This window comes from Burkholderia lata (assembly GCF_902499025.1).
In the GTDB taxonomy this organism is placed as follows: Bacteria; Pseudomonadota; Gammaproteobacteria; order Burkholderiales; family Burkholderiaceae; genus Burkholderia; species Burkholderia lata_C.
In genome coordinates, this window is sequence record NZ_CABVPW010000006.1 from 169,153 (window position 1) to 253,992 (window position 84,840).

69 protein-coding genes and 1 pseudogene (1 of these 70 only partly in view) are annotated in these 84,840 nt (G+C 67.7%); 38 read left to right on the forward strand and 32 right to left on the reverse strand.

What is annotated here, in order from left to right; all coding sequences use genetic code 11:
• A protein-coding gene (locus tag BDI24065_RS08365) for an FUSC family protein (protein ID WP_175030819.1) crosses the window boundary here: on the forward strand, positions 1–611 show its 3' end. 1,420 nt of this gene lie to the left of the window's left edge; 611 of the gene's 2,031 nt are visible here — the last part of the coding sequence; its start codon lies off the left edge, out of view; the stop codon is at positions 609–611.
• 36 nt (positions 612–647) lie between these two features.
• On the opposite strand, the gene BDI24065_RS08370 is transcribed toward BDI24065_RS08365, so the two are convergent.
• Together BDI24065_RS08370 and BDI24065_RS08375 are read right to left on the reverse strand one after the other, a co-directional pair.
• Positions 648–1,568 (reverse strand): bestrophin family protein, encoded by a 921-nt coding sequence (locus BDI24065_RS08370; protein WP_175030820.1) that lies wholly within the window; start codon positions 1,566–1,568, stop codon positions 648–650.
• A gap of 12 nt (positions 1,569–1,580) precedes the next feature.
• A complete protein-coding gene (locus BDI24065_RS08375; protein ID WP_175030821.1) occupies positions 1,581–3,905 on the reverse strand; it encodes an FdhF/YdeP family oxidoreductase in 2,325 nt (774 codons plus the stop codon).
• A gap of 155 nt (positions 3,906–4,060) precedes the next feature.
• Here BDI24065_RS08375 and BDI24065_RS08380 point away from each other — a divergent pair, with 155 nt between their 5' ends.
• Positions 4,061–5,482, forward strand: coding sequence for a PLP-dependent aminotransferase family protein (locus BDI24065_RS08380; protein ID WP_175030822.1), 1,422 nt, complete (start codon positions 4,061–4,063; stop codon positions 5,480–5,482).
• A gap of 54 nt (positions 5,483–5,536) precedes the next feature.
• Here BDI24065_RS08380 and BDI24065_RS08385 read toward each other — a convergent pair whose 3' ends face one another.
• Positions 5,537–6,787 (reverse strand): mechanosensitive ion channel family protein, encoded by a 1,251-nt coding sequence (locus BDI24065_RS08385; protein WP_175030823.1) that lies wholly within the window; start codon positions 6,785–6,787, stop codon positions 5,537–5,539.
• A 495-nt stretch (positions 6,788–7,282) separates the two neighbouring features.
• On the opposite strand from BDI24065_RS08385, the gene BDI24065_RS08390 reads away from it, so the two are divergent.
• Positions 7,283–9,001: a SulP family inorganic anion transporter gene (locus BDI24065_RS08390; protein ID WP_175030824.1), complete on the forward strand. Its 1,719-nt coding sequence runs from the start codon at positions 7,283–7,285 to the stop codon at positions 8,999–9,001.
• Positions 9,002–9,014: 13 nt separating this feature from the next.
• Here BDI24065_RS08390 and BDI24065_RS08395 read toward each other — a convergent pair whose 3' ends face one another.
• A complete protein-coding gene (locus BDI24065_RS08395; protein ID WP_175030825.1) occupies positions 9,015–9,890 on the reverse strand; it encodes a LysR substrate-binding domain-containing protein in 876 nt (291 codons plus the stop codon).
• Positions 9,891–9,985: 95 nt separating this feature from the next.
• Between BDI24065_RS08395 and BDI24065_RS08400 the strand changes: the two genes are divergently transcribed.
• Positions 9,986–10,585, forward strand: a complete 600-nt coding sequence (locus tag BDI24065_RS08400) for a LysE family translocator (RefSeq protein WP_175030826.1) — start codon at positions 9,986–9,988, stop codon at positions 10,583–10,585.
• Between the two features lie 60 nt (positions 10,586–10,645).
• On the opposite strand, the gene BDI24065_RS08405 is transcribed toward BDI24065_RS08400, so the two are convergent.
• The 5 genes from BDI24065_RS08405 to BDI24065_RS08425 all read right to left on the reverse strand — a co-directional run bounded on the left by BDI24065_RS08405 (position 10,646) and on the right by BDI24065_RS08425 (position 14,629).
• The gene (locus BDI24065_RS08405; RefSeq protein WP_175030827.1) at positions 10,646–12,100 is read right to left on the reverse strand and encodes a DHA2 family efflux MFS transporter permease subunit; all 1,455 of its coding nucleotides are present in this window, start codon (positions 12,098–12,100) and stop codon (positions 10,646–10,648) included.
• On the reverse strand, positions 12,097–12,660 hold the full coding sequence (locus BDI24065_RS08410; RefSeq protein WP_175030828.1) for an isochorismatase family protein: 564 nt from the start codon (positions 12,658–12,660) through the stop codon (positions 12,097–12,099). Before BDI24065_RS08410 ends, BDI24065_RS08405 begins: the two co-directional genes overlap by 4 nt.
• 69 nt (positions 12,661–12,729) lie before the next feature.
• Complete coding sequence (locus BDI24065_RS08415) at positions 12,730–13,185, reverse strand: MarR family winged helix-turn-helix transcriptional regulator (protein ID WP_175030829.1); 456 nt, start codon at positions 13,183–13,185, stop codon at positions 12,730–12,732.
• Positions 13,186–13,256: 71 nt separating this feature from the next.
• Complete coding sequence (locus BDI24065_RS08420; protein ID WP_175030830.1) at positions 13,257–13,490, reverse strand: DUF7661 family protein; 234 nt, start codon at positions 13,488–13,490, stop codon at positions 13,257–13,259.
• 44 nt (positions 13,491–13,534) lie between these two features.
• Positions 13,535–14,629, reverse strand: a complete 1,095-nt coding sequence (locus tag BDI24065_RS08425) for a serine hydrolase (protein WP_175030831.1) — start codon at positions 14,627–14,629, stop codon at positions 13,535–13,537.
• A 241-nt stretch (positions 14,630–14,870) separates the two neighbouring features.
• On the opposite strand from BDI24065_RS08425, the gene BDI24065_RS08430 reads away from it, so the two are divergent.
• The gene (locus BDI24065_RS08430; RefSeq protein WP_175030832.1) at positions 14,871–15,854 is read left to right on the forward strand and encodes a hypothetical protein; all 984 of its coding nucleotides are present in this window, start codon (positions 14,871–14,873) and stop codon (positions 15,852–15,854) included.
• 70 nt (positions 15,855–15,924) lie between these two features.
• Here BDI24065_RS08430 and BDI24065_RS08435 read toward each other — a convergent pair whose 3' ends face one another.
• Entirely contained in the window at positions 15,925–16,242 is a 318-nt protein-coding gene (locus BDI24065_RS08435) for a hypothetical protein (protein ID WP_175030833.1), read from the reverse strand.
• Between the two features lie 51 nt (positions 16,243–16,293).
• On the opposite strand from BDI24065_RS08435, the gene BDI24065_RS08440 reads away from it, so the two are divergent.
• Positions 16,294–17,169 carry a LysR family transcriptional regulator gene (locus tag BDI24065_RS08440; protein WP_046548044.1) on the forward strand — a complete coding sequence of 292 codons (876 nt, stop codon included), beginning with the start codon at positions 16,294–16,296 and terminating at the stop codon, positions 17,167–17,169.
• A 98-nt stretch (positions 17,170–17,267) separates the two neighbouring features.
• Positions 17,268–17,552 carry a hypothetical protein gene (locus tag BDI24065_RS08445; protein WP_039351195.1) on the forward strand — a complete coding sequence of 95 codons (285 nt, stop codon included), beginning with the start codon at positions 17,268–17,270 and terminating at the stop codon, positions 17,550–17,552.
• A gap of 70 nt (positions 17,553–17,622) precedes the next feature.
• On the opposite strand, the gene BDI24065_RS08450 is transcribed toward BDI24065_RS08445, so the two are convergent.
• From BDI24065_RS08450 to BDI24065_RS08460, 3 genes are all read right to left on the reverse strand, one after another.
• A complete protein-coding gene (locus BDI24065_RS08450) occupies positions 17,623–18,366 on the reverse strand; it encodes a transporter (protein ID WP_175030834.1) in 744 nt (247 codons plus the stop codon).
• A gap of 77 nt (positions 18,367–18,443) precedes the next feature.
• A complete protein-coding gene (gene mgtA, locus BDI24065_RS08455) occupies positions 18,444–21,209 on the reverse strand; it encodes a magnesium-translocating P-type ATPase (RefSeq protein WP_175030835.1) in 2,766 nt (921 codons plus the stop codon).
• Positions 21,210–21,923: 714 nt separating this feature from the next.
• Positions 21,924–23,561: a S8 family peptidase gene (locus BDI24065_RS08460; protein ID WP_175030836.1), complete on the reverse strand. Its 1,638-nt coding sequence runs from the start codon at positions 23,559–23,561 to the stop codon at positions 21,924–21,926.
• A gap of 421 nt (positions 23,562–23,982) precedes the next feature.
• Between BDI24065_RS08460 and BDI24065_RS08465 the strand changes: the two genes are divergently transcribed.
• The 3 genes from BDI24065_RS08465 (at position 23,983) to BDI24065_RS08475 (ending at position 27,032) form a co-directional block, all read left to right on the forward strand.
• Complete coding sequence (locus BDI24065_RS08465; protein WP_175030837.1) at positions 23,983–24,879, forward strand: glutamate/aspartate ABC transporter substrate-binding protein; 897 nt, start codon at positions 23,983–23,985, stop codon at positions 24,877–24,879.
• A gap of 353 nt (positions 24,880–25,232) precedes the next feature.
• Positions 25,233–26,489, forward strand: a complete 1,257-nt coding sequence (locus BDI24065_RS08470) for a multidrug effflux MFS transporter (RefSeq protein WP_175030838.1) — start codon at positions 25,233–25,235, stop codon at positions 26,487–26,489.
• A gap of 21 nt (positions 26,490–26,510) precedes the next feature.
• On the forward strand, positions 26,511–27,032 hold the full coding sequence (locus BDI24065_RS08475; protein ID WP_175030881.1) for a GNAT family N-acetyltransferase: 522 nt from the start codon (positions 26,511–26,513) through the stop codon (positions 27,030–27,032).
• Between the two features lie 39 nt (positions 27,033–27,071).
• Here BDI24065_RS08475 and BDI24065_RS08480 read toward each other — a convergent pair whose 3' ends face one another.
• A complete protein-coding gene (locus BDI24065_RS08480) occupies positions 27,072–27,761 on the reverse strand; it encodes a hypothetical protein (RefSeq protein ID WP_175030839.1) in 690 nt (229 codons plus the stop codon).
• A gap of 418 nt (positions 27,762–28,179) precedes the next feature.
• Between BDI24065_RS08480 and BDI24065_RS08485 the strand changes: the two genes are divergently transcribed.
• Complete coding sequence (locus BDI24065_RS08485; RefSeq protein WP_175030840.1) at positions 28,180–29,505, forward strand: TPM domain-containing protein; 1,326 nt, start codon at positions 28,180–28,182, stop codon at positions 29,503–29,505.
• Positions 29,506–29,586: 81 nt separating this feature from the next.
• Positions 29,587–30,213 carry a LemA family protein gene (locus BDI24065_RS08490; RefSeq protein WP_175030841.1) on the forward strand — a complete coding sequence of 209 codons (627 nt, stop codon included), beginning with the start codon at positions 29,587–29,589 and terminating at the stop codon, positions 30,211–30,213.
• A 23-nt stretch (positions 30,214–30,236) separates the two neighbouring features.
• Here the strand turns inward: BDI24065_RS08490 and pbpC are convergent, their stop codons facing one another.
• Together pbpC and BDI24065_RS08500 are read right to left on the reverse strand one after the other, a co-directional pair.
• Positions 30,237–32,480: a penicillin-binding protein 1C gene (gene pbpC / locus BDI24065_RS08495; protein ID WP_175030842.1), complete on the reverse strand. Its 2,244-nt coding sequence runs from the start codon at positions 32,478–32,480 to the stop codon at positions 30,237–30,239.
• 10 nt (positions 32,481–32,490) lie between these two features.
• Complete coding sequence (locus tag BDI24065_RS08500) at positions 32,491–38,544, reverse strand: alpha-2-macroglobulin family protein (protein ID WP_175030843.1); 6,054 nt, start codon at positions 38,542–38,544, stop codon at positions 32,491–32,493.
• A gap of 303 nt (positions 38,545–38,847) precedes the next feature.
• On the opposite strand from BDI24065_RS08500, the gene BDI24065_RS08505 reads away from it, so the two are divergent.
• The 6 genes from BDI24065_RS08505 to BDI24065_RS08530 all read left to right on the forward strand — a co-directional run bounded on the left by BDI24065_RS08505 (position 38,848) and on the right by BDI24065_RS08530 (position 45,070).
• Positions 38,848–39,354 (forward strand): sugar dehydrogenase complex small subunit, encoded by a 507-nt coding sequence (locus tag BDI24065_RS08505; protein WP_089427274.1) that lies wholly within the window; start codon positions 38,848–38,850, stop codon positions 39,352–39,354.
• A complete protein-coding gene (locus tag BDI24065_RS08510) occupies positions 39,354–40,973 on the forward strand; it encodes a GMC family oxidoreductase (RefSeq protein WP_175030844.1) in 1,620 nt (539 codons plus the stop codon). Before BDI24065_RS08505 ends, BDI24065_RS08510 begins: the two co-directional genes overlap by 1 nt.
• 2 nt (positions 40,974–40,975) lie before the next feature.
• Complete coding sequence (locus BDI24065_RS08515; RefSeq protein ID WP_175030845.1) at positions 40,976–42,253, forward strand: cytochrome c; 1,278 nt, start codon at positions 40,976–40,978, stop codon at positions 42,251–42,253.
• A gap of 185 nt (positions 42,254–42,438) precedes the next feature.
• On the forward strand, positions 42,439–42,858 hold the full coding sequence (locus BDI24065_RS08520) for a DoxX family protein (RefSeq protein ID WP_254597667.1): 420 nt from the start codon (positions 42,439–42,441) through the stop codon (positions 42,856–42,858).
• A gap of 63 nt (positions 42,859–42,921) precedes the next feature.
• A complete protein-coding gene (locus BDI24065_RS08525) occupies positions 42,922–44,028 on the forward strand; it encodes a porin (RefSeq protein ID WP_175030847.1) in 1,107 nt (368 codons plus the stop codon).
• A 127-nt stretch (positions 44,029–44,155) separates the two neighbouring features.
• Complete coding sequence (locus tag BDI24065_RS08530; RefSeq protein WP_175030848.1) at positions 44,156–45,070, forward strand: phosphotransferase; 915 nt, start codon at positions 44,156–44,158, stop codon at positions 45,068–45,070.
• Positions 45,071–45,287: 217 nt separating this feature from the next.
• On the opposite strand, the gene BDI24065_RS08535 is transcribed toward BDI24065_RS08530, so the two are convergent.
• The 3 genes from BDI24065_RS08535 to BDI24065_RS08545 all read right to left on the reverse strand — a co-directional run bounded on the left by BDI24065_RS08535 (position 45,288) and on the right by BDI24065_RS08545 (position 48,605).
• A complete protein-coding gene (locus tag BDI24065_RS08535; RefSeq protein ID WP_175030849.1) occupies positions 45,288–45,830 on the reverse strand; it encodes a cysteine hydrolase family protein in 543 nt (180 codons plus the stop codon).
• 229 nt (positions 45,831–46,059) lie between these two features.
• Positions 46,060–47,376 (reverse strand): MFS transporter, encoded by a 1,317-nt coding sequence (locus tag BDI24065_RS08540; protein WP_175030850.1) that lies wholly within the window; start codon positions 47,374–47,376, stop codon positions 46,060–46,062.
• Positions 47,377–47,420: 44 nt separating this feature from the next.
• Complete coding sequence (locus tag BDI24065_RS08545) at positions 47,421–48,605, reverse strand: M20 aminoacylase family protein (protein WP_175030851.1); 1,185 nt, start codon at positions 48,603–48,605, stop codon at positions 47,421–47,423.
• A gap of 182 nt (positions 48,606–48,787) precedes the next feature.
• Here BDI24065_RS08545 and BDI24065_RS08550 point away from each other — a divergent pair, with 182 nt between their 5' ends.
• Together BDI24065_RS08550 and BDI24065_RS08555 are read left to right on the forward strand one after the other, a co-directional pair.
• Positions 48,788–49,690, forward strand: a complete 903-nt coding sequence (locus tag BDI24065_RS08550; protein WP_174918575.1) for a LysR substrate-binding domain-containing protein — start codon at positions 48,788–48,790, stop codon at positions 49,688–49,690.
• A gap of 209 nt (positions 49,691–49,899) precedes the next feature.
• Positions 49,900–50,220: a pyrimidine/purine nucleoside phosphorylase gene (locus BDI24065_RS08555; protein ID WP_006478890.1), complete on the forward strand. Its 321-nt coding sequence runs from the start codon at positions 49,900–49,902 to the stop codon at positions 50,218–50,220.
• 90 nt (positions 50,221–50,310) lie between these two features.
• On the opposite strand, the gene BDI24065_RS08560 is transcribed toward BDI24065_RS08555, so the two are convergent.
• The 4 genes from BDI24065_RS08560 to BDI24065_RS08575 form a co-directional block, all read right to left on the reverse strand.
• Complete coding sequence (locus BDI24065_RS08560; protein WP_081436670.1) at positions 50,311–50,646, reverse strand: hypothetical protein; 336 nt, start codon at positions 50,644–50,646, stop codon at positions 50,311–50,313.
• A 480-nt stretch (positions 50,647–51,126) separates the two neighbouring features.
• The gene (locus tag BDI24065_RS08565; protein WP_175030852.1) at positions 51,127–52,914 is read right to left on the reverse strand and encodes a chloride channel protein; all 1,788 of its coding nucleotides are present in this window, start codon (positions 52,912–52,914) and stop codon (positions 51,127–51,129) included.
• 20 nt (positions 52,915–52,934) lie between these two features.
• Positions 52,935–53,348 carry a MarR family winged helix-turn-helix transcriptional regulator gene (locus tag BDI24065_RS08570; RefSeq protein WP_011354907.1) on the reverse strand — a complete coding sequence of 138 codons (414 nt, stop codon included), beginning with the start codon at positions 53,346–53,348 and terminating at the stop codon, positions 52,935–52,937.
• Positions 53,349–53,480: 132 nt separating this feature from the next.
• Positions 53,481–54,656, reverse strand: coding sequence for an HPP family protein (locus BDI24065_RS08575; protein ID WP_175030853.1), 1,176 nt, complete (start codon positions 54,654–54,656; stop codon positions 53,481–53,483).
• A gap of 363 nt (positions 54,657–55,019) precedes the next feature.
• Here BDI24065_RS08575 and BDI24065_RS08580 point away from each other — a divergent pair, with 363 nt between their 5' ends.
• Positions 55,020–55,988 (forward strand): LysR family transcriptional regulator, encoded by a 969-nt coding sequence (locus BDI24065_RS08580; RefSeq protein WP_175030854.1) that lies wholly within the window; start codon positions 55,020–55,022, stop codon positions 55,986–55,988.
• A 49-nt stretch (positions 55,989–56,037) separates the two neighbouring features.
• Here BDI24065_RS08580 and BDI24065_RS08585 read toward each other — a convergent pair whose 3' ends face one another.
• Both BDI24065_RS08585 and BDI24065_RS08590 read right to left on the reverse strand, forming a co-directional pair.
• The gene (locus BDI24065_RS08585) at positions 56,038–57,411 is read right to left on the reverse strand and encodes an MFS transporter (RefSeq protein ID WP_175030855.1); all 1,374 of its coding nucleotides are present in this window, start codon (positions 57,409–57,411) and stop codon (positions 56,038–56,040) included.
• A 73-nt stretch (positions 57,412–57,484) separates the two neighbouring features.
• Complete coding sequence (locus tag BDI24065_RS08590) at positions 57,485–58,423, reverse strand: 2-hydroxyacid dehydrogenase (protein ID WP_175030856.1); 939 nt, start codon at positions 58,421–58,423, stop codon at positions 57,485–57,487.
• Here BDI24065_RS08590 and BDI24065_RS41350 point away from each other — a divergent pair.
• The 9 genes from BDI24065_RS41350 (at position 58,422) to BDI24065_RS08630 (ending at position 68,181) form a co-directional block, all read left to right on the forward strand.
• Positions 58,422–58,544, forward strand: a complete 123-nt coding sequence (locus BDI24065_RS41350) for a hypothetical protein (protein ID WP_302479452.1) — start codon at positions 58,422–58,424, stop codon at positions 58,542–58,544. The genes BDI24065_RS08590 and BDI24065_RS41350 overlap by 2 nt on opposite strands.
• A complete protein-coding gene (locus tag BDI24065_RS08595; RefSeq protein ID WP_175030857.1) occupies positions 58,537–59,445 on the forward strand; it encodes a LysR substrate-binding domain-containing protein in 909 nt (302 codons plus the stop codon). The genes BDI24065_RS41350 and BDI24065_RS08595 overlap by 8 nt, the downstream gene beginning before the upstream one ends.
• A 289-nt stretch (positions 59,446–59,734) precedes the next feature.
• On the forward strand, positions 59,735–60,763 hold the full coding sequence (locus BDI24065_RS08600; RefSeq protein ID WP_175030858.1) for a TRAP transporter substrate-binding protein: 1,029 nt from the start codon (positions 59,735–59,737) through the stop codon (positions 60,761–60,763).
• Positions 60,764–60,766: 3 nt separating this feature from the next.
• Positions 60,767–62,653: a TRAP transporter large permease gene (locus tag BDI24065_RS08605; RefSeq protein ID WP_175030859.1), complete on the forward strand. Its 1,887-nt coding sequence runs from the start codon at positions 60,767–60,769 to the stop codon at positions 62,651–62,653.
• Between the two features lie 10 nt (positions 62,654–62,663).
• Complete coding sequence (locus tag BDI24065_RS08610) at positions 62,664–63,746, forward strand: LacI family DNA-binding transcriptional regulator (protein WP_175030882.1); 1,083 nt, start codon at positions 62,664–62,666, stop codon at positions 63,744–63,746.
• Positions 63,743–64,765, forward strand: coding sequence for a hydroxyacid dehydrogenase (locus BDI24065_RS08615; RefSeq protein WP_175030860.1), 1,023 nt, complete (start codon positions 63,743–63,745; stop codon positions 64,763–64,765). Before BDI24065_RS08610 ends, BDI24065_RS08615 begins: the two co-directional genes overlap by 4 nt.
• A complete protein-coding gene (locus BDI24065_RS08620; protein ID WP_175030861.1) occupies positions 64,762–65,586 on the forward strand; it encodes an amidohydrolase family protein in 825 nt (274 codons plus the stop codon). The genes BDI24065_RS08615 and BDI24065_RS08620 overlap by 4 nt, the downstream gene beginning before the upstream one ends.
• Positions 65,587–66,253: 667 nt before the next feature.
• Positions 66,254–67,027, forward strand: coding sequence for a hypothetical protein (locus BDI24065_RS08625; RefSeq protein WP_175030862.1), 774 nt, complete (start codon positions 66,254–66,256; stop codon positions 67,025–67,027).
• Between the two features lie 20 nt (positions 67,028–67,047).
• Entirely contained in the window at positions 67,048–68,181 is a 1,134-nt protein-coding gene (locus tag BDI24065_RS08630) for a transporter substrate-binding and LysM peptidoglycan-binding domain-containing protein (protein ID WP_175030863.1), read from the forward strand.
• Positions 68,182–68,275: 94 nt separating this feature from the next.
• Here BDI24065_RS08630 and BDI24065_RS08635 read toward each other — a convergent pair whose 3' ends face one another.
• The gene (locus tag BDI24065_RS08635) at positions 68,276–69,364 is read right to left on the reverse strand and encodes a calcium:proton antiporter (protein WP_175030864.1); all 1,089 of its coding nucleotides are present in this window, start codon (positions 69,362–69,364) and stop codon (positions 68,276–68,278) included.
• 550 nt (positions 69,365–69,914) lie between these two features.
• Here BDI24065_RS08635 and BDI24065_RS08640 point away from each other — a divergent pair.
• From BDI24065_RS08640 to BDI24065_RS08660, 5 genes are all read left to right on the forward strand, one after another.
• Entirely contained in the window at positions 69,915–71,471 is a 1,557-nt protein-coding gene (locus BDI24065_RS08640; protein WP_175030865.1) for a 3-hydroxyacyl-CoA dehydrogenase, read from the forward strand.
• A gap of 58 nt (positions 71,472–71,529) precedes the next feature.
• The gene (gene paaK, locus BDI24065_RS08645; protein WP_175030866.1) at positions 71,530–72,852 is read left to right on the forward strand and encodes a phenylacetate--CoA ligase PaaK; all 1,323 of its coding nucleotides are present in this window, start codon (positions 71,530–71,532) and stop codon (positions 72,850–72,852) included.
• Positions 72,853–72,891: 39 nt separating this feature from the next.
• Positions 72,892–73,692, forward strand: a complete 801-nt coding sequence (locus tag BDI24065_RS08650; RefSeq protein WP_175030867.1) for an enoyl-CoA hydratase-related protein — start codon at positions 72,892–72,894, stop codon at positions 73,690–73,692.
• Positions 73,693–73,819: 127 nt separating this feature from the next.
• Entirely contained in the window at positions 73,820–74,491 is a 672-nt protein-coding gene (locus tag BDI24065_RS08655; protein ID WP_043184423.1) for a MarC family protein, read from the forward strand.
• A 194-nt stretch (positions 74,492–74,685) separates the two neighbouring features.
• Positions 74,686–75,666, forward strand: coding sequence for an aldo/keto reductase (locus BDI24065_RS08660; RefSeq protein ID WP_175030868.1), 981 nt, complete (start codon positions 74,686–74,688; stop codon positions 75,664–75,666).
• A gap of 20 nt (positions 75,667–75,686) precedes the next feature.
• On the opposite strand, the gene BDI24065_RS08665 is transcribed toward BDI24065_RS08660, so the two are convergent.
• From BDI24065_RS08665 to BDI24065_RS08685, 5 genes are all read right to left on the reverse strand, one after another.
• Positions 75,687–76,553: a CPBP family intramembrane glutamic endopeptidase gene (locus BDI24065_RS08665; protein ID WP_175030869.1), complete on the reverse strand. Its 867-nt coding sequence runs from the start codon at positions 76,551–76,553 to the stop codon at positions 75,687–75,689.
• A 74-nt stretch (positions 76,554–76,627) separates the two neighbouring features.
• A complete protein-coding gene (locus BDI24065_RS08670; RefSeq protein WP_175030870.1) occupies positions 76,628–77,284 on the reverse strand; it encodes a VC0807 family protein in 657 nt (218 codons plus the stop codon).
• A 142-nt stretch (positions 77,285–77,426) separates the two neighbouring features.
• A complete protein-coding gene (locus BDI24065_RS08675; protein ID WP_175030871.1) occupies positions 77,427–79,364 on the reverse strand; it encodes a sensor histidine kinase in 1,938 nt (645 codons plus the stop codon).
• Positions 79,365–79,797: 433 nt separating this feature from the next.
• Positions 79,798–80,862, reverse strand: coding sequence for a 2,3-butanediol dehydrogenase (locus tag BDI24065_RS08680; protein ID WP_175030883.1), 1,065 nt, complete (start codon positions 80,860–80,862; stop codon positions 79,798–79,800).
• Positions 80,863–81,210: 348 nt separating this feature from the next.
• Positions 81,211–81,399 (reverse strand): hypothetical protein, encoded by a 189-nt coding sequence (locus BDI24065_RS08685; protein ID WP_254609708.1) that lies wholly within the window; start codon positions 81,397–81,399, stop codon positions 81,211–81,213.
• 138 nt (positions 81,400–81,537) lie between these two features.
• On the opposite strand from BDI24065_RS08685, the gene BDI24065_RS08690 reads away from it, so the two are divergent.
• Entirely contained in the window at positions 81,538–82,749 is a 1,212-nt protein-coding gene (locus BDI24065_RS08690) for an MFS transporter (protein ID WP_175030872.1), read from the forward strand.
• A gap of 38 nt (positions 82,750–82,787) precedes the next feature.
• On the forward strand, positions 82,788–83,267 hold the full coding sequence (locus BDI24065_RS08695) for a DUF3331 domain-containing protein (RefSeq protein ID WP_175030873.1): 480 nt from the start codon (positions 82,788–82,790) through the stop codon (positions 83,265–83,267).
• Positions 83,268–83,294: 27 nt separating this feature from the next.
• Here the strand turns inward: BDI24065_RS08695 and BDI24065_RS08700 are convergent, their stop codons facing one another.
• Entirely contained in the window at positions 83,295–84,497 is a 1,203-nt protein-coding gene (locus BDI24065_RS08700) for a GNAT family N-acetyltransferase (protein WP_175030874.1), read from the reverse strand.
• A gap of 187 nt (positions 84,498–84,684) precedes the next feature.
• On the opposite strand from BDI24065_RS08700, the pseudogene BDI24065_RS41010 reads away from it, so the two are divergent.
• Positions 84,685–84,840: pseudogene (locus BDI24065_RS41010) on the forward strand (PLP-dependent aminotransferase family protein); the annotation flags it as partial.

Below are 84,840 nucleotides of genomic sequence, written 5' to 3' on the forward strand. Positions count from 1 at the left end.
GCTTCTCGATCTTCTTCTGGAATTTCACGTCGCCGGACAATACCGCGCGCATCGGCGACGCCGCGTTTCTCAATTCGGCGCTCGCCACGCTGCTCGGCATCGCGTTCGGGGCGCTGGTGTTCGCGCTCGTGTTTCCCGGCGATCCCGGCACGAGCCGGCGGCGCCTGCATCGCGCGGTGCGCGACGACCTGGCGCGCATCGCACGCAATCCGCGGGCATGGCGGGCGAGCGCGTGGCTGAGCCGCACGGCCGACCGTCTCGGGCGTGAGCTTGGTTTCGCGGGGCACCTACCGCCCAGCCTCATCGAACGCGACATGCGCGATTTGCTTGCGGCCTGGACGATCGGCGACAACCTGCTGGCGCTGGCCGAAGTGGCGACGCGCGAGCCGGCGGCGCGGCGTGCGGTCGCGGTGGTGCGGGGACGCGTCGGGCAGGCGGATTTTGCGCGGCTGGAGCGGGCCGGCAACGCGGCGGCCCGTGTGCTGCTGCGGCGCGTGACCGAAGTGGACAGCGACGACGGTCGCGCGCTGCTGCACGGTGCGGTGTTGCTGAGAACGATCGCGGAGACGGCGGCCGCGCACGATGGCTTCCTGCGCGGCCGCCAGGATTGACGGAGGGATCGACGCGCGTGAGCGGCGGCTTGCGCGTCAACTGAGTCGATAAGCCTTGCCGGGCGTCACTTCGGCCGGCAGCGGCTCGCGGTTCAGTTCGAGCAGCGTGCGCTCGATCTGGCGCGTCATTGCATCGAGTGCGAGATGGTTCGGCCCGTCGCCGAACGGCTCGGCGATTGCATGCGCGATCGCGTCGAGCGCGATCAGCGTATAGGCGACGAACACGGTGACGAACGGCGTCGCCGCGCCGATCGAATCGACGAGGCCGAACGGCAGCAGCACGCAGTACGCATAGATGGTCCGGTGCAGCAGCACGTCGTATGAAAACGGAATCGGCGTGGACGCGATCCGTTCGCAGCCGCTCACCATCGACACGAGATCGTCGAGACGCGCGTCGAGCATCCACAGCCGTGTGTCGGAGAGGTGGCCCGCATCGGCGCGTGCGGCGAACGCTTCGCGCAGCTCGTGCGCGATCACGACCGGGCGAAACCGCGAACCGGCGACGCGCGCGTAGGTGGCGCCGTCGAGCAGCCCGCGCAGGTCCGTGGCCGGATCGGTGCCGCGCAATTGATGCTTGAGCGCATAGACGTACGCGACGACTTTCCGCACGAACGCGCGCCGCGACGCGTCGTCACGATCGATCGCACCGTAGCAGAGCGCCTGAGACACCAGCGTGCGCGTGGCGGTCAGCACGCCGCCCCACAGCTGCCGGCCCTCGCGGTAGCGTTCGTAGCTTGCGTTGTTGCGAAACCCCGCGAAGATCGCGAGCGTGAGGCCGATCAGCGTGAACGGCGTCGGGTTCAGCGGCACCTTCTCGCCGAGCACGCGGCCGCCGCCCCATACCGCGACGAGGCTGATCGCGAGCGTCAGCACGAGCTGCGGCAGGATGGTCGGCAGCACCGAGCCGTTCCAGACGAGCAGCATCCGCAGCCAGTGCTCGCGCGGACGAACGATCATCGCTGCGCTCCGTCAGGCGGCGATCGAGGCCGGCGCGGCCGCGCGATGCAGCAGCACCGGAATCGACTTCGACGTCGGCGTGTTGCAGACGTCGCCGACGCTGTCGAGCGGCACGAGCGGGTTGGTTTCCGGGTAGTACGCGCCGATGCAGCCGCGCGGGATGTCGTATTCGACGAGCAGGAAGCCGTCCGCGCGCCGCTCGATGCCGTCGTGCCACACGGTTTCCATGTCGACCCAGTCGCCGGCCTTCAGGCCGAGCATCGCGAGGTCGTCACGGTTGGCGAACACCACGCGGCGCTGGCCGAACACGCCGCGGTAGCGGTCGTCGAGCCCGTAGACGGTCGTGTTGTACTGGTCGTGCGAGCGCGTCGTCATCAGCGTCATCAGGCGCTCGCCGTGCAGCGCGCGGGCGCGCTGGATCGGCGTGTCGGCCGGCAGCGCGTGCGCGATGAAGTTCGCCTTGCCCGTCGGCGTGAGCCATTCGCGGTCGCGCGACGCCACGCGCAGGTGGAAGCCGCCCGGCCGCGCGATGCGCGTGTTGTAGTCGTAGAAGCCGTCGAGCGTCGCCTCGATCGCGTCGCGGATCTTCGCGTAGTCGTCCTTGTACGCGAGCCAGTCGATCTTGCCGCTGCCGTACAGCGCATGGCCCATGTGCGCGACGATCGCGGGCTCCGACATCAGGTTCGGCGACGCCGGCTTGTTCATCCCGTACGACACGTGAACCATGCTCATCGAATCCTCGACCGTCACGCCTTGCGCGACGTTGTCCTGCAGGTCGATCTCGGTGCGGCCGAGCGTCGGCAGGATCAGCGCATCGCGGCCGTGGATCAGGTGGCTGCGGTTCAGCTTGGTCGTGATGTGCACGGAGAGGTCGCAGCGGCGCATGCCTTCCCACGTGCGCGGGGTGTCGGGCGTCGCCATCGCGAAGTTGCCGCCGAGGCCGATCAGCACCTTCACATGGCCTTCGAGCATCCCTTCGATGGTCTCGACGACGTCGTAGCCGTGGTGGCGCGGCGGTTCGAAGTCGAACACGTGGCCGAGCCGGTCGAGGAACGCCTGCGACGGCTTTTCCTCGATGCCGACCGTGCGGTTGCCCTGCACGTTCGAGTGGCCGCGCACCGGGCACAGGCCGGCGCCCGGGCGGCCGATGTTGCCGCGCATCAGCATCAGGTTCGTCAGCATCTGCACGGTCGCGACCGAATGCTTGTGCTGCGTGATGCCCATGCCCCACGTCGCGATCACGCGCTCGCTGCGTGCATAGAGCTGCGCGAGGCTGTCGATCTGTTCGTACGGCACGCCGCTTTCGGCCGTCAGCGCGGACCAGCTTTCGTTGCGCAGGTCGTCGGCGAACGCGTCGAAGCCGGCCGTGTGCTCGCCGATGAATGCGGTGTCGAGCACGCGCGGCGCACCGGCGGCGCGCGCGGCGTCGTCGAGTTCGAGCACGCGCTTCGCCATCCCCTTGATCAGCGCGAAATCGCCGCCGATCGTCGGCTGGATGAACGTCGACGCGATCTTGGTGCCCGACATCGTCAGCATCTCGATGGGGCTTTGCGGGTCGGCGAAGCGTTCGAGGCCGCGTTCCTTCAGCGGGTTGATCGACACGATCGTCGCACCGCGCTTCGCGCACTCGCGCAGCTCGCCCATCATCCGCGGGTGGTTGGTGGCCGGGTTCTGGCCGAAGATCAGCAGCGTGTCCGCGTGTTCGAAATCGTCGAGCGTGACGGTGCCCTTGCCGACGCCGACCGACGCGGGCAGCCCGCGGCTCGTCGCCTCGTGGCACATGTTCGAGCAGTCGGGGAAGTTGTTCGTGCCGTACAGCCGCACGAGCAGCTGGTACAGGAACGCCGCTTCGTTGCTGGCGCGACCGGACGTGTAGAACGCGGCCTGGTTCGGGTCGGGCAGTGCGCGCAGGTGGCGCGCGATCAGCTCGAACGCATCGTCCCACGCGATCGGCACGTAGCGGTCGGTCTGTGCGTCGTACACCATCGGGTCGGTGAGCCGGCCGTGCTGCTCGAGTTCGAAGTCCGACTGTTCAAGCAGCTCGGTGACCGTGTGCGCGGCGAAGAATTCGGGCGTCACGCGCTTGCTCGTCGCTTCGGCGGCCACGGCCTTCACGCCGTTTTCGCAGAATTCGAACGTCGATGCGTGCTGGCGGTCGGGCCACGCGCAACCGGGGCAGTCGAAGCCGTCCGGCTGGTTCTGGCGCAGCAGCGTGCGGTAGTTGCCGCCGGCGACCTTTTCCTTGATCAGGTTGATCGTGACGGCTTTCAGCGCGCCCCAGCCGGCGGCCGGGTGGGTGTACGGTTCGATGCGCGCGGTGGCGGATTTCTTTTTCATGATGCAGCGGGTGTCGGGGTCGATGGCTGCAGAGTACGCGTGGCCCCCGTCCGGCTGTGTGTACACCTGTTCACTTCAAAAAAGAGTACAGTTTCGGCCATTCAGACAGTGCGGATCGCAACTGTGTTGTTGAAGGGAAGTTGAAAGGGAGGCGCGTGAAGCGTTACGAACAACTGGCCGACGATCTCCAGGCGCAGATCGAGCGTGGCGTGTACCGGCCCGGCGAGCGGATTCCGTCGGTGCGGCAGGCGAGCCGGCAGCAGCAGCTCAGCGTCACGACCGTGCTGCGCGCGTACCTCGTGCTGGAAAGCCGCGGCCTGATCGAAAGCCGGCCGCAATCGGGCTATTTCGTCCGCGCGCGCGCGTCGGCGCCGGCCGAGGCCGAACTGCACATGTCGGCGCCGGCCGCCGAGCCGTCGGCCGTGGACGTGAGCCGGCTCGTGCTGTCGACGCTGCGCTCGATCTCGCGCGACGACGCGGTGCCGCTCGGCTCGCCGTATCCCGATGCGTCGCAGTTTCCGGTGCAGCGTCTCGCGCGCTATGCGCAGACGATCGGCCGCCGCCGCACGCGCTGGGGCGTGATCGACGATCTGCCGCCCGGCAACCAGGAGCTGATCCGCCAGATCGCGCGGCGCTATGCGGAGCGCGGGATCGCGGTCGAGCCCGGCGAGATCGTGGTGACGATCGGCGCGACCGAAGCGATCAACCTGTGCCTGCAGGCCGTTGCAAAACCGGGCGACACGATCGCCGTCGAATCGCCGACCTTCTACGCGATGCTGCACGCGATCGAGCGGATGGGCATGCGCGCGCTGGAAGTCGCGACGCACCCGGCCGACGGCATCGATCTCGACGCGCTCGAACGGGTCATGGAACGCGAGCGCATCGCCGCGTGCATGGTGATGCCGAATTACCAGAATCCGCTCGGGTTCGAGATGCCCGACGCGCGCAAGCGCGCGCTCGTCGAACTGCTGGCGAAGCACGGCGTGCCGGCAATCGAGAGCGACGTCTATCACGAGCTGCACTTCGGCGACACGACGCCGAGCGCGCTGAAGTCGTTCGACCGCGACGGGCTCGTGCTGCATTGCGCGTCGTTCACGAAGAGCCTGTCGCCGCGCTACCGGATCGGCTGGGCGATGCCGGGCCGCTACCGCGACCAGGTCGAGAAGCTGAAATTCCTGAACACGCTCGCCACGCCCGCGATCGAGCAGCTCGCGATCGCCGAGTACCTGAAATACGACGGCTACGATTTCCACCTGCGGCGCATGCGCAAGCAGTACGCGCAGCAGGCGAGCCTGATGAGCGCGATGGTGCGGCGCTTCTTCCCGGAAGGCACGCGGCTGTCGCAGCCGCAGGGCGGATACGTGCTGTGGGTCGAGCTGCCGCCGCAGGTCGACGCGATGCAGCTGTATGCGCTGGCGCTCGCTCAAGGGATCACGGTCGGCCCCGGGCATATGTTTTCGGCAAGCAGCGATTACCGGCATTTCATCCGGCTCAACTACAGCTATCCGTGGTCGCGGCAGATCGAGGACGCGCTGAAGGTGCTCGGGCGGCTCGCGTCGGAGTGCGCGGCGCGGTGAGTGCAGGGGGCCGCGCGGCAAGCGGCGGCCGATGACCGGCCGCCACCGCATGCGTTACCCCGCGTGCGGCGCCTGCAGCCCGGCTTGCGCTGCGCCGACCATCTGCCGCATGTCGAAGCCCGACGGGTGCTGATACACGCGCAGCCCGAACTCCGGCAGCACCGCGATCAGGTGATCGAACAGGTCGGACTGGATGGCCTCGTAGTCGACCCACGTCGTCGTGTCGGTGAAGCAGTACAGTTCGAGCGGAATGCCTTCGGCCGTGAGCGGCAGTTGCCGCGCCATGCAGGTCATGTCGCGGCGGATGCGCGGATGGCCCTTCAGGTAGTTCGCGACATACGCGCGGAACGTGCCGAGGTTGGTGAGCTGGCGGCGGTTCGCCGCGCAGTCGCCGGCCGCGCCGAGCGTGCCGTTCCATTGCTCGATCGCGTCGACCTTGTCCTCGAGATAGTCTTTCAGCAGCGTCAGGCGTTCGAGCCGTTCGATCTCGTCGTTGGACAGAAAACGCACGCTCGTCGCGTCGACGAACAGTGCGCGCTTGATGCGGCGCCCGCCCGCTTCGGTCATCCCGCGCCAGTTCTGGTAGCTCTCGGTGATCAGCTTCCACGTGGGCACCGTGATGATCGTGTGATCGAAGTTCGCGACCTTGACGGTGTTCAGCGTGATGTCGATCACGGTGCCGTCCGCGCCGGCCGACGGCATCGTGATCCAGTCGCCGATCCGCAGCATGTCGTTCGACGACAGCTGCACGCCCGCGACGAGGCCGAGCAGCGTGTCCTTGAAGATCAGCATCAGCACCGCGGACATCGCGCCGATGCCGGACAGCAGCAGGCCGATCTGCTTGCCGGTCGCGTCGCCGATCACGACCAGCGCGGCCGTGATGAACATCACGAGCTTGACGAGCTGCATCGCGCCTTTCAGCGACAGGTGCGGCTGGTCGCGCTGATCGCGCTGGTATGTGCGATGCGTGTGTTCGAGCGCCGAAAGCGTTGCGCTGACGGTCATCGTCACGAGGAACACGATCAGCGCGAACAGCACCTTGTCGGTGGCCTGCGCGGCCGTTCCGGGGATGCCGGGCACCGCGCCCAGCCCGAGCTTGACCACGATGAACGGGACGATGCGGTTCAGCCATTTGAATGCACCGAACTCGAACAGCGCGTCGTCGACGCGCGTGGCGGAAAGCCGCGCGAGCCGCGCGACCACGCGGAACAGCAGGAAATGGACGACGGCGGTGATCGCGCCGGCGGCGGCGAGCAGGATGAGGATGCCGACGAGCGGCGCAAACCAGGATTCGTTCAGGGTCATAGGGGCAAACAGGGGCCTTCTCGTGCGTTGAATCGGCGCCGCGGCGCGGCGCGCGCCCGGTGAAGGGCACATGAAAGGGACCGTGATTGTGCCACCGGGTTCCGGGCACGTTGCCGGGAATGCATGATGCGCGGCTCCCGAACCTCCTCACCATTGTGCAGGTCTCCTCTGTAATCGGGTGAGGGCGGGTGGTGAACGCGCGTCACCGCTGGCCGCCGCACACGCGTGTTGCCGGATGCGTTGCACGCCGGCCCGGGATCGGCGCGACGCCGCTCCGGCGGGCCCTCGCGCTTCAATGCGCGTGAACGGCGATCCATGCAATCATGCGGACGTCGCACGCGTTGGTGCGTGTAACGCTCGCCTTCGCGTGCGGCCCGTCAGCCGACGGTGAGCGACACGTGCCACCTTCGCGCACTTGCCATGCGATGCCTGCCCGGGGCACGATGCGCGAACGACTTCTCGAACCGCGTCACCCCATATTCACGCAATTCACGCATGCAAGATTCCAACGAAAGCCGCCCGTCAGGCGTGCGGCTGCTGAAAGGCATCCTCCCGATCCGCCGTGGCGGGGCCATCCGCGACGTATTCGCGGGCATTTCGCTCGCGTCAATGGACATTCCGCAGGTGCTCGGCTATGCGCGCATCGCGGGCATGCCGGCCGTCACGGGCCTCTACACGGTATTCCTGCCGCTCGTCGCGTTCGCATGCTTCGGCGCGTCGCGGCATCTGGTGGTGGCCGCCGATTCCGCGACCGCGACGATTTTCGCGAGCCGGCTGTCGTCGATGGCGCCGGCCGGCAGCGCCGAGTATGTGGCGCTGGCCGGCATGGTCGCGCTGTTGACCGCCGCGATGCTGCTGCTCGCGCGCATCTTCAAGCTCGGTTTTCTCGCCGATTTCCTGTCGCGCACGGTGCTGGTCGGCTTTCTCGCCGGCGTCGGCGTGCAGGTGTCGATCGCGATGCTCGGCGACATGCTCGGGTTGGCCGTGCCGTACCCGGCGTCGCGCAGCCTCGCGCAGCTCGACTACGTCGTCACGCATCTCGTCCACACGAACCGGCCGACGTTCGCGCTCGCCGCGCTCGTCGTCGTTGCGATTCTCGCGTGCAAGCGGTTCCTGCCGCGCGTGCCGATGCCGATGATCGCGGTCGCGGGCAGCATCGCGGCAAGCTACGCATTGGGATTCGCCGCGCACGGCATCGCGGTGCTCGGGCCGGTCGCGGGCGGGCTGCCGCCGCTGCGCTGGCCGTCCGTCACGTGGCAGCAGTTCCTCGATCTCGTGCCGGTCGCGGCGTCGTGCTTCGTGATGATCATTGCGCAGAGCGCGGCCGCCGCGCGCGTGTTCGCGCAGCAGTACGACGAGGAGGTCGACACCAACGCCGACATCCTCGGCCTCGCGGCCGCGAACGCGGCTGCGGCGGTGGGCGGCGCGTTCGTCGTCAACGGCAGCCCGACGCAGACGGCGATGGCCGACGGCGCGGGCGTGCGCAGCCAGATCGGGCACCTCGCGTTCGCGGCCGTGGTGGCGGTGGTCCTGCTGTTCTTCAGCACCTTTCTGCAGTATCTGCCGCATGCGGTGCTGGCCGGCATCGTGTTCACGATCGCGCTCGGGCTGATCAACGTGCGCAGCCTCGCCGCCATCCGCAAGGAAAGCCCCGGCGAGTTCACGCTCGCGCTGGTGACGGCGCTGGCCGTCGTGACGGTCGGCGTCGAGCACGGCATCCTGCTGGCCGTCGCGCTGTCGCTGATGCGGCACGTGCGCCACAGCTACCAGCCGCACACGATGGTGCTCGAACCGGTCGAAGGCAACGGGCGGTGGCAGCCGGTGCCCGCGCGGCGCGGCGCGATGACGGCACCCGGGCTGATCGTCTACCGGTTCGGCTCCGACCTGTTCTTCGCGAACGATCATCTGTTCACCGCCGAAGTGACCGAGCTCGTCGAGGCGGCGCCGGTGCCGACGCGCTGGTTCGTCGTCGATGCGGGCGCGATTACCGACGTCGACTATTCGGCCGCACGCACGCTGACCGATCTCGTCAAGATGCTGCAGGCACGCGGGATCGGTGTGCTGTTCGGGCGAGTCAATCGCTACCTGCGGGCGGACATGGATCGTCACCGGATCACGGAGATCGTCGGCGCGTCGTGCATCTTCCCTACGCTGCACCAGGCGCTGGAGGCCGCCGGCACGACGCCGGCGCCGCAGGAACCGGGCATGGTGTAGCGGGAACCGGCAGCTAGGCTGCTGCCCGCACCCGCGCGAAACCGTTGCGCAGGTGGCGGGCGAGTTCCGTCGCGGCCGGCGTGCGCTGGCCGCGCGGCAGATGCAGGTTGATCGCGAAGTTCGGCAGCGCGGGCAGGCCGCTGTCGACCGGCAGGATGTCGAGGTCGGCCGGCACGGTCGACGCGAGCCAGACGGTCACCGCGAGGTCGGCGCGCACGGTCGCGGCCGTCGCGTCGATGCTGCCGTTCTCGAACACGGTGCGCCACGCGCGATCGCAGCCGCGCAGCGCGTCGAGCACCGTCGGGCGGAATGCGCAGGTCTGCGCGACCATCGATACGGGCAGCGGTGTGTTCCGGTACGCGGTGCCGCCTTTCGCGCCGACCCAGACCAGGCGGTCGACGGCGATGCACTCGCCGCGTGACGGCCCGACCGGCGCCTCGATCAGCGCGACGTCGAGTTCGCCCTGCGCGAGCCCCCGGCGGAGTTCCGGCGACGCCGCGCACACGAGCGAGAGTGCGACCTGCGGATGCGCGTGCGCATAGCCTTTCAGGATCGGGGCGAGACAGGTGCCGACGAGATCCTGCGGCGCGCCGACACGCACGGCGCCTTCGACCCCGCCGGCCGTCAGGTCGGTCAGCAGCGCATCGTGCACGGCGAGCAGCCGGCGTGCCTGCCCGAGCAGCCGCTCGCCGTCCGCCGTGAGCAGCAGGTTACGGTGCTCGCGGACGAACAGCGGGCCGGACAGCGTTTCGAGCCGTGCGACCTGCTGGCTGATCGCGCCTTGCGTCAGGTGCAGCGCGCGGCTGGCCGCCGTCATGCTGCGATGATCGGCGACCGTGACGAAGGCGCGCAGCAGCGCGATGTCGAGATTGCGTACCATGCGACGCATTATGAATGCTAATGCCATGGATAAAAAGCTTTCGCTTTCGTAATGGGAGGATCGCGGGTAAAACGGGGCTTCGACGAAGACGATCGGGAGCTTCCGTGCTGTTCCGCGACTACCTGCCGCTGGTGCTGTTCGTGATCGTGTCCACCGTGACGCCGGGTGGCGCGACGACGCTTGCGACCGCCTCGGGCGCGCATTTCGGCTATCGGCGTTCGCTGCCGCTGATGGTGGGCATCGCGGTCGGCCTGGCGTCGATGGCCGCTGCTGCGGCGGCCGGGCTCGGTGGCGTGCTGCTTGCGCTGCCCGCGTTGCAGCTCGCGATGAAGGCGGCCGGTTCGGCGTACCTCGCGTGGTTGGCCGTGCGTATCGGGCGCGGCGGCAAGCCGCGGCTCGATGCCGCGGTGCATCGGCCGCAGGGGTTCGTCAGCGGCGTCTGGATGCTCTGGCACAACCCGAAAGGCTGGGCGATGACGCTTGGCGCGGCTGCGTCGTTTGCCGCGCTCGCGTCCGGCCCGGCCCGGCTCGGCGTGTTGCTCGGGCTGGCGTTCGGCTTCGCCGCGATGGCGTCGCTGTCGCTCTGGTGTTTCGCCGGGCTGCTGTTCGCGCGGGTATTGCGCACGGAGCGGCAGTGGCGCTGGCTGAATGCCGGGCTCGGCGCGCTGCTCGTGGCGTCGATCGTGCCGATGTGGCTGCCGTAGCGATGCCGCGCGTGCAGCGCAGCGTGACGTAGCGCGGCGCGGCGTCCGCGATCAGCGCGATCAGCGCGAGCCGGCGCGCGCGGCGCCGGCAGGTTTCCCGCCCGCACCGGCCGACCACAATGGCAGTCGCAGCGTCGTGACGAAGCTCGCCGCGTGCAGCACGCAAAGCAGGCCGAACGCCCACGCGTACGCGTTCGCCTGCGTGCCACCGCTTGCCACCGATTCGGCCTGCAGCCGCCACGCGAGGAACAGCGTGCACACCGTCGTGAACGTCGGGCCGCCGAGACGCTGCACGATATTGAGCGAGGTCGTCGCCATCGGCAGGTTGCGGCGCTCGACCGACGCATACGCGGCGGAAATCGACGGCGCACCGATCGCGCTCTGGCCCATCCCGCGCAGAAGCAGCGCCGGCACGAGCAGGTAGGGATCGTAGCCGGTCAGCGCGAGGAACACGAACGGCAGCGTCGCGAACAGCGCGAGCAACGCGCCGGCGGCGGCCAGCCGGCGCACGCCGAACCGGCTCGTCAGCGCGCCCATCGACGGATACGTGACGAGCATGCCGAGCCCCATCGGCGCGAGCAGCCAGCCCATTTCGCCGGGCGTGCGGCCGCACGCCTGGATCAGGAACACCGGAATCAGCATCTGGCCCGCGAACAGCGCACCGTTCGACAGGAACTGCGTCGACGCGGCCGCGCCGAACACCTTGCGGCGAAACAGCGCAAGGTCGATCAGCGCACGGTCGCCCTTGCGCGTTTCGACCCGCAGGAGCGCCACGAGCAACAGCGCCGCCGCGACGATCGCCGCGATGCCGAGCGCTTCGTTGATCCGCTCGATGCCGTACAGGAACAGCACGAGCCCCGGCGACAGCAGCGCGAGCCCGACCCAGTCGAGTTCGCGCGGCTGCGTGTCGTCGCGGTCGCCGGGCAGGAACCGCACGGCCAGCGCGAGCGCCAGCACGCCGACGGGCAGGTTCACGAGAAACAGCCAGCGCCACGACGCGTGCTGCAGGATCGCGCCGGCGACGACCGGGCCGAGGATCGGCGCGACCAGCACCGGCACGGCCGCGTAGCCGATCACGCGCGCCATCTGCTGGCCGGCGACACGCGCGATCATCATCTGCGCCATCGGCGCGAGCAGCCCGCCGCTCACGCCTTGCAGCACGCGGAATGCGATCAGCGAGGGCGCGGACCACGCGAGCCCGCACAGCGCCGACGTGAGCGTGAACGCCGAGAAGCACCACAGGTACAGCGCCTTCGCGCCGATCCGGTCGACGAGCCAGCCGTTCAGCGGCAGCACCAGCGTGAGCGCGAGCAGGTAGCCGCTCGTGACCCACTGGATCGTTGCGAGGCTCGCGTGCAGGTCGGTCGCGAGGCTCGACAGCGACACGTTGACGATCGTCGCGTCGAGTTGCGACAGCAGCGAGCCGAGCACCGCGACCGCGCTGACCTTCCAGATCGACGGATCGGGCCGGCCGGCCGCGCGGTTCTGCACCGGCCGGGCGTGTTGGTCGCTCACGCGCCGCGCCGGTCGAGCAGCGCGACGATGTCCTGCGTCGTGCCCGTTTCGCCGAGGCGCGGGAACAGGCGCTCGACGCTGTTCACATGTGCATCCGCGTTGAGGTCGGTCATTGCGTCGACGGCGAGCGTGACGTTGTAGCCGAGTTCGTGCGCCTGCCGTGCGGTCGATTCGACGCCGATGCTCGTCGCGATGCCGGTCAGCACGATCTGCGTGACGCCGGCCGCCTTCAGGTGCGCGTCGAGGTCGGTGCCGGTGAAGGCACCCCAGGTCTTTTTCGTCACGAAGTGGTCGCCCGGCTGCCGGTTCAGTTCGGGCACGAGGTCGGCCCAGTCGGCGGGAAGGGCGTCCAGGCGCACCTGCTGCTGCGTGCGGCCCGGTGCGCCGCCCGCGACGTTGACGAGCACGACCGGCAGGCCGCGGCTGCGGAATGCGTCGAGCAGCGTGCGGGTGTGTGCGATCACCGGTTCGACCGGATGCGCGGTGGGGAGGGCGATGATGCCTTTCTGCAGGTCGATGACGACGAGTGCGGTGTGCGTGTCGAGACGGGTTGCGCTCATGATGTGGGACTCCGTGAAAGGGACGAAGAAGGCCGTGCGCGCGGGTAGCGTGGGGCGCGCGGGCCGGATTCATTGCTCGCCGATGCGGCGGATCAGCGGGATCGCGGCGGCAAGCGTGTCGATGTCTTCGGGATCGAGCTGCTCGATCGCGGCGCCGAGCCACTTGTGTTTCGCGGCGTTGCGCTTGAGCCGTGCGTCGAGACCGGCCGCGGTCAGCCGGAACAGGATCTGCCGGCCGTCGGTCGGATGCGGTTCGCGCTCGACGAGACCGTCTTCCTCGAGGCTGGCGAGCGTCGCCTTCATCGACTGCGGCTTCATCGCTTCGGCGCGCGCGAGATCGGCGGTCGTCATCGGCCCGTGCCGTTCGAGTCGCGCGAGCGCGCTCGTCTGGGACATGCCGAGCCCTCCGGATTCGATCTCGGAGCGGAGCCGGCGGATCAGCTGGCCGACCGCGAGGGTCAGGTCAGCAGCGACGATATCGGCGGAAACGCCGGGTTTGCGTGGTGGGTTCATGCGGCGGATCATAGAACACGACAGCTAAACTTGCAAGTTTAGCTGTCGAATTGATCGCCGGATCGTGGTGCAACCGGGGGCGATTACGGGCTGCGGAGCGGGACCGGTACGACTTCGCTGTATCGCGGGGTCGCGGCTTCGTGCAGCAGGTCGCCGAGGTATTGCGCGAGTTCGTCCGCGGCGAGCGCCGACGGAACATGCAGGTTGGCCGGGCGCCGCTTGCCCTCGGTACCGAGATCGAACACGGCCCACTGGTCGTTCTTGCGCACGACGGCAAGCAGCCGTCCGAATGCGTTGAAGCGGTATTCGTCCTGCATGACATCGCTCCGTCAGGGTGAATGCGCCGGCCGCCCTTACGCGCCTACTGGATCGAGCAGGACAGCCAGCGGTGGATCTTGATGGCATCGCTCGAGACGCCCGCGCGCGTCGGGGCACCGAGCAGCACGACCGTTTCGCGGCGGCCCTTCACACGCATGCGCATCACGACGCCGTGCCCCGACTCGTTGATGAAGCCGGTTTTCTGCAGCCGGATCGGCAGGCGGCGATAGCGGACGAGTGGATCGGAATTCACATACAGCAGCTCGCCGTCGCCCGGGCGCACGGTGGTCGACGTATCCGTCGAGAAATAGCGGATCAGTGGATCCTGTGCTGCCGCGCCGACGAGCTTCGCGAGATCCTCGGCCGTCGACACGTTGTGCGGCGACAGGCCGGTCGGCTCGCGGAAGTGCGTATGGCGCATGCCGAGCCGGCGCGCTTCGCGATTCATCGCGTTGACGAACGCGGCGCGTCCGCCCGGATAGTCGCGGCTCAGCGCGGCGGCCGCGCGGTTTTCCGACGACATCAGCGCGATATGGAACATCTCGCGGCGCGACAGTTCCGAGCCGACCTGCAGGCGCGATCCGGTGAACTTGATCGTGTCGCGGTCGTGTGCGGTGACGCGCAGCACGCCGTTCAGCGGACGGTCGGCGTCGCGCGCGACGACGGCCGTCATCAGCTTCGAGATCGACGCGATCGGCCGCACGGTGCGTGCGTTGCGGGCCAGCAGCGGCGTGCCGGAGTCGACGTCGAGCACGTAGGCCGCACGTGAATGGAGGGAATTGACCGCACGCGGGCTGTAGCCGCAGCTCGCCATCAGACGGGGCCCGGCGGCCGGGCGCGGGCGGACGGCGGTCGTGCGCTTGGCACGGCGCTGCTGCGGGGCCGGCGCCGCGTGACGCTTGACCGCCTGGTGCTTCACGCGCGGGCGACGATGCTTGACGGCTTTCTTGTTGCGCTGGGCCGGCTTCTTCTTGACGGTTTTCTTGACGGCCTTCGCAGGCGCATGAGCGTGGGCGGCGCGTGGCGGCGGATTGCGTGGCGTGGACGATGCGTTCGTCGAGAAGGCGAACATCAGCATCGACAGGGCGACGAGCAGGGTGGTCCGGGCGAGAGGCAGGCGCGCGATGAGGCCGGTCAAGCGAAAGTCTCCTTTTCACGCGTGGCGAGGCTGCGTGAAATGCGTGGGCGGTCAGCGGGATGCGGAAAATTATACGGTCGATCGCGCGAAGATGACGATTCGTTTACGCATGGAGCGACGATTCGCACGCCGGTGCTCGTCATGGCGCGTAGCGCCGTGCACGCGTGCCGCCCCACCGCGCATGCGTGACAAACGGTGGCTGCGTCGGCAAGATGCCGGGGTCACCTTTCAGGAGCTTCCCGTGTCCGCGCGCCCGCATGATTTGACCGTGTCGCCGTATGCGTCGATCGACAGCCTTTGCGAGACGGGCGATCTCGTGGCCTTCAACGTGGGGCCGGACGACGCCGTCTACATGGTGTTCGCGCAGGAGCCGCTCGATTATCGAACCGAGGGGGCCGGCGGCGCGTCGTTTCCGAAAACGGTGCCGTCGACGTCGCAGCGGTATCGCGTGATGGCCTGGCACGGCGGCGAGGTTCGCATGGACTGCGTGATCGACGACGAGCCGTTCAATATTCACGACGTCCAGCCTGTCGGCGACGATCTGCTGCTGGTTTGCTGCCGGTCCGTTCGTCGCGGAGACGATGATTTCGACCTGAACGGGCGTTTTTATCGGCGCGACGGCACGGCGTGCGGCGCAATCCTGCTTGGCGACGGCATCGAGGCCGTGCAGGCCACGGCTGCCGGGGATATCTGGACGTCCTATTTCGACGAGGGCGTGTACGGCAATCTCGGCTGGGATTCGCCGGTCGGCGAGTCCGGGTTGGTCGCGTGGAGCCGGGCCGGTGAGCAGCGCTATGCGTTTGCTCCGTCGCCGGGGTTCGGCCCGATCGACTGCTGTTACGCGCTCAACGTTCCGAACGACCGGGACGCGTGGATCTACTACTACAACACATTCGCGCTCGTCCGCGTGCGTGACCGGCAAACAGTCTGGTCATCGCGCATGCCGGTCAACGGCAGCTACGCGTTCGCGGTCATGGAGGATGCGACGCGGCACGACGACTACGTGGCGCTGTTCTGCGGCTCGTATCAGGAACGCGACATGTTGTACCTGGTGCGTATCGATGGCGGTGGCGATGCTCGATTGGTGCGCACGTATCGCTTGCAGCGCAATGGTGCCGAACCGGTCGGAATCGCGCGAATGACTGGCCGCGGCCAAGTGCTTCATGCGGTCGGTACGGACGGTAACCTCTATCGGATCGATATCGCCGACCTGGCGCTCGGGTAAGGGCATCGCGCGTTTGACGTCGCGATGTCGGCGGCCGGCATGAAAAGCCTGCACGGGTGCCGCACGCCATTCAACGCGGCCAGTTGCGCCGCGACACCACCGCGAAACTGATCGCGATCGAACCGGTCACGGGGCGCGGCGGCGCGTTGTTCAGCGTGGTCATTGCGTCCACGGCGTCGCCGAAGCGAAAGCGGCGGCCGCGTCCGTCAGCGCGTTCGGTACGCTCGACTCGTTCAGCACGACGTTTCGGCGCGCGCAGATCGGCTGTCGCGGCGCGCTTGTCGATGGCGGCCGGCGCGCACGACGTGTCGTCGGGCGGACATTCACAGACGGGATCAAGGGACATGACGGTCGATTCCGGAAAGGGCATGTCCGTATTGAACGTCATCGCATTCGATCGGTAAAATGAATGTTTCGATCGTTACGATTCCTTTTAAGAATGGAATTGAAACTGCTGCGAACCTTCCTGACGGTCACCGAGCTGTGCCATTTCAGCCGCGCGGCCGACGCATTGCACATGAGCCAGCCGGCACTGAGCAAGCAGATCGGCGCGCTCGAGGCGAGCCTGGGCGGCAAGCTGTTCGAGCGCGGCCGGCACGGCGCGGAGCTCACATCGTTCGGCGAGCGCTTCCTGCCCGATGCGCAGGCGCTCGTGCGCGATGCCGACGAGATTCTCGCCCGCGCGCGTGAGCTGTCGAGCGGGCAGCGCGGTCATTTGCGGCTGGGCATCTGCCTGTCGGTGCTGACGCTCGTCCCGAAGCTCGTCGCCGAGTTTCGCAGCCGGAATCCCGGCATTGCCGTGACGCTGAGCGACCTGTCGTCCGCGGAGCAGACGCGTCGGTTGCGCGCGGGCAAGCTCGACGCCGGGTTCCTGCGCCTGCCGTCGGACGAGGGACTGTCGTCGTTCAAGGTGATCGACGAGGCGCTGGCGCTGGCGGTGCCGCCGCATCTCGGCCTGAAGCGCGTGCCGGCCGATCTCGGCACGCTCAACGAGATTGGCTTCATCGCGTTGCAGCGCGCACGCGGGCAAGGGTTGGCCGCGCAGGTGGACCGGTGGTGCGTCGAGCGCCGCTTCGTGCCGCACGTGACGCAGCAGGCCGAAGACGTGCAGTCGGTGCTCGCGTCGGTCGCGGCCGGCGCGGGCGTCGCGTTCATTCCGTCCCGTGCGCAATATCTGCTGCGTGACGCGACGGTACTGCCGCTCGACGGCAAGGACGCGAAGTGGCGCGTCGGGCTCGCGTGGCTGTCGGACCGCGACGATCCCGTCACCACACGCTTCGTGTCGTTCATGCGGGCCGCGATCAAGAATGCGTGATGGACGAAGCGGTATAGTGTCCTCAGCCGGCGGCGGTCGCCCGATCGCGTGCCGGATGCCCGAACGAAAGCTCCAGTCTCGCTCACCGACCGCAACCCATGACTTCAGAATCCGACGACTCCCCGCTCGATCCCGCGCTCGTTGCGACGCTCGCGACGCTAAATGAGGCCGCGAGCGATCCGGCCGGCAAGACCTGGTCGCTGCCGAAGATCGCAAAACGCACGCAGTTGCCGATGAGCACGCTGCGCCGCGTGCTGACGCAGCTCGACGCCGCGGGCCTGAGCGCGACGACGCTGAACGAGGACGGCACCGGCAGCGCGGCGTTGACCGACGAAGGGCGCGCCGTGTGCGCGCAACTGTTCGGCGCGAACGACGCGCAATGAAAAACGGGCCGCTGGAAGCGGCCCGTCGTCTTTCGGCTCGGTATGCGGTTCGATGCGGGGTATCGGCGCGTTACCACCGCACCGTCACGCCGCCCATCACCGAATGATCGTAGGTCTGGTCGTTCAGCCCGCGCCGGTAGCCGATGTCGAGATCGAGCCACGGCTTCGGGGAATAGATCGCGCCCGCGATCACGAACGCAGGGTTCGCGCCGGCACCGCTTTCCGTGTTGCGCGACGTGCCGATGTCGGCCACGATCTGCAGCTTGTCGGTCGCCTTGTAGATCGCCGCGCCCGACACGGCCCAGATCGACGTCAGGTCGCCCTGGCGATTCGGCTGGTATGTCATGCCCGCATTCGCGAGAAACGAAAACCGCGCGACGTCGAGCTGTGCGAGCAGCGTTGCGCCGGCACCCACGCGGCCGGTACCGAGCCCGCGCCGGTCGTTGCCGGTCGGTGTCGTCAGCTTCGGTTTCAGCGCGATCGACAGCGGGCCGCGCTCGACGAACCGCCATTTCATGCCGATCTCGACATCGCCGATCCCGGCGCCGTTTTCGTCGGTGCGCGTCTGCAGATGCGTGTACGGCGCGTTTACGTAGAGATCGACGTGCTCGCCGAATCCGCGCGTGAGCGTCGCGTTCCACAGCTGGTGGCGGCCGTTTTCTTCCTGTTTCGAGGTTTCCTCGGCGTTGAACTCGAACTGCCAGTTCGCGTTGCCCTGCGTGCCCGTGTCGTCGCTGACGAGCGGATGGGTGGCGAGGGCATCGAACGGCGCGAGGAGGGCGCTCGCGGCTGCGAGCGGAAGCATTCTTTTCATCGTGTCACCCGTGATGCGTGGCGAACCTGCCGGCCCACGCCGAGGGCGCGGGCCGGCAGGCCGTCAAGCGAAGACGTTCAGAACCACTGCTTGTAGCGGCGCACGTAGATCGTCTTGACGATCTGCGCGAGCAGGATGTAGCCGACCATCGTCGCGGCGAGCCACAGCCAGAAGGTGCCCGGCAGGTGCATGAAGCCGAGGGACTCCGCGAACGGCGAGAACGGCAGCCAGCAGCCGATCGCGATCGCGGTGAACGTCGACAGCAGCACCGGCAGCGCGGCCGTGCTCTGCAGGAACGGGATCTTCTGCGTGCGCAGCAGGTGCACGACGAGCGTCTGCGACACGAGGCTCTCGATGAACCAGCCCGAGTTCATCACGATCTGGCCGCCGGTGCCGCCGTTCAGGTGATACATCGCACCCGCGCCGAACACCGTCCACATCAGGATGTACGTCGTGATGTCGAACACCGACGACGTCGGCCCGACCCACAGCATGAAGCGGCTGATGTTGCCGGCTTCCCACTTGCGCGGCTTCTTCAGGAACTCGGGATCCATCTTGTCCCACGGCAGCAGCATCTGCGACGTGTCGTAGATCAGGTTCAGCACGAGCAGCTGCGTCGCGAGCATCGGCTCCCACGGCAGGAACGCGCTGGCGACGAGCACCGAGAACACGTTGCCGAAGTTCGAGCTCGCGGTCATGTTCAGGTACTTCAGGATGTTGCCGAACGTCTCGCGGCCCTTGATCACGCCTTCCTCGAGCACCATCAGGCTCTTTTCGAGCAGGATGATGTCCGCGGTTTCCTTCGCGATGTCGGCGCCGCTGTCGACCGAGATGCCGACGTCGGCGTCGCGCAGCGCGGGCGCATCGTTGATGCCGTCGCCGAGGAAACCGACCGTGTGGCCGTTCGCCTGCAGCGCCTTCACGATGCGCGCCTTCTGCAGCGGCGTCAGCTTCGCGAACACGGTCGTGCGTTCGACGACCTGCGCGAGCGTCGCGTCGTCGAGCGCTTCGATTTCCGTGCCGAGGATCGGCTTGCCGGGTTCGAGGCCGACCTGGCGGCACACCTTCATCGTGACGATCGGGTTGTCGCCCGTCAGCACCTTCACCGCGACGCCGTTTTCGCGCAGCGCGGCGAGCGCCGGTGCGGCCGATTCCTTCGGCGGATCGAGGAAGGTCAGGAAGCCGCGCACGACGAGGTCATGTTCGTCGGCGGTGCGGTACTGCTGGCGCTCGTCGCCGCGCGGGATCGTGCGCGTCGCGAGCACGAGCACGCGGAAGCCGTCCTCGTTGTATGCGCTGGCCTGTTCGAGCAGCCGCTTGCGCGCGACGAAGTCGAGCGGACGCACGCCGTCTTCATCCTGCACATGCGTGGAGACGGCCAGCATCTCCTCGACCGCGCCCTTGCAGATCAGCAGGTGCGTGCCGCGCGTATCCTCGACGACGACCGACAGGCGGCGCCGCACGAAGTCGAACGGCAGTTCGTCGATCTTCTTGTAGCCTTGCGGCTTCACGCGCTCGCCGATCTCGTCGGCACGCGCGACGACCGCGATGTCGATCAGGTTCTTCTGGCCGCTCTGGTGGAAGCTGTTCAGCCAGCCGAGCCGCAGGATCTCCTCGTCCTTGTGGCCCGACAGGTCCAGGTGATGTTCGAGGATGATCTTGTCCTGCGTGAGCGTGCCGGTCTTGTCGGTGCACAGCACGTCCATCGCGCCGAAGTTCTGCACCGAGTTCAGCCGCTTGACGACGACCTTGCGGCGCGCCATCGCGACCGCGCCGCGCGCGAGGTTCGCGCTGACGATCATCGGCAGCATCTCGGGCGTGAGGCCCACGGCCACCGCGAGGGCGAACGTGAGTGCGCTCAGCCAGTCGCCTTTGGTCAGCCCGTTGATCATGAACACGATCGGCACCATCACGAACATGAACTTGATCAGCAGCCAGCTCACGCTCGAGACGCCGCGGTCGAAGCTCGTCTCGATGCGCTTGTGGCTCACGACGTTGCGGGCGAGCGAACCGAAATAGGTGTCCTCGCCGGTCGCGACGACGACGGCCGTCGCCGTGCCGCTGACGACGTTGGTGCCCATGAAGCAGACGTTCTCGAGATCGAGCAGCGATGCCGACGTATCGGTCGCGGCGCCGGCCGCGCGCGTGCTGGCGGATTTGCCGGCGACCGCGCCGAGCGTGTCGTACTTCTCGACCGGCAGTGCCTCGCCGGTCAGCACGGCCTGGCTGATGAACAGGTCGCGCGATGCGAGCAGGCGCACGTCCGCCGGGATCATGTCGCCGGCCGACAGGTGCACGATGTCGCCGGCCACGACTTCGCGCATCGGCACGTCGCGGCGGGTCGGCTCGGACGTGTCGGTCATTGCACGCTGCACGGTGGCGGTCGTGCGGACCATCGCCTTCAGCTTCTCGGCCGCGCGCAGCGAACGGAATTCCTGCACGAAGCGCAGCAGCGCGCTGATCGTGACCATCGTCAGCAGGATCGTCATGCCGACATAGTCGCGATCGTCGGGTGCCGCGAAGTAGACGTCGGTGAAGAAGCTGATGGCGGCCAGCACCAGCAGCACGTAGACGAACGGGTTGTGGAACGAGAGCAGCAACTGGCGGGTCCAGTGCGGCGGCTTGTCGTGCGCGATCTCGTTCGGGCCGTAGTGCTGCAGGCGGTCGGCGGCCTGGTCGTAGGTGAGGCCGCGCGTGCTGGTGTTCAGCGACTTCAGCGTGTCTTCGAGCGGACGGGCCGCTTCCTGCGCGGCGCGCATGATGCGCGGTTCGTTCTGCGGGCCGGCACCGGCCTTGATGAAGCCACGCTGCTTCTTTTGCGATGTGTTGTGTCGTGTTGTCATGAGTCGCTCCTTGCGCACGAGGCGGCGGGCGGGGAGCGACCGTGACGTTATCGACGCACGAGCGCTCCCCGCCGCGTCGCGTCAGGCGCGATCGGCTGTGGATCGGTGAAGGTGGGAACGCTCGCCGGCGCGTACGGTGCGGCCGGAGGGGCGATGTGCAGCGTCGCACCGGCGAGCGGTAATCGACTACTGTCGTCTGAGTTCATCTGCACTCCTGTCGGTTGCGAATGATCGGCACGGGCGATCGACAGCGACGCACGCACGAAGGCGCGCGGCCGGATGGCACGCGAACGGAAAACGCACGCAGCTGACGCTGCGCGCAACACGAACGCACGCGCGCGACGGCGCATCGCGTGCATTCGACAACAACAAAAATTCGGCGGGAGATCTGGCCAGTCAGGCCGGAAGGACGCCGCATCCTGCTTCCCGGGATGCGGCAGAAGACGAGGCTCTGCGCGTTTTCCTCAGGCAGCAGTCGAGTTGGTCAAGCACCAACTACAACTCGCATCGGTGTTCACAGAACACTCCATGTAATTAGACGGGAGCGATGGTAATGGGTCGCTGTGCGAAGCGTCAACCCTTTTGTCAGCTGTTATTTCGAGAAACGTAATCGGGTCGATGCGGGAGCGGAGCAACGCCGGATCGCCGCCAATGAAACGGCCGCGCGCACGCCATGTCGGCATGCGCGCGGCCGCGCCGGAGCAGGGGGGCTGGCTAGTTGGCCGACGCGACGGCGGCCCCTGCATCGAGGATGCCCGAGCCTGCCGGCATCGCGGTGCACGACGTGCCGGCCGCCAGCTTGGTCGTGCGCGTGCCGCCCTGCAGCTTCTGCTGGATCTGCGCCGGCGTGAGGTTGCCGTTCACCGACAGCATCAGCGCGGCAACGCCTGTCACCTGCGGCGTCGCGAGGCTGGTGCCGTTCGCGAGGCCGTAGGTGTCCGAGCCCGGCGTCGTGGTGCCGGTATTCGACGTCGACAGGATGTTGACGCCCGGCGCGCTGAGCGCGACATCGGCGCCGAAGTTGCTGAACGACGCACGGCGGCCCGTTGCGTCGGTGGCGCCGACGCTGATCACGCCGCGGCAGTTCGCGGGCTGGTCGAGACCGGTCGACAGGCCGTCGTTGCCGGCGGCGACGACGACGGTCACGCCCTTCGCGGTCACGTCGTCGATGGCCTGCTGGAACGTCGTGCTGCACGCGCCGACGCCGCCGAGGCTCAGGTTGATGACCTTCGCGGGCGTCGGGTTGTTCGGTACGCCGCTGACCGCAATGCCGGCCGCCCAGCGCATCCCGTCCGCGATGTCGCTGGTGGTGCCGCCGCACTTGCCGAGCACGCGCACCGGCAGGATGCGGCCGAGCCACGAGATGCCGGCGATGCCGGCGCCGTTGTTGGCGGTTGCGCCGATCACGCCCATCACGCGCGTGCCGTGCCAGCTGCTGTCGCTCGGCTGGGTCGCGCAGTTATAGTACGGACCGTTCGTATTGCTGAGTTCCTGCTGCGTGACCCAGTCACCCGGATCGGTTGCGTCCGGGCCGCGCGTCAGGCCGTTGTTGCTGGTGTTGACGTTGCTGATGAAGCTGTAGCCGGGCAGCAGGTTGCCGACGAGGTCGGCGTGCGGCCGGTAGCCGGTGTCGAGCACGGCCGTGACGACGGTCGGCGAACCCTTGGTCACGGTCCACGCCGGCGGCATGTCGATGCCGGCGGTCGGGTCGGACAGGTACCACTGCTGGCTGTAGAGCGGGTCGCTCGGCGTGTCGCGGATCTGCATCGGGTGATCCGGTTCCGCGTAGTCGACGTCCGAATCGGCGGCGAATGCCTGCGCGAGTGCGGCCGCGTCGGTGGCGGCCATGCGCTGGCCGAGCGACAGCACGGCCGCGCCGTTCGAGATCGTCCGTTCGACCTGCACGTTCGGTGTCGCTTGTCCGACCGTGCTCGCATACGCACGTGCGCTGCCGGCGACCGGCGCCGTCCAGCGCGTCATCGAGCGCTGGATCACCGCGTCGAGCCGCGTCCCGTTGTCGATGGCCGCCATCGCCCGCGTGGCCGTCAGCGTCTTCAGCTTGACGATCAGGTGATCGATCGGCGCTTCGACCGGCGCGGTCTGCGCCGCCATCTGCACCGCGGCCTGCTGCGTCGCGCATGCATTGTTGCCGGTCGTGGTGGGGGTGGGTGTCGGGGCGGTCGGAGCCGGCGTCGGAGCCGGCGCCGCGTTGGAGGAGGACGGGTTGCTGCCGTCGCCGCCACCGCCGCCGCAACCGGCGAGGGGCAGGAGGGCGGCGGCAGACAGCATGCCGGCGAGCATGCGCGCATGTGCGGAGCGCGCCAGCGCGAAATTGAAACGTTTGGCTCTCATGTTGAAACTCGATCCTCGAAGATAACCGTCGTGCCGGCGGTGGCGCTGGTCCGGCTGACCCGGACCTTGTCTTTTTTGTCTGACGCTTGCAGCAAGGCTGCTGCGACGCGCCATGCACTGGGTAACGGCCTGCAACGCGGCTTCTTGAGTACGTTTCGCGAGAAAAACCGGGGCTCGCGCAAACGATTACGTTGCTGCGATGCAGCATGAACGCGTGTTTGGAACGAGTGGCACAGAAGGTGGGGCGAGTCCACGCGCGGCCGGTCAGGCGAAACGTGCGGCGCGGGCCCGTTTGCGCGGTACGGAAAACATCTTTCACGGCCCGGCCGCGCTGGAAGGTTGATTACGCTTTCCCTGATTCGACGCGAATTTTGTCGGGCGTACGATCGCGATTCGATCAACGTTTCGTCAGGAGAAAAGCATGGATCGCCGCTTACGCTGGCTGGCCGTCGCGCTGTCCTGTGCGCTGGCCGGCGCCGCGCACGCGCAGGCCCTCACCGGCACGCTGAAGAAGATCAAGGACACGGGCGTCGTGTCGCTGGGCATTCGCGAATCGTCGGTGCCGTTCTCGTATTCGGACAACCAGCAGAAGAACATCGGCTATTCGCGCGATATCGCGTCGCGTATCATCGACCAGTTGAAGGCGGACCTGAACCTGCCGACCCTCGCGGTGAAGGAAATCCCGATCACGTCGCAGAACCGGATTCCGCTGCTGCAGAACGGGACGATCGATTTCGAATGCGGATCGACGACGAACACGCTCGAACGGCAGAAGCAGGCCGCGTTCTCGAACAGCATCTTTCTGTACGGCATTCGCTTCAGCACGCGCAAGGATTCGGGCGTGAAGGATTTCGCGGACCTGGCCGGCAAGACGGTCGCGACGACGGCCGGCACGTCGGACGAGCGCCTGCTGCGCAAGCTCAACGAAGAGAAGGCGATGAACATGAGGATCATCAGCGCGAAGGATCACGCCGAAGCGTTCATGAACGTCACGACCGGGCGCGCGGTGGCGTTCGTGATGGACGAGCCGCTGCTGTACGGCGAGATCGCGAAGGACCGCAACCCGGGCGCGTACACGGTGACGGGCACGCCGCTCGTCCACGAGAACTACGCGTGCATGATGCGCAGGGACGATCCGGCGTTCAAGCATGTCGTCGACGGCGTGATCGCGAAGATGCAGACGTCGGGTGCGGCCGAGAAGCTCTACAACCAGTGGTTCACGCAGCCGATTCCGCCGAAGGGCGTGAGCCTCAACTATCCGCTGTCGGTGGAGATGAAGCAGCTGTTCAGGAATCCGACGGATCAGGCGCAGTATTGATTTGACGCGGGTCCGATCGACGTTCGGCAATGAAAAACCGCCGGCGCGTGCCGGCGGTGTCGACAGTACGGCGGGGCGAAACGCGCCAGGCACGCGTTTCCGGCCCGCGCGGGGCCGGACGCCGAGCTAGCCGGGGTTGGCCACCGGCGGCGATGCCCCCCGGCGAGCGCTGCCGCGCCGCTAGCGGATTTCCGGCTGTGCCGCAATCGGCATTCAACCTCGTCCACGCCAGGGGAATCCGGCCGGGTGACCCGACAACAGGCACAATACGGGATTCGCCACGACGCACGCGTGTTCGCCATTCGAACATCGCACGGCTGCGCCGCTGCTGTCCGACATCCTTCCCAGTCGTCATGAACGCCACGCTCACTCCCGCGCGCGAGTCGAATTCGCCGCGCTTCCTGCTGTTCCTGATCTGCCTGTTCGCGTCCGCCGGCCAGCTCGCGATCGACATCTACGTGCCCGCGCTGCCCGACATGGCACGGTCGTTCGCGACCACGCCGCAGGCGATCCAGTCGAGCGTGTCCGGCTACATGGCCGCCTATGCGCTCGGCCAGCTCATCTTCGGGCCGATCGCCGACGCTTACGGGCGCAAGCGCGTGCTCGCGTTCGGGCTCGTGATCTACACGATCGGCTGCCTGCTGTCGCTCGGCGCGCAGAACCTGGAGACGTTCGTGCTGGCGCGCTGCCTGCAGGGCTTCGGGATCGCGACCACCAACCTGCTCGCGAAGGCGATCATCACCGACTCGTTCTCCGGCCAGGCGCTGATGCACGCGTTCACGTACATGTCGATCGCGTGGGGGCTCGCGCCGATCGTCGCGCCGGTGATCGGCGCGCACCTGCAGGAATGGTTCGGCTGGCGTGCGTGTCTCGTGTTCCTGCTGGTGTACTCGCTGGTGATGTGGGCGCTGTTGTGGCGTTACCGCGAAACCTTGCCGAAACCGGTGCATCTCGAGCCGCGCACGCTGATGACGAACGCGGGCAAGGTGCTGGCGAGCCCGGTATTCCAGAGCTGCTTCCTCGCACAGGGGCTGTGCTACAGCATCCTGCTCGTGTTCAACATCGTCGGCCCGTTCATGGTGCAGACCACGCTGCACAAGCCGCCGACCTTCTTCGGCTATCTCGCGCTCGGGATCGGGCTGATGTATTTCCTCGGCGGCCTGTCGAACCGGATTCACGGGCCCGGGTTGCCGAGCGCCGAGCAACGGCTGCGCATCGGCGCGCGCGTGATGGCCGGCGCGTCGGTCGCGATGCTGGTGCTGGCGCTGACCGTCGGGCTGCGCGTGTGGACGCTCGCCACGCCGGTGCTCGTGATGGGCTTCTGCGCGGGCGCGATGTACCCGACGCTGATGGCCAAGGGCAATTCGCTGTTTCCGCATATCGCGGGCCTGACGAGCGCGATCCTCGGATGCGCGCTGCTGCTGGTGTCGTCCGCGATGATGGGGCTGGCCGGTTTCGTATCGATTCATGTGCTGACGCCGCTCGCGGTGTTCTTCGTCGTGCTGTCGTGCATCGTCGTGTGGATGGTCACCAAGCTGCTGCGTTACCTGTCGCAGCAGCAGCAGGCGCAGGCCGCACCCGTCGTGTGCGGGCGCGGGGAGGCCGCGTAAGTGACATTCGTCGACCGGCCGATGAGCCCGATCCTGCTGAACCGCGTCGCCCGAACCGACGCCGCCGACCTGATCGCCGCCAATCGCGCGAGCCGGAGCCACCATCTGCCATGGGTCGACTCGTTCACCGACCAGGCCGGATTCGACCAGTGGTTCGGCCGCTGCCTGACGGGCCCGAGCGTCGGCCTCGTCGCGCGCGAGCGCACGTCAGGCGCGGTGGTCGGTGTGGTGAACCTCAACGAGATCGTCGGCGGCGTGTTCCAGAGCGCGTATCTCGGGTACTACGGGATGGTGGAATTCAGCCGCAAGGGGCTGATGACCGACGCGATGCGTGCGGCGATCGGCGTCGCGTTCGGCGAACTCGGGCTGCATCGGCTCGAAGCGAATATCCAGCCCGGCAACCACGCGTCGATTGCGCTGGTGCGGCGGCTCGGGTTCACGAAAGAGGGATTTTCGCCGCGCTATCTGCGCATCGGCGGCGAATGGCGCGACCACGAACGGTGGGCGCTGCTGGCCGACGGCGAACCCGAAGCGCACATCTGACGCCCGCTACCGGGCGATCTTCTTCCCGCCGCCGGCCGCTTACAGCGGATGCGCCGCGCCGGCCTGCGTCAGCAGCGTAACGGCCACCGGATCCGGCATCCCGTTCGAGTCGATTGCGCCGGCTTTCGCGAGTGCGACGAGATCGCTGTCGACACCCGGTTGCCCGACCGTGAACGACGTGGTCAGGAAGGCCGGCACGGCGAGCGTGACCGAATAGCGCTGCTGCAGGTTCGTCACTACGGCCGATTGCGCGGCCTGTACGGTGTTCGCGCTGTTCATCGCCTGCTGATAGCGCGCATTCCCCTGGAAATTGCCGATCAATCCGGCCGTGTTCGTGCCGAGCTGAGCGGCGAGATAGGTCAGCATCAGCTCGGTCTCGGGCGTCGTATTGAACGTGCCGCCCGCGTATGCGAGCGAATGCAGGCTCGTGCCGCCCGACGTTACCGTGATGACGCACGGCAGCGCGGCATTGACCGTCACGTTGTAGTTGCCGCCGCCGTCCGTCAGCGTGGTCGCCGAGCCCGACGCGCAGCTGACCGTTACCTGGGCGCTCGCGAGTGCATTGCCGGTCGCGGCCGTGCCCGACAGCGCAACCGTCTGCGTGTTGTTGTTGAAGCAGGCATCCACGCCGAAGCAGGCATCGCCGTTGCAGGCCTGAAGCGTCGCGAGGGTGGCGACGCAGAGGGCGCCCAGCGCGGGGCGGATGAAACGCCTGGTGTGAATGTTCATGGTCGCGGGCCTTGACGAGAGTGGGGCCACCGGTGAGCGCCAAAGGTGCGGCACCGTTCTCATTCTAGGTCCCGAATCGGGGGGCTGCTTGCCGGGTTGGCCCGCTTGCGGCCGGGGGCGGCCTGCCGTCGAGCGTGTCGTGCGCTGCACGGCCTTGCCGGCAGCGGGGCGATACGACGGCATACTGAAATGACGCGGCCCGGGAGTCGGCTGGAAACCTTTCAGTTCCTTTCACAATTGGTTATGCTGCGGGACGATTAAAAACGACGAGAGAACGTGCCGTTCCCGATGGAGCCGGCGCGACGTTTCCGACATGAACTTGAAACGACAGACGGGCCGGCCGTGCCCGCCGGGTGGCGAAGGCGATCGGGCATCGTCGGCAGGCACGACCCGAGGCGGTATTCGGCACGCACGCAGCATGAAGGACACGACCTGCTGGCGCGGCATCTGGAAGGCCACCACGGCCTTGCTGGCAGGCGCGATCGTGCTGTCCGGCAACGCGGCCACCGCAGCGCCCGCCGAAGACGGCAGCACCACCGTCGCGGTGTCGTCGGCCGCCACGCTTTTCACTCCTGCCCAGTCGGCCTGCACGCACGTCGCCGCCGCAGCGGCCTATCCGGTCGCCGCCAAACCGGAAACCGCGCCGCCGCTGAAAGGCCGCGTAACAGACACGACGGGCGTACTCGGCGCCGCCTGCGCAGCCGAGCTGACCGACCGTCTCGCCGCGCTCGAACAGCAACTCGGCGTACAGATCGCGATCCTGCTGGTCGGTTCGACCGGGCAGTCGACGATCGAACAGTTCGCGACCACCGTATTCGACCAATGGAAGCTCGGCAAGGCCGAGGTCAACAATGGCCTGCTGCTCGTCGCCGCGCTCAACGACCACACCGTGCGGATCGAAGTCGGCTACGGGCTCGAAGGCACGATTCCGGACATCGTCGCGGGCCGGATCATCCGCGAGCGGATCGTGCCGGCATTTCGCGAGAACCGCACTGAAGCCGGCATCAGCGATGCGGTCGACGCGCTGACACGCAACATGTTGCCGGCGGACGTCGCTACTCCGGATCAGGCAGCACCCGCGGCAGCGCCCGGCGGGCGCGACGACGCATACGAAACGGCCACGGCGACCACGACGGATGCCACGACCGAACCAACTCGCAACGCACGAACCGGCGGCGAACGCTACCAGTCGAACGGCCTGCCGGTGCGGAAACACACGAACACGGGCGGCGTGCGGTTCTGGTTCCTCCTCGGGGTGGCCAATGTCGTGCTGGGCGTCGTCGCGCAGTGGCGCCAGCTGCGCCGCAGGGTGGCGCTGCTGGCCGCCTGGCTCGTGGCGGCCGTCGTGCCGATCGTGATGCTGCCGGTCGGCGCGATCTTCAACGGCAATCTCGAAGCCATGCTGGGCGCCGCGGCGTTCGTTCCGGCTGCGGCCGGTGTCGCGCCGTGCCTGCTCGGCATCAACCTGTTCCTGTCGGCGCGCGTGCGCAAATACACGGCGATCGTGGGCGGGACGCTGTTCATGATCATCGCGATTGGGCGCGAGATGGACTATTCGATCGAGGAAGTGCTGTCCGGCATCTTCGGCGTGCTGTGCGTGCTCGCCGCGATCTGGGCGAAGCTGATGGGCATCGGCTCGTCTTCGTCGTCGTCCTCGTCGGGCTCCCGGTCGCGCTCGAATTCCGACTCGTTTCGCGGCGGCGGCGGTTCGAGCGGCGGTGGCGGCGCATCGGGCCGCTGGTAGCCGCCGCGCGCGGCGGGCCCGCGCACCTGATTCTTTTCACCTACCGCTCCGTCCGGAGCGTTCAACCGGAAACAACCGACGATGAAATGGTTTCGAATCCTGCTCGTGTGCTGCGTGCTGGCTCCGCTCGCGGGGTGCGGCTATAACGCGATCCAGTCGTCCGACGAGGACATCAATGCCGCATGGTCCGAAGTGTTGAACCAGTACCAGCGCCGCGCCGATCTCGTGCCGAACCTCGCCGCGTCGGTGAAGGGCTACGCGTCGCACGAGGAGCGCGTGCTGACCGAGGTGGCGTCGGCCCGCGCGCGCGTGGGCAGCGTGCAGATGACGCCGGAGATGGCGAAGGACCCGGCCGCGCTCGCGGCGTTCGACCAGCGGCAGGGTGAGCTGAGCGGGGCGCTGAGTCGGCTGATGCTGGTGTCCGAGCGCTACCCGGAGCTGAAGGCGAACGAAGCGTTCCGCGATCTGCAGACCCAGCTCGAAGGCACGGAAAACCGCATCGCGGTTGCGCGCGGCCGTTACATCAAGACGGTGCAGCACTACAACGTGCAGATCCGCCAGTTCCCGGGCGTCGTGATTGCGAGGATCTTCGGCTACCAGCCGCGCCCGAATTTCGGCGTCGCGAACGAAGCGGCGATCTCGACCGCGCCGACGCTCGATTTCTCCGCGCAGCCGCAGCCGCCGAAGGCGAACGTGGCCGGCGAGTAAGGCCGGCTCACGGTCTCACGCGTTCAGGGCTTGCGCGCGGCGGCCTTCGCGAACGCGCCGCGTACCTCGAAGCTGATCGTATCGGCCACGTTGCCGCGCGCGTCGACGAGTTCGAGCCGGTGCCGGCCCGGCCACGGCATCCACGCGATGCGATCGGCATGTCCGATCACCTTGTCGTCGAGCCGCCACGCGAACTTCGTGGCGCGCCCGGCCGAGCGTTCGAACCAGATCCGCTGGTTCTTCGGCGGAATGTCCGGATCGATCGCGAAGATCGTGCCGTCGGTCGGCGTACCGATCGTCAGCGGTGCGCGCGCACCGTCCTTGCCCGGCGTGACGGGGGCGGCGAGCCGGATCGTGTCGACCGCCGTTCCCGCGATGAACCACTCGTTGCGGGACGGTTCGATATCGCGTTCGAACGTGATGCGGCGCGTCTCGACGCCGGCCGGCGCGCGCGGCGCACGGCTCGGCTGGTCGCGGTGCAGGTAGCCGACGACGGCCGACCACACCGGCGACGCGCCCGTGACGCCCGACACGTCCCACATCGGCGAGCCATCCGCATTGCCGACCCACACCCCGACCGTATAGCGCGACGTGAAGCCGACGGTCCAGTTGTCGCGCATGTCCTTGCTCGTGCCGGTCTTGACGGCCGAGAAGAAGCGCGTCGCGAGCGGATTGTCGAAGCCGAACGTGCGCACGCGCGCGTTGTTGTCGGAGAGGATGTCGGTCACGACGAAGCTGGCCGCTTCGCTGAACACGCGCGTGCCGTCGGCCGCGCGGGCGCTCGAGGGTGTCGATGCGCCGGTCGCCGATGCCGGCGCGGGCAGGTCGACGGCCTTGCGGGCGACGCCGCCGTTCGCGAGTGCGCGGTACGCGTTGGTCAGCGACAGCAGCGTGACGTCCGCACTGCCGAGCGCGAGGCTGAAGCCGTAGTAGTCGCCTTCCTGCGCGAGCGGCAGGCCGAGCGCGGTCAGCGTGCGCGCGAAGCGGTGCGGCGTGACGAGCACCAGCGTGCGCACGGCCGGCACGTTCAGCGAGCCGCCGAGTGCGCTGCGCACGCTCACCCAGCCCTTGAAATCCTTGTCGTAGTTCTGCGGAATGTACAGGCCGCCGCCGGCGGCGAGGTTGATCGGCGCATCGTCGAGCAGCGACGCGGCCGTCAGCCGTTTCTCGTCGATCGCCTGCGCATAGAGAAACGGCTTGAGCGTCGAGCCGGCCTGGCGCGGCGCGAGCACGGCATCGACGTCGCGCGCGCTCGACAGCGCGCCGGACGAGCCGACCCACGCGCGAATCTCGCCGGTTGCGTTGTCGATCACGACGACCGCGCCGTCCTGCACGTTGCGCCGGTGCGCGGGCGCGTTGAGTTCGGTCAGCGCGCGCACCAGCGTGTCGCGCGCGAAGCGCTGCAGCGGCGCATCGAGGGTCGTGCGCACCTGCGCGCCGGCCGTTGGCCGCACCTCGGCTGCGATGCGTCGCGCGAAGTGCGGGGCGAGGGCGGCGCCGTCGTCGCGCGCGGCGCTGGCCGGCCGCGCGGTGACGAGCTGCACGTAGCCGTCGAGCGACGCGCAGGCCTGCTCGGCATGCATGTCGCGCAGGATCCGGCACGCGCGCTCGGCGACTTTCGCGGGCGTTGCGTTGGGCGCGCGCACGAGTGCGGCGGCAATCGCCGCTTCGCGGGCGTCGAGACCCGACGGCGCCTTGCCGAACAGCACCTGCGACAGCGCGGCGAGGCCGATCGTCTCGCCGCGGAACGGCACGAGGTTCAGGTACGCCTCGAGCACCTGGTCCTTGCGCCAGCCGCGTTCGAGCAACAGCGCGTTGACTGCCTGCGACGCCTTCTGCGGCAGCGAGCGCTGGCCCGAGCGGCGCGGCGAATCGCTGAGCAGCCCGGCGAGCTGCATCGTGACGGTCGACGCGCCGCGCGTGCGCTCGTTCCACAGGTTGCCCCACGCGGCGCCGGCGATCCCTCGCCAGTCGACGCCGCTGTGTTCGTAGAAGCGCTTGTCTTCGGATACGACGATCGCCTCGCGAAACGCGGGCGACACGTCGGCGAGCGACACCCAGTCGCCGCGCCGTTCGGTGAGGTCCACGCGCGTGCGCTGCAGCGGCGTGCCGTCGCGCGCGAGCAGCACCCAGTCGGAACTGCGCCAGTTGCGGCGCACTTCGTCGTAGCTCGGCAGCGCATGCGCGACGAGCGGCGCGGCCAGTACGATGGCGACGAATACGCGGCCGGCGAAACGCGCCGGCCGCGGCAATGCCAGATCGATCATCAAGGTCTCGTTACTTGCCCGCGTCCGCCGGCTTCACGGTCATCGGCGGGTTCGGCCACAGGCCGTACACGGACGGTGCATACAGCGCCTCGACACGCGTCGGCGGCAGCCCGAACGTGCCGACGTTGTTCAGCCGCACCGTGTACTCGACCGAGAATTTGCCCTTCGGCAGATAGTCGTAGTACGCGCGGTAGCCGTCGAAGTCGCGCTCGATGAACGCCGGCGACGCGCCGTCCGGCGTCTTCTCGCCCTGTGTCGCGGCTTCGGAGTCGCGACCGAGGCCCGAACCGAGGATCGTCGAGCCGGCCGGAACCGGATCGTTGACGACGACCCACGTCATGTCGCTCTGCGCATCGATGTCGAGATGTACGCGCACGACGTCGCCGCGCGTCAGCACGCCCTTGACGGCGGGCGATACTGGCGTGACCGTCTTCGTGATCCGGTAGCCGGCCGCGAACGGCGAACGCAGCGGCACGGCCGCGAGGCTTTCGATCGTGGCCCACGGGCGGCCCGTGCCGTCCTGCGTGACGGAGAGCGTGGCCGGCGCCTGCGACGCGCGCGGCCACGGCAGCATCACGCTGCGGGCCGCCGCGGCGCGGGTGGCCGGGGTGGCCGACGCCGGCGTGTCGATCGATGCGGGTGCCGATGCCGCGCCCTGCGACCACGAGATCGTGCGCTCGTCGGCGCCGAGCGCGACCTTCGTCGCGCCGGCCACCGGCGTGCTCTCGTAGGTGCGCGAGAAGCGCTCGACCGCGAGCAGGCCGAGCGCGTTCGACGTCGTGGTCTGCCATGCACCCTGACGCTGAAGCGCGAGCAGGCCGGCCGTCACGCGCGGCATCTCGTCCTTCCACGCCGGGTCGCCCGCGAATTCCAGCGCGAGTCGTGCCGCGTTGGTCTCGTTGCTGGTCATCAGCCACCACAGGTCGTCGTCGCGAGCGGTCGAGAACACGAGCTGCGTGCCCTGGTACGTGAGGCGTGCCCGCAGGATCTGCTCCACCTGCGCGCGTTTCTCGTCGCGTTGCGGGATGTCCTTCACGCGCGTCAGGATCGCGTGATAGTCGATCACCGCCGACGTCGGCCACTGGTTCGGCGCGATCTCGATCGAGCCGAGCATGCGGCCCTGCGCGGCGCCGTAGCGCGACAACGCCTCGATCGCGGCCAGCTTGCGCAGGTCGCGATCCTGGCGCGGCGCCCACGTGTTGCGCTCGAGGCGGCCGTCGACGAAGCGCGCGAGCCCGGCTTCGAGCTGCGTGCGCAGGTCTTCCGTCAACGCGAAGCGCGGGTCGAGACGGCTCGCCTCGTCGGATACCACGAGCAGGTACGACGACAGCGTTGCGCTGCCGGCGTGCGAATCGTCGGACGACGGCGGGAAGTAGCTCGCGAGCCCGTCGCTGTCGAGATAGACGGGCATCCGTGCGATCAGTGCCTGCCATTGCGCGGGGTCCCGCAGGCCGATTGCACGCGAGGTCTGCTGTTCGAGACAGCGGTACGGATAGCGTTCGAACCAGCGTTTCACGCCGGGCAGCCCGTCGGCAAGCTTCGACTGCAGCGATACCGCGATGCCGCCGCGCGGCAGGCCTTGCGCGTTGTTCGCGGCGCCGGCCGGGGAGGCGATCGGCACCGTCAGCGTGCCGTCGACTTGCGCGAGCGTCGCCTGCTGGACCGTCACCGGCAGCGCGGGCACGACCTTCTGCGCGACCGCCAGCGCGTCGGACGCACGCTTGCCGCCTTGCTCGGCCGCTTCGATGCGCCAGTTCAGCGCACCGGCCGCGTCGAGCGCCTGTTCGGGCACGGTGATCGTCCACGCAACCTCGGTTGCGGTATTGGCCGCGAGCGACACGGTCTGCGGCGCGACCTCGAGGCCGGTCACGCGCGGCGTCACGACGACCTGCATCGCGCGGTCGGTCGTGTTGCGCAGCGTGACCTGCGCGCGGAACGCGTCGCCTTCGCGCGCGAGCGGCGGCAGGCCGGAGATCAGCTGCAGATCCTGCGTGCTGCGGATCGACGTGCTGCCGGTGCCGAAGCGATCGGGGCCGACCGCCGCGATCGCGACGATCCGGAAGCGCGTGAGCGCGTCGTTCAGCGGCACCTCGACGGTCGCGCTGCCGTTCGCATCCAGCGTCACGCGCGGATTCCACAGCAGCAGCGTGTCGAACAGTTCGCGCGTCGGCGCGCTGCCGCCACCGCCGCCGGCCGGCACGGCCTTGCGGCCGAAGTGGCGGCGGCCGACGATTTCCATCTGCGCGGTGGCCGTCTCGACGCCGTAAGCGCGTCGCCGCAGCATCGCGTCGAGCAGGTCCCAGCTGTTGTTCGGCATCAGTTCGAGCAGGGCTTCATCGACGGCCGCGACCGCGATCTGCGTGCCGGCCGGCGCGGGCTGGCCGTTCGGCAGCGTGACCTTCACGTGCGCCTGCGCCTTGCTGCGCACCGTGTAGCGCGTCGCGTCGGTCGTCACGGTCACGCCGAGGCGGTGCACGCCCGTGCCGACCTTGATCTCGGCGAGCCCGTAGCGGAACGCGGGTTTCGACAGGTCGACGAATGCGGTCGGCGCTTCATAGTGACGGCCTTCGCGCCAGAATGCGCGCGCCCATTCGACCGGCGCCTTCCAGCCCCACGTGAAGAACGAGTACCACGGCACTTCGCGAATCCGGCCGCGCAGTGCGAGCACCGACACGTAGACGTTCGGCCCCCACGATTCGCCGACCTTCAGGTCGACCGTCGGGTTCTTGCCGTTGAGTTCGACGATGTGCGTTTCCATCACGCCGCCGCGTTCGACCGCCACCAGCGCGGTTGCGTAGCGGAACGGCATGCGTACCTGGAAGCGGGCGGTTTCGCCCGGTTCGTACGCGGTTTTCTCGGGGATCACGTCGATCCGGTCGGTGTTGTCGCCGCCGAACCAGAGTTCGTCCTCGCGCGTGACCCACACCGACGTCGATGCGTTCGACGTGCGGCCGTCGCCGTCCTTGGCCACCGCGATCAGCTGCACGTTGCCGGCCTGTTCGAGCGTCGCGTCGCAGGCCATGCGGCCCTTGTCGTCGGTCTTGCCCGAGCACAGCACGCCGAGGTCGCGCGTGTCGCTCTTGTTGTCGTACGCGTAGAAGCCGCCGACCATCCGCTTGCGCGACGACGTCGTGATGCGCGCGATGCCCTTGATCTCGATCGGCACGGACGCGCGCGGCTTGCCTTGCAGGTCGACCGCGAGGGCCTGCACGGGCACGCGCTGGCCGACCGATACCCAGCGGCCCGCCTTGATGCCGGCCACCACCGCGGCCGGCCACAGGATCGTGTCGCCGCGAATCGTCTGCACTTCGCCGTTCGGGTCGGCGAACGTCGCTTCGAGCGCGATGCGCTTCGGTGCGTCGACGTCCGGCAGGCCCTTCAGCGTGACCGAGCCCGCACCGTTGCGGTCGAGCGTCAGCGGCAGCTTGTCGGCGATCAGCTTCGTCGCGTCGGGATCGTTGTTCGACGACGACGCGTTGTCGCCGTCCTGCGAATCGTCGTCGGCATTGCCGTCGCTCGTGTCGGGGCGATACGGCGTGAAGCTGAAATCCTCGAAGCGATCCGCGAACGGCGGCGACGCCCACTTCATCAGCGCCGACACCTGCACCGGCAGGTTCGATGCGCCGCCGCCCGACACGTAGTCGATCTGCACCGCGAGCGGTGCTTCCTTCACGGCGACGAGCGGGCTCTTCTGCGCGTCGCGCGCGCCGATCGACCCTTTCAGCACCGGCAGGCGGAACGCCTCGACGCGAAAGCTGCCGCTGTAATAGGTGGCGGTCGGCGCATCTTCCGGGCCGCCTTCGAGCTCGACGCTGTATTCGCCGAGTTTCGCGGCGGCCGGCAGCGTGAACTGCGTATCGGCGCTATGGTCGGCTGCCCACGTGAGCGGCAGCTTGTAGGTCTGACCGGTGCCGAGATGGCGGATCGTCACGCGCGTCGGGTATTGCGACGGGAACGCGAGGCTCTGCAGCGTCTCGGCACGGATGAAATGCTTCATCGACACGGTTTCGCCGGCGCGCAGCAGCGTGCGGTCGAATACCGTATGCGCGCGCACGGTCCGTGCACTGTCCGTGTCGGTCGGCACGTTGAAGCGCCACGATTCGATCCCGCGGTTCCAGCCCGAGCTGACGAACGCCATGTCGGGGCCCGTCTTCGGATCGTTCACGCGGGCCGACACGAAGTAGTCGTCGAAGCGCTGCTCCGAATCGGACGAGCTGCACGCGCGCTTCGATTCGAATGCGCCGTCGATCTTCAGCAGGCCCTGCGCATCGGTCTTGCCGGACGCGATCTCGTCGCCGTTGCAGTCCGATACGCGGATCTGCGCGTTCGGCACGGGCTTGCCCTTGTCGAGCGTCGTGACCCACACGAGGTTGTTTTCGCGGCCCTGTTTCAGGTGCACTCCGAGGTTGGTGACGAGCACCGTGGTGCGCACGTACATGCTCGACGGCTTCGCCAGCAGCGAGCGGCCGAGCGCGGGCGACGCGAGTTCGAGCACGTAGAAGCCGGGCTTGTCGATCGGCACGCCGACGACTTCGAACGGGCGCAGCGCCTTCGGGTCCGCCTTCGGCAGCGTCAGCGCCTGCACGCCGGGCTGGCCCTTGAGCAGCGTCAGCGAGCGCACGTCGATGCGGCGATCCTTCGGCGCAGGCGCCTTCTCGCCGGCTTCGCGCGGCACGTAAACAGGATGCTGGCCCTTGCGTTCGAGCAGGCCGGGAATCTGGCTGTCGATCGAGCCGGCGGTCATCGACCAGTTGTCGAAGCGGTCGACCGTGCGCATCCACTGGCGGATCGCGGTGTCGTCGTCGACCTTCAGGTTCGAGAACTGCGCGCCCTGGGTGTTGAGGCCGTCGATATGCAGGTCGGCCTCGACGTTGCGCAGCGTGACGGGCACGAGCGCGGGCGTATCGGGTTCGGCGAAGCGCTCGACGATCCCGAAGGTGCCCGACGAGAATTTCGCGAGCGGCGGCATCGGCGCGGTGCGCGTCGCGAGCGGGAACAGGTCGGCGTTCGACAGCGAACGGTCGGTCACGTCGCGCAGGCCCGACGGCAATTCGATCGTGAGGCCGGCCTGTTCGGGCAGCGGCGGGTTGAACGTGACGGTGGTGACTTCCTCGCTCTTGTCGTCGGCCGCGAACGTCGGCGCGAGCGTTCCGTCAGGGCCGCGCAGCTTGATCGCCTCGGCGTTCTTGCGCGAGATCGGTGCGTTGAACGACAGCGTGAGCGGGCGCAGCGGCGTGCAGGGTGCCTTCGCGTTTTCGCGTTCGCACGAGAAGCTCGCGGCGAACGGCGCGCGCACGGTGAAATCGAAGCGCCGTTCCGTTTCGTTCGGGATCCCGCTCGGGCTCGTGACGCCCTTGCCGTATACGAGCTGCATCTTTGCGCTCGCCGGCAGCGCCTGCGCGCACGACAGCGTCAGCACGCGCGCGGCATCCTTCTTCAACCCGAAATGATCGAGCAGTGCGTTGCGCGCATCGTCGTCGGCGGCCGTGACGGGAATGCGGTTGCCGATGCCGGCCGCTTCGCACCAGATGTTCGCGAGTGCCGAACGCGGTTCGGCCGGGCCGTTCAGCTTCAGCACGAAGATCTGCCGTTCCTCGATCTCGCGCGAGCCGGGGCGGACGTTCACCGGGAACGGGCCGCCCGTCTGGAACGTGAAGCGGCGCGGGCCGCTGGCCGCATTGCCGGCGACCGAGCGCAACGTGTCGTTGAGCGCGACCGAGCAGCGCACGCCGGGCGGCAGATCGTTTTCGAAATCGTAAACCCAGGTCTTGTCGTCGAGCCAGTGACCCTGGCCACGCGCGGCCGTTGAATCGTTGCAGGTGACGCGTGCGGGATTCGGCGCGGAGGCCGAGCCGAACGCGACCATCGGTTCGTCGAACTTGACGACGGATTGCCGGACTTCGGTGACGGTGCCTTGCGGCGACACGCTCACCGTGCGCGCCGCGCCCGCATGCAGCGACAGTGCGGTGGCGCCGCCGAGCGCCGCGACGGCGCCGATGCGCCAGAGCAGCCGGGTGGTGTGGTCGGTTCGTTTTGCTTTGTTCTGTTTGTCGCGCTGCTTCATCGCTCGTTGCCCTTGGAGGGAAGCTTTCTGTTTGGTTGCACGCGATTCTAACCGACCGACATGTGCGCACATCGCGCCGCACAGTGTGTCGTCGGCGTGCGACACTGGTGTGCGTACCGCAGATTTGTCGCGTCGACGACACAAAAATGCAGCGAAATGTCGATTGTCTCGGATTGCGGAACATTTAATGGACTATAAAAAGATTGTTCGATCCGATTTGTGCGCGTACATTTCAGGTCCGCGCCAATGTTTGAGAAATATCAAGCGTGGTTTTCCCGAATCCGGTGTTCGAGAGAAGGAAACATGCACAACGACAACACTCCCCACTCGCGTCGCTCTGGCGACGCAGCCGTAACAGGCATCACACGGCGTCAATGGCTGCAGGGCGCACTGGCGCTGACGGCGGCGGGCCTCACGGGCTCGCTGGCGTTGCGGGCCCTGGCAGACGATCCCGGCACCGCGCCGCTCGATACGTTCATGACGCTCTCCGAAGCAGTGACAGGCAAGAAGGGGCTGAGCCGCGTGCTCGGCCAGCGCTTCCTGCAGGCGTTGCAGAAGGGTTCGTTCAAGACGGCCGACAGCCTGCCGCAACTCGCCGGCGCACTCGCGTCCGGTTCGCTGAATCCCGACCAGGAAGCACTCGCGCTGAAGATTCTTGAAGCGTGGTATCTCGGCATTGTCGACAACGTCGTGATTACCTATGAAGAAGCATTAATGTTCAGCGTCGTATCCGATACGCTCGTGATCCCGTCGTATTGCCCCAACAAACCCGGCTTCTGGGCCGAAAAACCGATCGAGAGGCAAGCCTGATGGCCGATACCGATACGCAAAAGGCCGACGTCGTCGTCGTCGGGTCGGGTGTCGCAGGCGCGATCGTTGCACACCAGCTCGCGATGGCGGGCAAGTCCGTGATCCTGCTGGAAGCCGGCCCGCGCATGCCGCGCTGGGAAATCGTCGAGCGCTTCCGCAACCAGGTCGACAAGACCGATTTCATGGCGCCGTACCCGTCGAGCGCGTGGGCGCCGCATCCGGAATACGGCCCGCCGAACGACTACCTGGTCCTGAAGGGCGAGCACAAGTTCAACTCGCAGTACATCCGCGCGGTGGGCGGCACGACGTGGCACTGGGCCGCGTCGGCGTGGCGCTTCATCCCGAACGACTTCAAGATGAAGACCGTGTACGGCGTCGGCCGCGACTGGCCGATCCAGTACGACGATATCGAGCATTACTACCAGCGCGCCGAAGAGGAACTCGGCGTGTGGGGCCCGGGCCCCGAGGAAGACCTGTACTCGCCGCGCAAGGAGCCGTACCCGATGCCGCCGCTGCCGTTGTCGTTCAACGAGCAGACGATCAAGAGCGCGCTCAACGGCTATGACCCGAAGTTTCACGTGGTGACCGAGCCGGTCGCGCGCAACAGCCGCCCGTACGACGGCCGCCCGACTTGTTGCGGGAACAACAATTGCATGCCGATCTGCCCGATCGGCGCGATGTACAACGGCATCGTGCACGTCGAGAAGGCCGAGCAGGCCGGCGCGAAACTGATCGACAGCGCGGTCGTCTACAAGCTCGAGACCGGGCCGGACAAGCGCATCACCGCCGCGATCTACAAGGACAAGACGGGCGCCGACCACCGCGTCGAAGGCAAGTACTTCGTGATTGCCGCGAACGGCATCGAGACGCCGAAGATCCTGCTGATGTCCGCGAACCGCGACTTCCCGAACGGTGTCGCGAACAGCTCGGACATGGTCGGCCGCAACCTGATGGACCACCCGGGCACGGGCGTGTCGTTCTACGCGAACGAGAAGCTGTGGCCGGGCCGCGGCCCGCAGGAGATGACGTCGCTGATCGGTTTCCGCGACGGTCCGTTCCGCGCGACCGAAGCCGCGAAGAAGATCCACCTGTCGAACATGTCGCGCATCAACCAGGAAACGCAGAAGATCTTCAAGGGCGGCAAGCTGATGAAGCCCGAGGAGCTCGACGCGCAGATCCGCGACCGTTCCGCGCGCTACGTGCAGTTCGACTGCTTCCACGAAATCCTGCCGCAACCCGAGAACCGCATCGTGCCGAGCAAGACGGCCACCGACGCGATCGGCATCCCGCGCCCCGAGATCACGTATGCGATCGACGACTACGTGAAGCGCGGCGCCGTGCACACGCGCGAGGTCTACGCGACGGCCGCGAAGGTGCTGGGCGGCACCGAAGTCGTCTTCAACGACGAGTTCGCGCCGAACAACCACATCACGGGCGCGACGATCATGGGCGCGGATGCACGCGACTCGGTCGTCGACAAGGACTGCCGCACGTTCGACCATCCGAACCTGTTCATCTCGAGCAGCTCGACGATGCCGACCGTCGGTACGGTGAACGTGACGCTGACGATCGCGGCGCTTGCGCTGCGGATGTCGGACACGCTGAAGAAGGAAGTCTGACCGTGCGGAAATCTACTCTCACCTTCCTCCTCGCCGGCTGCCTCGCGCTGCCGGGTCTCGTACGCGCGGCCGATGCGGCCGATCCGGCGCTGGTCAAGCGCGGCGAATATCTCGCGGTCGCGGGCGACTGCATGGCCTGCCACACCGCGAAGGGCGGCAAGCCGTTCGCGGGCGGTCTCGGCATGCCGATCCCGATGCTCGGCAAGATCTACACGAGCAACATCACGCCCGATCCCGACACGGGCATCGGCAACTGGTCGGCCGAGGACTTCGAGCGCGCGGTGCGCCACGGGGTGTCGAAGAACGGCGACAACCTGTATCCGGCGATGCCGTACGTGTCGTACGCGAAGATCAACGACGACGACGTGCAGGCGCTGTACGCGTACTTCATGCACGGCGTCGAGCCGGTCAAGCAGGCGCCGCCGAAGAACGAGATCCCCGCGCTGCTGAGCATGCGCTGGCCGCTGAAGATCTGGAACTGGCTGTTCCTGAAGGATGGCGCGTACGAACCGAAGCCGGCGCAGAGCGCCGAGTGGAACCGCGGCGCGTATCTCGTCCAGGGTCTCGCGCACTGCAGCACGTGCCACACGCCGCGCGGCATCGCGATGCAGGAGAAGTCGCTCGACGAGTCGGGCGGCAGCTTCCTGTCGGGCTCGGTGCTCGCGGGCTGGGACGGCTACAACATCACGTCCGACGCCAACGCGGGGATCGGCGGCTGGACGCAGCAGCAGCTCGTCCAGTACCTGCGCACCGGCAGCGTGCCGGGTCTCGCGCAGGCGGCCGGCCCGATGGCCGAGGCGATCGAGCACAGCTTCTCGAAGATGACGGAAGCCGATATCGGCGCGATCTCGACGTACATTCGCACGGTACCGGCCGTCGCCAATGGCGACGCGAAGCAGTCGCGCGCGTCGTGGGGCAAGCCGTCCGACGACGGCGAGAAGCTGCGCGGCGTGCCGCTCGCAACGTCGGGCATCGATCCGGCGCGGCTGTATCTCGGCAACTGTGCGACCTGCCACCAGATGCAGGGCAAGGGCACGCCGGACGGCTATTACCCGCCGCTGTTCCACAACTCGACGGTCGGCGCATCGAATCCGACCAACCTCGTGCAGGTGATCCTGAACGGCGTGCAGCGCAAGGCCGGCAGCGAGGACGTCGGGATGCCGGCGTTCCGCCACGAACTGTCGGATGCGCAGATCGCCGCGCTGACGAACTACCTGACCGGGCAGTTCGGCAATCCGGCCGCGAAGGTGACCGAGCAGGACGTCGCGAAGCTGCGTTGATGCGGTACGTGACGAAGCAGGGCGATAACTGACAAGAGGAGGAGCACAGCACATCGGGTTGTTGCCCGATGCCGGTTGTTGCAGAGCGGGGCGGGCGGCGCAGGTGGCCGCCCGTCCTGGTTCATTCGCAATCCGGTGCGCCGGGGCTGTTCCAGCGACGCGCATCGTTTTCGTTGATCGACACCATGACACCGAATCAACCGTTTCTCGCGTCCCAGCGCGATGTGCTGCTGCTGCTTGCCCGGATCCTGCTCGTGATCCTGTTCATCATGTTCGGCTGGAAGAAGATCGTCGACTTCCCCGGTACCATCGCGTTCATGGGTTCGGAAGGCGCGCCCGCGCCGATCATTTCCGCCGCGATCTCCGTCGTGATGGAGCTGTTCGTCGGGATCGCGATCCTGGTCGGCTTCCAGACGCGCGCGCTCGCGCTGTTGCTGGCGCTCTATACGATCGGCACCGGCATCATCGGCCACCACTACTGGACGATGACGGGCGGCGAGCAGGTCGACAACATGATTCATTTCTACAAGAACATCGCGATCGCCGGCGGCCTGTTCGCGCTTTGCGCGGCGGGCCCCGGTCGTTTTTCGATCGATCGCGGATAAACAGACCCGCGGCGCGCGCATGGGGCACGCGCTGGAAGGTCGAGACTCCGAGGGGGCATCATTTTGCGACTCAAACATTTCGCATGGCTGATCGCGGCCGCCACACCGGCGGCCGCTTTTGCACAGACGAGCGTGACGCTGTACGGCCGCGTCGACGGCGGCATCGAATACCTGAACCACATCGCGCAGCCGAACGGCGGCAGCGGGACCCGCTGGAGCGCCGAAAGCGGCGACTGGGGCACCAGCATGTTCGGGCTGAAGGGCATCGAGGATCTCGGCGGCGGGCTGTCGACGGTCTTCAACCTGGAAACCGCGTTCCAGGTGATGAACGGCCAGACTGGCGGCGGGCGCATGTGGTCGCGGCGTGCGTACGTCGGGCTAAAGAGCAACACGTGGGGCCAGCTGCAGGCCGGCCGCAACCTGTTCATCGACAGTGACGGCGTGTGGGAATTCGACCCGTTCGTGCAGCAGGCGTTTTCGTCGGCCTCGCTCGTGCGCGGCCGCAACTGGCAGCAGACCAGCAACAACATCGAGTATCACAGCCCCGTGATCGGCGGCTTCGACGTGCAGGCGCAATACGCGTTCGGCAATCAGTCGCGCGGCTTCAACTACGGTGCGGCCGACGATTTCGGCCGCTCGGACGGGATCATGATCTCGTATCACTCGCCGTTGCTCGACGTGCGCGGCATCTACGACGAATTGCGCGACAACAACGGCAAGTTCAGCAACATCTTCACTGCGTCGCGCGAGTATTTCGTCGGCGCGAACGTGAAGGTGTCGAAGTTCAAGATCCAGGGCGCGTATACGCACTACCAGGCGCCGGACAGCCCGGCCGGCGTGGCCGATCGGGCCGATCACTACTGGCTCGGCGCGACCTATTCGGCGACGCCGCAATGGGCGGTGACGGGCGGCGGTTACTACGTGAAGGTGGGCGACGGCGGTGGCGATGCATCGCACGATCCGTCGGGGCACGCGATGATGTACGTGCTCGGCACCACGTACAACCTGTCTAAGCGCACGTTCCTGTACGGCACGGTCGCGTATGTGCGCAACGGCGGCAACTCGAACTTCTCGCTGCTCGCGACGCCGCGCGATGCGACGTCGGGGACGAGCCCGATGACGGGCGAGTCGCAGACGGGTGCGTATGTGGGGATGATGCATACGTTCTGAGCCCGAAGGGCGACAGATGCACAAAAGGCACGGGTTTCAAACCCGTGCCTTTTTTTGTCTATGGGGCTTGGCGGATCGTTGTGTAACCTTGACGCCCTTGACAACGCATACACGGAATCTCTTTCACATGAAGGATCTGGCTGCATTGGAGAAATTCGTCCGGGTTGACGATCTTAGGCCGGTTGTCGAGCGGGATGGCACGTTCGTCGCCGAGGCTCGTATCTCGCAGGAAAGAGTGTTCGTCAAGGCGACGACGGATAAAGCGGCTTTCGACCGGCAGTGCGAAATTCTGGAGGCGCTCGAAACGCGTTCTTTCGCACCGAAAATACTGGGGAAGTCCACTTGGGAGGACTATGCGGTAGTTGTTTTGAGTGCCATGCCGGGCAATCAGCTTGATCGTGTTTTGAAAAATGCAGGACAGGAGACGAAACTGCGACTCGCTGCGGCTGCAGGAGCCGCTTTGGGAGAGCTTCATCGTGCGATTGCGCCATCCTGCTTGTTAGGGATGAAGTTCTGGCAGCAGCGTGATGGGAAGTTGGGGCATGCCTTGGAGTGGCGTCCTCATCTTGAGGGGATGGTTTCGAAGTGGATGTCACGCCTGAACCGCGCTGCCCCTGACTACTCCGAATACCGCGTTCAGCTGGATCGACTTCTTCATTCCGGCGTCAATTTGCGTGAGCCATCCGATATCCGGCTGCTGCATTGCGACTACATCGGAAGAAATATCCTGGTCGACTCTGACGATAGCGTTTCCGGGATTCTGGATTTCGACACCGCGCGCATTGGAGATGCAACCTACGATCTGGCGAAGATCGTCTGGGTGGATATGGATTTTGCCGACCAGACGCTGCGCAGTGCCTTTCTCGCGGGCTGGGAGAATACGTACGGTGAGCAGGTTCCTCGAAGGGAATTTCTCTACTATGTTGGCGTGCAATGCTTGGCGGCCATCGCCTGGACGGACAAGAACGCACCGCTCGACAACTCGAATGCATTTCGATCAACGGCGATCCAGACGCTGCGCGAAGTGGTTCGTGAGTTGTAGTTGACTTTCAGTTGGCATGTTGTTGGGTTAGAGCGGTCCCGGCGAGGAAATTTGTCGCTCGAATCAAGACATGCTGGAGATGCGGCACGCTCGAGGAAGGCCGTTTCAGCCCACGACACTTCCTCGTGCATCAAGGCAATCGGTGCGGCTGCTTCTTGCTGAAGCGATTGCAACAAGCAAATGCATTCGTCCTTTGTAGTCTGGCGACTGCTCCCGGTCAGAACACGCAAGCGTCGGTCGTGGTCAGCGTCGCGAACGGCCCGCCAAGCGTCGCATTGTGATGCGCGACGATCCGCTCGGCCGGTAGTTCCGGCGTGTCCATGCAGGTGTGCGCGTCGGTCACGAGCACCGCGCGAAAGCCGTGATCGGCGGCCGCACGGCACGCCGTGTCGACGCAGTACTGGGTCTTCATTCCCGCGATGACGATCTCGCCGATGCCGGCTTCGCGCAGCCATTCGGCGAGCCGCGTGCCCGCGAAGCTGCTCGATTGCGCCTTGTCGAACACGATGTCGCGTGTCGCATCGATCGCGAGTTCCGACACCAGCGCGGTCAGCGGAGAACCGGGCGCGATCGGCGAGCCGGCGGGCCCGGTGTGGCGCACGGCAAACACCGGTGCACCGGCTTCATGCGCGCGACCGATCAACCGGTTGACGTTCGCGAGCACGCGTTCGCCGTCGTACGGACGCTCGGGGCCGTGAAACAGGCCGACCTGCATGTCGACGACGAGCAGTGCGCGTTTCGGGGAAGAGACTTCGGGCATTGCGTTTCTCCTGAGTGACCGATACGGACGGAGAAACGACAAGACCCCATCCGGAACCGGCGGGGCCCGTGAGGGATCGCGCTACGACCTTGCGCGCACTCGCCGCACGAGCCCGCCGAAGGCGGTCGTGCGCGTCGTGGTCGAGGAGGAGGTCGTGATGTAGCGCATGGAGCGATCATGCACGATGCGCGCGCACCAAGTCAATCGCGCATCGTGCATCAGCCGCGGGTCAGTCGAGTGCCTTCCCGGCCTTTTCATCCATGCAGCGGACGGCGAGCAACGTCATCGCGCCGCAGCCGATCGCGTACCACGCGGGTGCGTTCGGGTTGCCGGTCGCCGCGATCAGCCACGTGACGAAGAACTGCGCGAAGCCGCCAAAGATCGCGACGCCGATGCTGTACACGAGTGCGCCGCCGGTCGCGCGCACCGCACGCGGGAACAGTTCGCCGAGCATCGCGCCCGTCGCGCCGATGTTGATTGCATGCACGATCGACAGCGCGGCGATGATCGACAGCAGCGACGTGGCGCCCGGCCAGCGGTTCAGCGCGACGAACGCCGGGTAGATCGCGGCCATCAGCACGATGCGCGTCCACCAGACGATCCGGTTGCGCCCGTAGACGTCGGACAGGTGGCCGCCGATCGGCGTCACGAGCATCAGGATCGCACCGGCGACGCAGCCGGCCGTCATCGACAGCCACGTCGGCAGGTGCAGCACCTGCACGCCGTAGATCGCCATGTAGAACACGATGATGTAGTGGATCGACGTGCCGCCGATCGTCACGCCGAGGCCCGCGAACACGGCCTTGCCGTGATGGCGCAGCACGTCGGCGAGCGGCAGCGATGCGACCGGCTCGTGTGTAGCGGCGGGCGCGGAGGCCGGCACTTCCTCGACGGTGCGGCGCAGCCAGTAGCCGATCGGCACGAACAGCGTGCCGATGATGAACGGCACGCGCCAGCCCCAGCTTTCGAGCTGCGCGGCATTCAGCGTCGACGTCAGCGCGACGCCGGTCAGCGCACCGGCGAGTGCGGCGAGCCCCTGACTCGAGAACTGGAACGACGCGTAGAAGCCGCGACGATGCTGCGGCGCCTGTTCGAGCAGCAGCGTCGTCGACGCGCCGACTTCGCCGCCCGACGCGAACCCTTGCAGCAGGCGCGCGAGCACGAGCAGCAGCGGTGCGGCGAGGCCGATCTGCGCGAAGGTCGGCGCGACCGCGATGGTCGCGGTGCCGAGCGCCATCAGCAGCAGCGTGAGGATCATCGCCTTCTTGCGGCCGGCACGGTCGGCATACATGCCGATCACGAGCCCGCCGAGCGGGCGCGTGACGAAGCCGACGCCGAAGCTCGCGACCGCGAGCATCAATTGCCCGAACGACGAATGCACGGGAAAGAACAGCTTGCCGATCAGGATCGCGAAGAAGCTGTAGACCGTGAAGTCGTAGAACTCGAGCGCGTTGCCGACGGCGGCGGCCGCGATCAGCCGGCGTTTCTTCGCGGCGGCGCGTGCATCGACCGGCGTGCCGGCGAACGAAAGGGCGGACGTTTCCATGTGGGGCTCCCCCGGTGGGCGCGAAACGATGGGATGAAGGGCCGTCAGGCCGCGAGCCAGGCTTCGGCGATGCGAACCCAGTAGCTCGCGCCGATCGCGAGGATGTCGTCGTTGAAGTCGTAGCCGGGGTTGTGCACCATGCAGCCGCCCTTGCTGCCGATCCCGTTGCCGATGAACGCATAGCAGCCGGGGCGCGCTTCGAGCATGAACGCGAAATCCTCGCTGCCCATCAGCGGTGCGGCGTCGGTTTCGACGCGGTCGGCGCCCAGCATCTGGCGCGCGATGTCGGCCGCGAATGCGGTCGGCTCCGCGTGATTGACGAGCACCGGGTAGCCGTAGTCGTAGTCGACTTCCGCCGTGACGCCGAAGCTTTCCGCCTGGCCTTTCGCGAGCGCTTCGATGCGGCGCGCGAGCAGCGCGCGTACGTCGGCGTTCAGCGCGCGCACCGACAGCTTCATCGTGACGGTTTCGGGAATGATGTTGAACGTCTCGCCGGCCTGCACGCTGCCGACCGTGATCACGGCCGCATGCTGCGCATCGACCTCGCGTGCGACGATCGTCTGCAGTGCAACCATGATGCTGCCCGCGGCCGACATCGGATCGCGCGCGAAATGCGGCATCGCGCCGTGGCCGCCGACGCCGCGCAGCGTGATCGTCACGCGGTCGGCCGACGCCATCGCGGCACCGGCGCGGAAGGCCATGTCGCCGGCCGCGCGGCCCGGCATGTTGTGGATCGCGAAGATCGCGTCGCACGGGAAGCGGTCGAACAGGCCGTCGTCCATCATCGCCTTCGCGCCGCCGAAGTTTTCCTCGGCCGGCTGGAAGATCAGGTTCAGCGTGCCGGAGAACCGGCGTGTGGCCGCGAGGTGGCGCGCCGCGCACAGCAGCATCGCGGTGTGGCCGTCGTGGCCGCACGCATGCATCTTGTTCGCGTGGCGGCTCGCGTACGGCAGGCCGGTGGCCTCCGCGAGCGGCAGCGCATCCATGTCGGCGCGCAGCCCGACCGTGCGCGTGCCTTGCCCTTCGCGCAGCACGCCGACCACACCCGTCTTGCCGATGCCGCGATGCACTTCATAACCCCAGCCGGCAAGCAGCTCGGCGACGAGATCGCTCGTGAGCGTTTCCTCGAACGCGAGCTCGGGGTGAGCGTGGATGCGGCGGCGCACTTCGACCAGCTCGGGTGCGATCGCGGCGATACCGGGGATGACGGGGTTCACGGCTTGCAGCATGGTGTCTCCTGTGGGGCAGGTGGGGCGTTTGACGCACATATGACGAGCAAGCATATAAATTTCTTTTGTGTACCAGAAGCTGATAAATTGCTTTGGTGCTCACCACCGGTTGCCGCTCGGGAATACCCTGAGCCGGCGTGTGCCGCGCAGCACAGGGTTTCCACGGATCACGCGTTGCCGCCATGAAATACCATCAGCTGAAAGCGTTCGTCACCGTCGCGGAAGAGGGGAGCATTCGTGCGGCCGCGCGGCGCCTGAACGTGTCGCCGGCGGCGCTGACGAAGGCGGTCAAGGAGCTCGAGATCGCGCTCGGCGTGTCGCTCGTCGTGCGCACCGCGCGTGGCGTGCAGCTCACCGCGTTCGGCCAGCAGTTGCAGGTGCGTGCGCGGCTGATCGTCGCCGAAATGCAGCGCGCCCGCGACGACATCGAGCAGGCACAGGGCGCGATGACGGGCTCCGTCGCGGCGGCGATCACGCCCGCCGCCGCGGTGACGATCCTGCCCGATGCGTTTCGCGCGTTCCGGCGCCGCTTCCCGGTGGCGCGCGTCAACCTGATCGAAGGGTTTCCGGGTGTCGCGCTGCCGCGCCTGCACGACGGTTCGCTCGATTTCGCGGTGGCCGTCGTCGTGCCCGAACTGCTGGCGGCCGAATTCGATCACGCGGAGCTTTATGCGAGCCGGTCGCTGATCGTCGCCCGCAAGGGGCATCCGCTTGCGTCGGCCACGTCGCTCGCCGATCTCGTCGAGGCCGACTGGCTGATGAACCCGTCGCCGGAAAGCTCGACGCAGGTGCTGTTCAATTCGTTCGTCGCCTACGGGCTGCCGGTGCCGGCGCGCGTCGTCGAATGCCCGAGCTTCGGGCTCGCGCACAGCCTGATGACCGGTTGCGACCTGATCGCATCGATGCCCGAGCAACTGCTGCAGGGCGAGTGGGCGCGCGACCAGCTCGCGGTGCTGCCGATCCGCGAGCGGTTGCCGGGCGTCTCGGTGCAGGTCATCACGCGTCGCGACAGCCCGCTGACGCCGGCCGCGGCGATGCTGCTCGACTGCCTGCGCGATTCCGCGCGACGCAAGGGGCTGCGGTGAACCGGTGCTCGCGGTTGGCGACCGTCATTGCATCGCTATCCTGATTATTATCCGTGCGGATTCGCCGTCGTTCGACGGGCACGTGGCTTGCGCAGCGGGCACCCTATTCGGGCCGATGCCGCGCGAGCCGGTATCATAGCGGCCGGCCCGCCGCTCCGGCCGGCCTCCAACAATATCGCCACCCGGCATCCAGCAATCAGAGGCATTTCATGACCAGTGCAACCCAATTCGACAACGTATCGGTCGTCAAGCGCGCGAACGTCTATTTCGACGGCAAGTGCGTGTCGCATACCGTGCTCTTCCCGGACGGCACGCGCAAGACGCTCGGCGTGATCCTGCCGTGCGCGCTCAACTTCGGCACGGACGCCCCCGAATTGATGGAAGTGCAGGCCGGCAAGTGCCGCGTGAAGCTCGACGGCAGCAGCGAATGGCAGACCTACGGCGCCGGCGAATCGTTCTCGGTGCCGGGCAAGAGCCGCTTCGACATCGAAGTGCTCGAGACGCTCGATTACGTCTGCAGCTACCTGTAACACGCCCGCGCGCAGCAAAAGAAAAGCCCCGCCGAAGCGGGGCTTGTCGCAAGCGGATGGCGCCAGGGCCATCCGAAGCGCCTGTTCTCTTTACAGGCAGGCGTTGATGTCGCCGGCCGACGATGCATCGCCACCGCGGAAACCCACCCAGGTTTTCGCATTGGCGGCGTTAGCCGGGCGCACGATGGCGGCAGCGCCATTCGGCGGCTGCTGGCCCGGCGCATACACGGCCATGGCGAGACCGTTCGCGAGTTCGTACTGCGACGTCACTTGTTGCTGCGACTTGTCGGCCCAGGTCTTGGCGATGCACTGCGCGACCTGGTCGGCGGGTTTCTGGCTTTGTCCCACGTTTTGCAGGGCAGAATCGGCTGCATGAGCAGAAAATGCCACGGTCAATGCGATGAGCGGTAAGTATTTCGCGTTCACGTTATCTCCCTCGAGTCGTGATTGATTGAGTGGGATGCGCAGCAGGACTGCGTAACAGTGAGATTGCATCGGGCGAGCACGGTTCCGGCTATTCCGAAACAAGTTGTTAACGCGCTTGCCAAACGGCGGCTCCGATGCAGTGCACTTTGCTGCGGCACGGCATGCATCGTGTGCGGCACGACGTCATGCGTTGCGTGGTCGGCGCGCTGCCCGGTCGTGTGGTGACGTGACGGTCACGGCGGGCGGCATGCCTCTGCATGCCGTGCCGCAACTCATTTTTTGATCGCGAAGTGGAATGGCTGATTGATGGCCCCGTCGCATGAGCACCATGATGACAAACTTTCGTCGGTCGAATTGTTAACCAACTTTAAACACGGGAAGCGGCGGAATGCGATGCGGCACGCGAGGGGCGTGCCGCATCGTGCAGCGAGGTGAAGCGAGCGGGTCGTGCGCGGCGAGCGTGCCGCGCAGCGTGGTCGGTCAGCCGGCCTTGCGCGTGCCGGCGTCGCGCAGGTTGGCCGGGACGATCGGGCGGAAGCGTTCGCGCTTCTGTTCGTCGTCGAAGTGCTGGAGCGCGGGCTTGATCAGGTCGCTGCGCGACACGATGCCCGTGATGCGCATCGATTGCTCGTCGTCGACGACGGGCAGGCGTTCGAGGCCGAGCATCGCGAGTCGCGACGCGACGACGCGGCACGTTTCGTGCGCCTGCGCGACAGCAGGCGCGCGCTCGGCGAATGCCCCCGAGATCGGCGTGTCGGCCGCGGCCTGCGCGCGCCGCGCGTCGAGCGTCGCACGATCGACGAGACCGAGCAGGCGGCCGTTCTGCACGACCGGGTACGCACGGTGCGTCTGCTTCGCGCCGAAGTACTGCGACTCGACGGCATCGAGCGTCGACGCGCCGTCGATCGCGACGAGCCGGTCGGCCGACGTCATCACTTCGCCGATGTCGTGCCGCTCGAGCGGATCGACGCCGTATTCGCGATAGATGTGATAACCGCGGCGCGCGATCTTTTCCGTCATGATCGAGCGCTTCATCACGATGGTCGCGAAGCCGTGCGCGACGAGCGTCGCCGCGAGCAGCGGCAGCAGTGCGTTCGCGTCGTGCGTGAGGCCGAACGCGAACACGATCGCGGTCAGCGGGGCGCCGAGCGTGGCGCCGAGCGTCGCGGCCATGCACACGAGCGGCCACAGCGCCGGGTCACCGCCGGGCAGCATCGGCGACAGCACGGTGCCGAGGCCGGCGCCAAGCATCAGCAGCGGGGCGAGCACACCACCCGACGTGCCGGAGCCGAGCGCGATCACCCACATCACGGCCTTCACGATCAGCAGCGCGAGCGCGATCTTCAAAGCGATGTGCTGGTGCAGCAGGTCGCCGATCACGTCGTAGCCGACACCGAGCGCGCGCGGCTCGAGCCAGCCGCCGATACCGATCACGATGGCACCGAGCGCGGGCCACCACATCCAGTGCACCGGCAGCTTCGCGAAGGTGTCCTCGACACGATACAGCGCCGCCGACAGGCCGCATGCGAGCATGCCCGACAGCAGGCCCGCGACGATGCACGACAGCAGCGCGACGGGTGTCGGTGCGGCCGTGGTCAGCGGAAACAGCGGATCGACGCCGAAGAACACGGCGCGGGCGAAACCGGCCACCGCGCAGGCGAGCGCGACCGGCAGGAAACTGCGCGGACGCCATTCGAACAGCAGCAGCTCGACCGCGAGCAGCACGGCGGCGACCGGCGTGCCGAACACGGCCGTCATGCCGGCGGCCGCACCGGCGACGAGCAGCGTCTTGCGCTCGGCGGCCGTGACGTGCACGCACTGCGCGATCAGCGAGCCGAGCGCGCCACCCGTCATGATGATCGGGCCTTCGGCGCCGAACGGGCCGCCGCTGCCGATCACGACGCCGGACGACAGCGGCTTGAGGATCGCAACCTTCGGCGACATGCGGCTCTTGCCGAACAGGATCGCCTCGATCGCTTCGGGAATGCCGTGGCCGCGGATCTTTTCCGAACCGAAGCGCGCCATCAACCCGACGATCAGGCCGCCGATCACCGGCACGACGATCACCCACGCGCCCAGCGTGTTGTTCGCGGGCGAGTGGTCGGCGAACGAGAACTGCTGGTAGAAGAACAGGTTCGTGAACAGGTGGATCAGGCTCAACAGCACGAATGCGGCAAGCGTGCTGAGCAGGCCGATCCCGGCGGCGAGCAACGCGATCCTGGGCAGGCGGTCGTTGGTCGCGAAATCGCGTTTGTGTGGTGCGTTCATCGGAGTGGAAAGAGCAAGGGTCAGTAATCGATCTGGGGAACCTGGAACGCGTCCTTGAGCGACTTCAGCTCGGCGCGATGCATGGCCGCGAGACGCGCGAGCAGCGTTTCGCCGGCGTGCTCGAGGTGGACCTCGACCTGGCGGCGATCCGCTTCGCTCGTCTTGCGCTTCACGAGGCCGAGCGCCTCGCAGCGCGTGACCAGCGCAACGACGCCGTGATGCTGCGCCTGCAGGCGTTCCGCGAGTTCGCCGATGGTTGCCCATTCGCGATGCGGATAGCCCTTGATGTGCAGCAACAGCAGGTATTGCAGCGGCGTCACGCCTTCGCTTTGCGCGGCGCGTTCGGAGAAGCGCTCGAAGCGGCGCATCTGGTAGCGGAACTCGGACAGTTGCTGGAAATCGCTTTTCGCCAGCGCGCGTCGGGTATCGTTCATCGGGGTCGGTCGGACGGTCAGTTTTGGTAGCGAGAAATATATCACAACATGATATAAATGGCCGAATTCAGGCGGAATGAATGCATTCCGCGTTGTGATGGCTGTTACATGAGGTTACGTGCGCGGCATGCGCTACGCGGCCTCGCGCATCTGCGTCTGGCGATAGAGGCCCGTGACGAGATCCGTCTGAGTAATGATCCCGACGAGCCGGCGCGACGCATCGACGACCGGAATGTGGTGGTGGCCCGAATGCGTAAACAGCGGGACGAGCGCGGTGATCGGCATCGTTTCCGGTACGCACGCGACGTCGCGCGTCATCACGGTGGCGACGCTCGCCGGCTGGCCGCCGAACGATTGCGGCAGCCGAGCGGACAGGCGTTGCCACAGCGGGGTCGGACGGCGCAGCTGGCGCGTGAGGTCGGCGCGCGTGACGATGCCGGTCAGGCGGCCTTCGCCGTCGACGACGGGCAGCGCTTTCACGCGATGACGATCGAGCAGCGTGAGGGCCGCCGTCACCGATGTCGACGGCGCGACTTCAATGGCGTTCTTCGTCATCAGGTCGGCGCACGAGAGCTGGCCGAACGTGCGCGTATAGGCCTGCATCTCGGTTTCGCGCAGCAGCGATTCGAGATCGTCCGGATCGACGTCGAGCCATTCGCCGCGGCGCTTCAGCACCGCGTCGAGGTCGCCGCGCGTGAAGCCGCCGCGCGCCGGTGCGGCGCCGCCTGTCTGCGGTTTCGCTTCGGGACGCACGCCGCCGTGCGGATAGCGGTGCCCGGTCAGCGCGTGATACGCGAGCGCGGCCGAGAGCAGGATCGCCGATTGCAGCGCGATCGGCTCCAGCACGAAGCTGAACCCGAGCGAATGAATCGCCGGGCCGCCCACCACGGCCGTGAGTGCGACGGCGCCTGACGGCGGGTGCACGCAGCGCAGCACGAACATGCCGCCGATCGCGCATGCGATCGCAACCGCGGCGGCCGTGATCGGATCGGCGATCCATTGGGCGCACGCGACACCGACCGTCGCCGCGACGAGATTGCCGCCGATGATCGACCACGGCTGCGCGAGCGGGCTCGCCGGCACCGCGAACAGCAGCACGGCCGACGCGCCCATCGGTGCGACGAGCAGCGGCACGAGGCCCGGCACGCCGGGCAGCAGTCGCATCGTCACGCCGACCGTCGCGATGCCGACGAGCGCGCCCGTGCACGAGCGCAGGCGCTCGCGCCAGCCCAGCGACATCGGATGGGGAATGAAGCTGTGCAGCCATTGGCGCAACGTGCGGCGCGACGAAGGGGAGCCTGACGACATGAACGGTAAGCGGTAAAAGTGACAGCGCGGATGCGCGCAGCGACAAGCCGCGAATTATATCGCGTTGTGATACAAATTGTCGCGTTGCATCAAGCCGTTGCATGTGCACGACGCACGTTGTTTGCAAAAGTCTTTCATCGGATGAAAGGTTGCGGGCCGGGGGAGCGCGCAAATTTGTCTGCAGCGGCGTACAATTCGGGCCACTGAATCCCCCGTCATGCCAGAACCACGTACGCGATGCCCGCTCTCCCGCCTTTCTCCCGGCACGGTGATCGATTCGACGTGGTTCGCGGCTGCGTTCCGTTTCTCACCTGACGCGAGCGCTGCCGACGCCTCCCCACTGACTCTCCCCAAGCCAATTCAATGGACATGCTCGAAAACATGCGCCTGTTCGTGCGCGTTGTCGAAGCCGGCAGTTTTACTGCGGTCGCGAAGGAAATCGATGCGACCACCGCGCAGGTGTCGCGCGCGGTATCGAACCTCGAAGCGCACGTACAGACGCGGCTGCTGCATCGCACGACGCGCCACCTCGGTCTCACCGAAAGCGGCGAACGCTATTTCGAGCGCGCGAAATCGATCCTCGCGGAAATCGACTACGCGAATGCCGAGGCGCGCAACGCACTGCTGCGGCCGAGCGGCAAGATGCGCATCCATGCGATGACGGGGCTCGGGCAGAGTCATGTCGTGTCGTCGATCGTCCGCTACCAGGAGGACAACCCCGACGTGTCGGTCGAGCTGACGCTCGCTCAGCGGATGCCGAATCTCGTCGAGGAGGGCTATGACGTATCGATCGTGACGGCGTCGCAGCTGCCCGATTCGGGCTATGTTGCGCAGACGTGCGGCACGAGCTGCAGCGTGCTCGTCGCATCGCGCGAATACCTGGCGCGCCACGGCACGCCGCAGTCGCCCGACGAATTGCCGAACCACGTGTGCCTGCGCCTCGATACGCCCGCATCGCCCGCCGGCGAATGGCGGCTCGAGCGCAGTGACGGCGAGGAGGCCGTCTACCAGTTGCAGCCCGCGCCGTTCCAGGTCAACGTGCCGGACGCGCTGTGCGTCGCGGTGCGCGCCGGGCGCGGGATCGCGTGCGTCGCGCTGTATACGGTGCTCGACGACATCCGCGAAGGGCGGCTGATTCGCGTACTGCCCGAGTACCGGCTGCAGACGGTGAGCGTGTATGCCGTCTACGCGACGCGCCGCTATCTCGACGCGAAGATCCGCACGTTCCTCGACCACCTGCGCACGACGCTCACGCCTGCGCTGGAGAACGACCTGCGCGAACTCGACCGGTTCACGACCGAACAGACGCCGGGCGGCCGCAAGCGCGCTTGACGGCCCGCGCGGGCGCGCGCCGCGCGAACCGCACGGGCCGCGGCGAGGTTCATGCGCGCGGCGCGATGCGAATCCGCTCGAAGCGCCCCGCGAGCCATCCGTAGGCGGCAATGCCGAGCAGCCCGTGCGCGGCGACGAACCACAATGCGCCCGCGAACGAACCCGTGCTGGCGACGAAATAGCCGATCACGAGCGGCGTGACGATCCCGGCGATGTTGCCGAGGCCGTTGAACACACCGCCGCTCAGGCCGACCATCCCTTCCGGCGCCGTGTCGGCGAGCACGGCCCAGCCGACCGCCGCGAGCCCCTTGCCGAAGAACGCGATCGTCATCAGTGCGATCACGACCGCATTCGACGATGCGCCGTTCGCAAGCACGAGCAGCGTCGCCATCGCCATCCCCACGACGAACGGTGTCTTGCGCGCCTTCGACGGATGCATGCCGCGCCGGATCAGCCAGTCCGACAAGACGCCGCCGAGCACGCCGCCCGTGAAGCCGCAGATCGCGGGCAGTGCGGCGACCCAGCCGGCCTCCATGATCGTCATCCCGCGCCCCTTGATCAGATAGATCGGAAACCACGTGATGAAGAAGTAGGTGAGTGCCGTGATGCAGTACTGGCCGATGTAGATTGCCCACAGGTTGCGGTGGCGAAACAGCTGCGACACGTCGTGCCACGATGCGCGCGGCCGATGGCGCACGCGGTTCGCTTCGAGATCGACGAGCGCGCCGTGCGCGCGCAGGTAGTCGCGCTCCGCGTCGCTCACGCGCGGGTGGCCGTGCGGCTCGCGATACCACGCGAACCACAGCACGGCGAGCGCGATGCCGAGCATCCCCATCCAGAGGAACACGTGCTCCCAGCCGAGCGCATGCGTGAGCCATGCCATCGCGGGCGTGAACAGCACGACGGCCATGTACTGCGCGGAATTGAACAGGGCGGATGCCGTGCCGCGTTCGGCAGTCGGGAACCAGCACGCGACGATTCTCGAGTTGGCCGGGAACGCCGGCGATTCGACCAGGCCGAGCATGAAGCGCATGACGAACAGCGCGAGCGTGGCGGCCGCGCCCTGCACGGCGAGCCAGCCGACCGTACCCTGCAGCATCGTGAAGACCGACCACAGCAGCAGGCTCAGGCCGTACACGCGCCGTGCGCCGAAGCGGTCGAGCAGCCAGCCGCCCGGGATCTGGCCGATCGCATAGGCCCACGCGAATGCGGAAAAGACGATGCCGAGCTGCACGGGCGTCAGCCCGAGGTCGTGCGCGACGCCGGTGCCGGCGATCGACATCGTCGCGCGATCCGCATAGTTGATGACGGTGACCGCGAAAATCAGCGCGAGGACCGCATAGCGGACGCGGCCGATCGTGCGCGAGGCGGCGGGCGAAGCGGGTGAGGCGGCGAGGGCGGCGCCGCTGGATCGATTGGGCATGCGTGTCTCCTGGCCTCCGTCGTGCGGAGGCATCCGGTGTTGTAACGGGGGGCAGCCGTGCGGTGCGCTGTGATCAGCGCGTGACGCTGGTCGGCGGGCGCTGGCCCGCGAAGCACGCGGCGAGGTTGGCGAGCACGATCCGGCCCATCTCTTCGCGCGTTTCGCGGGTTGCGCTCGCACGGTGCGGCTGCACGACGACGCGCTCGAGCTCGAGCAGCGCGGCCGGCACGTGCGGTTCGTCCGCGAATACGTCGAGGCCGGCGCCGGCGATCGTGCCGTCGGCGAGCGCGCGAATCAGCGCGGCTTCATCGATCAGCTTGCCGCGCGCGACATTGATCAGGAATCCTTGAGGGCCGAGCGCAGCGAGTACGTCGGCAGTTACGAGCACGTTGCCGTGATCGGCCGATGCCGCGATCACGAGCACGTCGCTGTCGCGCGCGAGCGCGGCGAGGTCGGGCACGAAGCGATAGCCGCTGTCGCGATGCTCGCGCGGGCCGAAGTAGCTGACGGGCATCCGGAACGCCTGCGCGCGCTGCGCGATCGCGCGTCCGACGCGGCCGAGCCCGACGATGCCGAGCCGCTTGCCGGTCACCTGCGTCGCGAGCGGCTGCGCCGTCTTGCCCCAGCGGCCGGCGCGCACGATGCGCTCGCCGGCGCCGAGGTCGCGCAGCGTCATCAGGATCAGGCCCAACGCCATGTCGGCGACGTCGTCGGTCAGCACATCGGGCGTCGTCGTCACGTGGATGCCGCGCGCCCCCGCGCGGTCGAGATCGACGGCGTCGGTGCCGATCCCGCTGATCGCGACGATCTCGAGCGCGGGCAGCCGGTCCATCAGTGCGGCGGACAGGCCGTTCGCGCCGCCGGTCACGACACCGCGAATGCGTGCGGCCACGCGATCGAGCAACGCGTCCGGCTGCTCGGCCGCATACAGCCGGTGCACTGCGTAACGGGCGGACAGTTCGGCGTCGATGGCGTCGGGGAGCGGCTGGGTGAGCAGGAGGTCGATGGTCATGAAGGTCTCGGTCGGCGTGCGCGGCGCGGGCCGCGCATCAGGTGCAACCGAGTATAGAAATCGCATCAATATGCGTCTAACATCAAAAGACTATCGATTGATTCAAGAATTGGATGATTGAACTGCACCAGCTTCGCTGCTTCGTCGCGGTCGCCGAGGAACTGCATTTCGGTCGCGCGGCCCGGCGGCTCTTCATGACCCAGCCGCCGCTCAGCCGGCAGATCCAGCTGCTCGAGCATGCGCTTGGCATCGCGTTGTTCGAACGCAGCAGCCGACAGGTCAGCCTGACCGCGGCCGGCGAGCGGTTCCTGCGCGACGCGCGGCACATCCTCGAATTCTCCGCGCGGGCCGAGCAGGCTGCGCAGCGCGTCGCACACGGCGGCGCCGGCCGCATCACGCTCGGTTTCACGGCGGTCAGCGCGTACCGGATGATCCCGATGCTGCTCGCGCATGCCGCGCATGCGCTGCCGGACGTCGACGTCGAATTGCGCGAGATGGTGTCGACCGTGCAGATCGATGCGCTTGCGTCGCGGATGCTCGACGCGGGCTTCGTGCGGCAGCGGGCCGCGCGCCAGCCGCTCGAATACCGGCTCGTGCAGCGCGAGCCGATGCTGGTCGCGGTCGCGGAGGGGGCACCGCTCGCCGCGTGCGAACGCATCGGCCCCGACGAGCTCGACCGGCAGCCGTTCATCGCGTATTCGCCGAACGAGGGGAAATACTTCCACGACCTGATCTCGGGCCTGTTCGCGAATGCGGGGCGGTTGCCGAACTACCTGCACTACGTCGGGCAGACCCATACGATCCTCGGCCTCGTGCGAGCGGGGCTGGGCGCCGCACTTGTACCGGCGTCGGCGCGCGAACTGCATGTCGACGGCGTGGTGTTCCGGCCGCTGGCGGGCGCCGACGTGGCGGCCGAGCTGTATCTCGCCTGGCGAGCGGACAACGACAACCCGGCGCTGCCGGTGTTCAACGCGATGGTCGAGCGGTTTCTGACCGAGAGCGCCGACGAAGCGGGAGCATAGGGGCGGCGGCGGGGTTGCGACTCGCTCGAGCGCCCGCCGCATGCGGGGTTAAAAGTCTGTCGTCAGACAATTCGAGGTGTCTGCTCGAATTATTTCCGGCTCATCCGGAAGTGACCGAAATCCCCTTGATTTGCAACGAGCGTGGCCGGAATTCGGCTGACCGAATCCCCCGTTTTCATCCTTGTCACGGGAAAACCCTCATTTTTATCTCATCGGTCGTCGTATTACTGTATCGATACACTAAATCGATACAGTGCGTCGCGAGGCGCAATCGCAAAGGAGACGGCCCATGAATACCTACACCCGGCGGCGCTTTCTGCAGACGGTGTCCGCCGCCACGCTCGCGGCTGCGGGCGGCTTGCCGGAAGCCGCCCGTGCGCAGCCGGTCGTGACGCTGCGTTGCTCGTCGTCGATGCCGGCCGACCAGAATGCCGCGCACTACGTGTGGTACGAGCGTCTTGCCGCGAACCTGAAGGCGAGTGTCGGCGACGCGATTCGGGTCGACTACTTTCCGAACAGCCAGCTCGGCAAGGAGAGCGATGTCGCGCAGCAGGTCAAGATCGGCGCGATCGACATGATGATCGCGGGGTCGTCGATCTGGGCGACGGTGGCGCCGGAGCTCGGCATGCTGGATCTCGGTTATCTGTTCGACAGCTATGCGCATGTCGCGAAAGTGCTCGACGGCCCGGTCGGTGCAAGCCTGAATGCGCTGCTGCAAAAGCGCGCCGGCTGCTCGGTGCTGACCTGGGGCTCGCATTTCGGCGGGCGCTGCGTGTTCACGAAGCAGCCCGTGCTGGCGCTGCAGGGGCTGAAGGGCACGAAGCTTCGTGTGCTGCCGACGCCGGCATTCATGGACACCTTCAAGGCGATGGGGGCGGTGCCGACACCGATTCCGTTCGGCGAGCTGTACATGGCCGTGCAGACGGGCGTCGTCGACGGGCTCGAGCACGATCCGGCCACGGTGCTCGCGAGCAAGTTCGACGAAGTGGTGAAATCGTGCTGGCAATCGCATCACGTGTTTGCCGCGATGACCGTCGTGATGGGGCGGCGTGCGCTCGACCGGATTCCGGCGAACCTGCGCCCCGCGTTCGACCGCGCGGTGGCCGACGCAACCGCGCAGCAGCGCGCGATTGCCGCGCAGAAGGCCGATCAGGCCGAGCAGGCGCTGAAGCAGCACGGCATGAGCTTCCATCCGATGGCGGCGGCCGAGCGCGCGGCGTTGCGGCAGACGATGCACGACCGGCTCTATACGGCATTCGCCACGCAGTATCCGGCGACCGCGCCGCTGTTTCCGGCGATCGCTGCCGGGCGGGGCTGAGCGATGGAGACCTGTTCCGTTTCGGGCGCCGCGGCGGCGCCTGGCGCCGGCCGCCCGGCACGCCGCGTCGCGCGTGTGCTGGACGCGATGCTGCGCGCGATCGAATACGTGTCCGCGGCGGTGCTGGCCGTCGATGTGCTCGTCGTGTTCATTTCGGTCGTGTGCCGCTATTTCCTGCACGACCCGCTCGACTGGACCGAAGAGGTCGCGAGTGCGCTGATGATCGTGCTGGTGTTTTTCGGCGCGGCGACGGTGCTCGGGCGCAGCCAGCACGTCGGCATCGACCTGTTTCGCGGCTGGTTTCCGGCGCGCTGGCAGGGTGCGCTCGTGCAGATCGGCCACTGGATCGTCGCGGGCGTCTCGCTGAACCTGCTGGTGTCGTCATGCCAGTTGCTTGCCGATTCATACGACCAGTTGACGCCGGGCGGGCTGCCGGGCTGGATCAACGTGTATCCGATGATGTTCGGCGCGCTCTTCATGACCGTGTTCGCGCTGGCGAACGCGCTCGACGCGCCGCGCCGCCGGGTAGCCGGCACACTCGCGTGCTGCGCGGGGTTCGCGGCCGCGCTGTACGGATGGAATGCGCTGGTGCCGGCGCACGCGATCGCGCCGGGCATGCTGCTGGCGGCCGGGTTCGTCGGCGGGCTCGTGCTGGGCGTGCCGATCGGCTTCGTGCTCGCGTTCTCGGCGCTGCTGTATTTCCTGGCCGACCCGACGCTGCCGCTGCTCGTCTATTCGCAGCAGGTCATGGCCGGTGCCGATCACTTCGTGCTGCTCGCCGTGCCGTTCTTCGTGCTGGCCGGGCTGCTGATGGAATCGAACGGCATGTCCGCACGCCTCGTCGAGCTGTTGCTGCGAGTCTTCGGGCGCGTGCGCGGTGGGCTCGGGCTGATCGTGATTCTCGCAACGGCCTGCTTTTCCGGCGTGTCGGGCTCCAAGCTCGCCGACATCGCGGCGGTCGGCGGCGTCGTGATGCCGGCGGTGCGCCGTGCGCGCCAGGATCCCGACGAAACGGCTGCGCTGCTCGCGTGCAGCGCGGTGATGGCCGAGACCATCCCGCCATGCGTGAACATGATCATCATGGGCTTCGTCGCGAACATCTCGATTGCCGGGTTGTTCGTCGCGGGCATCGTGCCGGCCGCGGTGCTGGCCGCGTCGCTCGCGGTGGTCACGGTGATCACCGGGCGCAGGATCGACGTCTCGACGGTGTTCACGGAACGCCGCGCGTGGCTGCCGCTCGCGGGCGGCGCGCTGGTCGCGCTGGTGATGGTCGCGATGATCGGCAAGGGCGTGACGTCGGGGATCGCGACGTCGACCGAAGTGTCCGCGTTCGCGGTGGTCTATGCGCTCGTGGCGGGCTGGCTCGCGTTTCGCGAGCTGACGTGGCGTTCGGTCGGGCGCGTGTTCGTGCGTGCCGCGTCGATGGCCGGCGGCATCCTGTTCATCGTGGCCGCGGCGTCGAGTGTGTCGTTCGCGCTGTCGATCGAGCAAATTCCGGCGCTGGTCTCGGGCACAATGACCGCGTTCGCCCATCAGTACGGTGCGACGATGTTCCTGTTGCTCGCGGCGCTGGTCATGATCGTGTTCGGCGCGGTGCTCGAGGGGGCGCCGGCGCTGATCATCTTCGGGCCGCTGCTTGCGCCGATCGCGCTGCAGCTCGGCATCAACCCGCTGCATTTCGGCACGGTCGTGGTGGTGGCGATGGGGCTCGGCCTGTTCGCGCCGCCGGTGGGACTCGGCCTGTTCACGACCTGCGCGATCACGGGTACCGAAGTCCGGCACGTAGCGCGGCCGATGGTGAAATATCTGCTGGTGCTGGTCGCCGCCCTCGTGGCGCTGATTCTCGTGCCGGCGTTTTCGTTGTGGCTGCCGGCCCGTTTCGGCCTGTAGCCGCCTTTTACTGCAAGACGACATGAGTACGATTCAGGACGTGGCCCGTCATGCGGCCGTATCGGTCAGCACGGTTTCGAACGTGCTCAACGGCCGCACCGACCAGATGAAGCAGGAAACGCTCGAACGCGTGAAGGCCGCGATGGAAGTGTTGCAGTACCGGCCCAGCACGCTTGCGCGCCAGCTCAAGACGGGGCAGACGCCGCTCGTCGGGCTGCTGGTGCCGTCGATGGCGAACCCGATGTACGGCTACATCGCGCGCGAAGTCGAGGCCTGCGCGCAGGAACGGTACGGTCATCGCGTGCTGATCGGCAATACGTATCGCGATGCGAAGAAGGAGGCGTCGTTCTTCGACGACCTGTTCGCGCATGGCGTGCGGCGCGTGATCGTGATCTCGTCGCTGGCCGACGAAAGCCACCTCGAGCGCGCGGCCGCGCGCGGGATGACGGTGGTGAGCTACGACCGGCGCGCGACGCCCGGCGAGCTGTCGAAGGTCGAACACGTCACGGCCGACAACGAGGCCGCCGCGCGGCTCGCGACGCGTTGCCTCGTCGATGCGGGACACCGGCGGCTCGCGTTCGCGACGGTCGCCGGCATGACGGTGAGCCGCAGCGACAAGATCCGCGGCTTTCTCGAGACGGCGCGCGACGCGGGCGTCGACGCACACGCGCGGGTGCTCGACGGCGGTCCTGCGAACGAGTACGGCGACGCCGTGATCGTCGACGTGGGGCGCGCGCTGGGCGTCGCGCTTGCCGCCGATCCGGTGCGGCCGACCGGTATCGTCGCGGTCAACGACCTATTCGCGCTTGGCCTGATGGCCGGGCTGCGCGACGGCGGCCTGCGCGTGCCGGACGACGTGTCGGTCGTCGGGATGGACGGTCATTTCCTGTCGGCGATTTCCAATCCCGCGCTGACTACGGTGCAACTGCCCGTCACCGAGATGGCCGAGGAAATGGTGCGGCGCGTGATGCGGCCGGACGGCGACGCGCCGCCGGCGCCCGAGCCGCACGTATTCTCCGGCGTGACCCTCATCGAACGCGCATCGGTCGCGTCGCCGCCGCAAGCGGACCACTCGCACGGAGGGGCCGCATGACGCGCGTCTTCGTCACGCATCCGTCGGGGATGCTCGATCGCTATTTCGGCGCGAAGGCAATGCGCGCGCTGCAGGCGATCGCGGACGTCACGTGCAACCCGCTCGATCGCGAGCTGGGCATGGACGAACTGGTCGCGGCCGCGCAGGGTTGCGATGCGATGATCGCGTACCGGCAGACCCCCGCGCCGCGTGCGCTGTTCGCCGGGCTGCCCGCACTGGCCGCGTTCCTGCGCTGCGCGGTCGATATCCGCACCGTCGATGTCGACGCGGCGAGCGCGTTCGGCGTGCTGATCACGCAGGCGAGCCCCGGCTTCGCGCCGGCGGTCGCCGAGTGGGTGATCGGCGCGATGATCGATCTCGCGCGCGGTATCGGACGTTATGCGTCGGCCTACCACGGCGGGATGCCGCCCGTGCCGCAGATGGGGCGCGAATTGCGCGGCAGCACGCTCGGCCTGATCGGTTACGGACAGATCGCGCGCCACCTTGCGCCGATCGCGACGGCGCTCGGGATGCGCGTGCTTGTCAGCGATCCGTATGTGCGCGTCGACGTGCCGACGCTTGAACAGGTCGAATTCGCGGCGCTGTTGCAAGCGGCCGATTTCGTCGTGTGCCTCGCGCCGGCGACGCCGGCCACCGCGAACCTGATCGATGCGGGCGCGTTCGCGGCCATGAAGCAGGGTGCGTATTTCATCAATGCTTCGCGCGGCGAACTGGTCGACGAGCAGGCGCTGTCCGACGCGCTCGACACCGGCCGGCTCAACGGCTGTGCGCTCGACGTCGGGCGCGCGGCGGACCAGATGCCGACGCCCGCGCTCGCCGCCCATCCGCGCGTGATCGCGACGCCGCATGTCGGCGGCCTGACGATGCCCGCGGTCGAGCACCAGGCGCTCGAGACGGTCGACCAGCTCGCCGCATTGCTCGCCGGAAGCATGCCGCGCGGCGCCGTCAACGCGGGGCATGCAACGCGGCTGGCGCGCTGGCGCACGGCGGGGGCAGATACCGGGCCGGGCTCGCAATGAGGCCCGACGAGTTCACCGGACGGCCGGCCCACGCGTGCGATTGCCACATTCACATCTATGACGACGCCTATCCGCTCGCGCCGACGGCGACGTTCCGTCCGCCGCACGCACCGGTCGATGCGTATCGCCGGGTGCAGCAGACGCTCGGCCTTGCCCGCGTCGTGATCGTGCAGCCGACCGGCTATGGTGTCGACAATCGTTGCCTGCTCGACGCGCTGGCCGCATTCGGCCAGCAGGCGCGCGGCGTCGCGACGTTGCCGGCCGATGTGCCGGACGCCGAGCTGGCGCGGTTGCACGCTGCTGGCGTGCGCGGCGTCCGGTTCATGATGTTGGCGGGTGGCCTGGCGCGGTGGGACGAACTGGAGCAGGTGGCCGCACGGATCGGGCCGCTTGGCTGGCACGTCGACCTGCAGCTCGACGGCCGGATGCTGCCCGAGGTCCTGCCGTTGCTGTCCTTGCTGCAGGCGCGTGTCGTGATCGATCACACGGGCAAGTTCCTGACGCCCGTCGCGCCGGACGCGCCCGAGTTTCTCGCGCTGCGGCGCCTGCTCGACCGCGGCCACGCATGGGTCAAGCTGTCCGCGCCGTACGAGACGTCGCGCTCGGGTGCGCCCGGTTACGACGATGTCGCGCGTCTTGCCGCCGTGCTGGCGCGCAACCATCCGGCGCGTTGTGTATGGGGCAGCAACTGGCCGCACCCGAACGCGTCGCCGGCCCCCGACGACCTGCGCCTGCTCGGCTGGCTGGACGACTGCACGGCGGACGACGCGGTCAGCCGCGCGATTCTGGTCGACAACCCGACCGTACTTTACGGATTCTGAGTCGGCTGCAAGAACGAGGCCGAGCGTGACAAGCTTTCAATCCGGAAGCTTGCGCAAGCGATGACAAGCAATCCTGACCGAGCACGACCGGTCGCAGTCCTGCGAATCCTTACCGTGCTGAAAGCTGTCTCGCAGCCGGTGTTCCAATGGAGGAACGCAGCGCTTCGCTGCACTGCGACAACTGCTTGACGCTGCATGCCGGTCGGCGCAGGATACGTCCGTGCATTTGGAGCGGGACGCGCCGGCCGCGCGGTTCCTGCACCCGCGATACGCAGAAGAACAACGATGAGCCTTTACGCACTCGTACCGGAATACCGGCCCCGCGCTTGTCGGCCCGCCGGAACAACGCCTCACCCGACGCCTGTCGCGTCACGTATCCGTCATCCCGTTTCGTACCGTGCATCGGTACACTTCCCCGTCCGCGCGCGAGCCGCGACGATGAACGGCACGCGTCTGGCCTGCCGCATCGCAGCGCCGTCTGCCGCCCCACATCACCGCATCCTGAACGGCGCCTACACCGGCGTCTCGTGACGTCCGTCGCGCCCATCCCGGCATTGCGCCGCGGGCTTGCCTGACCGCCCGGCGGCACCGGAGTCCGAAGCATTTCGATTGAGCTTGAAAAAAGCAAACGCAAGCAGTTCGGTTCGAGGTCCAAGGAGAAAAACTCATGTCGCAGCTTTCGAATGAAGAAGCAAACGGCAGTTCGGGGAGTGGCAAGGTCAAGCTGATCAAGTGGGCGATCATCGTCGCCGGCGTCGCGATCGCGGCACCGGCCGCGCTGTTCATCCTGAAGGGGGTGATCGCGCTGGTCGCGGCGGGCGTGATCGGCCTCGGCGCGATCTATTTCGCGCCGGTCGTCGCGATGAAGTTCGCGAACCAGAAGGTGAAGATGATCGTCGAGGAGGCGCAGGCCAATCCGATCGAGACGCTGATCAACCAGCTCGCGGAAAAGCGCCAGGCGGCCCAGAAGTTCGCGGACAGCATCACCGCGTTCCGCACCGAGGTGAAGAACTTCGAGAACAAGACGGAGCTGTTCGAGAAGCAGTATCCGGACGATGCGCCGCGCTTCCGGCAGCAGCTCGACACGATGAAGCAACTGCTCTCGTTTCGCGAGGGCCGCTACAAGCAGGTGCAGGCCGAGCTGAAGAACTTCGCGTCGGCGATCGACCGCGCGAAGGCGATGTGGGACATGTCGCAGGCCGCGCAGCAGATGAACAAGCTCGCGGGCAAGCAGGCATCCGACACGTTCGAGCAGATCAAGACCGACGTGGCCGTCGATTCGGTGATGCGCTCGGTCAACAAGGCGTTCTCCGAAATGGAGACGTCGCTGATGGATAACCCCGAGGTCAAGCAGGCACAGCAGCAGGCGGTGATGAGCGCCCCGCACGCGCCCGGGCTCGATGCGACGACCCCCGCGCAACTGCCGTCGAAACAACAATAACTTCCTGCAGGCTCGCAACCATGAAAAAACTTCTTGGCGCCATCGCATTTCTGGTCGTGCTCGTCGGCGTATGGATCGTGCATCAGGGCGGCCTGTCGACGCTGATGCCCGCGCATGACGCGGCGTCGACCTCGACGTCCGCTCAAAATGGCGACACCGGCCAGTCCACGCAGTCTTCACCGTCGTCCAACGTGCTGCCGGCCGGCTTCACGCCGCAGGCCAGCGCGCTGAAATCGATTGCCGAAAACGGCATCGTGCGGATCTCGGTGCAGAACCCGAGCGAGCCGTTCTTCGGCGAGGACAAGGGCACGCCGCACGGCTTCAACGTCGAGTTCGCGCGGTTGCTGTTCGCGGATCCGTCGTTCTCGCACGGCGGCAAGCCGGTCGTCGTCGATACGCGTCACGAGGTCGACACGTACCCGGGCGTCCCGAAGCAACTGCTCGATACGGACGCGAAGGGGAACCACGTGGTCGACGTCGCGATGGACGGGCTGACGTTCCCGGACAACACGCCGTCGGGCGTCGTCTACTCGGTGCCGTACGTCGACGATTTCGGCTATTCGCTGATCGTGCGGCAGGGCTCCGCGATCCGCTCGACCGACGATCTCGCGGGCAAGACGGTCGGTATCCTGAAGGGTGACCCGGACGTGCGCGCGTTCGTCGCGCGCCAGTATCCGAACGTGAAGTTCGTCGAAGTCGACGATTCCGATCCGGCGTTCATCGCGAAGAGCATCGACGGCCATACGGTCGACGCGTTCATCTACGACTATCCGTTCGCGGTCAGTTCGATCAAGGACACCGACCTGAAGTTCGCGGTGACCAAGCTCGACGGCTCGAACATCGCGTACAAGATCGGCGTGCGCGCGGACGACCAGGATCTGCTGATCTACCTGAACGCCGCGATCGCGAAGCTCAAGCAGTCGCCGCAGTATCTCGACCTGCTGCGCAAGTACTTCGTCAGCGACCAGGCGGTGACGACCGCGGCCGCATCGGGCGAACATACATACGTGGTGAAGGCGGGCGACACGCTGAACATGATCGCCGCGAGCAAGCTCGGCAGCGGCCAGCGCTATCGCGAGATTCAACGCCGCAACAACCTCGCCAACCCGAACCTGATCCTGGCGGGTCAGCACCTGGTGATTCCGGTGCGGTAACGGCGGCGTGACGTGAACGAAGGAAGCTGAACGGACGTGAAAGACTGCGCGCGGCCCGGCGGAGGTGATCCGCCGGGCCGCGCGCTTTTCTGCGTCAGTGAGTGATCGACAGGAACAGGTAGGCCGCGAACAGCGACAGGTGCACGACGCCGTGCAGCACCGTCGTGCGCCCCTGGCTGAGCGTCAGCGTGCTGACCAGCAGGGTGAGCGCCAGCAGCACGGTTTCCATCGGGCCGATGCCGAGCGTGAGCGGCTGGCCGACCCAGATGAACACGGCCGCGACGGTCGGGATCGTGAGCCCGATACTCGCGAGCGCCGAACCGAGCGCCAGGTTCATGCTGGTCTGCAGGCGGTTCGCGCGCGCGGCGGTGACGGCCGCGAGCCCTTCCGGCAGCAGCACGAGCGCGGCGATCACGATACCGACCGCGGCTTCGGGTGCACCGAGCTGCATCACCGCGTGCTCGACGGCCGGCGACAGCAGCTTCGCGAGCAGCACGACCGCGACGAGGCTCACGAACAGCAGCACCATGCTGATCACGGCGGTGCGGTTGCTCGGCGCCGCCGCGTGAACCGCCTCGTTCGCGCTGTCGTGCGCGGCGAGGAAGTAGTCGCGATGGCGCACGGTCTGCACGAACACGAAGGCGCCGTACAGCACGAGCGACGACACGCCGGCGAACGCGAGCTGCGATTTCGAGAAGAACGGGCCCGGCGCGGCGTTCAGGTAGTTCGGCATCACGAGCGACAGCACCGACAGCGATGCCAGCACCGCGAGCGCCTTGCTGGCGCCGCGGCCCTGGAAGTCCTGTTCGCCATGTTTCCACGCGCCGACCAGCAGGCAGATGCCGACGATGCCGTTGCAGATGATCATCACGGCGGCGAACACGGTGTCGCGGGCGAGGCCCGATTTCTCGGGGCCTGCGCCGAGCATCACCGACACGATCAGCGCGACTTCGATGACGGTCACGGCGACCGCGAGCACGAGCGTGCCGAACGGTTCGCCGACGCGGTGCGCGACGACTTCGGCATGGTGGACGGCGGCGAACACGGCGCCGGCGAGTGCGGCGGCGAACACCGCGATGACGAGGCCTTCGGCCGGCACGACGCGCGACAGCGCGAGGACCAGCCATGCGGCAAGCGGGGCCACGAGGGTCCAGCGCGGGAGCTGGTTGGACGAGAGCGGCATGGAGGGTTTCCTTATGCGAGTGGCGGCGCGCGACGCGCCGTCACGGGTTGACGAAGCCCGGCCGTACTATCCGCCGAACGAGGATGATGAAACCGAAGGGTGGCGGCACGCAACGGTGCTGCCCTGGGTTCGCCGCCATGACGCGGCGAGGGGCGCGGGCGGGCCGGAGCCCGTCGCCGGATGAAACGGTTCGATGCGGCCGGCCGCGAACGGCGAGGCGAGCACGTGTGACGACGCACGGGCCAAAGGCTCGGTTCCGACCCCGAAAGGGCGGCCGACGATGGACGGCGGTGGCGACGTGGCACGCGGTTTCCCCCTGAAATCCGGCGGTTTGTCGAATTTTATCAGGCGTTCGGGGGCCACTATCTCATATTCGAATGCTTTCATAGACCTTTCGGTTTACAAAAAGTGCCCCGATCTTTCAATTTTTTGTCTTTGCAGTTTCCGTAACGGTTTCTTGCACGACAAATTCGGGCTCGCCCTGACATAAATCTACCGACCGGTCGGTTTATAATCGCTCGCACCTCCACTTCATGACGGATCGCAAGCGATGGCTGTTTCTTCTGCACATTCGGTGAACTCGGGCGCGCTGGCGCCGTCGGCCGTCGTCGGCGTGATCGGTGCCGGCGCGATGGGCGCGGGCATTGCGCAGGTCGCGGCGGCGGCCGGCCATGCGGTGCTGCTGTACGACCTGAACGAAGCCGCCTGCGACAAGGCGCTGGCCGGCATCCGCGCGCAGTTCGCGCGGCTCGCGGAGAAAGGCCGGCTCGAGCCGGCGCAGGCCGACGCGGCCGGCAGCCGGATTCGCGCGGTGCGTGAACTGGCCGACTTCGCGGGTGCCGCCCTGATCGTCGAGGCGGCGGCGGAGCGGCTGGACGTGAAGCGCGAAATCTTCGCGACGCTCGAGCACCATGTCGACGACGCGTGCCTGCTGGCCACCAACACGTCGTCGATCTCGATCACGTCGATCGCGGCCGGGCTGCGCGTGCCGCAGCGCGTCGCCGGCCTGCATTTCTTCAACCCGGCGCCGCTGATGGCGCTCGTCGAGGTGGTCAGCGGGCTCGCGACCGCGCCCGAGGTCGCGCAGGGGCTGGTCGCGACCGCCGCCGCGTGGGGCAAGCAGCCCGTGATGGCGAAATCGACACCGGGCTTCATCGTGAACCGCGTCGCGCGGCCGTATTACGCGGAGGCGCTGCGCGTGCTGAACGAGCAGGGCGGCGCGCCGGCATCGATCGACGCGGTGATGCGCGAGGCGGGCGGCTTCCGGATGGGGCCGTTCGAGCTGATGGACCTGATCGGTCACGACGTGAACTTCGCGGTGACCGAGTCGGTGTTCCGCGCGTACTTCAACGATCCGCGCTACACGCCGTCGCTGATCCAGCAGGAGCTCGTGAACGCGGGCTTCCTCGGGCGCAAGTCGGGGCGCGGCTTCTATTCGTATGCGGACGGCGCGACGCCGCCCGCGCCCGATCTCGAAGCGCCGCGCGACGCGCCGGCCGACGTCGCACTGTTTGCGCAGGACGGCCCGGCCGCCGCGCTGCAGGCGCGCTTCGCCGAACGCATCACGGGTGCCCGGCAGGCCGGCGCGCATGCCGACGACCTGCTCGCAACGGCCGGCCGCGCATCGATCGCGCTGACCGACGGCCGCACCGCGACCGCGCGCGCCGCGCAGACGAGCGTGGCCGATCTCGTGCTGGTCGACCTTGCACGCGACTACGCGCAGGCCGGGCTCGTCGCGCTGACGCGCGCGCTCCAGTGCAGCGATGCGGCCTACGCGGACGCGGTCGGCCTGTTCCAGCAGGCGGGTTTTCGCGTCGTCGGCATTGCGGACGTGCCGGGCATGGTTGCGATGCGCACCGTCGCGATGCTCGCGAACGAGGCGGCCGACACGGTGAACCAGGGTGTGTGCTCGCCCGCCGATCTCGATCTCGCGATGGAGAAGGGCGTGAACTACCCGTGCGGCCCGCTCGCATGGGCCGATGCAATCGGCATCGGCCGCGTGCATCGCGTGCTGTCGAACCTGGCGGCGAGCTACGGCGAGGACCGCTATCGCGTGTCGCCGCGCATCGCCGCGCTGCATGCGGCCGGACGCACGTTCCGGTCGTAACGCCGGCTTCGTTACCCCGATCACGATAACGACATCACTCCATTGGAGGAGCACCCCGATGACTCACCCGACGCATCCCGCCGCCGCCCTCGAGCCGATCGAGACCGCCAGCCGCGACGAACTGCAGGCGCTGCAGCTCGAGCGCCTCAAGTGGTCGCTGCGCCACGCGTACGACAACGTCCCGCACTATCGCCGCACGTTCGATGCGGCGGGCGTGCATCCGGACGACCTGAAGTCGCTCGCCGATCTGTCGAAATTCCCGTTCTCGACCAAGAACGACTTGCGCGACAACTATCCGTTCGGACTGTTCGCGGTGCCGCGCGAGCAGGTCGTGCGCGTGCACGCGTCGAGCGGCACGACCGGCAAGCCGACGGTGGTCGGCTACACCGCGCGCGACATCGACACGTGGGCGAACGTGACCGCGCGCTCGATCCGCGCGGCCGGTGGCCGTCCGGGCGACACGCTGCACAACGCGTTCGGCTACGGGCTCTTCACGGGCGGCCTCGGGATTCACTACGGCGCGGAACGGCTCGGCTGCATGGTCGTGCCGATGTCGGGCGGGCAGACCGAGAAGCAGGTGCAACTGATCCGCGATTTCGAGCCGAAGATCATCCTCGTCACGCCGTCGTACATGCTGAACCTGATCGACGAGATGGTGCGGCAGGGGATGGATCCGGCCGAGTCGTCGCTGAAGATCGGCATCTTCGGCGCCGAGCCGTGGACGCAGGCGCTGCGCGAGGAAGTCGAGACGCGCGTGGGCATCGACGCGCTCGACATCTACGGGCTGTCGGAAGTGATGGGCCCGGGCGTCGCGTGCGAATGCGTCGAGACGAAGGACGGCCCGGTGATCTGGGAAGACCATTTCTACCCGGAGATCATCGATCCCGTCACGGGCGAAGTGCTGCCCGACGGCAGCCAGGGCGAGCTCGTGTTCACGTCGCTGACGAAGGAAGCGATGCCGGTGATCCGCTACCGCACGCGCGACCTCACCGCGCTGCTGCCGCCGACCGCGCGCGCGATGCGCCGTCTCGCGAAGATCACGGGCCGCTCCGACGACATGCTGATCGTGCGCGGCGTGAACGTGTTCCCGAGCCAGATCGAGGAGATCGTCGTCGCGCTGCCGCAGTTGTCGGGCCAGTTCCAGATCACGCTGTCGCGCGACGGTCACATGGATCGGCTCGACCTCGCGGTCGAACTGCGTTCCGAAGCCGCCGCGTCCGTCAGCGAAACCGATCGCGCGGCGCTCGCACGCGAGCTGCAGCACCGGATCAAGACGATGGTCGGCGTGTCGTCCGGCGTGACGGTGCTGGCGGCGGGCGGCATTCCCGCCACCGCGACCGGCAAGGCACGACGCGTGATCGACCGCCGCCAGGCCGCCTGATTCCAATCGTTTGCCGTTCTACCCGAGGAAACCTGTTCGATGGATGGATTGAAGACCCTGGCCGTCACGGTCGATGCGCGCGGCATCGCAACCGTCGCGCTGCAGCGCGGCGACGTGCTGAATGCGTTCGACGAGACGATGATCGCCGAACTGACCGACGCGTTCACCACGCTCGGCCGGCGCGACGACGTGCGCGCGATCGTGCTGCGTTCGGATGGCCGCGCGTTCTGCGCGGGCGCCGACCTGCAGTGGATGCAGCGCGCGAGCGCGAACGACGCGGCGGCGAACCTGCGCGATGCGGAGCGGTTCGCCGCGATGATGCGCGTGATCCGGCAATGCCCGAAGCCGACGGTGGCGCGCGTGCAGGGCCATGCATTCGGCGGCGGCGTCGGCCTGTGCGCGGCGTGCGACATCGTGATCGCGAGCGATCACGCGCGCTTTTCCGTCAGCGAGGCACGCTTCGGGATCCTGCCGGCCGTGATCGGCCCGTATCTGGTCGAAGCGGTCGGCCAGCGCCAGGCACGCCGGCTCGCGCTGACCGCGACCCAGCTCGCCGCAGGTGAGGCGGTCGCAATCGGCCTGATCCACCAGGCCGTGCCGCTCGATGCGCTCGACGAAGCGCTCGACAAGACGCTCGCCGAACTCGGCCGCAACGGCCCGAACGCGCTGACGGAGATCAAGCGCTTCTTCGACGCGATCGGCGAGTATCCGCCGTCGGACGAGCGCGCGGCGTTTACCGCGCAGACGATCTCCCGCGTGCGGGCGACACCGGAAGCGAAGGAAGGCTTCGCCGCATTCTTCGCGAAGCGGCCGCCGGCTTGGGAGGCGGGCGCCGAGTAAGGGGGAACTGCGACTATCGACGGCACGGCGGGCCCGGCCGCATTTTGCGGCTCGGGCGCGGGCGCTTGCTCTACAATGCGTGACCTCCGGCGCGCTGCCGGCCCAGCCCCGACCGATTCTTCATCCGATGATCGTCAACCGCCTTATCTCCGAGATCCTGTTCGGCTTCACCGGCCTGATCGGCATCATCAACCCGATCGGCATCGCGTTCCTGTTCCTGGAGCGGACCGAGGCGCTCACCGAACAAGAACGCGACCTGCTCGCGAGGAAGGTCGCGTTCAATGCGTTCATCGTGTTGATGGTCGCGTTCTTCGCCGGTACGCCGGTGCTGCATTTCTTCGGGATTTCGATGGAAGCGCTGCGGATCGGCGGCGGCTTCGCGGTTGCCGTCGCGGGCTGGCAGATGCTCAACGAACCCGACGGGCCGGGCGGCGGCGACACGCCGGTCAAGCCGATCGACGCGAACGCGATCATGACGCGTGCGTTCTTCCCGTTGACCATGCCGCTGACGGTCGGCCCCGGCTCGATCGCGACCGCGATCGCGCTGAACGCGAACCGCACGCACAAGCTGTCGGAGTTCATGCTGTCGAGCATCGTGTCGATCGCCGTCTCCGTGCTGGTTGCGATCGTGATCTGGCAGGTCTACAGCCGCTCCGCGCTGCTGTCGCGCTACCTCGGCAGTGAAGGCACCAAGGTCGCGAAGCGCGTGTCGGCGTTCCTGCTGCTGTGCATCGGCGTGCAGATCATGCTGACCGGCTTTTCCGCGTTCCTGCAGCCGATCGCCGACCAGGTCAAGTAAGCAAGCAAGCGGCCTGCGCCGCTGCGCACGCCCCGCGCGGCCGGCGCCCCGCGCGACCTCGCGTTCGCGAGCACCTCATTCGCATCTTGCGGCGACGCCGCACGCATTTCTTCCGCCCGCGATAACATGCGACGGCTCGGCGGATGCGCGGCGCGCATCCGGCCGTCAGCTCAACTTCAATGGCGAGGCGTGCAATGGAATACGTGAAATTCGGATCGACGGGGTTGGAAGTGTCCAAGCTGGTGCTGGGTTGCATGACGTTCGGCGAACCGTCACGCGGCACGCATCCATGGACGCTGCCGGAAGCGGAGAGCCGCCCGATCATCCAGCGGGCAGTCGAAGCCGGCATCAACTTCTTCGATACGGCGAACATGTATTCGGACGGCACCTCGGAGGAGATCGTCGGCCGTGCGCTGCGCGATTTCGCGAAACGCGACGAGATCGCGATCGCGACCAAGGTGTTCTACCGGATGCGGCCGGGGCCGAACGGCGCGGGGCTGTCGCGCAAGGCGATCATGACCGACATCGACCAGAGCCTGAAGCGGCTCGGCACCGACTATGTCGATCTCTACCAGATTCACCGCTGGGACGACGGCACGCCGCTCGAGGAGACACTCGAGGCGCTGCACGACGTCGTGAAGGCCGGCAAGGCGCGCTATATCGGCGCATCGTCGATGTTCGCGTGGCAGTTTGCGAAGGCGCTGCATACGTCGAAGCAGCACGGCTGGACCCGCTTCGTCAGCATGCAGAACCACCTGAACCTGCTGTATCGGGAAGAAGAGCGGGAAATGCTGCCGCTGTGCGAAGACGAAGGGATCGCGGTGATTCCGTGGAGCCCGCTCGCGCGCGGCCGCCTGACGCGCAACTGGGACGAGTCGACCGAGCGGCAGCAGAGCGACGCGGTCGGCCAGCGGCTTTACGATGCGACGGCGGCGTCGGACAAGGCGGTCGTCGACGCCGTTGCGACGATCGCGGCCGCCCGCAACGTGCCGCGTGCGCAGGTCGCACTCGCGTGGGTCGCGCAGAAGCGCGGGGTCACCGCGCCGATCGTCGGCATTTCGAAGCCGCAGCAGCTGGACGACGCGCTGGCCGCACTCGAACTGAAACTGACCGACGACGAGATCGCCACGCTCGAACGCCCGTACGTGCCGCACGCGGTCGCCGGGATCAACTGAGCGGCGGTGCCGCGCGGCCGTCAGCGCGCGGCGTCGAGCATCGGGTAGGTGAACAGGCCGAAGTGGACGACGTTCAGCCCCGCATGCGCGAGCGCGGACGCGAGCAGTCCGCCGCGCCGCCATGCGAGGCCGTAGCCGACGCCGGCCACCGTGCCGAGCACGATCCATTGCCAGCCGCCGGCCGCATGCGCGGCGCCGAACAGCACCGCGCCGATCGCGAGCGCGGCCCACGGCCCCCATGCGAACGCGCGGAGCGCGCGTGTCAGCCCGCCTTGCACATAGCCGCGGAACAGCGCTTCCTCGGCGAGCGTCACGATCAGCAGGTTGTTGACGAGCCACAGCCAGCCCGACGGCGGCCATTTGGGCGCCCAGCCGACCATCCCGAACGCGAGCGCGCCGGCCAGGCACGCGGCCGCCGTTGCGACGGCCGCCACCGCGCCGGTGCGCAGCGCGCGCGATAGCGGGACGTCGGGGGCGACCCACGGCAGCACCCACACCAGCCACAGGCCGACGAGCGGCTTGTCCAGATTCAGGTACATCGTGAACGGCACGGCATCCGGCGTGAAGCGCGTGGGCGCGATCACGCGCGGATTGTGGAAGCCGGGAACCAGGTGCAGGCTGAGCGCGATCGCGACCGCGGCAAAGACGACGTGCGCGGCGATGCGCACCGCGCGCGGGCGCTCGGGCATCACGCCCCAGGCGGCCGCGGCCAGCAGCGCGAGCGGCGCCAGCGTGAGCGGCCCGAGCTTGCCGAACGCCAGCGCGCACGCATAGCCGAGCGCGGCGAGGGCGACGCTCAGGCCGTGCTGCGGGCGATGCCACGCGAACGCGGCGGCCGCGAACAGGGCGAGCCAGATCGTGGCGGACGGAAGGAGCGAAAGGGACATGGCAGGAGCGGCATTCGTCGGACGAGACGCCGCGCATCATACAGCAGCCGTCTTGCGATGCCGGCCGGGCGCGGTCAGCGGCCGGCGGTTTCGGTGGCGCCGTCGTGACCCGGGATGTGAACGCTGTTGCGCATGCGCATCCGCCGCCGGTACCAGAACGTCCAGGTCAGCAGACAGCCGAACACGGTGTAGCCGATGACCGGCGACACGACCAGCACGCGTTCGACCGGCCAGGTCACGACCATCCAGAGGCGCAGCAGCATTTCCAGCGTCATGAAGCCGCCCCACACGAAGGTCATTCGCCGCAGCATCTGCCGCAGCCCCGGCTGTGCGTCCCAGACGGCTTCGAAATGCGCGGCGCCGCCGTCCATTTCGCGGGCCACGGTGGCGCGGGCGAGGTAGAAGATCAGCGGGCGTTCGCGGAACAGCGACAGCAGGAACACGACGCCGATCGTGCCCGACGCGAGCGATTCGCGCATCAGCAGCGTGCGCGGGCTGCCGCCGAGCGCCATTCCGATGATCGACAGCGCGATGCCCAGCAGCACGATGGCCGCCACCGCGTCGACGCGGCGCGAGCGGATGAATTCGACGATCGACCAGATGATCGGCGGGACCGCCGACGCGTACAGCGCGCCGGTTTCGCCGAAATGCGGCTGCGTGGCCCGGTAGGCAACCCAGGGCAGCACCAGGTTGACGAAGAGTTCGAGAATCAGTCCGGCTCGTGGTTTCACGGTGCGCCATTCCACGCAGGTTGGGGCGAACGCACAAAGGGCGTGGTGGCCCCCGGTTGCCCCGAAAAGGGTTCGGCCCAGTATATCGAAGAATCGGGCGGGGTTGCGGTGTCGCCTCGGCCCTCTGCTGCCGGCGCCGTGGTCACGGCATCGCCGCGGCCGGCAGCGTGATCGTGACCGTGGTGCCCTGCAGCACGACGCTGTGCACGTGGATGGTGCCTTCATGCCGTTCGACGACGGCCTTGACGAACGCCATGCCGAGCCCGACGCCGCTGGTTTCCGGCTGGCCGGCGGTGCGGAAGCGCCGGTAGCGCTCGAACAGCATCGTCTGGTCCGCGCTGCTGATTCCGCACCCGCTGTCGCGGATCGTGCAGCGCACGGTCTTGCCGTCGGCGCCCGGCTCGACCCTGCATTCGACGCTCGTCAGCGACGCGCTGTACTTGATCGCGTTGTCCAGCAGGTTGATCAGCGCACGCGACAGCAACGCCGGGTCGCCGTGCACGATCGTGTCGTCGCGCCGCGGCACGTCGTCGATCGACATGGCTTTCCGGTGCGCGAGCGGCCACACCGCGTCGCGTGCCTCGTTCATCAGGTCGGCGAGGTTGACCGGCACGCGTTCGTATTCGCTGGCCTCCGCACGCGAGAGCTGCGCGAAACCGTCGGCCATCGCCAGCGTGTGCCGCGCCAGCTTGCCGATTCGCGCGAACTGCTGCTTCATCTGCGCGTCGCCCGCCCGTCGCGCCTGCGTGTCGATCAGGATGATCAGCGAGGTCAGCGGGGCGCGCATGTCGTGCGAGAACAGCGTCAGCATGTCGTTGCGCTGGCGCTCGAGCATGTCGCGGCGGACGGTCGCGTTCCGCAACGTTTCCAGCGCGTCGTGGATCCGCGTGATCTCGGGCCCGATGCCGCGCGGCATCGCCACGTGCGACGTATCGCCGTCGCTGAGCGCGACGATCCGGCGGCCGAGCACGTCGAGCGGCTTCGACAGCAGCCGCTGCATGCCGCGCGCGAGCGAGACCAGGATCGCGATGCACAGTAGCGCGGCGAATGCCGACAACCCGACCTTGATCCGGGCGGTGTTCCGGTCGCCGATCGCGCGGCGCCGGGCAACGTCGATCACGCGGTCGCGCAGCAGCTCGCTCGGCCGGAAGTACGGCACGATCGCGCGGGAGAAATCGGCCGCGCTCATCGCATAGGTGCCGCTCTTGCCGCCGGCGACGGTCGCGTCGACGAGCGGCAGGATGTGCGCGTCGAAGGCCCCGTTGAGCTGCGCGTATTCGCGTGCCACGTCGGGGTCGTCGAGCTGCGCGCCGATCGCGCCGTCGATCAGCGCGCGCAATTGCTCGATGCGGCCGCGCATCCGCATGATGTCCGCGAACTGCGTGCGGTCGAGCGCCTGCCGCGCGAACATCGGCGCGATGAGTAGCGAGCCCGTCCGGCCCGCGTATTCGCGGAGATCGCCGAGGAGCCGCGCCAGCAGGATCGCATCCGACGTGCGGGGGGCGCGCATCGCCGTGTCGGTCATCGCACCGTCGATCAACAGCGACAGCGTGTCGACGATCCGGAACAGGCGCGCCTGCGCGTGCTGGATATCGTGAACGGTGCGTGATGCGAGCGGCCGCGCGTCGAGCGCATCGACTTCCGCGCGTGCATCGGCGAGCGTCATCCGGACCGAGTCGAGTGCATGCAGCAGGTTGCTGCGTTCGCGATCGTCGAGCATGGTCGCCTGCGCGATGCCCGCGCGAAAGCGTTCGAGCGCCCGGTCGGAGCGCGCACGCGCGGCGAGCAGGTTGCGGGCCTCGCTGGCGCCGTCGTCCTGCAGCCGTACCAGCAGGTCGTTCGTCGGGCCGCGTTCGGCCGAGATCACGTTGGCGGCGCTCATCGCGCCGCGGACGAATTCGAAGCTCTGCAGGTCGGCGTTCTCCTGCCGGTATTGGCGGAAACTCCCCCAGATGATCGTGCCGCACAGCAAGGCCAGCAGCGTCGTGACGAGTGCGAAGCCGATATGCGTCTTCTGCTGGATCGTCAGCGATCGAATGTTATATGCGTGCTCCCGGCTAAACGAGAATGAACGATTCATGACACACCATGTTTGCAAGCTATCCCGGGTGGGCCCGTATTCTCGGCCTGTCGGCGACGTAACGCCGTAAGGTTTTGTGGGGGGCGGGGGCCGCCCTCAAGGGGGCGGCCACGATCGCGTCCGGGAGGCCGGCGCATGCCTTGCACAGGATCACCTTGCGTCAGTGTCCTGTCGACACCGGATGAATTTCACTTGATCCGGAGAAACCCTGATCGCCTGGCGGAGCCGTGGAACGTTACGGCAGATGGTTTGGATTGCGAATGGTTTTGATCGTCGTGCCCGATCGGTACGCGGCGTCAACTGCGCGACGAACGACGGCGGCAAGGAGGGGGAGTGGCAGGCAGGCGCGCCGCCCGTGCATGGGCGACGCGTCAGGGTGACAGTTGCAGCACGCGTGCCGCGGCGCGAATCGCTGCCGCGGCCGCGCGAGCGGTCAGGCGACGGCGGGCTGCACGATGATCTTCACGTTCCGGTCCTTGTGGTTGACCAGTTCCTCGAAGCCGTGCGAGACGATGTCGCCGAGCGCGATGCGCCCTGTGATGAGCGGCTGCACGTCGATGCGGCCGTCCGCGATGAAGCGGATCACGTCCGCGAATTCGCCGTTGTACGCGAGCGAGCCGATCACTTCCTTCTCGGTCGACACGATGTCGAAGAAGTTGAACGGCGCCGGCTCCTCGAAGATGCCGACCATCACCGACTTGCCGGCCTTGCGGATCACGTCGATCGCGAGCTTCGCGGTGGCCGTGTGCCCGATGCACTCGAACGACACGTCGGCGCCGTAGCCGCCGGTCAGCGCCTTGACTTCCGCGATTGCGTCGGACGACTTCGGATCGATGACGACGCTCGCGCCGACTTCCAGCGCCTTCTGCTTGCGCGCGGCCGACATTTCCAGCGCGATCACGCGCCCGGCGCCGGCGGCCTTCGCACACATGATCGTGCACAGGCCGATCGTGCCCGCGCCGACCACGACGACGGTCTGCCCGAAGATGTTGCCGGCCTTCTTCACCGCATGCAGCCCCACCGCGAGCGGCTCGATCAGCGCGCCGGCCTCGGTCGGGAAATTGTCCGGCAGCTTGTACAGCAACTCGGCCGGCACGTTCACGTATTCGGCGAATGCGCCGTTGTTCATCAGCCCGGTGAACGCGAGGTTCTCGCAGATGTTGTACAGCCCGTGCCTGCAATACCAGCAGGTGCCGCAATGCTGGCAGGCGTCGGCCGTCACGCGGTCGCCGACCGCGAAGCCCGTCACGCCCGCGCCGAGTTCGGCGATCTCGCCGCTGAACTCGTGACCGAGGATGCATTGGCCCTTCAGGCCCGTCAGCGGATGCGGCGCGTCGACCGGGATGAAGACGGGGCCCGCGACGTATTCGTGCAGGTCGGAGCCGCAGATCCCGCACCAGTGCACGCGAATCGTGACCCAGCCTGCCGGCGGGCGCGCCGGAACGGGAACCTGTTCGACGCGGATGTCGTGGCGGCCGTGCCAGACGGCGGCTTTCATGCTGGGGGCGGTGGTCGATGCCGGTGTACTCACGTTGCTGTCTCCATCAGGTTGTCGTCGGGTGCGAGGCGTGGCTGCCGATGCGCCCGTCGCGCGGTTGCGCGATCGACCGGTATGCAGGAATGGGGCCAGCGTGAGTGGGGATGCCGGGCGGCGACGCGACTCAAGATGCGTGGTGCGATGCATCATTTTCCTGCTCGTTGACAGGAAAAGATCTGACGGAGGAATGGCGAGAATTTTGCTGCGAAAGCAAAGCGACATGCCGGGTGAGACGCTGGGACATTCGTCTCAGCGCAATGAGACGAATCGCGAGACGCGCGGCGATGGCCGAGGTGGTTCGACGCGCGTTCAGACGACGATTTCGTCGACCGCGACCGATGCGAGCAGCGTGAATCCGGCGGCACGGTACAGCGGCAGACCGGCCTCGGTCGACACGCGCCACACGCGCTGCGCGCCGCGTTGCCGTGCGTGCGCGACGTTGTCGGGGCGAAGCCGACAGCCTGGATCAGGCGCGCGCACGCCGCCATGCCGGCTCATTGCCGCGATCGGCGGAACGGATCGTTGCGCACATTACCCCTTTACTTGAAGTGAACTTCAATTTGTATCATGTGCGCCAGTCCGATCGCGGACGCGTGACGCATTCCGTTGCACGCGGCCGTTTCAACGGAGGTGGAGATGACCGAATCGCCTGTCGCGGCCGATGCCGCCACGCTGCCGTCGCGCAGCTACCGGGCCGCCGTCGCGAACGTCGTGCTGGCGAGCATCGTGTCGGCGTTGCACGTCGGCAAGGCGACGATCGCGTTGCCGTCGCTCCAGCACGAGTTCGGCGGCTCGCTCGCGTCGCTGAGCGGGATCATGTCGGTGTTTCCGTTCGTCGGCGTGTTCGGCGGCATGGCGGCAGGCCTGCTGGTGCGGCGCTGGGGCGACCGGCTGCTGCTGATCGCGGGCCTCGTCATCCTCGGCCTGTCGAGCGTCGCCGGTGCATGGGCCGGCAGTTTCGCGCTGCTGCTGGCCACGCGTTTCGCCGAAGGGCTCGGTTTCGTGATCGTGGTGGTCGCCGCGCCGGCCGTGCTGAATCGCGTGACGCCGCCTGAGCGGCGCAATCTCGCGTTCGGCCTGTGGAGCACGTTCATGCCGGCCGGCATGGCGCTGTCGATGCTGGTCGGGCCGCTGCTCGGCGGCTGGCGCAACGGCTGGCTCGCGGCCGCGGCGCTGACGCTCGTCGCGGCGGCTGCGGTGCCCGTCACGACGTCCGCCGATGCGCCGTCGCGGCGGGCCGCCGCGCCGCGCATCGGGCCCGCGCTGCGCGACGTGCTCGCATCGCGCTCGACCACGCTGCTCGCGCTGGGTTTTGCGACCTACAACGTGCAGTTTTTCGCGGCGATGACGTTCCTGCCGGTGTTCCTGATGCAGCGCCTCGGCGTCGCGGTCGGCACGGCGGGGTTGATCAGCGCGGCAATCGTCGCCGCGTGCGTGATCGGCAACCTGACGGCCGGCTGGCTGCTGTCGCGTGGCGCGCGGCCGGGGATCGTGATGGCCGCGACGTCGGTCGCGATCGGCGCGGCCGGCGCAGGGCTCTTCAGCGCGGCTACGCCGCCGCCGCTGGCGGTCGTGCTGGGTTTCGCGTTCTCGGCGATCGCGGGGATGCTGCCCGCGACGATCCTCGCGTGCGCGCCGGGCTCCGCACCGACGCCGTCGCTGGCGCCGCTCAGCATCGGCTGGGTCGTGCAGGGCAACTACCTCGGGCAGGTGATCGGGCCGCTGGCGATCGGCGCGATCGTCGGGGCATTCGGCTGGTCGGGCGGCATCGGGCTGATGCTCGTGGCCGCCGTCACCGGTGCGGCGATCGGCCTGTCGCTGCTGCGCGAACCGCTGGGCCGGCGCTGAGCGCCACGCCGTTCAACCTGCACGGAAATCCGTCAAGCATGCTCAACACCATGGATAGCCTGATTTGCGAAGAAGACCCGCCGTGCGATGTGCCGGCCTGGGGCGAACACGATGCGATGCCGCCGCGTGGCGGTGTCGCGCATCCGCTCGTGACGATCGGCCGCGCGCCGGTTCCCGAGCACGCCGCGGCGGCCGTCTCGCCGTTACGCCCGCAACTGTTCGTCACGGTGCTGGAGGCCGACGACAATGCATTGCTGATCCGCTGGGTCGAGAGCGGCCGTTGCCATTACGGCGAACAGCGCTGGCGCTTGCGCGTCGCGTTGCAACCGGGCCGTTGCGCGATCTCGGGGCAGCCGATCGAACCGGGCGAGCCGGTGTTCCGGCCGGTGCGGCGGCCTGTGCCGGCCAATGGCGACGAGATGATCTGCCCGGCGTCGGTGCCGGGTGCGACCGGCGTGGCACGTGACGTCGCCCCGGAGGGCGACGACGCGCGCGAGCCGGCCGACGTGCCCGGCTGAACGCCGGCGGCCGGCTGCGATGCCCGGTTACTTCTTTACGTCGTGCCGGTACTGGATGAACCCGGCATTGTTTGCGAGCTTGTCGTACAGCGCGCGCGCGGTCGTGTTGGTCTCGTGCGTGAGCCAGTACACGCGGCTCGCGCCGGCATCGCGGGCATGTTCGTACACGGCCTCGATCAGCGCGCCGCCTGCGCCTTGCCCGCGTGCATCGGGCGCGGTGTACAGGTCCTGCAGGTAGCAGTACGGCCCTTCGGTCCAGCACGAGCGGTGGTAGATCGAATGCACGATCCCTACCAGCGCACCCGAGGCGTCGAATGCACCGAGCACGAACATCGGCTCGGCGGGATCCATCAGGCGCGCCCACGTCGTCGCGAACACCGCGTCGCTCAGCGCTGTGTCGTAGAACTTCTGATAACCCTGCCACAGCGGGCGCCACGCGGCTTCGTCGGCGGCGACGAGCGGGCGCACCGTGACGCGCGTCGCGTCTTGCGCGCGGCTGGCCGCATCGCGTGCGCTTGCCTGCGCGTGGCGGATCGCGGTGAGCGACTCGCGTTGCTCGCCTTGCGCGTCGAAGTTCTCCGGCGCGAGCCACGCGTCGAACGCGGCGCGGACATCCGGCCATTCGCCGTCGATGATCGAGAACCACGCGGTGTCGCGATTGCGGCTGCGGTAGACGATCGCCTGCCGGAACGTGCCTTCGTAGCGGAAGCCGAGGCGTGCGGCGGCCTTGCGCGACGGGAGGTTCAGGTCGTCGCACTTCCATTCGTAGCGTCGGTAGCCGAGCGTGTCGAACGCGTACTTCATCAGCAGGAACTGCGCTTCGGTCGAGATGGGCGTGCGCTTGAGCAGCGGCGAGAACGTGACGGAGCCGACTTCGATCACGCCGTTGGCCGGATCGATGCGCATCAGGGCGAGCGTGCCGACCGCGCGGCCCGTGGCGCGGTCGATCACCGTGTAGTGCAGCGGATCCGGGCTCGCCTGCGCGGTGCGCGCGTAGTCGCGGTAGCTCGATTCGTCGGCGTACGGGCCGTGTGCGAGATAGGTCCAGTCGCTGCCGTCCGGCGCCTGTGCGTAGGCGGCGTGCAGGTCGGCCGCGTGGCGCTCGGCGTCGAGCGGTTCGAGCCGGCAGTAGCGGCCTTCGAGCACGATGCGCTCCGGGCGCGGGCGCGCGGACCAGTCGGGAACGGGGTGGCCGATGGGTTGCTGGAAAGCGTTGGTGAGCGTGGACAAGGTCGATCTCGCTTCGGTTGGCGACCGGCGACATGCCGGCATGCAGACGATCGTAGTCTCGGCGAGGTACCATGAGAAGCGCCAGAGATCGGCAAATTTATGGTGCCACGAATTTCGGGGCACGAACCATGAGCCTCACGCAACCGGCCGTCCGCCAGTTCCGACACTTTCACGCTGCGATGTTCCGATGACGACTGTCCTTCCTTCCGGCGACGCGCCGTTGCTGCCGCTCGACGCGCCGCTGGCGCGCACGCCGGGCGCGCCTTCGCTGCAGCGCCAGTTGCTGCGCCGCGTGCGCGACGCGATTCTCGGCGGCGCGATGCCGGCCGGCACGCGGCTGCCC

Coding starts and splice junctions, on each gene's coding strand:
- BDI24065_RS08395 (WP_175030825.1), bottom strand. CDS start 9,890: ATGCGTCGCATGGTACGCAATCTCGACATCGCGCTGCTGCGCGCCTTC.
- BDI24065_RS08485 (WP_175030840.1), top strand. CDS start 28,180: ATGAAGGACACGACCTGCTGGCGCGGCATCTGGAAGGCCACCACGGCC.
- BDI24065_RS08460 (WP_175030836.1), bottom strand. CDS start 23,561: ATGAGAGCCAAACGTTTCAATTTCGCGCTGGCGCGCTCCGCACATGCG.
- BDI24065_RS08540 (WP_175030850.1), bottom strand. CDS start 47,376: ATGGAAACGTCCGCCCTTTCGTTCGCCGGCACGCCGGTCGATGCACGC.
- BDI24065_RS08635 (WP_175030864.1), bottom strand. CDS start 69,364: ATGCCGCTCTCGTCCAACCAGCTCCCGCGCTGGACCCTCGTGGCCCCG.
- BDI24065_RS08680 (WP_175030883.1), bottom strand. CDS start 80,862: ATGAAAGCCGCCGTCTGGCACGGCCGCCACGACATCCGCGTCGAACAG.
- BDI24065_RS08590 (WP_175030856.1), bottom strand. CDS start 58,423: ATGACCATCGACCTCCTGCTCACCCAGCCGCTCCCCGACGCCATCGAC.
- BDI24065_RS08595 (WP_175030857.1), top strand. CDS start 58,537: ATGATTGAACTGCACCAGCTTCGCTGCTTCGTCGCGGTCGCCGAGGAA.
- BDI24065_RS08640 (WP_175030865.1), top strand. CDS start 69,915: ATGGCTGTTTCTTCTGCACATTCGGTGAACTCGGGCGCGCTGGCGCCG.
- BDI24065_RS08550 (WP_174918575.1), top strand. CDS start 48,788: ATGAAATACCATCAGCTGAAAGCGTTCGTCACCGTCGCGGAAGAGGGG.
- BDI24065_RS08545 (WP_175030851.1), bottom strand. CDS start 48,605: ATGCTGCAAGCCGTGAACCCCGTCATCCCCGGTATCGCCGCGATCGCA.
- BDI24065_RS08530 (WP_175030848.1), top strand. CDS start 44,156: ATGAAGGATCTGGCTGCATTGGAGAAATTCGTCCGGGTTGACGATCTT.
- BDI24065_RS08650 (WP_175030867.1), top strand. CDS start 72,892: ATGGATGGATTGAAGACCCTGGCCGTCACGGTCGATGCGCGCGGCATC.
- BDI24065_RS08445 (WP_039351195.1), top strand. CDS start 17,268: ATGACTTCAGAATCCGACGACTCCCCGCTCGATCCCGCGCTCGTTGCG.
- BDI24065_RS08575 (WP_175030853.1), bottom strand. CDS start 54,656: ATGTCGTCAGGCTCCCCTTCGTCGCGCCGCACGTTGCGCCAATGGCTG.
- BDI24065_RS08510 (WP_175030844.1), top strand. CDS start 39,354: ATGGCCGATACCGATACGCAAAAGGCCGACGTCGTCGTCGTCGGGTCG.
- BDI24065_RS08500 (WP_175030843.1), bottom strand. CDS start 38,544: ATGAAGCAGCGCGACAAACAGAACAAAGCAAAACGAACCGACCACACC.
- BDI24065_RS41350 (WP_302479452.1), top strand. CDS start 58,422: ATGAAGGTCTCGGTCGGCGTGCGCGGCGCGGGCCGCGCATCAGGTGCA.
- BDI24065_RS08450 (WP_175030834.1), bottom strand. CDS start 18,366: ATGAAAAGAATGCTTCCGCTCGCAGCCGCGAGCGCCCTCCTCGCGCCG.
- BDI24065_RS08675 (WP_175030871.1), bottom strand. CDS start 79,364: ATGAATCGTTCATTCTCGTTTAGCCGGGAGCACGCATATAACATTCGA.
- pbpC (WP_175030842.1), bottom strand. CDS start 32,480: ATGATCGATCTGGCATTGCCGCGGCCGGCGCGTTTCGCCGGCCGCGTA.
- BDI24065_RS08385 (WP_175030823.1), bottom strand. CDS start 6,787: ATGACCCTGAACGAATCCTGGTTTGCGCCGCTCGTCGGCATCCTCATC.
- BDI24065_RS08505 (WP_089427274.1), top strand. CDS start 38,848: ATGCACAACGACAACACTCCCCACTCGCGTCGCTCTGGCGACGCAGCC.
- BDI24065_RS08565 (WP_175030852.1), bottom strand. CDS start 52,914: ATGAACGCACCACACAAACGCGATTTCGCGACCAACGACCGCCTGCCC.
- BDI24065_RS08465 (WP_175030837.1), top strand. CDS start 23,983: ATGGATCGCCGCTTACGCTGGCTGGCCGTCGCGCTGTCCTGTGCGCTG.
- paaK (WP_175030866.1), top strand. CDS start 71,530: ATGACTCACCCGACGCATCCCGCCGCCGCCCTCGAGCCGATCGAGACC.
- BDI24065_RS08470 (WP_175030838.1), top strand. CDS start 25,233: ATGAACGCCACGCTCACTCCCGCGCGCGAGTCGAATTCGCCGCGCTTC.
- BDI24065_RS08660 (WP_175030868.1), top strand. CDS start 74,686: ATGGAATACGTGAAATTCGGATCGACGGGGTTGGAAGTGTCCAAGCTG.
- BDI24065_RS08685 (WP_254609708.1), bottom strand. CDS start 81,399: ATGAGCCGGCATGGCGGCGTGCGCGCGCCTGATCCAGGCTGTCGGCTT.
- BDI24065_RS08420 (WP_175030830.1), bottom strand. CDS start 13,490: ATGCAGGACGAATACCGCTTCAACGCATTCGGACGGCTGCTTGCCGTC.
- BDI24065_RS08415 (WP_175030829.1), bottom strand. CDS start 13,185: ATGATCCGCCGCATGAACCCACCACGCAAACCCGGCGTTTCCGCCGAT.
- BDI24065_RS08605 (WP_175030859.1), top strand. CDS start 60,767: ATGGAGACCTGTTCCGTTTCGGGCGCCGCGGCGGCGCCTGGCGCCGGC.
- BDI24065_RS08375 (WP_175030821.1), bottom strand. CDS start 3,905: ATGAAAAAGAAATCCGCCACCGCGCGCATCGAACCGTACACCCACCCG.
- BDI24065_RS08690 (WP_175030872.1), top strand. CDS start 81,538: ATGACCGAATCGCCTGTCGCGGCCGATGCCGCCACGCTGCCGTCGCGC.
- BDI24065_RS08480 (WP_175030839.1), bottom strand. CDS start 27,761: ATGAACATTCACACCAGGCGTTTCATCCGCCCCGCGCTGGGCGCCCTC.
- BDI24065_RS08620 (WP_175030861.1), top strand. CDS start 64,762: ATGAGGCCCGACGAGTTCACCGGACGGCCGGCCCACGCGTGCGATTGC.
- mgtA (WP_175030835.1), bottom strand. CDS start 21,209: ATGACAACACGACACAACACATCGCAAAAGAAGCAGCGTGGCTTCATC.
- BDI24065_RS08625 (WP_175030862.1), top strand. CDS start 66,254: ATGTCGCAGCTTTCGAATGAAGAAGCAAACGGCAGTTCGGGGAGTGGC.
- BDI24065_RS08435 (WP_175030833.1), bottom strand. CDS start 16,242: ATGACGTTCAATACGGACATGCCCTTTCCGGAATCGACCGTCATGTCC.
- BDI24065_RS08695 (WP_175030873.1), top strand. CDS start 82,788: ATGCTCAACACCATGGATAGCCTGATTTGCGAAGAAGACCCGCCGTGC.
- BDI24065_RS08630 (WP_175030863.1), top strand. CDS start 67,048: ATGAAAAAACTTCTTGGCGCCATCGCATTTCTGGTCGTGCTCGTCGGC.
- BDI24065_RS08520 (WP_254597667.1), top strand. CDS start 42,439: ATGACACCGAATCAACCGTTTCTCGCGTCCCAGCGCGATGTGCTGCTG.
- BDI24065_RS08490 (WP_175030841.1), top strand. CDS start 29,587: ATGAAATGGTTTCGAATCCTGCTCGTGTGCTGCGTGCTGGCTCCGCTC.
- BDI24065_RS08535 (WP_175030849.1), bottom strand. CDS start 45,830: ATGCCCGAAGTCTCTTCCCCGAAACGCGCACTGCTCGTCGTCGACATG.
- BDI24065_RS08585 (WP_175030855.1), bottom strand. CDS start 57,411: ATGCCCAATCGATCCAGCGGCGCCGCCCTCGCCGCCTCACCCGCTTCG.
- BDI24065_RS08370 (WP_175030820.1), bottom strand. CDS start 1,568: ATGATCGTTCGTCCGCGCGAGCACTGGCTGCGGATGCTGCTCGTCTGG.
- BDI24065_RS08440 (WP_046548044.1), top strand. CDS start 16,294: ATGGAATTGAAACTGCTGCGAACCTTCCTGACGGTCACCGAGCTGTGC.
- BDI24065_RS08555 (WP_006478890.1), top strand. CDS start 49,900: ATGACCAGTGCAACCCAATTCGACAACGTATCGGTCGTCAAGCGCGCG.
- BDI24065_RS08580 (WP_175030854.1), top strand. CDS start 55,020: ATGGACATGCTCGAAAACATGCGCCTGTTCGTGCGCGTTGTCGAAGCC.
- BDI24065_RS08600 (WP_175030858.1), top strand. CDS start 59,735: ATGAATACCTACACCCGGCGGCGCTTTCTGCAGACGGTGTCCGCCGCC.
- BDI24065_RS08475 (WP_175030881.1), top strand. CDS start 26,511: ATGAGCCCGATCCTGCTGAACCGCGTCGCCCGAACCGACGCCGCCGAC.
- BDI24065_RS08655 (WP_043184423.1), top strand. CDS start 73,820: ATGATCGTCAACCGCCTTATCTCCGAGATCCTGTTCGGCTTCACCGGC.
- BDI24065_RS08390 (WP_175030824.1), top strand. CDS start 7,283: ATGCAAGATTCCAACGAAAGCCGCCCGTCAGGCGTGCGGCTGCTGAAA.
- BDI24065_RS08665 (WP_175030869.1), bottom strand. CDS start 76,553: ATGTCCCTTTCGCTCCTTCCGTCCGCCACGATCTGGCTCGCCCTGTTC.
- BDI24065_RS08410 (WP_175030828.1), bottom strand. CDS start 12,660: ATGAGCGCAACCCGTCTCGACACGCACACCGCACTCGTCGTCATCGAC.
- BDI24065_RS08570 (WP_011354907.1), bottom strand. CDS start 53,348: ATGAACGATACCCGACGCGCGCTGGCGAAAAGCGATTTCCAGCAACTG.
- BDI24065_RS08615 (WP_175030860.1), top strand. CDS start 63,743: ATGACGCGCGTCTTCGTCACGCATCCGTCGGGGATGCTCGATCGCTAT.